Genomic DNA, 108336 nt, shown 5'->3' with positions numbered 1-108336 from the left:
GGGGTGGCATGGGCGGCGGCGGGGCCGGCATCGGGCCGGGGCGCCGCGATACCGGTGAGACGCCCTGAGCGTCAGCGGCGCAGCGCGTCCAGTACGGCGGCCTCCGGCACGCCCGCCAGGACCCGGGCGCGGCCGATGCCGTCCCAGACGATGAAACGCAGACCGTCGGCCTGTGCCTTCTTGTCCAGGTGCATGTGCGCCAGCAGGCGGTCGGGGTCGAGTCCGCCCGGCAGATCGACCGGCAGGCCGAGGCGCTGCAGCAGGGTGCGCAGACGCAGGGTGTCGCTCGCGGGTGCGAGTCCGAGCACGTCCGACAACTGCGCCGCCAGCACCATGCCCACCGCGACCGCCTCGCCGTGGTTCAGGCCGTCGTAGCCCTGTTCGGTTTCGATCGCATGGCCGAAGGTATGGCCCAGATTGAGCAGGGCGCGTTCGCCGTGTTCGAAGGGGTCGCGCGCGACGATTGCCGCCTTGTGCGCGCAGCTGCGCGCGATCGCCTCGGCCAGGGCCGCGTCGTCCATCCCCAGCAACGCGTCGGCGTGGCCGTCGAGCCAGTCGAGGAAGTCCGCATCGCCGAGCGCGCCGTACTTCACCACTTCGGCCAGGCCGGCACGCAGTTCGCGTGCGGGCAGCGTGCGCAGCACGGCGGTGTCGGCGATCACCGCGCGCGGCGGATGGAACGCGCCGACGAGATTCTTGCCCTGCGGCAGGTCCACCGCGGTCTTGCCGCCGACCGACGAGTCCACCATCGCCAGCAGCGTGGTCGGCAGTTGCACGCAGTCGATGCCGCGCATCCAGCAGGCCGCGGCGAAGCCTGCGAGATCGCCGATCACGCCACCGCCGAGTGCGAACAGCGTGGCGTCGCGGCGGATCCGCGCATCGGCGAGTGCGGTCGTGACCTCGGCGAAATGCGCGAGCGTCTTCGCCGCTTCACCCGGCGGCAGCACGTGCCGGTGGATGCGCAGATCCGGGCGCGCGGCCTGCAGCGCGGCGGCGACGCGGTCGGCATACAGCGGCGCCACGTGCGCATCGCTGACCAGCATCGCATCGCGTCCGCGCACGCTGCGCGCCAGCAGCGCGCCGTCGTCGAGCAGGCCGGGGCCGATGTGGATGGTGTAGGGCGTATCGCCGGCGACGGCGACCTCTCGGGCACTGGTGGTCATGCGATCCGGATACAGGTGGGGAAGTCGGCCGGCGCGCGATCTGCGGCGCGGCTCATGAAGCGTGCGTCGATGCGACATCTGCCGCCGCGTCGGAAATGGACGTCTCGACACTGCCGGCCGGCGGCTGCCAGTGCACCTCGACCAGATGGCCGAGCCGGGCAGCGGCCTCGTTGCAGGCATGCGGTCCGGTGTCGAACCGCAGATGCGCGGCGTCGGCGTACAGCGGCGCGCGTTCGACGGCGAGACGCTGCAGGACCTCCGTGCGATCGTCGCCGGCGAGCAGCGGTCGTGTGCGGTCGCGCGCCAGCCGCGCGAGCTGCGCGTCGACATCGGCATGCATGTGCACGACGAAACCGCGCGACCGCAGCAGGGCGCGGTTGACAGGATCGAGCACCGCGCCGCCGCCGGTCGCGATCACCTGGCCACTGCCGGCGAGGATCTCGACCAGCGTCGCCCGCTCGCGCGCCCGGAATCCAGCCTCGCCCTCGCATTCGAAAATCGTCGCGATCCGCGCGCCCGTGCGCACCTCGATCTCGTGGTCGACATCGACGAAGACCACACCGAACCGCGCCGCGAGGCGACGGCCGATCGAGGACTTGCCGGCGCCCATCGGACCGACGAGCACGAGGTTGGGGGCGGGGTGCATGGCTGCATGCTAGCAGTGGGGGCGGGAGGCGCCGAACGTTGCAGGCGCAAGTTTTGGCGCGCATCGAGTTTGCTCTGGCGTTCTTGAAGCCGGATGCCTTCCGGCTGTGCCCAGACCCGGAGGGCGCCGCACATGGATGTGCGGCGTTTTTCGACCGAGCCAGGATGGCGAGTCGAAAAATCCCGGAACGAACAACGCGCCATGACGCTTTGATCGGGGCTGGCCCTTTTCTTTGGTTCCGTTTCTTTTGGGCCAGCAAAAGAAATGAACCCGCTCGCCGCGAGGCGAGTGGAAGCATTTGACGTTGCTTCTCGCCGCAGGCGTAAGACCAAGATCACACGCTTTCGTCCGCTGACGCGGCCGAGTTCATTTCTTTTGGTTGACGCCTACGCGCGCAGCGCGAACGGCGCAGCCGGCCCGAAGGGGCGAGCGTCGAAGACGCGAGTTAAAGAAACGGAACCAAAGAAAAACGTCTCCCCGACACGTCCGAAGCCCGCGGCTCTTAGCGCACCGGGATTTTCCGACTCGGCATCCTGCCTCGGTCGGAAAACGCCGCCCATCCATGGGCGGCGCCCTCTGGGTTTGCAAGACCGCGACGACGTTGAGACCTGGCAGCAGCAACTACGGCCACAGCCACAGGCACAAAAGCTACAGCCGCGGGTCAAATCCGCCCAATCGGAGACTGTGTCGGTGGAAGAACGGGAGCCAGCCGCAAGCTCACCCCGCCGAAACAATTTCCCGCTCGGCATCGAGCGTCACCACCGCATCCGCCAGACCCGGCAATGTCCGCAACGCCTGCCGGCTCACCCGCTCGAAGTGCTGCACGAACCGCGCAATCCCAGCCGCATCCATGCCACCGCGCTCGGGCTCGGCGGCCTGCAGCGTGTGTTCCTGCTGCAGGCGCCAGTCGAAGACCACCTCGAAACCGGGCGGTTGCAGGAACAGCAGGCGGTCGAGGCCGGCCCAGAGCGCGGGGTAGTCGCGGGCGAGGGCGGCGTTGCACCAGCGGCGCCAGGTGCCGGCGGCATCTTCGTCGCGTTCCAGGGCGTTGACCGGCTCCACGAGTGCGGTCGCGGGTTCGGCGGGTGTGCCGACGCACCAGCCTTCGAACAGCAGCAGGTCGAGGCCATGGACGTTTGGCCAGGCCGATTCGGGCACGCGGCGGTCGCCGAGTTTGTCGAAGCGCGGCAGGCGGGTCGGCGCGCCAGCGCGCACGGCGTCGAACGCGGCCAGGCCCAGTGCGACTTCGTGGGTGCCGGGCGGGCCGCGGGTGGCCAGCAGCGGATGCACGCCGCGCGCGAGCGTCTGGCGGGCGTCGCGGTCCAGATAGAGATCGTCGAGCGACAACACGGCGGCACGCAGACCGCGGGCTTCGGCGGCCCGGACCACCTGCGCAGCGAGCGTGGATTTGCCGGTGCCCTGCAGCCCGCTGATGCCGAACACCTGCGGCGCAGCGCCGCGCACCAGCTCGGCGAGCAGGGTGTCGACGAGGGTGTCGGGCCAAGGCGAGGGCGCTGCGGCGTGCATCGGGAACACGATAGCGCGGGCGACGCGTGCTGCGTCGCGGTTCGACATCGCGGCGGGCTGCGGCGATCATCGGCACATGAGCACCGCGACCACCACCCTGCTGTCCGAAGCCCTCGACACCTTCGCCACGCTGTTCGACGAGGCGCAGGCCGCCGGCGAGCCCGATCGCACCGCGATGACCGTGGCCACCGCCGCGCTCGACGGCCGGCCGTCGGCGCGCACGGTGCTGCTGAAGGCCTGGGACGACCGCGGTTTCGTGTTCTACACGCATCTCGATGGCCGCAAGGGGCGCGAGCTGCAGGAGAATCCGCACGCAGCGCTGCTGTTCCATTGGCCGCGCGTGCGCAAGGGCGTGCAGGTGCGGATCGAGGGGCCGGTGGTGATCGTCGCCGACGACGAGGCCGATGCGTATTTCGCGTCGCGCCCGCGCGGCAGCCAGCTGGGCGCATGGGCGTCGAAGCAGTCCGAAGTGCTCGACACCCGCGAGACCTTCGAGCAGCGGCTGGCCGATCTCGAACGCGAGTTCGAAGGCCGCGACGTGCCGCGTCCGCAGCGCTGGTCGGGCCTGCGCGTCCGGCCCGACCGCGTCGAGTTCTGGTACGGCGCGGAGTACCGGTTGCACGAGCGCTGGCTCTACGAATGCGACTGCGCCGGCGACTGCCGCAAGCGGATGCTGTACCCGTGACGAGCGGCCCGCGCCGCATCGTCTGCCTGACCGAAGAACCCACCGAAGTCCTCTACGCGCTCGGCGAGCAGGCCCGCATCGTCGGTATCAGCGGCTTCACGGTGCGGCCCCCTCAGGCGCGCAAGGAGAAGCCGAAGGTCAGTGCATTCACCAGCGCGAAGATCGACGAGATCCTCAAGCTCGACCCCGATTTCGTCGTCGGCTTCTCCGACATCCAGGCCGACATCGCCGCCGAGCTGGTGCGGCGCGGGGTCGAGGTGTGGATCAGCAACCACCGCAGCGTCGACGGCATCGTCGACTACGTGCGCCGGCTCGGCGCGCTGGTCGGCTGCGCGGCGCGTGCCGATGCCTGTGCCGATGGATTGCGCCGCGGGCTGGACGCGATCGAAGCGCAGAGCGCGCGCCTGCCGCAGCGCCCGCGCGTGTATTTCGAGGAATGGGACGAGCCGATCATCACCGGCATCCGCTGGGTCGCCGAACTGGTCCGCATCGCCGGTGGCGACGATGTGTTCCCGGAGCTGTCGATCGAGCCGCTGGCCAGGGCGCGGATTCTCGCCAACGGCGATCCGGTGATCGAGCGCGCGCCCGACATCATTCTTGGCTCCTGGTGCGGCAAGAAATTCCGCCCCGAGCGCGTCGCCGCGCGGCCGGGCTGGGACGCCATTCCGGCGGTGCGCGACGGCGAACTGCACGAGATCAAGTCGCCGTTGATCCTGCAGCCCGGTCCGGCCGCATTGACCGACGGCGTGACCGCGATGGCGCGGATCGTGCAGGCCTGGGCGCAGCGGCGCGGCTGACGCGGGCGCCCACGCGCAGACGCGCCTGCAACCGGCGTGGCGGTCTGCCGGAACAGTGGGTTGCGATGCCGGCACTCCGCCCGCGCCGGCAGGCGCCTAGCATGGCGCTCCCCCACCGCAGGTGCAGTCCCCCATGCAGCGCATCGCCCTTCTCGGCATCACCGGACGCGCGGGTTCGCGTATCGCCCGCGAGCTGCTGGCACGCGGCCACCGCGTCACCGGCCTCGCCCGCAATACCGCCGACACCCCGGCGCAGGCCGGGCTGACCCTGCAGTCCGCCGACGCCTCGCGCGCGGACGCGATCGCGCCGATGCTGCAGGGCCACGACGTGGTGATCAGCGCGATGCGCTTCGATGGCGGCCCGACCGCCGACGTGCTGCTCGACGCCGTGCGCCAGGCCGGCGTGCGGCGCCTGCTGGTCGTCGGCGGCGCCGGCAGCCTGGAGGCCGCGCCGGGTGTGGCGCTGATCGACACGCCTGGATTTCCGGAGATCTACAAGGCCGAGGCCGGGGCGGGCCGCGTGTTCCTGGACACGCTGTGCGGCGCCGGCGACATCGACTGGACCTTCGTCTCGCCCGGCGCGGTGTTCGAGCCCGGCACGCGCACCGGCGTGTTCCGCACCGGCGGCGACGCCTTGCTGGTCGACGCCGCCGGCCACAGCGCGATCTCGATGGAGGATTACGCGATCGCCTTCGCCGACGAGATCGAACATCCCGCCCACGTGCGCGCGCGTTTCAGCGTGGCCTACTGATGGCGACGGCGGGACGCGGTACAGGTCGCTACTGGGCGTTGGTGTTCGCGGGCGGCCTGATCGAGACGGTCTGGGTGGTCGGGCTCAAGGCCGCGACGACATCGCTCGGGTGGGCGCTGACCATCGGCGCGATCGCGGTGAACTTCGCATTGCTGATGCGGGCGATCCGCTTCCTGCCGGTCGGCTCGGTCTATGCCGTGTTCTGCGGCCTGGGCGCGGCGGCCTCGGTGGTCGCCGAGACCGTGTGGTTCGGTGCGCCGGTGCAGCCGGCGAAGATCGCGTTGATCGCAGTGCTGATCGTCGGCGTTGCCGGGCTGAAGCTGGTGACACCACTGGCGCCGGCGCCCGACGTGGAGAAGTCGCCATGACCGGCTGGCTGTTCGTGTTCGCGGCCGGCCTGGCGGAAGTGGCCGGCGTGGTCGCGATGAACGCGATCAAGCAGCGGCCGAGTGCATTGGCCTACGCACGGCTGGTCCTGTGTTTCGGCGTGAGCTTCGGCCTGCTGTCGCTGGGCCTCAAGAGCGGCATGTCGATCGCGATCGCATAATGCGGTGTGGGTCGGCATCGGCACGGTGGGCGCGGTGGTCGTCGGCATCCTGCGCTACGGCGAATCGGCGCGGCCGCTGCGGCTGTTCTTCGTCTCGCTGGTGCTCGCCGCGGTGGTCGGGCTCAAGCTGATCGGCTGAAGGTGCTCGGCGGAGCGTGCGTCGTCAGCGCGGGAGGTCGCGGTTGAAACGCAAGGTGGCGCGCGCGCCGTCCTCGGCGGTGATCCGCAGATCGAGACGCAACGTGTCCGGGCCGCTGACGCGCGCGACGGCCACGTGTTCGACACGCCCGTCCAGATCCACGGCGTCGAATGCCAGCGTCTGGCGCACGCCGCGCAGGTCGCGCGCCTCGCCGGTAATCTGCACCGGCACCGGGACATCGCCGCGTTGCACGCTGACCAGCACCAGCGCCCGGTCCCGCGCCGGCTCGATCGCATACCGCTTCGCGACCGCGGCGCCCACGTGCGCGGCCGGCACGACGCTGGCCATCACTTCGGCATCCCCGAGCATCGTCTGCGCGGGCATCGCGGCATTCTGCGCGGCGGCCTGCGCGTCGGCCGCGTCGGATGGCGCCTGTCCGCAGGCGGTCGCGAGCAGCGCGAGCCCGGCAAGGCACAGCGCGCGCGTGCACTCAATCATTGGCGGCCGACAGTTCGCCGCCGCGACGCGCGGCGTTGGCGATGGCGTCGGCCACCAGCGCGCGCAGGCCGCCGGCCTCGAACGTCTCGATCGCCGCCTGGGTGGTGCCGCCGGGCGAGGTGACGCGGCGGCGCAGGTCCGCCGGCGCCTCGTCGGATTCGACCAGCATGCGTGCCGCGCCGAGCACGGTCTGCAGCACCAGCGTGCGCGCATCCTGTGCCGGCAGGCCCTGCGCGATCGCGGCCGCTTCCATGGCCTCGGCCAGCAGGAAGATGTAGGCCGGGCCGCTGCCCGACACGGCGGTCACCGCGTCCATGCGCGCCTCGTCGTCGATCCACACGGTCTCGCCCGCGCTTTCGAGCAGCGCCTGCGCGCGCGCGCGGCCCGCAGCGTCGACCCGGGCATTCGCGTACAGGCCGGTCACGCCGGCACCGAGCAGGGCCGGGGTGTTGGGCATCGTCCGCACCACCGGCACGCCACCGCCGAGCCAGCGGTCGAGCTGGGTCGCGGTGATGCCCGCCGCGATCGACAGCACCAGCGGCTGCGCGGACTGCGCCACGTCGGCCAGTGATTCGCAGACCCCGCGCAGCACCTGCGGCTTGGTGGCCAGGACCCAGGTCGCCGCACCGTCGACGGCCTCGGTGGCCTCGGCAAACGTGCGCACACCGAAATCGCGGGCCAGCGCGTCGCGGCTGTCGGCATTGGGATCGACGACGCGCACCGAGCCGGCATCGCCACCGCGCGCGACCAGACCGCCGATCAGGCTGCGCGCCATGTTGCCGCCGCCGATGAAGACGATGGGCGCGGCGTTAGGAGTGTGGGGATCGGTCATGGCGGCCTCTCAGTCGGGAACGCGTCGATGGTAGCCGACGGCCCGCGCATCGCCGGTCAGGCGTCGGGACGCGCGCCGAACAGCGCCGAGCCCACGCGCACCATCGTCGCGCCTTCCGCGATCGCCAGTTCCAGGTCGTCGCTCATGCCCATCGACAGGGTGTCGATGGCTGGATCCTGCCCGGCCACGGTGTCGAACAGACGGCGCATGCGCGCGAATGCATCGCGCCGCCGCGCGGGTTCGGCGTGCGGGGCGGGAATCGCCATCAGTCCGCGCAACCGCAGGTGCGGCGCCGCGCGGATGGCCGCCACCAGCGCCGGGATTTCGGAGGGCGCGCAGCCGTGCTTGCTGGACTCGTCGTCGATGTTGACCTGTACCAGCACGTTCAGCGCGCCGCGCGCTGCCGGGCGGTGCGCGGCCAGGGCGTCGACGAGCTTCATCCGGTCGACCGTCTGCACCCAGTCGAACAGCTCGGCGGCCTGCTTCGCCTTGTTCGACTGCAGGTGGCCGATCAGGTGCCATTCCAGTCCGAGGCCGGCCAGTGCCCCGATCTTGTCCGCGGCCTCCTGCACGTAGTTCTCGCCGAACGCGTGCTGGCCGGCCGCGGCGAGGGCGGCGATGGCATCGGCAGGATGGCGTTTGCCGACGGCCAGCAGCCGCGGCGACGCTGGCCGCGCGGCGGCGCGGGCCGCGTTGTGGAGACGCGACACGACGGCATCGAGCGCGGCGCTGGCAGGAGACGAAGTCACGGGGATCGGGGCGTCCGGGCAGGTGAGAACGGTCTGGTTTTGTGCGGGGATTACCGGTCTATACTGCCGCCGGGGACAGGGAGGCGCCAGCCGGGAAGGCTCGTTGCGCACCCTGTGCGGATCATCATCAAGGGGTGTTGCATGGATATCGCCGAACTGTTGGCGTTCTCGGTCAAGAACAAGGCATCGGACCTGCATCTGTCCGCGGGGCTGCCGCCGATGATCCGCGTCGACGGCGACGTGCGCCGCATCAACATCCCCGCGCTCGAGCACAAGCAGGTGCACGCGCTGATCTACGACATCATGTCGGACAAGCAGCGCCGCGACTTCGAAGAGTTCCTCGAGGTCGACTTCTCGTTCGAGATTCCGGGCCTGGCCCGGTTCCGCGTCAATGCGTTCAACCAGAACCGCGGCGCCGGCGCGGTGTTCCGCACCATTCCGTCGGAAGTGCTGACCCTCGAAGACCTGAACTGTCCGCCGATCTTCCGCCAGCTCATCGACCAGCCGCAGGGTCTGATCCTGGTGACCGGCCCGACCGGCTCGGGCAAGTCGACCACGCTCGCGGCGATGATCGACCACATCAACAAGAACGAATACGCGCACATCCTCTCGGTCGAGGATCCGATCGAATTCGTGCACACCTCGCAGAAGTGCCTGATCAACCAGCGCGAAGTGCACCGCGACACGCACGGCTTCAACGAGGCGCTGCGTTCGGCGTTGCGCGAAGACCCCGACTACATCCTGGTCGGCGAGTTGCGCGACCTGGAGACCATCCGCCTGGCCCTGACCGCCGCGGAAACCGGCCACCTGGTCTTCGGCACGCTGCACACCTCCAGCGCGGCCAAGACCATCGACCGCATCATCGACGTGTTCCCGTCCGGCGAGAAGCCGATGGTGCGCTCGATGCTGTCGGAATCCTTGCGCGCGGTGATCTCGCAGTCGCTGCTGAAGAAGGTCGGCGGCGGTCGGACGGCCGCGTGGGAAATCATGGTCGGCATGCCGGCGATCCGGAACCTGATCCGCGAGGACAAGGTCGCGCAGATGTATTCGGCCATCCAGACCGGCCAGCAGTACGGCATGCAGACGCTCGACCAGCACCTGCAGGACCTGGTCAAGCGCGGCCTGATCACGCGCCCGGCCGCGAAGGAATACGCCAAGGACAAGCGTCTGTTCGAGTGACCGGACACGCACACTGATACGCCGCCGGCCGCATCCGGCCGCGGCGCGAGACGGGATCCCGGAGGATCGCCATGAGCAGCATCGACTTCACCTCGTTCCTCAAGCTGATGGCCCATCAGAAGGCCTCGGATCTCTTCATCACCGCCGGCATGCCGCCGTCGATCAAGGTGCACGGCAAGATTTCGCCGATCACCCAGAACCCGCTGACGCCGCAGCAGGCGCGCGATCTGGTGCTCAACGTGATGACCCCGCCGCAGCGCGAGGAATTCGAGAAGACCCACGAGTGCAACTTCGCGATCGGCGTCTCGGGCGTCGGCCGCTTCCGCATTTCGTGCTTCTACCAGCGCAACCAGGTCGGCATGGTGTTGCGCCGGATCGAGACGCATATCCCGAGCGTGGAAGAACTCAACCTGCCGCCGATCATCAAGACGCTGGCGATGACCAAGCGCGGCATCGTGATCTTCGTCGGCGCCACGGGTACGGGCAAGTCGACGTCGCTGGCGGCGATGATCGGCTATCGCAACCAGAACTCGACCGGCCACATCATCACGATCGAGGATCCGATCGAATTCGTGCACAAGCACGCGGGCTGCATCATTACCCAGCGCGAGGTCGGCATCGACACCGACAGCTGGGACGCGGCGCTGAAGAACACGCTGCGCCAGGCGCCGGACGTGATCATGATCGGCGAGGTGCGCACGCGCGAAGGCATGGACCACGCGATCGCCTTCGCCGAAACCGGCCACTTGGTGCTGTGCACGCTGCATGCGAACAACGCCAACCAGGCGATGGACCGCATCATCAACTTCTTCCCCGAAGACCGCCGCAACCAGCTGCTGATGGACCTCTCGCTGAACCTCAAGGGCGTGGTCGCGCAGCAGCTGATCCCGACGCCCGACGGCAAGGGCCGGCGCGTCGCGATGGAGATCATGCTCGGCACGCCGCTGGTGCAGGACTACATCCGCGAAGGCGAGATCCACAAGCTCAAGGAGGTCATGAAGGAATCGACCAACCTGGGCATGAAGACCTTCGACCAGGCGCTGTTCGAGCTCTACCAGGCCGGCGAGATCTCCTACGAGGACGCGCTGCGCTACGCCGACTCCGCGAACGAGGTGCGCCTGCGCATCAAGCTCGCCCAGGGTGGCGACGCGCGCACGCTGTCGCAGGGTCTCGATGGCGTCGAGGTGGCCGAGGTCCGCTGACCGTCCGCATCCTTCGCGAACGCCTCGACAGACGCCCCGCACCCGCGGGGCGTTCTGCTTTTGGCGGGTGCCCGCAACGCTGTGTTGCCGCAGACCGTCACGCCGCAGCGCTATGGTGACGCGGTCTTGTCGCCAACTTGACCCCACCCGGGGGACAATGGCGCGCATTCACCACCAAGGAGATCGCTGATGGCCTACACCCTCCCCGAGCTGGGTTACGCGTACGACGCGCTCGAACCGCACATCGATGCCAAGACGATGGAAATCCATCACACCAAGCATCACCAGACCTACATCAACAACGCCAACGCCGCGCTGGAAGGCACGCAGTGGGCGGACACGTCGGCCGAGGCGCTCATCGCCGATCTCGATGCGCTGCCGGAAGACAAGCGCGGCCCGCTGCGCAACAACGCCGGTGGCCACGCCAACCATTCGCTGTTCTGGACGGTGATGTCGCCCAAGGGCGGCGGCAACCCGGTCGGCGATGTCGCCAAGCACATCGACAGCGATCTCGGCGGCTTCGACGCGTTCAAGGAAGCCTTCACCAAGGCTGCACTGACGCGCTTCGGCAGCGGCTGGGCCTGGCTGTCGGTCGACACGTCCGGCGTGCTGAAGGTCGAAAGCAGCGCCAACCAGGACAACCCCCTGATGAAGGGCATCGGCTCGGGCAACACCCCGATCCTCGGCCTCGACGTCTGGGAGCACGCGTATTACCTGAACTACCAGAACCGTCGTCCCGACTACATCGCCGCGTTCTACAACGTCGTCGACTGGAACGAAGTCGAGCGTCGTTACCAGGAAGCGTTCAAGGGCTGAGTCCTGCCGTTCTGATGTGTGTTTCCATTCCGGCCGCGAAAGCGGCCGGAATGCTGTGGAGGCGGAATTTTCGGGCGCGGCGGACCCGCGCCTTCCCCCGCGTGCGGAGGAAGGCTGGGATGGGGGCGGAGGATGCTGTTGAGAAAATCGGAACACGCGCGCGCCGATTGAGTGCCCGACGCTTCGGCGATCGGAAGGTTTGCCCCCTCCCAAACCCTCCCCCGCAGGCAGGGGAGGGCTCAAGCGCTTCGCTTGGCCTTCTCGATATCCCGCATCACCGGACAATCCGCCCGGTGCGCGCCGGGCAGGTAGCCCAGGCTCATCAGGAATTCGCCGGTGATCTCGCCGCCGGTGAAGCGGAACGTCTTCTTGAACAGCCTGACCCACGAGGCCTTGTCGCGCGGCGCGCCGTGCTCGACCGCATGCGCGTCCAGCCATTCGACGAAGCCGCCGTGGCTGTCGCGCAGACCCTGGATCACCTGCGCGTTGTGGATCGCGGCATCGACTTTCAGCCGGTTGCGGATGATCGACGCATCGCCGAGCAGGCGCGCGCGATCGGCCTCGCCGTAGGCCGCGACGGCGTCGACGTCGAAGCCGTCGTAGGCCGCGCGGAACCCGTCGCGCTTGCGCAGGATGGTTTCCCAGCTCAGGCCGGCCTGGTTGATCTCCAGCAGCAGGCGCTCGAACAGCACCGCTTCCGCGCGCTGCGGAAAGCCGTATTCGGTGTCGTGATAGGGGCCGTGGACCGGATGGCCGGGGGCGATGTCGCAGTAGCCGCTCATCGACGCAGCATAGGACGCGTAGACGGCTGCCGCCATCGGGTGCGACCCGGGTTGCGGCGTTCACGCAGCGCACGTCACCATGCGCTGTCGCCCTTGCCGGATCCGTCGATGGAAATCGCCCACCGCCGCGTTGCCACCGTGCACTTCACCCTGTCCGACGACAGCGGACAGCGCATCACCTCCACCCGCGGGCACGATCCGCTGGTCTACATGCACGGCAGCGGGACGATCATCGCCGGGCTGGAAGCGGCGCTCGAGGGGCGGAAAGCCGGTGAGACCTTCACCGTCGACATTCCGCCCGAGCGCGGCTTCGGGCCGCGTCACGACAGCCTGGTACAGACGCTGCCGCGCACGATGTTCAACGGCAGCGCCACGCCCACGGTGGGCGAGAAACTGCGGGCGCAGACCGAAAAGGGGCCGCTGGATGTGATCGTGACCGCGCTCGACGATGCCCAGATCACGGTCGACGGCAACAATCCCCTCGCCGGACGCGTTCTGCGCGCCGACGTGGAAGTGGTCGGCGTCCGCGTGGCGACACCCGACGAGCTCCAGTTCGGGCTCTAGCCGGCGCGCTGGCCGCAGGCGTATCGCCCGCGGCGTTCAGTCCCGGTCGGGGCTTGCGAAGGCCGCAGCGCCGCCGGTGCACCCGGGTTGGCTAGAATGGGCGCATGTCGTTCTTCGCCAACCACATGCTGGTCGCGCTGCCCGCGCTGCAGGATGCCAATTTCGCCCGGGCCGTCGCGCTCATCTGCCAGCACGACGAGGACGGTGCGATGGGCGTGGTGATCAACCGGCCCTCCGAGTACACCTTCGGCGAACTGCTGGAGCAGATGCACATCGTCCTGCGGGACGAACGCCTGCGCGACCATCGCGTCCTGGCGGGCGGCCCGGTGCACCCCGAGCGTGGTTTCGTGCTGCATGACGGACCCGGCGGCTGGGATTCGAGTCTGGAAATCACGGAGGGGTTGCACGTGACCACCTCGCGCGACGTCCTCGAGGCGATGGCGGCGGGCGACGGTCCCGAGCACGCCACCCTGGCACTGGGGTGCGCCGGCTGGGGCAAGGGGCAGCTGGAGCGGGAGCTCACCGAACACAGCTGGCTGACGGTGCCCGCCGATCCGCAGCTGGTCTTCGAAACGCCGCTCGACGCGCGCTGGCAGGCGGCCGCCGGTCGCATCGGTGTCGACATGATGCACGTCGCCAGCCACAGCGGCCGGGCATGAGCGACGCGACCCCGCCGCCGATCCGCCGCGACGGCACGGTCCTCGGCTTCGACGTGGGTGCGCGCCGTATCGGTGTCGCGGTGGGCAGCGCGTTCGGGCATGGCGCGCGCGCGCTGGCGGTGATCGACGTGCACGGCGCGCAGATCGACTGGCAGGCCGTCGATCGCCTGCAGAAGGAATGGCGACCCGACGGCATGATCGTCGGCGACCCGCTGACCCTCGAAGGCGGCGACCAGCCTGCGCGCAAGCGCGCGCGTGCGTTCGCGCGCGAACTGCAGGCGCGCTACAGGTTGCCGGTGGTGCTGGTGGACGAGCGGGCCAGCTCGATCGAAGCCGCGCAACGCTTCGCGATCGACCGCGCCGAAGGCCGTCGCAAGCGGCGTGACGCGGCCGCGCTGGATGCGGTCGCAGCCGCCGTCATCGTCGAACGCTGGCTGGCGTCGCCGGGCGACGCGACGCCGGTCTGACGCCGCGCCGCGGTGACCGGCGATGCCGGTGGATGTGTTGCGTTGCGCGAGGGCGAAGACGCTCTGCGTCACCGGCGCGTGCGCGTCGTCGCAGCTGTGGGACATTCGCGTCCGACGCGACACTCGCCGCACGCGCGCAGCTGCGGGACAATGCAGGTCCCGCCGCCGGATGTGCACTGCGATGAACGCCGCTCCTGATGCCCAGATCGACGCGACCGGCCGCCTGCGCCATCTGTTGACGCTCGAAGGCCTGCCACGCGCCACGCTCGAAGGCCTGCTCGCACGGGCGCAGGCGATGGTCGATGCGGGAGAGGTCAACACGCGACTGGCCGGCATCGCCGTCTGCACGCTGTTCTTCGAGCCCTCGACGCGGACGCGGCTCAGTTTCCAGCGTGCGACCCAGCGGCTCGGTGCCGACGTGCTCGGATTCGATGCGTCCACGTCGTCGACCACCAAGGGCGAGACCGCGCTCGACACTTTCCGCAACATCGAGGCCATGGGCGTGCGTGGGTTCGTCGTGCGGCATTCCGACGATGGCGCGGTCGCCGCGCTCGCATCCGCCGCGGCGCCGGGCACGGCCCTCGTCAATGCTGGCGACGGCCGCAGCGCGCATCCCACCCAGGGCCTGCTCGACATGCTGACCCTGCAGCAGGCCAAGGGCACCGATTTCTCCGGTCTGAAGGTCGTCATCGTCGGCGACGTGCGGCACTCGCGCGTCGCGCGCAGCGACCTGCACGCGCTGCGCACGCTCGGTGCCGGGGAGATCCGTGTCTGCGGACCGGCGTCGCTGCTGCCCGGTGCGTCCCTGCTGGCTGGCTGCATCGTGTCCCACGATCTCGATGCCGCACTCGAAGGCGTGGACGCGGTGATGATGCTGCGGCTGCAGCGCGAGCGCATGGCCGAGGGTCTGGTCGATTCGCTCGAGGACTACCACCGCGACTACGGCCTCGACGCGCGTCGCCTGCGCCGCGCCGCGAGCGACGCGGTGGTGCTGCATCCTGGTCCGATGAACCGCGGTGTGGAGATCGACGACGACGTCGCCGACGGTCCGCAGTCGCTGATCCTGCGCCAGGTCGCCAACGGCGTCGCCGCGCGCATGGCGGTGCTGGAAACCCTGCTGGGCTGACCGGCCGCCGGGTCGCGAATCCGGTATGGTGCGGCGTCCCCGCAGCCGCGCCCGCACGATGTCCTCGAACGATTCCAACGCGTCCCTGCCGGCGCAGGCCGCCGCCTCGCCGGCACATGCACTGAGCCCGCGCCAGCTGGTGATGATGGGCCTGGGCAGCGCGATCGGTGCCGGCCTGTTCCTCGGCTCCGGCGTCGGCATCCAGACCGCCGGGCCCGCGGTGCTGGTGTCGTACCTGATCGCCGGCGCGCTGGTGATCGTGGTGATGCACGCGCTCGGCGAGATGGCCGCGGCCAAGCCGGCCAGCGGTGCGTTCTCGGTCTACGCCGCCGATGCGATGGGCCCGGTCGCCGGCGCGACCGTGGGTTGGCTGTGGTGGTTGCAGGTGGTGATCGTGATCGCGGCCGAGGCGGTGGGCGCGGCCGGATTGCTGGCCTCGATCTGGCCGTCGCTGTCGGTGCCCGGGCTCTCACTGTGCTTCATGGGCGTGTTCACCGCGATCAACCTGCTGGGCGTGCGCAATTTCGGCGAGTTCGAATTCTGGTTCGCGATCCTCAAGGTCGTCGCGATCCTCGCCTTCATCGCGATCGGCATTGCGCTGATCGCGGGCTGGCTGCCGGCGGTCGCGTCGCCGGGGCTGACGAACCTGCTGGGCGCCGACGGTTTCGCGCCGCGTGGCTGGGCCGGGATCGGCGCGGCGCTGCTGGTGGTGGTGTTCGCGTTCGGCGGCACCGAAATCGTCGCGATCGCGGCGGCGGAGACCAACGATCCGGCGAAAAGCCTCGCGCGCGCGATCCGCACGGTGGCATGGCGCATCCTGGTGTTCTATCTCGGCTCGATCGCGGTCATTGTCGCGGTTGTGCCGTGGGACAGCCCGGCGCTCGCATCGCCGTTCGCGGCGGTGCTGCAGATCGCCCGGATCCCGGGCGCCGCGACCGCGATCACGCTGGTCGCGGTGATCGCCCTGCTGTCGGCGCTCAACGCCAATCTCTACGGCGCGTCGCGGATGATCTGGTCGCTGGGTCGTCGCGGTGATGCACCGGCGGTGTTGGGTCGCAGCGATCGTCGCAACGTGCCGATCGCTGCCGTGCTGGCCAGCGTGAGCTTCGGGTTCGCTGCGGCTGCACTCGAGCTGGCGTTTCCGCAACGGGTCCTGCCGGTGTTGCTGAGCGTCGTGGGTGCGACCTGCCTGCTGGTCTGGACGCTGGCGCTGGTCTCGCAGTTCATCCTGCGCCGCCGGGCCGATCGTGCGGGCACGCCGTTGCCGTTCCGCATGCGCGCGTTTCCGGTACCCACGCTCGCCGCGCTGGCGGTGCTCGGGGTGATCTTCGCGATGCTGATCGCCTCGCCCGACACGCGTGCGCAGTTCCTGTCGATGGCCGCGCTGACGCTGGCGATCGCGGGGCTCAACGCGCTCGCACAGCGCCTAGGGCGCGCGCCGCAGGCGGGCTGAGACGCCTCAGCGCCGCTGCGCGAACAGCCAGGGCCACAGCGCTTCGGTGCGATAGGCCGCATCCCAGCTGTTGTGGTTGGCGTCGGGAAATTCCGTGTAGCGCACGTCGGCGCCGGCATCGCGCAGCGCGGCATGCATGCGGCGCGACTGTTCCGGCGGGACCACGTCGTCGAGCGCGCCGTGGAAGATCCAGCTCGGAATGGCGCGCAGGCGTCGCGCCGTTTCGGCATACGGATCGGCGGCCGGCTGGGTGGATTCGACGTACAGCGTGTCGAGATCGGGCCGCGAGCCGGGCGCGGTGATGCCGCCGCACACGGGGACCAGCGCGGCGAAGCGCGTCGGCTCACGCAGCGCCAGCGACCAGGTGCCGTAGCCGCCGCGCGACATGCCGGTCAGCGACGTGCGGCTGCGGTCGCCGTCGAACTCCGCGGTCGCCGCATCGAGGGTCGCCAGCGCCATCGTCGCGGTGTCGCCTTCCCAGGATTCGCCTTCCGGCGATTGCGGAAACACCACCAGCGCCGGGAAGTCCGCTGCGTGCGCGCGCACGTAGGGGCCGAGACCGGCATGGATCTGCTTCTCGCCATCGTCGCCGCGTTCGCCCGAGCCGTGCAGGAACAGCACCACCGGCACCGGACGCGGCAGCTGCGCCGCCGGCACGAAGACCTGGTAGGCGACGCGGCGGCCGTTCGCGTCGAGCTCGCGACGGACGAAGCGGCCGGGCCCCGCGCCGGACGCGGGCAGGGCACTCACGCAGCCGGACAGCATGGCAGCGCCGCCGGCGAGGGCAAGGCCGCGCAGCAGACGGCGGCGGGCGATGGAATGGGGGACATTGGGCATGCGATCACTCCGGAGCGGATCAGGCGAAGGTCCACAGACCCAGCGCCAGCAGGTGCAGGACGACCATCGAGGCGAACACCTTACGGTAGGCCGGCTTGGCGCGCTTGTGACGCAGCACCTGCTGCGCGAGCGCTGCAGCAGGCCAGCCACCGAGCAGTTCGAGCAGATGCAGATGCGCCTCGGGCGTGCGCCAGCGGCCGTGGCGCGCGGCGTGTTTGTCGAATGCATAGGCGGCTGCGGTCAGCGCATTGAGCCCGGCCAGCGCGGCGAGCGCGAGCTGCGGCAGTCGCCCGGAGACGATTCCGTAGCCGAGCAGCGCACACCAGGCCCCCAGCGCGACCGCGATCGGCAGTCCGCGTACACCGCCCGCGGGTGTGGCCGCCGATGCACGCCGATCGCGCTTCGGCGCGGCGCGCGCAGTGCGGGGTGTCTGCGTCGTGCCGACCGCGGCCACGTGCACCGCGCGCCAGCGTCCATCGGCCTGCTGCGTAGGCGTATAGCGCACACGGACGCCGACATCGGGCCGTGCACCGCTGCGGTCGAAATCGCGGACATGGAAGAAGACGCGATCCGGGCCACCGGTCGCGGCGTCCTCGGGGGTGATGAAACCGAAGCCGCGCGCGTCGTCCCAGCGTTCGATCCGACCGAATCCGGCACGTGCGCGCATGGTCGTCACCTCAGAACCTGTTCACGATCTGTCGCGAGCGCAGCCGGATGGCGCGTGGCGGAGCGCAGGAAGCGCAGTGTACGTGCTGGTACATGAGCATTTGTGTCCGCCATCCATGGCGGACACCCTTGCTGGCCATCGCCATCGCCAACGCGATGTGAAGAACCGCTCCAAGCGGTTCTTTCGAGCACCGCACGCGCGTCATCCGGCAAGCGCAGCAAGATTGTGGACAGGTTCTCAGCGCAGCATGATCGCGGTGGCAAGGCCGAGGAAGCTGAAGAACCCCACGATATCGGTCACCGCGGTGACGACGACGGTGCCGGCGACGGCGGGGTCGACGCCCAGCCGCTTGAGCAGCAACGGCAGCAGCGTGCCGGCCAGCGCGGCCGAACAGAAATTGATCACCAGCGCGGCGAAGATCACCAGCGACAGCACCCAGTCGTGGAACCACACCAGCGCCACCAGGCCGACCAGTCCACCGATCAGCAGGCCGTTGATCAGCGCGACGCGCAATTCCTTCCACAGCAGGATGCGCGCGTTGCTCGCGCCGACCTGGCCCAGCGCGATGCCGCGCACCATCAGCGTCAGCACCTGCACCGCGGCATTGCCGCCGATGCCGGCCACGATCGGCATGAGCACCGCGAGCGCGACGATCTGCTCGATCGTCGCTTCGAAGCGACCGATGACGAACGCCGCGAGAAACGCGGTGCACAGGTTGATGCCCAGCCACACCACGCGACCACGCACCGCGCGCCGGATCGGCGAGAAGAGATCCTCGTCCTCGTCCAGACCAGCGGCCGACAGTGCCTGGTGTTCGGCCTGCTCGCGGATGATGTCGATCACGTCGTCGACCGTGATGCGGCCGAGCAGGATGTTGTTGTCGTCGACGACCGGCGCCGACACCCAGTCGTTGTCCGAGAACTGGCGGGCGACCTGTTCGGCCGACTCGGCGACGTGGATCGAATCGAGCTCGTCGTCGATCAGCTTGTTGATCGGCGTGCCCGGCTCGCGCGTCACCAGATCCTGCAGCGCGACCCAGCCGGCCAGCTGGTGGCGGCGGTTGACGACGTAGAGGTGGTCGGTGTGTTCGGGCAGTTCGCCGCGCAGGCGCAGGAAGCGCAGCACCACGTCCACCGTGGTGTCGGCGCGCACCGTCACCACGTCGGGATTCATCAGGCGGCCGGCGGTGTCCTCGGGGTAGGAGAGCACCTGCTCCAGCCGCTCGCGGTTCTCGCGGTCCATCGCCCGGAGGACTTCGTCGATCACCGCATCGGGCAGGTCCTCGACGAGATCGGCGAGATCGTCGATGTCGAGATCCTCGACCGCGGCGACCAGCTCGTCGGCATCCATGTCCGCGATGAGGCTTTCGCGGACCTCGTCGCCCACGTGGACCAGCACTTCGCCGTCGTCCTCGGGGTCGACCAGACCCCACACGACCATGCGCTTGTCGTGCGGCAGCGATTCGAGCAGGTTGCCGATCTCGGCGGGTGCGAGCGTATTGACCAGCCGGCGCACCGGACCGAGTCGACCACTGTCGAGTGCATCGGACAACAGACGCAGCTGGCGCGCGGTCTTGTCGGGGCGGACGGCTTCGGCCATGGAGAGCTCCGTTGCGCGTCGCGACAGTCTCGGCGCGACAGGGGGTCAGGTGTGCATCGCGGCATTATCCGGGAAATCGCACGTCTTCCGCCATGGTCCACGCGGAAGACGCAGGTGGGCTTCATGCAGCCCACGCGTCTGGCGACGCACGCGCCATCACTCCGCGACGTGCACCGGCTGTACCGCATCGAGCCAGCGCTCGATGCCGGCGCGGTCGCGGGTCCGCAGCAGTGCGGGTGCGCGCGCGCGCAGATGGCCCAGGTCGAGGGCACGGATCGCGCGGCGCACTTCGAGCAGCGGAGACGGATGCAGGCTCAGCTCCTCGATGCCGAGTGCGAGCAGCAGCGGCGTGAAGCGTGCATCGCCGGCGATCTCGCCGCAGATCGACGCCGGCATGCCGCGCGCGCGTGCCACCCGCACCACGCTGTGGAGCAAGCGCAGGACCGCGGGATGAAGCGGCGAGTACAGATCGCCCAGCGCGTCGTTGTTGCGATCGGCCGCGAGCAGGTACTGCACGAGGTCGTTGGTGCCGATCGAGATGAAATCGAGATCGCGGGCGAAGGTCGGCAGCGCGATCGCCGCCGAGGGCACCTCGATCATCGCCCCGAGCGGAATCCGCGCCGCGGTCTCCTGGCCGTCACGCGCCAGGTCGCGCAGCACGCGCGTGAGGACGTGGCGCACCGCCACGATCTCCTCGCGGCCGCTGACCATTGGTACGAGGATCCGCACCGGGCCGTAGCCGGAGGCGCGCGCGATCGCACGCAGCTGGGTCTCCAGCAGGCCGGTGCGCGCCATCGACAGGCGCACGCCGCGCAGGCCGAGTGCCGGATTGGGTTCGTTGCGCAGCGCGAGTCCGCTGTTGTCGGCCTTGTCCGCGCCGATGTCGAGGGTGCGGATGGTCACGGTACGGCCGGTCATGCCCAGAACGAGATCGCGATAGGCGCGGAACTGCGCGTCCTCGTCGGGAATCTCGCGGCCCTGCAGGAACAGGAATTCGGTGCGGTACAGGCCGATGCCGGCGGCGCCGAGTGCATGCGCCTCGGCGACGTCCTCGCGCGATTCGGCGTTCGCGTACAGGCGGATGTCGACGCCGTCGATGGTCTTGCTGGGCTCGCGGCGCAGGCGGCGCAGCTGCTTGCGCTCGCGCTTCTCCTCGCGCAGTCGCGCGCGGTAGATGCGCAGGTCCGCCGGGGCGGGCTCGACGACGATCTCCCCGGTGTTGCCGTCGATCACCAGCACGTCGCCGTCGTTGATCGCGCCGAGCGCCTGCGGTGCGTTGACGATCAGCGGCAGGTGCAGGCTGCGCGCGAGGATCGCGGTGTGCGACAGCATGCTGCCGCCCGACGTCACGATGCCCAGCACACCCTGCGCGTGCAGCTGCCCGATCTCCGACGGTGCGATCGCGTCGGTGACCAGGATTTCGCCGGCGACGCCCTGCAGTTCCGCATCGTGGTCGTGCAGGGCCGCATGCACCCGGCCGATGACGTGGTCGATGTCCTCGATGCGGCTGCGGAAGTAGGCATCGTCCATGCCTTCGAACACCGCCGCGAGCCGGTCGCGCTGCAGGCGCAGTGCGTAGTCGGCGCCGTAGAGCCCGGACCGGACGAGTGCGTCGAGTCCCTGCAGCAGCTCGGGATCCTCGAGCAGCAGGGTGTGCAGATCGAGGAATTCGCCGACCTCGTGCGCGAGCGCGCCGTGCAGCTGGTCGCGCATGGCGCGGATCTCGCCGCGCACCTGTTCGATCGCGGCATGCAGCCGCGCCAGTTCGGCCTCCGCCTCGCCCGGCGCGATCCGCGCCTCGGCGACTTCCAGCGCATGCGGCTCGCGCACGCGCGCCCGACCCAGCGCGCTGCCGCGGGAGGCACCCTGTCCGTGGAGCCCCTGCCGCATCAGCCCTCCTCGTCGAACCTGCGCTCGAACAGGGCTGCCGCCGCCTCCATCGCGGCGGCTTCGTCCTCACCGTCGAGACGCAGCACGACCTGGGTGCCGTGGCCCGCGGCCAGCAGCATCACGCCCATGATGCTCTTGGCATTGACCTCGCGACCCTTGGCGACGAGCGTGGCGTTGCAGCGGAAGCCCGACAGCACCTGCACGAGCTTGGCGGTCGCACGGGCGTGCAGGCCGAGCTTGTTGGCGACGAGCAGTTCGCGTTCGATCATCGGGAAGCAATCCTGGTACAGCGCGGGGGAGGGGGGAAGCGGTGCGGCTCAGGCGTCGTCGAGCAGGACACCGTTGCGGGCGCCCGCCGCAGCCGTCGCCGGCAGGTCGTCGAGCGCCTGCTCAGGATAGTTCATGACCCGCAACAGCATCGGCAGGCTCAGGCCCGACACGCGCCGCGCCGGCGTGCCCAGACGCGCCAGCTGCGCGGCGACGTTGCTCGGACTGGCGCCGTAGAGATCGGTGAGGATCAGCACGCCGTCGCCACCGTCCACCCGGCGCATCGCCGCACTCGCATGTGGCAGAGCGGTGTCGGGATGCGCGTCGAACGGCATCTCGAACACGTCCGCCTTCAAGGGCAGCTGCTGCATCAGACGGGTCGCCACCGCCAGCATCGCGGAACCGATTCCCTCGTGGGTCAATAGAAGTACGCCGACGGCCATCCGCGGACGTTAGCAGAGCAGGGGGATCGCCCGGAAGCGTCGCGCGCGCGATGCAGCATCCGCCGGCACCGATGTCGCGCGACCACCGGCCTCAGTCGAGTTCGCGATGGTAGGTGGCCACGTCCCGCCAGCCCTGTTCGCGCGCATGCCGCGCCAGTGTTTCCGCCAGATAGACCGACCGGTGCCGCCCGCCGCTGCAGCCGAAGGCGACGGTCACGTAGCTGCGCGTGTCGCTGCGCAGCCGCGGCAGCCAGTTGTCGAGGAACTGCGACACCTGCGCGATGAAATCGCCGACGTCCTCCTGCCCTTCGAACCAGGTGCGCACATCGGCATCGCGCCCCGACAGCGGCCGCATGCGCGGGTCCCAGTGCGGGTTGGGCAGCATGCGCGCGTCGAACACGAAGTCCGCATCGGGCGGCACGCCGCGCCGGTAGGCGAAGGATTCGAACAGCAGGGAGACCGACTGGTCCTGGGCGAGGTCGAGTTCGGTGACGATGCGCCGGCGCAGCTGGTGGACGTTGAGGTCGCTGGTGTCGATGACGGTGTCGGCGAGGCTCCGCAGTGGCCGCAGCAGGCTGCGCTCCAGCGCGATCGCATCGGCCAGCGACAGGCCCACACGGCTCAGCGGGTGCCGGCGGCGGGTGTCGGCGAAGCGACGCAGCAGGACCTCGTTGCCTGTTTCAAAGAACACCAGGCGCGGATCCAGTCCCAGCGCACCCACGTCCGCCAGCCAGCCCGGTACCTTCGACAGGTCGGTATGGCGGTTGCGCACGTCGATGCCGACCGCCAGCCGCCGCGGTGGATCGTCGGCGCGGGTGAGGTTGGCGACGAAGTCGGCGAGCATGCCGGCCGGCAGGTTGTCGACGCAGTAGAAGTCGAGATCCTCGAACGTGCGCAGCGCGACCGACTTGCCGCTGCCCGACAGTCCGCTGACGACGTAGAACAGCGGCGGTGGCGCGGTGTCGGCCATCAGACGCCCCGCTCGAGGAACTGCGAGTGCCGGGCGAGAAACGCCGCGGCGGGATCGAGCCCCTTGGTGCGCAGGATGTGGATGCGCGTCGCCGCTTCGGCCAGGACGGCGAGGTTGCGGCCGGGCATCACCGGCAGCGTGATCAGCGGCACGTCGAGATCGAGCACGCGGCGCACGCCCAGATCGCCGGTCAGACGCACCATGCCGTCGCCATCGCCGGCCATCGTGTCGGCGTTGGGGCGGCTGAGATGGATGATCAGCCGCAGGTACTTGTTCCGCTTGACCGCCGTGTCACCGAACATCTCGCGGATGTTGAACACCCCCAGTCCGCGCAGTTCCAGCAGGTCCTGCAGCAGTTCGGGGCAGGTGCCGTCGAGCACATCGGGGGCGATCTGGGTGAACTCGGGCGCATCGTCGGCGACGAGTCGATGGCCGCGGGTAATCAGTTCCAGCGCGAGCTCGCTCTTGCCCGAGCCGGATTCACCTGTGATCAGCACGCCGATCGAGTACACCTCCATGAAGACGCCATGCAGGGTGATGCGTGGCGCCAGTTGCCGCGCGAGGTGGTACTGGAAGAGGTTGAGCAGTTCGTGGCCGCGGGCCGGCGAACTCCACAGCGGCGTATGCGACTCCTCGGCCGCTTCACGCAGGTCCTCGGGGCAGGGCTGGTCCTTGCTGATGACCAGCGCGAGTGGCCGGTACTGCATCATCCGTTCGATCGTCTCCCAGCGCAGGCGCGAGTCGAGACTGTCGAGCCAGGCCAGTTCCTCGGTACCGAGGATCTGCACCTTGTTGGGATAGATGATGTTGAGATAACCGGCGAGTGACGGCCGGCGGGCGATCGTCTCGACCGATTCGAGGACCTTGCGTCCGCCGTGCTGGCCCGCGAGCCAGCGCAGCCCGAGGCGCTCGTGCAGCTGCGCGAACAGCTCCTGGGCCTGGATGCTCGCGTTCAAGCGCGAATCGCGTCCGAGCCGGCGCGCGGCGCGGCCTCGAGCAGCAGCGTACGGAGCCGGGCGAGATCGCGTGCGGCACGCAGATCGTCGCGGTAATCGGCGTTGGAGAAATGCTCGACCAGCCCGGCCAGCGTCTGCAGATGCTGCTCGACCTGGTGGTCGGGCACGCACATCGCGAACACCAGATCGACCGGCTGGCCGTCAGTGGCGCTGAAATCGATGGGATGCGACAGCCGCAGGAATGCGGCGCGGGGTTCGCGGAAGGCGGCGCTGCGTGCATGCGGAATCGCAACACCGCGTCCGATGCCCGTGCTGCCCAGCTGCTCGCGCTCACGCAGGGCGTGGGCGAGCAGGGGCGTCAGCGTCGGGGAATTGCCGGCGAGCAACCGCGCGGCGGAGTCCAGAACGACATCGCGTGAGCCGGGTGCAACCAGCATCACGATGCGGTCGGCCGAGAGCAGATCGGAAAAGGACATGCCGCGCGGTGCCCCGAAGGCAATTCGTGGGAGCAGCAGCCTAGCCGAAAGTCCCGTCGCGTGCAGGGTTCTCACCGCGATGGTGATCGACGACCTTCTTGCGATGCTTCACCAGCAGACGGTCGACCTTGTCGGCCAGCTGGTCGATCGCGGCATACATGTCGGCTGCGCTCGCGTCGGCGTGCAGGGTCTTGCCGGCGATGAGGGCAGTGGCCTCGGCCTTGTGGTGCGGCTTGTCCACACTGAGCTGGACGCGGACGTCCAACGGTCGATCGAAGTGCTTGGCGAGCTTCTGGAACTTGGTGTCCACGTAGTCGCGCAGCGGGGGCGTCACCTCGAGCTGGTGGCCATGGGTCTCGACATGCATCGGCAACCTCCTTCAACGGTTCTGGAAGGACCCGTCCGCGATCGACGCGGGCGATCGGGTCCAGAGTAGCGCGACGGGGGCGCGGTGCAAGCACCGTCCGTCACGCCTTCATGGACCACCGTAGGGAACCGGAAGTTCAGGCGATGCGAACGCGCTCGTGCGAGGAGACGATGTGCAGCGCTTCGCGGTATTTCGCCACCGTGCGCCGCGCCACCGGCACGCCGGCAGCCTTGAGCAGCTCGGCCAGGCGCGCGTCCGACAGCGGCTTGCGCGGATCCTCGGCGTCGACGAGGCTGCGGATCATCTGCTGGATCGCGGTGCTCGAGGCTTCGCCGCCGCCATCGGTGCCGACGCCGGAGTCGAAGAAGTCCTTCAGCGACAGCGTGCCGCGCGGCGTGTGCACGTATTTGCGGGCGACCGCGCGCGAGACGGTCGACTCGTGCATGCCGATTTCCTCGGCGACTTCGCGCAGGGTGAGCGGGCGCAGCGCGCGCTTGCCGAATTCCAGGAAACCCGACTGCTGCCGCACCAGGCAACGCACCACCTTGAGCAGGGTTTCGCCGCGTGCCTCGATGTTCTTCAGCAGCCAGCGCGCTTCCTGCAGTCGCCCCTTGAGATAGCCGGCGTCGGTGGCGCCCGCGTGCTGGATCATCTGTTCGTAGCCGCGATGGATGGTCACGCGCGGAAAATGCGAGCCGGCGAGGGCGGCTCGCCAGACGCCGTTCTGGCGGGTGATCACGCAGTCGGGCGTCACGTAGTTGTCGTGGGGCACGTTGCCGATCTGCGCGCCGGGGCGCGGGTCCAGGCTGCGCAGCAACTGCAGCGCGGTCGCGGCTTCTTCGGCCGGACAGCCCAGCGCATCCGCCAGTCCCGGCGCGCCGAGTTTCGGCAGGCGTTCGATATGGTCGCGCGCGGCCAGCAGGGCGACCGCGCGGCCCGGCGTGTCGACATGCAGCGGTTCGAGCTGCAGACGCAGGCATTCGCCCAGATCGCGGGCGCCGACCCCGACCGGGTCGAAACGCTGCACCCGGCACAGCACCGCGGCGACCTCACCCGACGTGGCCCGCGTCTCGGGCAGCAGCGCCGCGACGATATCGTCCAGCGACTCGCGCAGATAGCCGTCGTCGTCGATCGCGTCGATCAGGGCGATGCCGATGTTGCGGTCACGCGGAGACATCGTGCTCAGGTGCAGCTGCCAGGACAGATGGTCCTGCAGGCTTTCGGACTGGATCATCCGGTCGGCGGCATCGCCGTCACCGTCGATGTCGCCCTGGCCGTTGCCGCTGCCCGTGCCGCGCTCGTTCCAGCCGTCGTCGCCGTCCCAGGCGGCCGCAGGCTCGCCGTCACCCTCGCGATTGTTCGCGTCGTGGTCTTCGCGGCTGCTGTCGGCATCCTGCGCGCTGCCGCGTTCGGAGGTCGGCTGCACGGAGATCGATTCGGGTTCTTCCCAGTCGAGCAGCGGATTGCTCTCGACCGCGGTGGTGATCTCGGTTTCCAGTTCCACCGACGACAGCTGGAGCAGGTGCAAGGCCTGGCGCAACTGGGGCGTCAGGACGAGGTGTTGCCCCAGCGATGTCTGCAGACGTGGCTTCATCGACTCCGGAACTCCCTGGCCGGATGCGTGCGCCAACTACAGACGGAAGGATTCCCCCAGGTAGACGCGACGCACGTCTGGATTGGCGAGCAGTGCGTCCGGAGCCCCCTGCGCGAGCACGCCACCGTCGCTGAGGATATACGCACGGTCACAGATCCCCAAGGTCTCGCGGACGTTGTGATCGGTGATGAGCACGCCGATCCCCCGTTGCTTGAGATGGGTGACGATGCGCTGGATCTCGCCGACCGAGATCGGATCGACACCGGCGAAGGGCTCGTCGAGCAGCATCATGCGGGGATTGGCCGCGAGCGCGCGTGCGATCTCGACGCGGCGCCGCTCACCACCCGACAGGCTGGCGCCGGCCTGGTCGGCGACGTGGGTGATCTGGAGTTCGTCCATCAGGTCGGCGAGGGTCTTCTGGCGACCGGCCTTGTCGAGGTCTTCGCGCAGTTCCAGCACCAGCATGATGTTGTCGGCCACGCTGAGCTTGCGGAACACCGACGGCTCCTGCGGCAGGTAGCCGACGCCGCGCTTGGCGCGGGTGTACATCGGTTCGGCGGTGATGTCGTGCCCGTCGAGCACGATGCGACCGGCGTCGGCCGGCACCAGGCCGACGATCATGTAGAAGCACGTGGTCTTGCCGGCGCCGTTCGGGCCGAGCAGGCCCACGACCTCGCCCGACTCGAGCGTCAGCCCGAAGTCCTTGACGATTTCACGCTGCTTGTAGCTCTTGCGCAGACCTTCGGCGACGAGCATCAGCGGCTGCCCTGCGCCGGGGCGGGCGTCTGGTTGCGCGGCTGGAACTGCATGCGCACCCGGCCCTGGCCCTCTCCGCCGCCCTGCACCCGGCCGGTCGACATGTTGTAGACGATGCGCTGGCCTTCGATCTTGCCCTGTCCGGGCTGGTTGACGACGGCGTTGCCGGTCAGCACGACGGTGTCGCTCTGCATGTTGTAGTCCGCCTGCGCGGCGGTGGCGTCGACCCAGCCGCCGTCGTCCATCTGCTGCTTCATCTTCACCGGGCCACCGTTGAGGATGACGCGCTGGAACTCGCCGCTCCGGCGGCGCAGATCGGCGCGCGTGGCCTGGATCTCGAGTGAGCCCTGGGTGATCGTCACGCCGCTGGTGAGCAGGCAGGGCAGCTGCTCGTCACTGACGGAGCAGTCGCTGGAGCCGGCATCGACGTCGATCGGCTGGTTGCGGTCCGACGCCTTCGCCAGCACGGCGGCAGGCATCGCGAACAGGGCGACCAGAAGCAGACTAGCGGCGGGAATTCGGTTCATTGCGGAATTTCACCTTGGAAAGAAGCTCGATCCGTCCCGAATCGAGGTCGGCACGCATGCCGGTGCCCTGCATTGTAGAACCCGGCTGTTCGACATCGACCAGCGCATCGGACGCGGCCTGGTTGCGTTGCGGAAAGACATTCATCGCCTCGGTCCGCATCCGGGTGGGGCGCGCGCTGCCTTCGGGGCTGTCGGCGGTCACATTGCCGCGCAGACGGACCTCTTCGTTGTCCTCGGAGACCCAGCCGGTCTGCGAGCGGATTTCCCAGCGGCCCTCGCCTTCCTTTTCCGGTACATGGAACAGCGGGGTGACCAGTTCGAGCGTGCGCGCGCCGGGCGTCTGCTGCAGTTGCGGAGCCTGCAGGGAAAACGCCTCGCGGCCTTCGTTGTCGAGGGCGACGATGTCGAAGTCGCGCAGCAGATAGTCGGTGCGGCCGTCGGCGGGGTCTTCGGCGACGATCGTGTCCTTCTGCCGCCAGGCCGACCAGCCGGAGATCAGCGCGCCGAGCAGCAGCACGACGGTCAGGGTCAGGCGCCAGTTCACGAGACCCGTCCGTCGGCATGGATGCCGGCCAGACGGCCCTGCGCGTGGAGGATGAGATCGCACAGCTCACGGCCGGCGCCGCGGCCGCCGCTGGCGCGCGTGCGCCAGTGGGCAGTGTCACCGGCGCAGGCGTGCGCGTCGCGAGGCGACACCGCGAGGCCGACCGCACGCATGACCGCGACGTCGGCCAGGTCGTCGCCCATGAAGGCCACTTCGTCCAGCGTGATGTCGAGCGCGGCGCACAGCGATTCGACCCGTGCGCGCTTGTCGGAGACGTGCACATGCGCCTCGACGCCGAGATCCTCGGCGCGGCGCTCCACGATGCCGCCCTTGCGCGCCGTGACCAGCGCGACCGCGATGCCAGCCTTGCGCAGCAGCACCAGCCCCTGGCCGTCATGGACATGGAAGGTCTTGATCTCGCGACCGTCGCTGTCGAACCCCAGGCTGCCGTCGGTCAGCGTGCCGTCGACGTCGAAGCACGCCAGGCGCACGCGGGCGGCGCGGGCGAGTATCGCGTCGGAGACATCGGCGAAGGGGGCGGGCGTGTCGGGCATGGCGTCGAAAGTATCGGGCATTGAATGAATGGGCACCGGCTCAGACCACGCGGGCGCGCAGGAGGTCCTGGACGTTCAGGGCGCCGACCACCCGGCGGTCGGCGTCGACGACCGGCAGCATCGTGATCTTGCGCGTTTCCATCAGCCGTGCGGCCTCGACCGCCAGCGCATCGGCGGCGATCGCGATCGGGTCGCGGGTCATCACGTCGGCGATGCGCGCGTTGCGGACATCGATGGCGGGGTCGGTCAGGGTCCGGCGCAGGTCGCCATCGGTGTAGAGACCGATCAGGCGCCGGGCATCGTCGACGACCACGGTCATGCCGAGGCGCTTGCGGCTCATCTCCAGCAGGGCGTCGGCGAGCGAGGCCTCTGCGGACACCGCCGGGATTTCGCCGCCGCCGTGCATGACGTCGCGGATGTGCAGCAGCAGGCGACGGCCGAGCGCGCCGGCCGGGTGCGACCGGGCGAAATCGTCGGCGGTGAAGCCGCGCGCTTCCAGCAGCGCAACGGCCAGCGCGTCGCCCATGGCAATGGAGGCTGTCGTGCTCGCGGTGGGGGCGAGCGCCAGGGGGCAGGCCTCGGCCGGCACGCTGATGTCGAGATGCACGTCGGCGGCAGTGGCCATGGTGGAGGTCGCCCGGCCGGTCATCGCGATCAGTGCGTTGCCCTGGCGCTTGAGCACCGGCAGCAGCATCAGGATCTCGTCGGACTCGCCCGAGTACGACAGCGCCAGTACCACGTCCGCGTCGGTGATCATGCCGAGGTCGCCGTGGCCGGCTTCGCCCGGGTGCACGTAGAAGGCCGGGGTGCCGGTCGAGGCCAGTGTCGCGGCGATCTTGCGGGCGACGTGGCCGGACTTGCCCATGCCCATGCAGACGACCCGCCCGCGGCATTCCAGAATGCGCGCGCAGGCGGCCGAGAACTCGCCATCGAGGCGCGCGGCGACCGCATGCAGGCCCTCGACTTCGACCGCGAAGACGCGGCGTCCGCTGGCCGCGAAATCGGACCTGCCGACGGCAACATCTCGGGGGTGGTCGACCATATCCGGCACAGGGCTTTTCCGTTAGGCTAAGCCGTTCATTTTATGCGCTTTCCGGCGTGAATGCCCCGCGACAGGCGGCGTCGGCGATGACGGCTCATCCGCGCTTCACGCAGCGGTCGCAGCGACGTTCACGGCCCGGCAGCGCGGCCACAGGACCCGATTCTTGGATACCCAGACCATCACCGACCTCATCCAGCAGGGTCTGCCCGACGCCGTGGTGCACGTGCAGGGCGACGACGGCGTGCATTTCGACGCACTCGTCGTCTCGCCTGCGTTCGCCGGCAAGCTGCCGCTGGCGCGTCACCGCATGGTGTACGCGACGCTCGGCGCGCTGATGGGTCGCGAGATCCACGCGCTCGCCCTCAACACGAAGACGCCCGACGAACACGCGGCCGCCGGCGCAGGGCAAGGCTGATGGACAAGATCATCGTCACCGGCGGCGCCACGCTGCAGGGCGAGGTGCGCATTTCCGGTGCCAAGAACGCCGTGCTGCCGATCCTGTGCGCCACCCTGCTCGCCGATGCGCCGGTCGACGTCACCAACGTGCCGCATCTGCACGACGTGCTGACGACGACCAAGCTGCTGTCGGGGCTCGGCGCGGGCGTGGAGCACGACGTCGAGAACGGGCGCGTCACCGTCGATCCGCGCAGCGTGACCAGTCACGTCGCACCGTACGAACTGGTGCGCACGATGCGCGCCTCGATCCTCGTGCTCGGCCCGTTGCTGGCCAAGTACGGCGCGGCGGAAGTCTCGCTGCCCGGCGGCTGTGCGATCGGCGCCCGTCCGGTGGATCTGCACATCAAGGCGCTCGAGGCGCTGGGCGCGACGATCACCGTCGAGCACGGCTTCATCCGCGCGCAGGCCGAACGCCTGCGCGGCGGTCATGTGGTGTTCGAGACGATCAGCGTCGGCGCGACCGAAAACGTGCTGATGGCGGCGACGCTCGCCGACGGGACGACGCTGATCGACAACGCCGCGCGCGAGCCGGAGATCGTCGATCTGGCCGAATGCCTGATCGCGATGGGCGCGGACATCCGTGGCGCCGGCACCTCGCGCATCGAAGTGCGTGGCGTCGAGCGCCTGCATGGCGCCACGCACGCCGTCGTCGCCGACCGCATCGAGACCGGCACCTTCCTCGTCGCCGCGGCGATGACCGGCGGTCGCGTGACCGCCGTCGGCGCGCGCCCGGACACGCTGGGCGCGGTGATCGAACGCCTGCGCCATGCAGGCGCGACGGTCGAGATCGACGGTGACCGCATCACCGTCGACATGCAGGGCCGCCGCCCGCGCGCGATCGACATCGTCACCGCGCCGCATCCCGGTTTTCCGACCGACATGCAGGCGCAGTTCATGGCCATGAACTGCGTCGCCGAGGGCACCGGTACCATCGACGAGACCATCTTCGAGAACCGGTTCATGCACGTCAGCGAGCTGATGCGCCTGGGCGCGGAGATCGACATCGACGGCCCGCGCGCCAGCGTGCACGGTGTCGAGCGGCTCAGCGGCGCGCCGGTGATGGCGACGGACCTGCGCGCGTCGGCGTCGTTGATCCTGGCCGGTCTGGTGGCCGAAGGCGATACGACGATCGACCGCATCTACCACCTCGACCGCGGCTACGAGCACATCGAGCGCAAGCTGTCCGGTCTGGGCGCGCGCATCCGGCGGGTGAAGTAACGCATGGCGTTCAGGGGCCGCCTGTCGAACCGGCGCATCGCGCTGTTCACGACGATCGCAGTGCTGCTGCTCGCACTGGGCTGGTTGCGCTACACCAATGCAGCGGCGCTCAGCGGCATGCCGTTCAAGGAGATGGACTGGAACGAGGACGGCGCACTGACGCGCGGTGAAGTGTTGCATGGGTTCTTCACCATCACCGCGGTACGGACGCAGACGGGCAATCGCAGTTGCGTCGACTATCGCCGGCGTGGGTCGTCCGAATCGATCCGCGTGGAATGCAGGACCGAAACCGCACCCTGACACCTCGATGTCGGGAAACGAAAAAAGGGCCCCGCATTGCGGGGCCTTCGCACATGGCGCGCTGCGTGTCGGTCAGTTGACCGACTGCAGCCGCATGTCGATGTGGTCCTTGCCGTCACGACGCTGCAACAGGCGCGCCGGCACCGGCATGTCGTCGACGATCCACGCGATGATCTGGCGACGGCCATCGGTCCGGACGACCTTGGTCGCCTCCATCGAGCGCCCGCCCACGGTCACCTGTTCGGTGCCTTCGCGTTCGAACACCTGACGCTTGGCGCGGCCGTCCTCGACCAGGCGGTAGCGCAGCGGCGACTTGCCGGCCTGCACGTCGCGCACCAGCACGAGGTTCATCAGCATGCCGTCGAGGTCGCCGCTCTGCAGCTTCACCGGGCCGCCCTGGCCGTCGCGCACGTCACCGGCGAATCGGGCCTCGCCCGCGTTCCAGTCGTAGGTGGTGTTGAGTTCGCGGTTCTTCATCAGCATCGCCGCGAGGCCGGATTCGCCGCGCTGCGAGTCGCTGCTCGACACCGGGCGCCACTGCTCGCCATTCGCTTCGAACGTCGTCGTCTGCTCCAGTCGCGCGCCGGCACCGGCGACCTGCAGGCCGTACTTCCAGCGGTTGCCGGCTTCCTGCGCGAGATTCATGTTCGCCTGCGCGCGCATGCCCATGTAATTGGCCTGGTAGGTCGCGGTGAACGGCTCGATCGCCAGCGCGGGCAGCGCTGCGAAGGCCAGCAATGCGGCGCCGGTGGCGGTCAGCAGTCGGCTCATGGGGACTCGTGTCTTCATTGGGGGGCTCCTTGGTATTCGACCAGGCGCAGGTCGACCGCGTCCTCGCCATTCTCGCGTTGCAGGATCCGGACCGGCGTCGGTACACCGTCCGCGACCCAGATGATCATCTCGTCGTTGCCGCCGTTGGTCCGTGAAATGCGCAACGCCGAGTAACTGATGTCACCGACCTGGACGAGTTCCGTCTCGGCCGCGGCCTGGTAGGCATGCGGGCGCACGCGGCCGCCGTCGACGAAGCGGTATTGAAGCGCAGCACCCGGCGCGGCGTCACGCATCACCGCCAGGTTGATCAGCAGCGCGCTCATATCGCCGGGCTGCAGCGGCACCGGATCACGCCGGCGCTTGCTCAGGTCACCGGTCCAGCGCGCCACGTTGTTCGACCAGTCGTAAACGCCTTCCACCTTGCGGTTGAAGAACACGGCCGCCTTGCGCGTGGTGCTCTGGCGCAGCGGGCGGTACGTGCCACCGACAACATCGAACAGCGTGTCCTGCTCGAGATTCAGCCCCAGGATGCCGGCGAAACCGCGGTTGCCGCGGATGCCGAGATCCACCTGCCACTGCGCGCCCCGGGGTTGCAGTCGCATCGTCGCCGTGCCGGCCTGCTTGCCCTGGTACCAGGCGTCGTAGGTGGCGACGAACGGTTCCAGCTCGGCGGCGCGCGCGGCCGTGGGCCACGCGACGATCAGCAGGGCGGTCGCGAACAGGGACAGGAGAGCGCGCATAGGACGGGCATCATGGGAAGCGGTCGGTGGCTGCCAGCTGAAGCGGCCCGCTGGCGCGTCCGTCGACATGAATGCCGGCTTCATGCAGCGCCACGCGGCCGGCGGCGATCCAGCGCAGCGTCTCCAGCAGCAGCGGATGCTCGCGGCCCAGCACGCGCGCCGACAGCGTCGCGGCATCGTCACCCGGCAGCACCGGGACGCGCGCCTGCGCGATGACCGGGCCGCCGTCGAGTTCGGCGGTCACGTAATGCACGCTGGCGCCGTGTTCCGGCACGCCGGCATCGAGCGCGCGCTGATGGGTGTGCAGGCCCTTGAAGTCGGGCAGCAGCGAGGGATGGATGTTGATCATCCTGCCGGCGCGCGCAGCGAGGACGTCGGCGCCGATCAGGCGCATGTAGCCGGCGCAGACGATCAGGTCCGGCCCCGCGGCATCGAGCGCGCCGAACAGCGCGGCGTCGTGTGCGGCGCGGTCGACGAAGTCGCGCGGTCGGATCGCATGGGCCTGCATGCCGGCATCACGTGCGCGTACGAGCGCCTGCGCGTCCTTGCGGTCGGACCAGACGCCGATCACTTCAGCATCCAGTGTGCCGGCCGCGATCGCATCGAGGATCGCCTGCAGATTGCTGCCGCGACCCGAGGCCAGCACCGCCAGTCGCAGGGTCACCGGCGCGCACCCGCGGCGTCGAACAGGGCGCGCGTGTCGGGGCGCTGCAGGACCACCAGTGTCGCGATGCCCAGCGCAGTGCCCAGCGGCACATGCGGGCAGAGCAGCGCTGCGACCGTCGTGCACAGGCCGGGGCGCGTGTGTCGCAACAGATGCAGGCCGGACCAGATGCACAGGACGCCGCCGATCAGCGAGCCGATGGCCAGGACCCCGAAGACCGCGATCGTCGCCTTGCCGACGGGATCGGCGAAGCCTTCGGCGGCTTCCTGGGTGAAACCGAACACCAGAATGACGCCGAAGATCACGGCGCCGGCGAGCGACAGTGCACCGAGGATGTGATGCAGCACGCCGAGCGTGCGCAGCTGTCCGGACGCCACGGCAGATGGCACCGGCACGCGCAGCGCCGGCGATGCGGTCGCCGGCGGCGCATAGGGAGACGCGGGTTCGGGTCCGGCCGACACGGCGCCGGAATCAGCCGATGCGGACGCGATCGCCGTCGCCGGCTTCGACCACTTCGCCGATCGTCCAGTGGGCGAGGTCCAGGCCATCGAGCGCGCGACCGAACGCATCCACGCTGTCGGCCGGCACCACCAGCACGAAGCCGATGCCGCAGTTGAACGTGCGCCACATCTCGTGGTCGGCGACCGCGCCTTCACGCTGCAGCCACTCGAACACCGGCGGCTGCGGCCAGGATTTTGCGTCGATCGTCAGGCCGAGGCCGTCGGGAATCACGCGGATGATGTTCTCGGTCAGGCCACCGCCGGTGACGTGCGCCATCGCATGCAGCTGCGGGCCGAGGTCGCCGCGCAGCAGTTCCAGCACCGGCTTGACGTAGAGCGTGGTCGGCGCCATCAGTGCATCGACGAGATTCACGCCGTCGACCTCGACATCGGCCGGTCGGCCGGCGCGTTCGAAGATGCGGCGGATCAGCGAGTAGCCATTGGAGTGCGGACCGCTGGATGCGATGCCGACCAGCACGTCGCCGGCCTGCACCTGGCTGCCGTCGCGCAGTTCGGATTTCTCGACCGCGCCGACGGTGAAGCCGGCCAGGTCGTATTCGCCGATGCCGTACATGTCCGGCATCTCGGCCGTCTCGCCGCCGATCAGCGCGCAGCCCGACAGCTCGCAGCCGCGGGCGATGCCGCCGATGACGGACGCGGTGGTGTCGATGTCGAGCTTGCCGGTGGCGAAGTAGTCGAGGAAGAACAGCGGCTCGGCGCCCTGCACCAGCACGTCGTTGACGCACATCGCGACCAGATCGATGCCGATCGTGTCGTGGCGGCCGAACTGCTGGGCCAGCTTGAGCTTGGTGCCCACGCCGTCGGTGCCGGAGACCAGCACCGGCTCGCGGTACTTGCCCGAGAGGTCGAACAGCGCGCCGAACCCGCCCAGGCCGCCCATGACCTCGGGCCGGAAGCTGCGCTTGACCAGCGGCTTGATGCGTTCGACGAGTTCATTGCCCGCGTCGATATCGACGCCTGCATCGCGGTAGGTCAGGGGAGTGGGAGCGGTCACGGGAGCCGTCGCAGGGCGGGAAGACTGCGGATTTTAGCAGCCGGCCGGCTTGCAGTCGTGGCCTGCGTGTCGGCGTCGCCACGAACCGTCCGCATCGTTTATGGCACCATCGCGCCTCGATGACGCCCCGATCCAGGACCTGCCGGATGCACCGCCCGAAGCGCTCGTTCAACATGATGACGTGGCTGCTGGCCGCGCTGCTGGGCACGTTCGCCGTGTCGGGAACCGCCTCCGCGCAACGTGTGGAAGGCGACCGGGCCGCGGCCGTCGGCCTGTATGCGGCCGAGATTCCGGTCCGCAGCCAGGGTGAATCCGAGCGCGAGGCCGGCTTCGCCCGCGCGCTGGCCCAGGTGCTCGGCAAGCTGTCGGGCGACCGCAATGCCGCCCAGCGTCCGGGCGTCTCGCAGGAGCTCCGCCGCGCGGCCCAGTACGTCGAGGGCTACGACTACCGCCAGGACGAAGGCGTCTCGTCGCGCGGTTCGCCGACCTTCACCACCACGCTGGTCGTGCGCTTCCGCCAGGACGACGTCGATGCCGTTGCCGGCGCGCTGGGCCTGCCGGTGTGGCCGGACCCGCGCCCCAAGCCGGTGATGTGGCTGGCAATCGACGACGGCTCCGGGCCGCGTCTGGTCGCGCTGCAGCAGAACAATGTGGCCCGTCCGACGCTGCAGCGTGCGATCGAGCGCGGCTTCCGCCTCGGCCTGCCCACCGGCAACGCCGCCGAGCAGGCCGCGGTCGGCGCGATCTGGCGCGGTGACACGGCGTCGGTGGCGCGTATTTCGGCCCGCTACAACCCGCCGATGCAGCTCATCGGCAAGCTCTACCGCGACGGCGCCGGCTGGAAGGCCGACTGGATCTTCGTCGACGGCGGCCGCGTGCTCGCGCGCTGGAGCGAGACCGGCGCCGATGCGCGGCGCACGCTGGCCAGCGGCGCCGACGGCGCGGCCGATGCGCTGACCAGGCGTTATGCGCGCACCAGCCCGGCCGGCGCGCCCTCGACCCAGGCCATCGTGTTCTCCGGCATTAACAGCGGCGCCGACTACATCAAGCTTTCCGCGCAGCTGCAGCGCATGTCGGTGGTGCGGGGCATCCGTCCGGTCCGCGCCACGCCGATCGGACTGGAAATCGAACTCGACCTGCTGACCGGTCTGACCGGCTTCCGCCGCATGGCCGACGAGAACGTGCTGGTGGAAGCCGATGGCAACATCGAGGGCGTCACGCCCGTGTTCCATCTGCGCTGATCCCTTCTTCGCTGCACCGCACGGAACGCCCCGATGATCCAGACCGACCCCGCGAACGCCGACATCGCGCGTTTCCTCAAGCGCCTGCAATGGGGTCTCGTGGCCTTCGCGGTGGGCTACGTGATCTGGCTGCTCGGCCCGATCCTGACCCCGTTCGTGCTCGCGCTGCTGCTGGGCTGGCTGGGCGATCCGCTGGTCGACCGGCTGGAGCGTCGCGGCCGCTCGCGCGCGGTCGCGGTGACGCTGGTGTTCCTGCTGATGACGCTGGCGCTGGCGCTGGTGCTGATCATCCTGGTGCCGATGATCGAGCGGCAGATCGTGACCCTGATCGACAGCCTGCCGGCGTACCGCGACTGGCTGCTCGGCACGGCGCTGCCGTGGATCGAGCAGCGCACGGGCTACGAGGTGATGGCCTGGCTGGACACCGACCGCATGATCGAGCTGATCCGCGGTCACTGGCAGCAGGCCGGCGGCGTGGCGGCGACCGTGCTGGCCTACGTGTCGCGTTCGGGTTTCGCGATCCTCGCGCTGGTCATCAATCTGGTGCTGGTGCCGATCCTCGCGTTCTATTTCATGCGCGACTGGGACCTGCTGGTCGAGCGCGTCGCGGCGTTGATCCCGCGCGACCACATCGACACCGTCACCCGCCTGGCGCACGAGACCAGCGAGTCGCTCGGCGGATTCCTGCGTGGCCAGTTCCTGGTGATGCTGGGGCAGGGCGCGATCTACGCGGTCGGCATGTCGCTGGTGGGTCTGCGCCTGGGGCTGCTGATCGGCATGATCGCCGGCCTGATCAGTTTCATTCCGTATCTCGGTGCGACCGTCGGCATCGCCCTCGCACTGATCGCCGCCATCGTGCAGACCCAAGGCTTCGACTGGCAGCTGCTGATCCTGATCGGCGTGGTGTTCACGATCGGCCAGCTGGTCGAGAGCTACGTGCTCACGCCGCGTCTGGTCGGTGACCGCATCGGCCTGCATCCGGTCGCGGTGATCTTCGCGGTGCTGGCCGGCGGCCAGCTGTTCGGATTCCTCGGCATGCTGCTGGCGCTGCCGGTCGCCGCGGTCGGCAACGTGCTGCTGCGCTACGCCCACGAGCGTTACACGCACAGCCGTCTGTATGCGGGCGACACGCCGGACATCGAGATCGCGGGCGCCGCCAGCGCGTCGCAGCGTCCGGTGATCATCGTGACCGGCGCCGAAGATCCGGACGTCAAGCGTTGAGCCGCGCATGAGTGGTCCTTCGCCCCAGTTGCCGCTGGCGCTCCGGTATCCGCCGGACCAGCGTCTCGAGACCTTCGTCGCCGACGATGTCGCGCTGGTGCCGCAGTTGCGGGATTTCGCACTGGCGGGCGTGCGCCGCGGCCTGTACGTGGAAGGCGCATCGGGCACCGGCAAGACCCACCTCGCCATCGCACTCTGCGCCGAAGCCGACCGCCTCGGCCGTCGTGCGGTGTATCTGCCGCTGCGCGGCATCGCCGGTCGCCTGCGCGATGCCGCACAGGCGCTCGATGGTCACGATCTGGTCGCGATCGACGACGTGGACGCGATCGTCGGCGACCGCGACGACGAGATCGCCCTGTTCGATCTGCACAACCGCCTGCACGATGCGGGCCGCGCAGTGTTCTACACCGCGTCGGCAGCGCCGGACGCGCTCGCGCTCGGTCTGCCCGACCTGCGTTCACGGCTCGGCCAGTGCATCCGCGTCCCGTTGCCGGTGCTCGACGACGCCGGCCGTCACGAGTTGCTGCGCCTGCGCGCCGAGCGTCGCGGCCTGCAGGTCGACACGGCGACGATCGACTGGTTGCTGCGCCGCGTGGACCGCGACCTGCCCGCGCTGACCGCGCTGCTGGACCGCCTGGACCACGCCTCCCTCGCCTCGCAGCGCCGGCTCACCGTGCCCTTCGTACGGCAGGTGCTGGCGCTGGATTAGGCGCGCGACGCGCTTGCCCGCACGCCACCAGCACCGCAGGCGCGTGGCATCCGCATCCGCGTGGGATGCGTTTCAGCGCAGCGCCGCATCCAGCTGCGCCAGCCGCTCCGGCGTGCCGACGTCGGTCCAGCGACCCGTGTGGTGCGCACCGGTCACGCGCCCGGCGGTCATCGACGCCCGCAGCAACGGCGCGAGCTTGAAGCGTGGCGGTTCGGCGTCGACACCGGGCGCGTTGCCAACGATGTCGCGCCAGCCGTGCAGCAGCGCGGCGCGGTAGACGCCGATGCCCGAGAACGTCAGCTTCGTCGCGCCATCGCTGCGCACACGCGAATCGACCAGCGCGAAATCGCCGTCGGGGTTGTGCGCCGGGTTGTCGACGAGTACCAGATGCGCATCGCCTTCGGGCTCGGCCGGCAGGTGCGCAAAGTCGTAGTCGCTCCAGATGTCGCCGTTGACCGCGATGAAGGGCGCATCGTCGAGCAGACGCAGCGCGTGCAGCATGCCGCCGCCGGTCTCCAGCGGCGGCGCGCCTTCGTGCGACCAGCGCAGCCGCAGTCCCCAGCGGCTGCCGTCGCCGAGCGTCGGTGCGAAACGGTCGGCGAGCCAGGACACGTTGACCACGACATCGCGCACGCCGAGCGCGGCGAATTTTTCCAGATGCCAGACGATCAGCGGCTTGCCGCCTGCCGCCAGCAGCGGCTTGGGCGTGGTGTCGGTCAGCGGCCGCATGCGCTCGCCCAGACCCGCGGCGAAGATCAGGGCCTGGCGATGGCGGGCGGGTGCGGTCGCGTTCGACACGGTGGATCCAGCAGGGCGGGCGCGACAGCGTAACCGTCAGCCGGAGCGCGGGCGAGCCGGCCCGCGGCTGAACGTCGGCGACGGACTGCCGGGTGCGCGGCACATGCCGGGCGCATCATCGAAGCCTCTCCGCAACCGTGCATCCGCAGGAGCCCGTCATGGTCTCGACCGTCCGCCGCCGTCTTCGCAGCGCAGCAGCGCTGCTCGCGGTCCTCGCACTCGCCGCCTGCGGGACCTTTCCGCGCACCACCGATGCGGAGAAGTACGCGCTCTACGACGCGCATGCAGGCGAAGCGGTCAATCACTTCCGCTATTACGGTTCGATCAACGGCTGGACGCCGCTCGGTGATTCGGCGCTCGCGGTGTGGACGCGCCCGAGCGAGGCCTGGCTGCTGGACCTGTCCGGGCGGTGCCAGGATCTGACCTCCACGTCGGCGATCGGCCTGACCAGCAACATGAGCCGGGTCAATGCGCGCTTCGACAAGGTGCTGGTGCGCAGCCGTGCATCGGTCAGCATCCCGTGCCACATCCAGCAGATCCGGCCGCTGGACATCAAGGCGATCCGCGCGGCCGAGAAGCGCAATCCCGCGGACGCGCCCGCGATGGATCAGGCGTCGGACGTCGGCACGTAACCGGCCACGCTGCCGGTCTGGCGTTCGAAGAGGTACTTGCGCATCTCGCCTTCGAGGAAGGCGCGGTGCTTGGGGTCCAGCGGCGAGAGCCGGTTCTCGTTGATCAGCATGGTCTGGTGCGCCAGCCAGCGCGCCCAGGCCGGCTTGCCGATGTCGGCGAAGACCTGCTTGCCGAGTTCGCCGGGCCAGGGAATGAAATCCAGGCCGTCGGTTTCGGTCTGGTCGTGGACGCAGAAGACGCGTCGGCTCATGGTCAATCCTCCAGTGCGATGCGCGGCGCGAGCAGCAGCGTGCGGATCGGGGCGGGAATGCCGAGCGTCGCGAGTTCGTCGCGTGCCACCCAGCGCAGTCGGTCATTGTCGCCCACGCGATGACGAGCCGGGAGGCCCGGCCAGTGCAGCGGCTGCAGGCGCAGCTTGAAATGGGTGAAGCCGTGCTGCACCGGCAGCAGGCGGTGCGGCGTGTCGAGATCGACGGCGTCGACGAGGCCCGGTGCCTGCGTGCGCAGCCAGTCGACTGCACCCGCATCGTCGTCGGCCTGCGGCAGCGACCACAACGCCGCCCAGATGCCGGTCGGCGGGCGCTTCTCCAGCAACACGCGGCCCTTGGCATCTTCGAGCAACAGCACGCTGGCGTCGCGCTCGGGCAGGGCTTTGGTCGGCCGCGGCGTCGGCAGTTCGTCGACGCGCCCCTGCGCGAACGCGGCGCAGTCCTCGCTGACCGGGCACAGCAGGCACGCAGGGTTGTGGCGCGTGCACAGCGTCGCGCCGAAATCCATCTGCGCCTGGGTGTAGTCGGCCAGTCGCGTGTCCGGCAGCAGCGTCGCGGCGATCGCCCACAGCTGCTTTTCGATCTTCGGCTGCGCAGGCCAGCCTTCGACCGCGTGACGCCGCGCGAGTACACGTTTGACGTTGCCGTCGAGGATCGGGAACGGATCGCCCCAGGCCTGCGACAGGATCGCGCCGGCCGTGCTGCGGCCGATGCCGGGCAGGGCGAGCAGGGCGTCGAGATCGCGCGGGAGGTCGCCATCGTGCAGGTCGGCGCAGCGCTGCGCGGCGGCGTGCAGGTTGCGCGCACGGGCGTAGTAGCCCAGGCCCGACCACAGCGCGAGCACGGTGTCCTGCGGCGCGTCGGCGAGTGCGCGCACATCGGGCAGCGCATCGACGAAACGCTCGAAGTACGGAATCACGACCCGCACCTGGGTTTGCTGCAACATGATTTCCGACAGCCACACGCGATACGGCGTGCGCGGGTGCTGCCACGGCAGGTCATGGCGGCCGTGCACGTCGAACCACGCCAGCAGACGCGTCGCGTAATCGAGGCGCGCGCTCACGGCGGCGTCTCGCCGCCATCGTCGAACGTGATCTCCACGCCCTCCAGCATCGCGCCGGACACGTCCATGCGATCGGCGCTCAGCTGCCCGCGCAGCGGTGGCAGCGGCGAGCCGGTGGCGCGTGCATCCAGCCAGCCGAGCAGCGCAGCGATGCGGGCCTCGCCATCGAAGCGTGCCCGTTCGTGGTCGAGCCGCAGTGCGACCGGCGCCGACGCATCCACCGGACCGTCGTAACGCAACGCGAACGGCAGCGGCTGTGTCGAGTCCGAAAGCGGCGGCGTCAGGGCCGGCCATGCATCCGGCCACGTGGCGATGCGGCCATCGAGTGCGAGGTGGAGTCGTCCGCCGAGCGCCACGCGGCCGCCGGCGAGCAGGTCCGGCACCGCGCCGGCGCCGCGCAGGGCCAGCCCCATCGGCGCGAAGTCCAGCCCGTCGCCGTCGCCACCGGCATGCAGCGCGCCGTGCAGGCCGAGCACGAACGCCAGCGGTTCGGCAGCGTCGGTGCCCTGCCAGCGCGCGTCCAGCGCAAGGCGCAGCGGCGACAGCGCGAAGCCGGGTTTATCGGCATCGACGCGCGTGGCGTCGGCCTGCAACGTGGTCTCGAGCCGCCCGGCGGCATGTACGAGCGCGAGCGTGCCGCGCGCCTCCAGATCGCGTGCGCCCACGGCGCGATCCGCGTGCAGCCGCAGCCGGAACGGCGCCTGCAGTGCATCGAGGTGCATCGTGCCGCTGACCTGCGCGTCGAGCGCACGCTCCGCATGGAGGGCGGGCAAGGCCACGGCGAGATCGTCCACGGACCAGCCGTCGGCATCCAGACGCCCGCGCACGATGTGAATGCCGTCGGTGACCGGCGGCACCTTGCCGTCGCCTGGCGGGCGCGCATCGAGCCAGCGCAGCAGCGACGGCAGGTGCAGACGCGGCGCGTCGAGTTCGACGCGGGTGATCTCGAGGTCCGCGCCGCGGCTGCGGATCGTCTTCCACGGCAGCGACAGCAGCAGGCGTTCGGCCTGCAGCATCGGCCGCTCGGGCGTGCCCGGAACGGGCGCGGCGATGCTGACGTCGTGAACCACCAGCTGGGGCGTGCCGCGCAAGCGGTATTCGACGGGCCCCCGGAACGTGATGCGCAGGCCCAGGGTGGGTTCGAGGCGTCCCAGCGCCAGGCGCAGGGCGCGCTCGGGCGGCAGCAACAGCTGCACCAGCAATGCGGCGACGATCGACAGCACCAGCGCCGCGAGCAGCAGACGCAGCCAGCGCAGCCGGCGCGGCGCAGCGGCCTCCTGCGCCGGCGCAGGGTCGCTCACGCCCCCAGCGATTCCGGGAGCATCGCGTCGACGAACGCCTCGGCGTCGAAGACGCGCAGGTCTTCGGGCCGCTCGCCGATGCCGGCGAAGCGGATCGGAATGCCGAACTCGCGGGCCAGCGCGAACACCACGCCGCCCTTCGCCGTGCCGTCGAGCTTGGTCACGACCAGGCCGGTGACCTGCGCCGCGGCATTGAACTGGCGCAACTGCGACAGCGCGTTCTGGCCGGTGGTGCCGTCGATGACCATCAGCACTTCGTGCGGCGCGGTCGGGTCGATCTTGCCGAGCACGCGGCGGATCTTGCCGAGTTCCGCCATCAGGCCCTGCTGCGTGTGCAGACGGCCGGCGGTGTCGGCGATCAGGATGCCGGTGCCGCGCGACTTCGCCGCCTGCAGCGCATCGAAGGCGACCGCGGCCGGATCGGCGTCTTGCCCCTGGGCGACGACGGGCACGCCGTTGCGCTCGCCCCAGGCCTTGAGCTGGGCGACCGCGGCGGCGCGGAAGGTGTCGCCGGCCGCGAGCATCAGTGCGTGGCCTTCATCCTTGTAGCGCTTGGCGAGCTTGCCGATCGTCGTGGTCTTGCCGACGCCGTTGACGCCGACGGTCAGGATCACGAAGGGCCTGGCGGCGGGATCGACCTGCAGCGGGCGGGCGACCGGCTCGAGCATCGCGATCAGGTCGGCACGCAAGGCCTGCAGCAGCGCGTTGGCATCGACGAAGGCGCGCGCCTTCATGCGCTTGCGCAGCGATTCGACCAGTTCGGTGCTGGCCTTGACGCCGACATCGGCGGTCAGCAGCGCAGTCTCGATCTCGTCGAGCAGGTCGTCGTCGAGCTTGGGATTGCGCGAGAACAGACCGCCGAAGCTCTTCGCGAACGTGCTGCCGCCCAGACGCTCGCGCCAGCCCGACTTGCCGGGCGCCGCGGCGGGCATGGTGCTCGCGAACACGTAATCGGCGAGCGCCGCTGCCGGATCCACGAACGCGGGCGGCGGCGGTGCGGGCGGTGTCGCAGGTGCAGGGGCGACCGGCGACGCTGCTGCCGGCAGGTGTGTCTCGTCGACCAGTGGCGCGTCGGTCTCGCGCAGTGGCGCGTCGGTCTCGCGGGCCTCGCCGGGCGAAGCCTGCATTGCATCGGGTGCCGGCGCGCGCGGCGCGGCAGTCGGCGCCTCGGGCGGTGTGACGACAGGCGGCGCAGGGGCAGGGGCAGGCGCGGGCGCAGCAGGCGGCGCGAACGCAGCAGCGATCTCGTCCGCGCTGAGGCGGCGTCGGCCGCTGTCGGCCTCGGGCTTGTCGGGGGATTTGTCGCGCTTGAACCAGCTGACCATGCGGCGGTCGGGTCGGGGATGGGGGAGAATGGCGCGCATGGTATCACCCGCCTTTCAGGCGCCCCGAGCGGGCGCACGCGCATGAAGCCGCGCACTCCGCCATCGAACGCAAGCCGGAACTCCGGCCCTGGACGCGTGCGCATCGTCGGTGGCCGCTGGCGTGGCACGCGTCTGGACGTGCCGGATGTGGCCGGGCTGCGGCCGACCTCGGACCGGGTCCGCGAGACGCTGTTCAACTGGCTGCAGCCGGCGCTGCCCGGTGCGCGCGTGCTCGACCTGTTCGCCGGCACCGGCGCGCTGGGTCTGGAGGCGGTGTCGCGCGGCGCCGCGGGTGCGGTGCTGGTGGAACGCGACCCCGGCCTCGCCGCCGCGCTCACCGCCACGGCCGCGCGCCTGCCGGGCGGCGAGGTGGTCGCGGTCCGACGCGGCGATGCGGTGTCGATGGCCGCGGCGTTGCCTGCCGCCAGCATCGACATCGCCTTCGTCGATCCGCCGTTCGCCGCCGACCTGTGGGCACAGGCGTTCGCAGCGCTCGCCCCGGCGCTGGCGGCCGAGGCCTGGCTGTACGTCGAGTCTTCCGCCGAGCGGCCGGCGTCGCCCGGAATGGGGTGGCAGCTGCATCGCGAGCTGCAGACCCGCGAAGCGCACTGCGCGCTCTACCGGCGCGCCGGCTGATCGTCACCCGCGCCGCTGCTACACTTGCCGCCCGCGCCACGTGCCTCCCGATTCCTTCGACAGCGAACGCAAGCCATGAGTGCGAGCCGCAACCGCATCGCGGTCTATCCCGGGACCTTCGATCCGATCACCAACGGCCACGTCGACCTCGTCGACCGGGCCGCGCCGCTGTTCGAAAAGCTGATCGTCGGCATCGCGGAAAGCCCGGCCAAGCGTCCGGCGATGACGCTCGAAGAGCGCGTCGAACTGGCCCGCGTCGCCACCGCCCACCACACCAATGTCGAAGTCATCGGCTTCGACTCGCTGCTCGCGCATTTCGTGCACGAGGTCGGCGCCGGCGTCCTGCTGCGCGGCCTGCGCGCGGTGTCGGATTTCGAATACGAATTCCAGCTCGCCAGCATGAACCGGCATCTGATTCCGGACGTGGAAACCTTGTTCCTCACGCCGGCCGAGCAGTACGGCTTCATCTCCTCCACGCTGGTGCGCGAGATCTCGCGTCTCGGCGGTGACGTGTCGGGTTTCGTGCCCGCCGCAGTCGATCGCGCATTGCGCAAACACTCGCAACGCTGACGTTGCCCATCAAACACCCGAGCACACCAAGAGGGAATGCCATGAAGTCCATCACCCGCGCAATGCTGATCGCCTGCCTCGTCCTGCCGGTCATCGCCTGTGGCAAGAAGGAAGAGCCGCAGCAGGTCGAAGCCGCGCCGGTCGCGGTGCCCACCACCGAGGACAAGACGGCGTGGAACGCCTATCTCAACGACGTGGCCGGCCGCCACATGGAAGGCGTCAACAACTCGCCTTACGTGTACCTGGTGCCGCCGCCGGTCGCCCCTGCGGCCGACGCGCCGCCGGCGGACGCCGCTGCCACCACCGCCGATGGCGACCCGACGATGTCGACGCCGGTCGACGGCGCCTACGAGCGTCTGCTCGAGAAGGCCGAGCAGGACGTCGCGCGCGGCATCACCCGCGGTAACCTGCTGATCTTCGCCGGCCTGGATTCGGCGCGCACCGCCGATCTGGTCGTCGCGTCGTTCGCCAAGGTCGGCGCCGGCACGATGAACGGCGTGCGCGTGCTGTTCATCGGCAGCGCGGCCGACAGCGAGCGCGTCAAGGCCGTGGTCGAGCCGACCGGTTCGGAATACGTGTTCATCGACAACGCGGCCTGATCCAAGGGCACGGCGGCGGCCGGCGCGTCCGGCCCGCCGCGCTTCGACAACGCCACCGCGCGCAGGCCCGGTGGCGTTGTCGTATCTGGAGGGTGCGCGGTGGACCGAGTTCCACCCATGGAACGCCGGCGCCACGGCGCACCCCCTACAATGCGCACATGTCACTGAAGATCAACGCGCTCTGCGTCAACTGCGACGTCTGCGAGCCGGCCTGCCCGAACCAGGCGATTTCGCAGGGCGAGACGATCTACGTCATCGACCCCGCCCGCTGCACCGAATGCGTGGGCCACTTCGACGAGCCGCAGTGCGTGGTCGTCTGTCCGGTCGAATGCATCGACCCCGATCCCGATATCCCCGAAACCCAGGTGCAGTTGCTCGCCAAGCTGGCGCGCCTGCAGCAGGAGGCGTCATGAGCCGTTCCCGCGTCGCGTTCACCGGCCTGCCGGCGTTGCTGCTGTCAGGTCTGCTGCTGGTGGTCGCGCCGTCGTGCGCGCGCGATGTCCGCGCGCCGGATACGCCCGTCGCCGGCGCTGCGCAGCACGCCGCCACGCCGCCCGGCAACGCGGTCGCCTCGGCGCATGCGCTGGCGACAGACGCCGGCCTGCAGGTCATGCGCGAGGGCGGCAATGCGTTCGATGCCGCGGTCGCGACCTCGGCCGTGCTGTCGGTGGTCGAGCCGATCTCGTCGGGTCTCGGCGGTGGCGGGTTCTTCCTGCTGCACGACGCCCGGTCCGGCCGCGACGTCTTCGTGGACGCGCGCGAGACCGCGCCGGCCAGCGCCCACTCGGACCGTTACCGCGCCGCCGACGGCAGCTTCGACCGGGACCGCGCCGAGAACGGGCCGTGGTCGGCCGGCATTCCCGGCCTGCCTGCGGCATTCGTGCACATCGCCGAGACCTACGGCGCGCTGCCGCTGTCGCAGTCGCTGGCGCCGGCGATCCGCATCGCCGAGGAAGGCTTCCCGGTCTATGCGCGGTTCGCACGCGGCTACCAGTCGCGGCGCGCGGTGATGGAGCGTTACCCCGGCACGCGCGCGGTGTTCCTCGCCGATGGCCAGGCCCCGAAGGAAGGCGACATCTTCCGCCAGCCCGAGCTCGCGAATACCCTGCGGCTGCTGGCCGCGCGCGGCTTCGAGGGGTTCTACGGCGGCGAGACGGGCGCGAAGCTCGTGGCCGGCGTCAACGCCGAAGGTGGCGAATGGACCGCGGCGGACCTGGCGGCCTACAAGATCGTCGAACGCGAACCGATCCGCTTCCGCTATCACGACTGGGAGGTGGTCACCGCGCCGCCGCCGTCGTCGGGCGGCATCGCGATGGCGCAGATGCTGCAGATCCTCGAGCCGTATGATCTGACCCAGCTCGACGATGCCGCACGCACGCACCTGGTCGTCGAATCGATGCGCCGCGCGTTCCGCGATCGCACCTTCTACCTGGGCGATCCGGACTTCGTGACGATTCCGCAGCGCACCCTGCGTAGCCGCGACTACGCCGCCGGCCTGCGCGCGACGATCAATCCGGAGAAGGCCACGCCGAGCGATCTTCTTTCCGGCGCGGCGACGCCGCTCGAGGACGAGGAAACCACGCATTTCTCGATCGTCGACGCCGCCGGCAACCGCGCCGCGGTGACACAGACGGTCAATCTGCTGTTCGGCAGCGGTCTCGTCGCGCCCGGCACCGGAGTGCTGCTCAACAACGAGATGGACGATTTCGCGCTGCAGCCCGGCGTGCCGAATGCGTTCGGCGTGATGGGCTTCGATGCGAATGCGCCGGCGCCGGGCAAACGCCCGCTGAGCTCGATGACCCCGACCTTCCTCGTGTCCGACGACCGGGTCGCCGTGCTCGGCACGCCCGGCGGCAGCCGCATCATCACCATGGTGCTGCTGGGCATCCTCGGCTTTGATGCCGGCCTCGATGCGCAGTCGGTCGCGGCGTTGCCGCGCTACCACCACCAGTGGATGCCGGACCGGATCTCGGCCGAGTCCGATGCGTTCTCCGCCGAGACGGCGGCGAAGCTGCGCGCGATGGGTCACACCGTCGATCTGCCCGGCGATCGCGCGGCCGGTGGTCGTGGCTCCAGCCACGTCTGGGGCAATCTGCAGACCGTCGAGTGGAACCGCGCGAACGGCACCCTCACCGGCGGCAGCGATCCGCGCAATCCGGTCGGCGCGGCGAAGGTGGAAGCGGTCGCGCGCTGATCCACTGCGCCTACAATCGGCCACCGGTCTGACGCGGGAGGCGTCATGAAACTGTGGTCGATCCAGGGCAACACCCAGAAGCTCGATGGCGGCTCGATGTTCGGCAACGCGCCGCGCGCGATGTGGACGCAGTGGGCCACGCCCGACGACCTCAACCGCATTCCGCTGGCGACGCGCGGTCTGCTGGCGACGCCGCTCAACGGCAGGACCGTGCTGTTCGAGACCGGCATCGGCGCCTTCTTCGAGCCGAAGCTGCGCGCGCGATTCGGCGTGCAGGAAGACCGGCACGTCCTGCTCGATTCGCTGCGCGACGCCGGCTTCGACCACACCGACATCGACGTCGTGGTGCTGAGCCATCTGCATTTCGATCATGCCGGCGGCCTGCTGGCACCGTGGTCCGAAGGCGCTGCGCCAGAACTGCTGTTTCCGAATGCGACCTTCGTGCTGTCCACGCCGCACTGGCTGCGTGCGAAGCGGCCGCATGCGCGCGACCGCGCGAGCTTCATTCCGGGCCTGTGCGAACTGCTGGAAGCGACGGGCCGGCTGGAGTTCATCGAGGGCGCGCGGGCGCCGTCGCTCGGTGACGCGGTGCGCTTCCACTTCAGCGACGGCCACACGCCCGGCATGATGCTGGCCGAAATCCTCGGCCCCGACGTCCACGACGGCGCGCATCACGGCGGCGTGGTGTTCTGCGGCGATCTCGTACCCGGGCGGCCGTGGGTGCACGTGCCGATTACGATGGGCTACGACCGCTTCCCCGAACTGATCATCGACGAGAAGCAGGCCTTCCTCACCGACATGGCCGCGCGCGGCGTGCGGCTGTTCCTGACTCACGATCCCGAGATCGCGCTGGTGCAGGTCGTGCGCGATGATGCCGGCCGTTTCAGTGCGACACATCCGACCGCGGCACTCGCCGCGCGCGCCCTCCACGACGTCCACGAGACCACGCCATGACGCCACGCATCTCGCTTCTGATCGCCTCCCTGCACGTGGTGCTCTACCTCGTGCTGACCTTCCGCGTGGTCCTGCACCGCAACGTGCACAAGGTCGGGGTGGGCACGGGCGGCGATGCCGCGCTGACGCGCAAGGTGCGTGTGCACGGCAACTTCGGCGAGTACGTGCCGCTGGCGTTGCTGATGCTCGCGTTGCTGGAACTGGCGGCGATCGACACCACGCTGCTGTGGATCTTCGGCATCGCGCTGCTGGTGGGGCGCGTGCTGCACGCGATCGGACTGGGCGGCTCGGCGGGCTATTCGTTCGGCCGCGCGACCGGCGCGCTGCTCACCTTCGTCACGCTGCTGGCGATGGCCGCGTTCGGCATCTGGCGTTTCGTCATCGGCGCGATGCTCGTCGCCTGACGCGCAGGTCTGCGGAAACGCAGGCCCTGCTGCAGACAGCGGATGCGTGCAGGCGCGCGCCTGCACGCGATCGACGCGTGACCGGCCATGCCGCATCGCGCGCTCCTGCATGGCGGACATGATCCGCGTGGCCGAAGCGCGTGCGCTATACCGCGCGTCAGCCGGCGATGAGCCTCAATCCACCCGGGTGCCGAAGATCTTGTCGCCGGCATCGCCCAGGCCGGGCAGGATGTAGCCCTTCTCGTTGAGGCGTTCGTCGATCGAGGCGGTATAGACCTCGACATCCGGATGCACGGCTTCGAGCGCGCGTAGGCCTTCGGGCGCGGCCACCAGGAACAGGCCCTTGATCCGGCTCGCGCCGGCGGCCTTGAGCATCGACACCGTCGCGATCAGTGTGCCGCCGGTGGCCAGCATCGGATCGAGGACCAGCGCGGTGCGGTCGGCCATGTCGCCGACCAGGTTCTCGTAATAGGGCACGGCTTCGAGCGAATCCTCGTCGCGCTTGATGCCCACCACGCTGACCTTGGCCGCTGGAATGAGATCGAGCACGCCCGGCAGCATGCCGATGCCCGCGCGCAGGATCGGCACCAGGGTGATCTTGCGCCCCTTGATGCGGCGGACGCGCACGGTGCCCGCCCAGCCTTCGACTTCGGCGTCCTCGGTCTCCAGGTCCGCGGTCGCCTCGTAGGTCAGCAGCGTCGCCACCTCGGCCGACAGTTCGCGGAAGGTCTTGGTGCTGTTGTCCGCGCGGCGCATCAGGCCGAGCTTGTGCTGCACCAGCGGATGACGGACTTCGACGGTTTTCATGACGGTTTCCTGCGTGGCATCGGCGGAAGTGTGACGGAAAGCGGACAGCACGTCGTGGCACGGCGCGCCGGTTTCGCAATTGCGCGTCCAGCTGTCACCGCGATGACACGCAGCCGACATAGCGTACGCATCCGACGTTCACCTCCCAACGCCGGAACTCCCCATGTCCAACCCACACCCCCTGCACGTGGCGATCGCGCTCGTGCTGGCTGCAGGCGCCGCGACGCTTCCGCTCCATGCGCAGACGCCCGGGCCGTCGCCCGACGGCAGCGCGCTCGCCGATCCGGTCGATCTCGACACGCTCGAAGTCCGCGCCCAGCTCGAATCGCAGATGCGCGCGATCGACTTCAAGCGCGCGTCCGATGCGATCCAGGACACGGTGGCGTCGGATTCGATGGGCCAGTACCCGGACAAGAACGTCGGCGAATCGCTGTCGCGTCTGCCGGGCATCAGCGTCACCCGCGACCAGGGCGAAGGCCGCTTCGTCGTGGTGCGCGGACTGGACGCGGCGTTCAACAGCGTCAGCGTCGACGGCGTCGCCATCGGCACACCGGAAGATTCCAGCCGCGCGGCGCCGCTGGACGTGATTCCGTCCGATTCCACCGAACGGCTGACCGTGGTCAAGGCGCCGACGCCGGACATGCCCGGCGACGCGATCGGTGGCGCGATCCTGGTGGAATCGGCGTCCGCGTTCGACCGCAAGGGCCGCGACATCCGGGCTAGGGCGGACATGAGCCACCAGAGCCTGAGCGGCGAGACCAGCCCCAAGGCCGCGTTCAACTACAGCGACCGCTTCGCCGACGACGCCTTCGGTGTCGCGCTGGGCGTGAGCCACCAGGACCGCACCTACGAGTCGGACAACATCGAAGTCGAATACGACAAGGTGGACGCGCGCGACGGTTTGACACCGATCGAGATCCAGCAGCGCAAGTACAGCATCAATCGCGAGCGGACCGGCGTGAACCTCAACCTGGACTGGCGTCCCGGCGATGGCCACAGCTACTACCTGCGCACGCTCTACACCGACTTCACCGACGCCGAAACCCGTCAGAACAGCATCATCCCGGTGGGCGAGGGCGACATCACGACGAACACGGACGGTACCTACACCGTCAACGGGATCGACCCGAACGACTTCAGCCGCCGCGTCCGGTTCCGCACCAAGGAAGAGGACACCTTCACCGTGAGCGCCGGCGGCGAGAACCGCTTCGGTGCCGGCTCGGCCGTCGATTACAAGCTGGGCTTCACCAAGACCCGCGAGCGCGTGCTCGACGAAGTCGAGGCGCGCTTCGACTACGACGGCGCCGGTGACGTCTCCATCGAGATGGACACGTCGCGACCGATTCCGCGCTACACCATCAGCGACAGCCCGGCCGGCGGCTGGCTCGACAACGACAACTACCAGTTCAACCGCTTCGTGGTCGCCCCGATCTGGGTGGACGACGAGGAATACAGCGCACAGGCGAACTTCACCTTTGCCGGCGATTTCGTGATCTGGAAGGCCGGTCTGCTGGGGCGGTGGCGCGATCGCAACGTCGATATCGACGAGAACGAACTGCGCCGCGGCCCGGACATCAACCTCGGCAGCTGGACCACGGGCGCACCGCGCTACACGCACGGCGACATGGGTGACGGCATCAGTTCGAGCGCGATGAACAGCTACCTGCGTGATCGCCTGTCCGAATACAGCGCACGCCCGCAGGACGTCGCCGCCAACACCGAGGTCTCGCTGATCGAGGACTACGTGGCGAGCGAAGACGTCCTGGCGGGTTACCTGATGGCGACGATGGATTTCGACCGGCTGCGCGTCATCGCAGGCGCGCGTGTCGAGCGCACCGAATTCGAGGCCACCGGCAACGTCGTCGATCTCGCCGACGAGGAGACGATCGGCGCCATCAGTACCCGTGAGGTCTCCAGCAGCTACACCAGCGTGCTGCCCGGCCTGCACCTGCGTTACGACATGGACGACTGGGTGGTGCGCGGCGCGTACACGACCACGATCGCGCGTCCGTCGTTCGGCAGCATCTCGCCGCGGACCCGTATCAATCGCGACGAAGAGGAAGTGGAACTGGGCAATCCCGCGCTCGATCCCTACAGGTCGCGCAACCTCGACATCTCCATCGAGCGTTACCTCGGCGAGACCGGCATCGTCTCGGCCGGCCTGTTCTACAAGAACATCGACGACTACATCGTCGATGTGACCACGCGCGACAACCCCGAGTACCAGGGTTTCGACGTGACCATGCCGGTCAATGGCGACAAGGCCACGGTGTACGGCGCCGAGCTGAACTGGCAGCAGCACTTCGCCAGCGGTCTGCTGCTGGGCTTCAGCGCGACCTGGCTCGACACCGAATACACACTCGACGGCCGCAGCTTCACCCTGCCCAATGCGTCGGATCGTCTCTACAGCGCGTACCTCGGCTACGAGACGGGCGGTCTGAGCACCCGCCTCGCGGCCGTGCGCCGCAGCGAGTACATCGATTCCGTCGACAGCAGCGACAGCGATTTCGACATCTGGGTGGCCGAGAATACCCAGCTCGATTTCAGCCTCGACTACAAGGTCGACGACCGCTGGGGCGTCTATCTCGAAGCGTCCAATCTGCTCGACGAACCCTTGGAGCTCTACCAGGGTTCGCCAGCGCAGACGCTGCAGAACGAGCTGTACGGCCGCACCTACACCGCAGGCGTGAAGCTGCGCTTCTGATGTCCTGCCGGCGGCCTGCGCGACGCGCGCCGCCGATTCCGATCGAGGTTTTCTCATGCGACGACATTCCATTCCCGAAATCGCCCTGCGCGGTTGCGCGCTGGCGATCGCCAGCGCCCTGACCGCCTGCGCGCAGGCGCCCGACGCACCTGTCGCCATGGCGGTCGACCCGCAGGCCACCGCGCCCGCGCCGATCGATACCGCACGCGACGTACCGGTCGTGGACGAGGCGTTCGTCACCGCGCTGACGGCTGACGACAACATCGATTCCCCGACCGCGTGGACCGCGCCCGACGGCACGACGTGGGTCATCGCGACCGCGAAGGCCACCGATCGCCTGGTGATCTACGACGGCGCCACCGGAGAGACGCTGCGCACGTTCGGTACGCTCGGGACCGGCGAAGGACAGTTCGACCGGCCCAATGGCATCGCGGTGATCGACGACCTGCTATTCGTCGTCGAGCGCGACAACCACCGCGTGCAGGTGTTGCGCCTGCCGGACTTCGGCCACGTCGCAACGTTCGCCGCCGACGATCTGGTCAAACCCTACGGTCTGTGGGTGCGCACGCTCGACACCGGGTACACGCTCTACGTCACCGATTCCTACCACGACGGCGAAGATGCCCAGGGCCACGACATCCTGCCGCCGCTCGCGCAGCTCGACCGCCGCGTGCACCGGTATGCGATGCGCTTCGACGGCGAGGGGTTCGCGATCGAGACACTGGGCGCGTTCGGCGATGCGACACCGGACGGTGCGCTGCGCGTGGTCGAATCGATCTGGGGCGATGCGGCGAACGATCGCCTGCTGATCGCCGAAGAGGACGAGACCTACGCCAACGAACTGAAGGTCTACGACCTCGAAGGCCGCTTCGCCGGCCGGACGATCGGTCGCGACGTGTTCGGCGCGCAGGCCGAAGGCATCATGCTCAAGACCTGTGCGGGCGGCGGCGGCTGGTGGATCACCACCGAGCAGGGCAAGGGACGCACCGTGTTCCATCTGTTCGACCGCAAGACGCTGGCGCACGTCGGCGCGGTGACCGGCCGCCAGGTCGCCAACACCGACGGCATCTGGCTGCACGATGTAGCGACGACGCGCTTCCCCGACGGCGTGCTCTACGCCGTGCACGACGACCAGGGCGTGGTCGCGCTGGACTGGGCGCAGATCGCACAGGCGATCGGACTGCCGGCATGCGGGCGTGGCGCATGAGGCGCGCACGTCGGCATCGTCGCCTCGCGCTGCCGCTGGCCCTCGGGCTCGCGGCGCTGTGTTCGGCCGCCAGCCTCGCCGCGGCGCGCCCGGGCCAGACCGAAGTCGAACCCAATACGCTGGTGCCCAAGGGCGTCATCCGCTACGCCCCCGGCGTGTTCCCCGACCGCATCGTCGCCACGCCCGCGCAGGACGCGGCGACGGGCTTCGGCGTGTCCTGGCGGACGGCGTTGCCGGCGCAGCCGTCGCCCGTCATCGATGCGCCGGTCGTGGAGATCGTCGTTGCCGGCGACTCACCGGACATGGGGCCGCGTCGCCGCGTCGCGGCGCGCAGCAGCACCCTGGCGGGGGAGAACGGCGCGGCCGAATTCCATCATGCCCATGTCGATGGCCTGCAGCCGGACACGCTCTATGCCTGGCGCGTGCAGGGCGTCGGCACCTGGAGCCCGTGGATGCACACGCGCACCGCGGCTGCGGCTGATGCACCGCTGACGCTGCTGTACTTCGGCGACACCCAGAACAAGAACGCCAGCCTGAGCACACGCGTGCTGCGAGAAGCGCACCGGCAGGCCCCCGACGCGAAGCTCGCGCTGTTCGCCGGCGACCTGGTCAGCGGCGGCGATGGCGAGGACGACAACGAGTGGGGCGAGTGGTTCGACGCGGTCGGCCCGCTGGCGACGATGGTCGTCAACGCGCCCGCGCCCGGCAATCACGAGTACCGGGAGGAGTTCGAGGACACGCCGCAGGAGCGACGCGTGCTCGGCGGCCACTGGTCGCATGCGTTCGCGCTGCCGGCCAACGGCGCTCCGGGCGCCGAAGCTACCAGCTACTGGTTCGACTACCAGAACGTGCGCGTGGTCGTGCTCGACGGCACCTCTGCGCTCGATCTCGGCACCGCCGAAGCACAGGCCGTGTGGCTCGATCGCACGCTGGCCGCCAACCCGCATCCCTGGTCGATCGCACTGATCCACCAGCCTATGTATTCGCCGCGCCAGGACCGCGACAACGTGGCGCTGCGCGAGCGGGTGCTGCCGGTGCTGGAACGCCGACGCGTCGATCTGGTGCTGCAGGGCCACGATCACGTCTACGGCCGCCGTGCCGGCGAAGACCCGACGCGCGCGACGCCGCAGTATCTGGTGTCGGTGGTCGGGGCGAAGCAGTACAGGCTCTCGGACGATGCACGTCGCGACATGGCGCCGACCGCCGAGGACACCCAGCTGTTCCAGGTCATCCGCCTCGACGGCGATACGCTGCATTACGAATCGCGCACCGCGACCGGCCGCCTCTACGATGCGTTCGAACTCCGCGGCGCCACGCCGCAGACGCGCACGCTGCACGAGATCACCGAAGGCCGCATCGCCCCGCGCGACTGCGCGCGTGACGAGACGCTCAAGGGCCGCGCCGACCGGTGCTGGGGGTGATGCGCATGCGTGCTTGCGTCTCTACAGCGCTGCTCGGCGCAGCATTAGCATGCGGCATGCCGTTCGGCGTGTTTGCGGCGACACCACCCGCGCACGATCGCCAACCGGCGAACGCGCCGGACGAGGCCGTGTTGCGGGTCGAGATTCCGGCCGGCGGCTTCATCAAGTACGAAAGCGACGCGCAGGGCCGGATCCATGTCGACCGCTTCCTGTCGATGCCGATGGCGTATCCGGCGAACTACGGCGCGCTGCCCGGCACGCTGGCCGGTGACGGCGATCCGCTCGACGCCCTGGTGCTGACCCGTGCGCCGTTGCCGCCGGGCGTACTGGTCCGTTTCCGGCCGCTGGGCGTGCTGCGCATGGTCGATGGCGGCGACGCCGACCAGAAGATCATCGGCGTGCCGGCCGACGATGTGGACCCGACGTATGCGGACGTCCGCACGCTCGACGATCTGCCGGCGATGGAACGCGCGCGCATCGAAGCGTTCTTCCGGGTCTACAAGGACCTGCCGGCGGGCGGCAACCGTGTCGAGCTGTCGGGCTGGGGCGATGCAGACGAGGCGCGCGGGCTGATCCGCGCCTCGGTGGACGCGTTCGTGGAATGAGCCCGCGGGACTTTGCCTGATCGAAAGAAAAAGCCGCCGGGTGACCGGCGGCTTGTCTGATGGCGGGTGGGGCGCGGTGGTTTACGCCGCCGCGGCCGCCTTGTGTTGCGGACCTTCGCGCAGCGCCTTGCCAACCATCGACACCATCAGCGCGATCTCCGCGTCGTCGATGTTGAAGTGCGGCGTGAAGCGCAGCGAGTTGGTGCCGCCGTGGATCACGCCCAGGCCCTGTTCGCGCAGCCATTCCTCGGTCGAGCCGGCGCCGTAGCACTTGAACTGCGGCGCGAGTTCGCAGGAGAACAGCAGGCCGGTGCCCTGGACCTTGGTGATCAGCCCGCCGAGCTCGGCCTTCAGTGCCTCGAGCGCCTCGACCGACTTGCGGCCGGCGTCGCGGATGTTGGCGCGCACGTCGGGCGTGAGCTGCGCGAGCACCGCGCAGGCGACGTCCAGCGCACGCGGATTGGCGGTCATCGTGTTGCCGTAGACGCCGCTCTTGTAGAGCTGCGCGGTGTGCTGCGTCACGGCGAGCACCGACAGCGGGTACTGGCCGGCGTTGAGCGCCTTCGAATACGTCTCCATGTCCGGCGCGTCGAGACCCTCGAAGCCGGGGTAGTCGACGACCGACAGCACGCCGTGCGCACGCAGGCCGGCCTGGATCGAATCGACTAGCAGCAGGCTGCCGTGGGCGCGGGTGAGTTCGCGCGCGACGGCATAGAACGCCGGCGGCAACGCGCGGCCCGGGTCGCCTTCGCCCATCACCGGCTCCAGGAACACGGCCTCGACGAACCAGCCGTTCGCATCGGCATCGGCGAACGCCTGGCGCAGCGCGTCGGCGTCGTAGGGCGGAACCGTGATCAGCGAGTTCTCGTCGCGGAAGCTCGCCAGGTACTTCTTGTAGGTCGCGCGCGAGGAATCGGAGTACAGCGCCGGGCGTTCGGTGCGGCCGTGGAAGCTGCCCTTGACCACGATGCGCTTGATCGTGCGGCCGGCGTGGCGGCCGCCCGGATCGGTCTGGGTGCGGGTGTTGATGTCGGCGATGCGCGCGGCCAGGCCGACCGATTCGGAGCCGGAATTCAGGCACAGGAAGTGGCTGAAGGGACAGCCGCCGTCGCGGGTATGGCCGATCTCGCGGCGCAGGGCGCGGTCGAGTTTCAGCTGCGACAGGCTCGGCGTCATGATGTTGGCCATCGGCACCGGCTGCGCCATCGCCTCGATCACCGCCTTCGGCGTGTGGCCGAAGCCGAGCATGCCGTAGCCGCCCGAATCGTGGAGCACCGCGCCCTTGAGCGTGACGATCCACGGGCCGCGTGCGGTCAGCGCGACGTACGGATTCACCGCATCGCCGGGATAGAAATTGATGTAGCCGGCCTGTACGGCGCGCGCCTGCGCATCCTCGTCCAGGTCGAGCAGCTCGGCGAAGTCCTGCGCCAGGGTGGCGTGCGCATCGGCGGCGGCGCGTGCGGCCTCGACGAGGTCGGGGTGCGTGGCGGCGAAGCGCTCGAGCACATCGTCCGGCAGACCGGTGGTGCGGCGCGCGCCGCCATGGGCGCGCAGCGGGGCGAGGATCTGGGTCACGGACATGCGGTGCACTCCTTTAAACGTCGGGGAGGGCCGGCATCGGACGCTGGCCGCGGCCGGCGATGCCGGGCGGCCGCGGGTCGAACCGGCGGTCTCTCCATTATCTGGACGATTCCGTCGAACGGAAGCGACGGAACGCCGAGGGATGCGTAGAATTTCGGCAGATCGCCGAAACAGGCCGCGCCCATGTCCACCGAATCCGCCAATGTCCAGCTGCTGATCCTGCTGCGGGAGAACGCGCGCCTGTCGACCGCGGAGATCGCGCGCCGTCTCGGCCTGTCGCGCACCACGGTGCAGAGCCGGATCGAGCGGCTGGAGCGCGCGGGCGTCATCAGCGGTTACACGGTGCGTGTGCGCGACGATTTCGAGCAGGGCCATATCCGCGCCCAGATCATGATCACCGTACGGCCGCGACAGATGACGCCGGTGATCACCGCGTTGCGCGCGATCAGCGCGGTCCGGGCCCTGCATTCGGTCAGCGGCCCCTACGACCTGATTGCGCTGGGCGTGGTGCCGACGGTCGCCGACATGGACGAACTGACCGACCGCATCGGTTGCATCGAGGGTGTGGAGCGGACGACCTCGTCGATCATCCTGTCGACGAAGTTCGAAAGATGAATCTGTCTTCCGCTTGCGGAAGACGCGCTGGCCCCTCTCCCTAGGGGAGAGGGGAGGACCATCGGCGGATGCCGATGGTGGGGTGAGGGCGGCGCTCGCGGGAAAGCTGCCCTCACCCCAACCCCTCTCCCGGGGGAGAGGGGCTCAGGCTGCCGCGTTCATTACAATGTCCGCCCGCAACCCCCCCCGTCCGACCCTTGAAGAAGTCCGACTTCCACTTCGACCTGCCCGAGCACCTGATCGCCCAGGCGCCCCTGGCCGAGCGCTCGGCCAGCCGCCTGCTGGTCGTGCCGCCAGGCGACGGCGCGTTCGAGGATCGGCAGGTCCGCGACCTGCCGGACCTGCTGCAGCCCGGGGACCTGCTGGTCTTCAACGACACGCGGGTGATTCCGGCGCGGCTGTTCGGGCAGAAGGACAGCGGCGGGCGCGTGGAAATCCTGATCGAGCGCCTGCTGCCCGGCAACGAGGCACGCGCGCAGATCGGCGCGAGCAAGTCGCCCAGGCCCGGCGGCCGCATCCAGCTCGATGCTGGCGGCTGCGCCGAGGTGCTGTCGCGCGACGAGGGCTTCTACCACCTGCGCTTCGAACTCGACGACACGCTCGAGGCCTGGCTGCTCAAGGCCGGGCGCATGCCGCTGCCGCCCTACATCCGGCGCGAGCCGGGACAGGACGACGCCGAGCGCTACCAGACCGTGTTCGCGCGCGAAATCGGCGCGGTCGCCGCGCCCACGGCGGGCCTGCATTTCGACGACGCGCTGCTGGCGCGCCTGCGCGATCGCGGCGTCGAATTCGGCCACGTCACCCTGCATGTCGGCGCCGGCACGTTCCTGCCGATGCGCGTCGAGGACGTGCGCGAGCACCGCATGCACAGCGAGTGGCTCAACGTCGGCGCCGAACTCGTCGCGCAGATCCGCCGCACGCGCGAGGCGGGTGGCCGGGTGATCGCGGTCGGCACGACGGTCGTGCGCGCGCTGGAAAGCGCCAGCGTCGACGGCGAGCTGCATCCCTTTGCCGGCGAGACGCAGATCTTCATCTTTCCCGGCTACCGCATCCGCAGCGTCGACGCGATGGTGACCAACTTCCATCTGTCCGAATCCACGCTGCTGATGCTGGTCTCGGCGTTCGCCGGCAAGGACCGCGTGTTCTCGGCCTACGACCACGCCGTGCGCGCCGAATACCGCTTCTTCTCCTACGGCGACGCGATGTTGCTGTGGGGCGCGCACGCGCCCGCCGCCTGACCATCGCCCGCGTCCACGAGTCTTCATGTCCAGATTGCAGTTCGAGCTGATCACCACCGACGGCGTTGCGCGCCGCGGGCGCCTGACGTTCCCGCGCGGCACCATCGAAACTCCGGCCTTCATGCCCGTCGGCACCTACGGCACGGTCAAGGGGGTGCTGCCGCACCAGATCCGCGCGCTGGGCGCCGAGATCATCCTCGGCAATACCTTCCATCTGTACCTGCGCCCGGGTCTGGACGTCATCGAAGCGCATGGCGGCCTGCACGGGTTCGCGCGCTGGGACAAGCCGATCCTCACCGATTCCGGCGGGTTCCAGGTCTTCTCGCTGGCGCACAAGCGCAAGATCACCGAGGAAGGCGTGACGTTCGCGGCGCCGACGGACGGCGCGAAAGTGTTCCTCGGCCCCGAGGAGAGCATGCGCATCCAGAAGGTGCTCGATTCGGACATCGTGATGATCTTCGACGAGTGCCCGCCGGTGCAGATCGACGGCAAGCCGGTGCATCCACGGGTGGTCGAGAAATCGATGGAGTTGTCGCTGCGCTGGGCCGCGCGCTCCAAACGCGCGCACGAGGGCAACGATGCCGCGCTGTTCGGCATCGTCCAGGGCGGCGTGCACCACGACCTGCGCACGCGTTCGGCCGAGGGTCTGAAGGACATCGGTTTCGACGGCTATGCGATCGGCGGTCTGGCCGTCGGCGAGACCGAGGACGAGCGCAACGCGATGCTCGACCACACCGCGCCGCAGCTGCCGCAAGACCGCCCGCGCTATCTGATGGGCGTCGGCCGGCCGGAAGACCTGGTCGAAGCCGTTGCCCGCGGCGTCGACATGTTCGACTGCGTGATGCCCACCCGCAACGCGCGCAACGGGCATTTCTTCACCTCCACCGGCGTGATCCGCATCCGCAACGCGAAGTTCGAGCAGGATCTGCGCCCCATCGAGGAAGGCTGCGGCTGCGAGGCCTGCAGCGGCGGTTTCACCCGCGCCTACCTGCGGCACCTGGACCGTTGCGGGGAAATGCTGGGGCCGATGCTCGGCACGCTGCACAACCTCTGGTACTACCAGAGGCTCATGGCCGACATGCGCGCCGCGATCGCCGCGGGAACCTTTGCCGCGTTCCGGGAGTCTTTCTACAGCGCCCGGGCGGGGAATCCGGGCGCCTGAGTCGCCCCGGCGCGTTTCAGGTGCCGTCACCGCCCATTCACCCGCTGCCCGGCCTGCGTCCCGGCCCGGCCGTGCCATAATCGCCCGCTGTCTGTTATCGACCCATGGATGCTCCGATGAACCTGCTGGACCTTGTGATCGCCCCCGCCCACGCCGCCGCCGGTGCCGCACCCGGCCCGAGCCTGCTGTCGACGCTGGCCTTCCCGATCATCCTGATCGCGATCATGTACTTCCTGATGATCCGCCCGCAGATGAAGCGCACCAAGGAACACCGCGCGATGCTCGAGAAGCTGTCGGTCGGCGACGAAGTCATCACCAACGGCGGCATCGCCGGCGTGGTGCGCAACATCGGCGACAGCTTCCTGACGATCGAAGTCGCCGAGCGCGTCGAGATCCGCGTGCAGAAGGGCGCGGTCGGCAACGTGCTGCCCAAGGGCACGCTGAAGTCCGCCTGATCCCGATCGCCGATCGTTGATCTCCGGTTCCGTCATCTCTCCAGGCGCCGCCCCAGTGCGGCGTCCGAGGCAAGGCAATGCTTGAATTCCCGCGCTGGAAATACGCCCTCATCCTGGTCGTGCTGGTGGTGGCCACGCTGTATGCGTTGCCCAATGCCTACCAGAAGAATCCGTCGGTGCAGATCACACCCAGCACCAGCGAGTCGCGCATCGACGAGGCGCTGAAGGCGCGTGTCGACGGCCTGCTCGCCACCGCCGGCGTGACTCCGGTGGGTACCGAGATCGACGAGAACCACCTGCTGGTGCGGCTGCCCGATTCCGATGCGCAGACGCTCGCATCCGACACGCTGCGTCCGGCGCTGGGCGAGGGCTACTCGGTGGCGCTGAATCTCGCCTCGACGGTGCCCGAATGGCTCGAGAACCTCGGCGCGCGACCGATGTCGCTGGGTCTCGACCTGCAGGGCGGCGTGCACTTTGTGATGCAGGTCGACCAGGCCGCGGCGCTGCAGAAGCGCGTGGAAGGCTATGCCGACGGCATCCGCACGGTGCTGCGCGATGCGCGCATCGGGTATTCCAGCGTCGAGCGGCGCGCCGACAATACGATCGGCGTGGTGCTGGTCGAGGGCGCGGACGTCAACGCCGCGCGCACCCAGATCATCAACAGCCTCGCCAGCGCGTCGGGCCAGGCAGTGGCCGGCAGCGGCCCGCAGGTGCTGGCCGACGGCAACCGCATCACCGTGCGCCTGTCCTCGGGGGAGATCGGACGCATCGCCACCGATGCGGTAGAGCAGAACCGCACGGTGATCTCCAACCGCATCAACTCCATCGGCGTCGCCGAACCGGTGCTGCAGCGCCAGGGCGAGGACCGTCTGGTCATCCAGCTGCCCGGCCTGCAGGACACCGCCGAGGCCAAGCGCCTGATCGGCGCCACCGCCACGCTGGAATTCCGCGCCGTCACCGGCGACGAGAACCAGGCTGCCGCCGCCGTCGCGTCGGGCAACATCCCGGCCGATTCGCGCATCTACTACAACGAGGCCGGCCAGCCGCTGTTGCTGTCGCGTCGCATCCTGGTCGCGGGTGACCAGCTGATCAACGCCAATCCGCAGACGGATTCGCAGACCGGCACCCCGGCCGTGGGCATCACGCTCAACAGCGCCGGCGGCAAGCGCATGCTCGACCACACGCTGCAGAACGTCGGACAGCGTCTGGGCATCGTCTACGTCGAGCGCATTCCGACCGTGCGCATCGTCGATGGCGAGGAAGTGCGTTCTGCGCGCAGCGTCGAGCGGGTGATCAGTTCCTCGACGATCCGTGGCGTGTTCGGTCGCGAGTTCCAGACGACCGGCTTGAGCCGCGAGGAAGCCAACGATCTCGCCCAGCAGCTCAAGGCCGGCGCGCTGGCCGCGCCGATGGACTTCGTCGAGGAACGCGTCGTGGGTCCGAGCCTGGGCGCGGAGAACGTCGAGCGCGGCCTGACCGCGGTGCTCTACGCGTTCGTGTTCACCCTGATCTTCTTCATGCTCTATTACCGCATGTTCGGCATCGTGACCTGCCTGGCGCTGGTGCTGAACCTGCTGATCGTGGTGGCCGTGATGTCGCTGTTCGGCGCCACCATGTCGCTGCCCGGGTTCGCCGGTCTGGCGCTGTCGATCGGCCTGTCGGTCGACGCCAACGTGCTGATCAACGAGCGCATCCGCGAAGAACTGCGCGCGGGCATGCCGCCCAAGGCGGCGATCGTGACCGGTTACGAAAAGGCCTCGGACACGATCTTCGACTCCAACCTCACCGGCATGATCGCGGGCATCGCGTTGTACGCCTTCGGTACCGGTCCGCTGCAGGGCTTCGCGGTCACGCTGGTGATCGGTATCGTCGCCTCGATGTTTACTGCAATCGTCGTCTCGCGCGCGCTGGTCACGTTGATCTACGCGCCGCGCAAGAAGCTCAAGTCCCTGGCGATCTGACGGGAGAGACCCCATGAAAATTTTCCCGTTGTCCCTCGTGCCCGCGGACACCCGCATCGACTTCATGCGGTTCCGCCATGTGTTCATCACGATCGCGCTGCTGATGTTCGTCGGCGCCTTTGCGGCGATCGGCCTCAAGGGCTTCAACTTCGCGCTCGACTTCACCGGCGGCACCGCGGTGAACGTGCGCTTCGAGAACCCGGTGAGTGTCGACGAGGTGCGCGAGCGCCTGCAGGCTGCCGAGATCGAGAATGCCCAGGTGCAGACCTACGGCAGCGGCAACGACCTGCTGATCCGGGTCCGCGCGGCCGACGACATTGCGCACATCGCCGACAACACCGAACTGGCGCGGCACGTGCTGGAAGCGGCGACGACGGCCGAGAATCCCGGTCAGATCCTGAGCACCGAATCCATCGGCGCCCAGGTCTCGGGAGACCTGCGCAAGAACGCGATCTATGCGGCGGTCTTCGTGCTGGTGGGCTTCCTGCTGTACATCAGCTTCCGCTTCGAATGGAAGTTCGCGGTCGTCGCCAGCATCACCACGCTGTTCGACGTGGCGGTGGTCGCCGGCCTGTTCGCGCTGACCGGGCGCGAGTTCGACCTGACCGTGCTCGCCGGCCTGCTGTCGGTAATGGGCTTCTCGATCAACGACACCATCGTGGTCTTCGACCGCGTCCGCGAGAACTTCCGCGGTCTGCGCGCCGATCCGCTGGAAGTGTTCAACCGGTCGATCAACCAGACGCTCTCGCGCACCATCATTACTTCGCTGGTGTTCTTCCTCTCGGTGCTGGCCCTGTTCCTCTACGGCGGCGGCTCGCTCGAAGGCCTGGCGCTGACGCAGATGCTCGGCGCCGTCGTCGCCACGGCCTCGTCGATCCTGATCGCGTGTCCGCTGCTGACCTACGGCATGCTGCGGGTCACCAAGCAGGATCTGCTGCCCAAGGCCAAGGACGAAGAGGCGCTCGCGCGTCGTCCCTGATCCGGACATCCGGCCCGCGCGACGCGGGTCGCGCGTCTGCATGGAGAAGCCGCGCATCGCGCGGCTTTTTCATGCGCGGGTTTTCGTCGGCGGGCAATCGCAGGACGGCACGCCCGTCGGCGACGCCGATCGGCCGTGCCGGTCGTGATGCGGATCGCGGCCCACGAAAAAGGCCGCGCTTGCGCGCGGCCTTTCGATGCAGCGAATGGGGCGTCTTACGCGAATTCTTTCGCGTAGCCCGAATCGACGAGGGTCTTCTGCAGCGGCGCCACGATGTGCACGTTGCCTGCGACGATCTGGCGGCCGCCGGCGAATGCCACGTGCATCGGACCCGTGGTGGCGCCCTTGAAATCGCTGATGCGGCCGCCGGCCTCGCGGACCAGCAGCACGCCGGCCGCGATGTCCCAGGGGTGGACGCCGGCTTCGAAATAGCCGTCGGTCCGGGCCGCGGCGACATAGGCCAGGTCCAGTGCCGCCGACCCGGTGCGACGCACATCCTCGGCCGACTCGAGCAGGGCTTCGACGGCGCGCAGCTGGGCGCCGATGCGCTTGCGCTCGCGCGGGGCGAAGCCGGTGCTCAGCATCGCGCCGGTCAGCTCGCGACGTTCGGACACGCGGATGCGACGCTCGTTGAGCTGGGCGCCGGCACCGCGCGTGGCGGTGAAGAGCTCGTTGCGCAGGGGATCGAAGATGACCGCGTGCAGCGGCTCGGCGCCTTCGACCAGCGCGATCGACACGCACCAGTGGGGCAGGCCGCGCAGGTAGTTGCTGGTGCCGTCGAGCGGATCGATGACCCAGGTGTAGCGGCTCGGGCCGCCGCGGCCGGGCTTCGCGCCGCCTTCCTCGCCGAGCACGGCGTACTCGGGATAGGCGCGCCGCAGTTCCTTGACGATCGCCTCTTCGGCGAGGCCGTCGACCTCGCTCGCGTAATCGTGGCGCGCCTTCTCGACGACGTTGAGCGCGTCGAGCTTGTGCATGTTGCGCAACAGGACGCCACCGCCGGCGCGCGCCGCCTTGACCATGACATTGACAGCAGGTTGAAGCATCGCGGACGACTCCGGGCGCGGGCAGGATCGAGGGGGAAAAGAGCAGGACCGGCGCCAGGCCGGCCGCGCAGTTTACCATTCGCGCCATGCAAGCGCCCCTGAATCCAGAGTCCGACATGGACACCGCCACCGCGGCCGGCCCCGCCACCCGCATCCGCATCGTGCTCGTCGGCACCCAGCATCCCGGCAACATCGGCTCCGCCGCGCGGGCCATCAAGACGATGGGGCTGCACCGGCTGGTGCTAGTGGCACCGCAGAAATACCCTCACAACGAAGCCGACATGATGGCCGCCGGCGCCGAAGACGTGCTCAACGCCGCGGTCGAAGTGGCGACGCTGGCCGAGGCCGTCGCCGACTGCAGACTGGTGCTGGGCTGCACCGCACGCAGTCGCCGGGTGCAGCTGCGGGAACTGCGGCCCCGTGACGCCGCGGCGTCCGCGCACTCGGAAGCCGTGGCCGGTGGCGAGGTCGCCCTGGTGTTCGGTCGCGAGCGCACCGGGCTGGAGAACGAGGAACTGCAGCTGTGCCACGCCGCGGTGCACATCCCGGCCAACCCGGACTACAGCTCGTTGAACCTGGCCGCGGCGGTGCAGGTGCTGAGTTACGAGGTGCGGCTGGCGCTGCTGGGCGAGGCCGGGGGCGATGCGCCTGCCGCGCTCGCGCCGGTCAATCCCGACGCGGTACCGCATGCCGAGCTGGAAGGCTTCTTCGGCCAGCTGGCGGACACGCTCGAGGACATCGACTTCCACAAGGGCCGCGCGCCGGATTCGGCCATGCGCAAGCTGCGGCGCCTGTTCGTGCGCACCGGTCTGGACCAGAAGGAAGTGCGCCTGTTGCGCGGCATCCTCGCCGACGCCCAGCGCATGGCCCGTCTGGCGACCGACCGCAACGGCGGCTGAGGCGCGGCGTCTGTCGCAGGCGAATCGCTTCCGCTAGGCTTGCCGCTCCGCCCCCGCATCCGGACCTGCATTGGACCCGCGCCACTTCCTTCGACGGCTCCTGGCGGGTGCGCTGCTGGCGGTGATGGCGGTCGCCGGGCCCGTGCAGGCCGCGGAGCCGCGTAATGTGCTGGTGCTGGGCCGCATCAGTGACGATCCCAAGGCGCACTACGAACAGCTCAAGCCGCTGCTCGACTACGTGGTCGCGCGGATGGGCGATGTCGGCATCACCGAAGGCCGCGTGCTCATGGCGCGCGACGCGCAGCAGATGCAGAGCTACCTGCGGCGCGGGCGTGTGGACTGGGTCACCGAGACCGCCGGCGGCGCGACGCTGCTCGAATCGCGGGCGGGCGCGCTGCCGCTGCTGCTGACCGAGCGCAATGGCGTCAGCCACTACAACACGCTCTATTTCGCCCGGCGCGACAGCGGCATCCAATCGCTCGACGACCTGCGCGGGCGCAGCATCGTGTTCCAGAACCGGCAGTCGACCAGTGCCTACTTCGTGCCGGCCGCCGAGCTGCTCGACCGCGGCATGAAGCTCGAGATCCTGCTGTCGCCGCGCGACCAGCCCGAGGCGCGCTCGGTCGGCTACCTGTTCGCACGCTCGGAGCTCAACATGTCCTCGTGGGTGCACAAGCGCCTGGTCGCCGCCGGCGCGATGAGCAATCTCGACTGGGACAGCGACCGTCGCGTGCCGGCGTCGTTCAAGCGCGACTTCGTGATCATCGGCGAGAGCGCCCCGTTCCCGCGCGCGATCGAAATGGTGCGCGGTGATCTCGATGCCCGCGTGACCGCGCGCCTGCGCGAGGTGCTGATCGAGGCGAGCGCGGATCCCGCTGCGGCCGACGCGCTGCGCCAGTTCTTCAGCACCACCGCGTTCCTGCCGATGGATGCCGGCACGCGCGTCGAGCTCGACGTGCTGCGCGCCGGCGTCGCGCGGGTCGTGGCGGAGGTGGAATGAAGCTGCCGACCGGCCTGCAGGCCACGTTCCTGGCGCTGGCGGGCGCCGCGGTACTGGCCGGTCTCGTCGCGGTGGCCCTGGTGCTGCAGCAGCAGGACCAGGCGCAGAAGCAGATCCTCGCGTTGAGCCAGCGCTCGATGCATGCGCTCGCGTCGCAGCGGTTGCTGGTGCGGGGCGAGGCGGTCTCGGCGCAGCTCGCCGATGCACTGGTCAACCCGCTGTACTACTTCGACCTGGAAGCCATCGGCGCCTCGGTCGGCAACGTGCTGCGCCAGCCCGACGTCAGCTACGTGATGGTCTACGACGTCGAGGGCAACATCGTCCACGACGGCAGCCGCGACATCGAGCGCTACGGCCAGCGCATGGACGATGCGTTCGCACTCGAAGTCCTGGCCGCGCCGGGCCAGCACATGCAGAGCGACGGCCGCATGCTCGACGTGTCGATGCCGATCCGGATCGGCGACCAGCGGCTGGGTGGCGTGCGCATCGGCTATTCGCTGGCGACGGCGAAGCAGGACGAGGACGCCATGGTCGCGACCATGCAGGCGCGTCTGGACGAGATCGCGCGACGCCATCTGGTCGCGGTCGGCCTGCTGCTGGTCGTGCTGGTCGCGCTCGGTGCGCTCGTCGCGGCGATGCTGCAGCGCCGGCTGGTGCGCCCGGTGCGCGAGCTGGCCGATGCCGCCCAACGCATCGAGGCGGGGCACTACGACGTGGTGGTACCGGTGGACACCCGGCGCGACGAGATCGGCGATCTGGTCCGCGCCTTCGACCGCATGCGCGACAGCATCGCGCGCCACGACCGCGACATCCGCCGGATGGCCTATACCGATTCGCTGACCGGCCTGGCCAACCGGCTCGCGCTGCGCGAGACGCTGGACCAGCGTCTGCTGGAGATGCAGGGCGCCGCGGGACGGCTGGCGCTGCTGTTCGCCGACGTCGACGACTTCAAGCGCGTCAACGACACCCTCGGTCACGACGCGGGCGACGCCGCGCTGATCCAGTTCACCGCGCGCATCGACGCCGCGGTGCGCGAGTTCGATGTCGCCGATGCCCTGCTGGCGCGGTTCGGCGGCGACGAGTTCGTCGTGCTGCTGCAGTTGCCCGAATCCGACGGCGCCGACCTGCGCGCAGTCGCCGGCCAGCTGGCGACGCGGCTGGCGGAGGAGGTCGCGCGCCCGATCGAGATCGAAGGCCGCCGCGTGTTCCTCGGCATCTCGATCGGCATCACCGTGTTCCCCGACGACGCCGCCAGCGCGGCGATGCTGCTCAAGAACGGTGACATCGCGATGTACCAGGCCAAGCTGGCCGGCAAGAACTGCCACCGTTTCTACAGCCTGGCCATCGACCAGGCGGTCGAGCGGCGCATGCACATGGAACACGAACTGCGCGGCGCGTGGGAGCGCGGTGAGCTGAGCCTGGCCTACCAGCCGGTATTCCGGATGGCGGACAAGGGGCTGGTCGGCGTGGAAGCACTGCTGCGCTGGACGCATCCGGAATTCGGCCATGTCGCACCGCCGGTGTTCATCGACGTCGCCGAGCAGAGCGGTCTGATCGACGTGATCGGGCCGCAGGTCCTGCATGCCGCCTGCGTCGAGGCGCGCGCGTGGCAGCAGCGCTTCCCGGCGGCAGCCGAGCTGTTCGTCGCGGTCAACGTGTCGCCGCGCCAGCTGCGCGGCGCGGCGTTCGCCGTGGAGGTCGAAGCGGCGCTGCGCGAGTCGGGCCTGTCGCCGCACCATCTGCATCTGGAACTGACCGAGACCGCCGTGATCGGCGACGAGGCACGCGTCGGGCAGCTGCTGGGTGCGCTGCGCGCGCTGGGCGTCAAGATCTGGCTCGACGATTTCGGGACCGGTTTCTCCGGCCTGACCCATCTGCGCCGCGTGCCGGTGGACGGCGTCAAGATCGATCGCAGTTTCGTCGCCGACGTGCTGCGCGACCCCGATGATCTGGCGCTGACCACCGCGATCATTTCGATGGCGCACTCGATCGGCATCACGGTCGTCGCCGAAGGGGTCGAGCAGGCGGGCCAGTTCGACGTGCTGCGCGATCGCGGCTGCGACCTCGGTCAGGGATTCTGGCTCGGCCATCCGCTGACGGCGCGGGCGTTCGATGCGCTGCTGGGGTGAGGGCGCGCGGCCCGGGCGCCGGCCTGGGTCTGGCGTGCGCGCGGTGTCCGGGCTTTGACCGGCACCCGGCGGTAGAGCGGCCGGGCCTCGCGCCCGGGTGACCGCCGCGGCAAGTTGCATCGGCCGACCAAGACGTCCGACGCGCGCTTGCGATGCGACACGCTGCTGGAGCCCGGCAGCGGTATGCTCATGCCCCCGAGAGCGCATGGATGTCGCAATGGGTACGTGGTCTCCCCTGGAGATGTTCTGCCTGCTGTCCGGCCTGGTCGTCTGGGCCGTGGTCGGCGTCGTCAGCGTGCGTCTGGTGCTCGCCCACCGGCGCGTCTGGCCGCCGGAAACCGTCGAGCACGAGGAAGGGGCTCCCGCACTGCCGACGCACGCGCGGCTGGCCGCGCTGGACGCATTGCGGTCGCACGGGCGGATCGGTGCGGACGAACATGCGGCGCGGCGTCGCGCACTGCTGCTGGAGGCGAGCGGCCGGTCCCGTTAGACCGTCTGCCACGCACGCGTGCTCAGAACAGCCGGGCCAGCCACTCGCTTGCGGCAGTCGCCAGCGTGCCGCTGAGCACGCCGAAGAACGCGATCGCGACCACGCCGCCCGCCCAGGTCCAGAGCATCAGCGCGCCGTCGCGTTCCAGCAGGGCCAGTGCATAGGCCAGCAGCAGCAGGCCGAACACGTAGTTGGTGAACGGGATCGGCAGCGCCAGCAGCACGCCCAGCAGCACCAGTTGCAGGCCGGTGAACATCGCCGCGGCACGATGGTCCAGAACGCCCGGCAGGCGCGGCCGGCTGACGCGCTCCACGCGGCGGAGCCAGGGCTCGACGACGGTCTCGAAGCGTTGCACGGCGCTGCGGTGCGGGCCGCGCTCGGCGATGAACCGCGGCAGCCACGGCTTGCGCAGGCCCATCAGCAGCTGCACGCCGACCAGCACCACCAGCGGTCCGCCGATCGCGCCGCCGACGCCCGGCACCGGGATGAAGGCGGGCAGCGTGGCGACGAACAGCATCATGCCGAACACGCGTTTGCCCAGTCCGATCAGCAGATCGGTGAAGCGCAGCTGGTCGTCCGGATCGCCCAGGGCCATCGCGGCGAGCAGTTCCCGTGTGCTGGCTTCCTCGCGCGAGGGGATCTCAGGCGTCATCCGGATCCGCGTCCGCATCCGGAATGCGCTGCAGCAGCAGCTTGTCGACCCGCGGTCCGTCGAGATCCACGATCTCGATCCGCCAGCCCTGCCACTCGAAGTGTTCGGCCACGTTGGGGATGCGGCTGAAGCGCGCAATGGTCATGCCGGCCGCGGTATGGAAGACGTGCTCGTCCTCGCCCGGCAGCGGGCCGCCGCCCAGCAGTTCCCGCAACGCACCGGTGGTGAGCGTGCCGTCGACCAGCATGGAGCCGTCCTCGCGCATCACCACCAGCGGCGTCGCGTCCAGGCCACTGCTCTGGGTGCGGCCGATGACCGCCTCCATGACGTCGTTGAGCGTGACCATGCCGGTGATGTCGCCGTACTCGTCGACCACCAGCGCCAGCGACTGCTGGTTCTCGCGCAGGATCTCGAGCAGCTTCATCGCCGGCGTCGATTCAGACACGAACAAGGGCTCGCGCAGGTACTTGAAGAGGTCGAATTCCTTCTTCTCGAGGCGGTCGATCAGCGACTTGATCTCGAGCACGCCCACCACGTCGGCATCGCTGCCGCGGAACACGGGGTAGCGCGAATAGGGCGTCTCGCGCATTTCGGCCAGGTTTTCCTCGAACCCGGCCGAGATGTCGAGCCAGGCGATGCGCGTGCGCGGCGTCATCAGGCTCTCGGCGTCGCGATCGCCAAGCGTCAGCACGCGGTTGACCATGTTCCGCTCGTCGGCGTCGATCACGCCCTGCTCGTGGCCTTCGCTCACGAGCATGCGGATCTCCTCTTCCGACACCTGCGCGGCCTCGGTCTTGTCGAGGCGCAACAGCTTCAGCAGGCCGCGCACGCTGGCGCTGAGCAGCCACACCGCAGGCGTGGCGATCCGCGAGAGCCAGTGCATGGGCAGGGCCACGAGCGACGCCAGCCGCTCGGGTGCGAGAAGCGCCAGGCGCTTGGGCAGCAGTTCGCCGAAGACGATGGTCAGGAACGTGATCAGGCTGACGGCGAGCACGGTGCCGACGGTCGAGGCGTAGGTGCCCAGGATCGGCAGGCTGGCCGCGAGCCACGTGCCGATCAGGCTGCCCAGCGCGTCGCCGCCGAGCATGCCGGTGAGCACGCCGATCGTCGTGATGCCGACCTGCACGGTCGACAGGAAGCGTTCCGGGTGTTCGGCCAGCTCCAGCGCGGCGCGCGCGCTGCGGTGCTCGCCCGCCATCTGCTTCAGGCGCGGCTTGCGCGACGTGACCACCGACATCTCCGACAGCGCGAAGAACGCGTTGCAGGCGATCAGGGCCAGGACGATGAGGATCAGTTCGAGCATTGCCGGGGCCTCCTGCCGGAAAACGGGCGATGCGGGGCATCGAGGGAGGCGGTTGCGGTGTGCGTCGCGGGGGGCGGTCTAGAGTCGTCGTCCATGTGAAAGATGAACAGCGCAAGGGGCGCGGGCCGGACTATAGCAGGCTGCGATGTGACGACCGCGGTCCCCCCGGGCGCGCCCGGACTGGCCCCCACTGTCATGGAACCGTCATAATCCGCGCCTTGCGCAGAGCGTCCGGTCCCGGACGCGCGACTTCAAGGCGTCCGGCATGTTCTCCCTGCAAACGATCTTCGGCCAAGGCAACCAGTTCTACACGCTGCTCGAGGAGGCCGCGGTGGCCGCGCACGACAGCGCCGTCGCCCTCCACGCGATGCTCCGGGCATCCGACCGCCAGCCGGCGCTGGATGCGTTCAAGCTGGCGCGCATGCGCGAGCGCGAGGCGTCGGAGAAGATCAGCCAGGCGCTGGTCGACAGCTTCATCACGCCGATCGAGCGCGAGGACATCGAAGCACTGGGTTCGGCGCTGTACAAGATTCCCAAGCAGATCGAGAAGTTCGCCGATCGCTACTCGCTGGCGACCATGCATCTGGAACACATCGACTTCGCGCCGCGCGCGGCGATGCTCGAACAGGCGTCGGCCGTCGTGGTGAAGATGGTCAAGACGCTTCGCAGCATGAAGCTCGAGCCGATGAAGGCGCTCAACGACGAGCTGCGCGCGCTGGAGAACGAAGCCGACCGGCTGATGCTCGAGCTCTACCGCGACATCTACTCGGGCAAGCTCGATCCGCTGCAGATGTTCCTGCTCAAGGAGTTTTTCGAGATTCTCGAGAAGGCGATTGACCGCTGCCGCGAGGCGGGCGTGGTCGCCTACGAGATCGTGCTCAAGAACTCCTGACGGGCCGACGGACATGCTGACCCTCGTGCTGATCGTGGTCGCGACCGCGCTGGTGTTCGAATACATCAACGGTTTCCACGACACCGCCAATTCCATCGCGACCGTGGTCGCCACCAAGGTGCTCTCGCCGATGCAGGCGGTGGGCCTGGCTGCGTCGATGAACCTGGTCGGCGCGCTGATGGGCACCGCCGTCGCGAAGACCATTTCCTCCGGGCTGATCGACGCCGGCGTGGTCGACGTGGGATCGCAGCTGATCCTCTGCGCGCTGCTGGGCGGCATCGTCTGGAACCTGATCACCTGGTGGTGGGGTCTGCCGTCGTCGTCGTCGCACGCGCTGATCGGCGGTCTGATCGGCGCGGCGCTGGCGGCTGCGTCGAACAATCTCGACGTGGTGATCTGGTCCGAGCCCGCCCAGCCGGTCTGGCACAGCGCGGGTGTGCTGTGGAAGGTCATCGTGCCGATGGTCAGTTCGCCGGTGCTCGGGTTCGCGGCGGGCTTCCTGATGATGGGCGTGCTGTTCTTCGTGATCTCGATGCTGGCGCGCAGCGGCGGCGTGCTCGCTCGCGTCGCGCGGCCGCGCTGGGTCAACGCGTTCTTCGGCAAGAGCCAGATCGTCTCGGCCGCCGGCATGGGCTTCGCGCACGGCATGAACGATGCGCAGAAGACGATGGGCATCGTCGCCCTGACCCTGGTCAGCGCGCAGAGCGTCGGCACGCTGGACAACCTGCCGGCCTGGCTGGCGTTCCTGCATCCCTCCGATGCGGCGCTGGCGGAAGGCGACATCGATCTGTGGATCAAGATCACCTGCGCCCTGGTCATGGCGGCCGGCACCGCGGCGGGCGGCTGGCGCATCATCAAGACGCTGGGCCACAAGCTGGTCAAGCTGCACCCGATCCACGGCTTCGCGGCCGAGACCAGCGCCGCTTCGGTGATCCTGGCCGCCTCGTCGATGGGTATTCCGGTGTCCACCACCCACAACATCTCCGCCGCGATCATGGGCGTGGGCACGGCCAAGCGCCTCAACGCGATCAAGTGGACGGTGGTCAACAAGATGATCTGGGCGTGGATCCTGACGATCCCGATGTCCGGCGGCATCGCCTACGGCCTGTTCCGGATGTTCCACCACTTCGGCTGGGTCTGATCCGCAGCGGCCGGCGCGCGTCGGCCGTTTGCTAGAGTCGTCGCGCACCCTGCATGAGGATGTGCCCGTGTCACGGCTCGGTCTTACCAATCTCTATCTGAAATGCGGACTGGTCCTGATCGTCATTGGACTGGGCTGCGCTGTCGCGCTGTTCGCGATGATGCCGTCGGCGAAGGGCACGTCGTTCCAGTTGCTGATGTGGGGCGCGCAGGGTGGATTCCTGAGCGGCCTCGTGCTCTACGTCATCGGACGCGTCGTGCACGCCACGCGCCAGTCGCGTCGGACCTGATCTCGGCCGGCGCATGGCGGTCAAAAGCCAGGAAGCCGAAGACGCTTACGCGATCTCCCGCGCCCGCATCCTCGCCGCGATCCGCGCGGTGCCCGCCGGCCGCGTCGCCGGCTACGGACACATCGCCCGCCGGGCCGGTCTGCCGGGGCGCGCGCGGCTGGTCGCGCGGGTCCTGCGTGATCACGGTGATCCGGACCTGCCGTGGCATCGCATCGTGCGCAGTGACGGACGCATCGCATTTGCCGATGGCTCGCCCGGGTTCCGCGAACAGGCGCGACGCCTGCGCGCCGAGGGCGTTGCGGTGACGCGTGGCCGGGTGCGGATGCCGATCGACGACACGCTCGACGCCGCGCTGTGGGGACCCGACGCACACGGCTGATCCGGCACGATGCCCTACACGGTCGCGCCGGTATCATGGCGCCCGAAAACGAGGAGTCCGGATGTTCCCGAGGTTGCCACTGGCCGTCAAAGTGATCCTGGCCATCAATGTCGTCGTGTTCGTGCTGCAGTTGTCGATCGGCAACGCGCTGGCGGCGTTCATGCTGTGGCCGCTGGGCGGCGCGGATGCGGGCGGGCTGGGGTTCCAGCCGTGGCAGCTGGTGACCTACGGTTTCATGCACGACCCGCGCTCCATCGGCCACCTGGCGTTCAACATGCTGGCGCTGGCGATGTTCGGCTCGCAGCTCGAACACACGTGGGGAACGCGGCGCTTCGTGACCTATTACCTGGTCTGCGTGGTCGGCGCGGGCCTGTGCCAGCTCGGCGTGGTCAGCTGGTCACTCGCGCAGGGGGCGTTTCCGTATCCCACGCTCGGTGCATCGGGTGGCGTGTTCGGCCTGCTGCTGGCCTACGGTGTGCTGTTCCCCAACCAGCGGCTGGTGCTGCTGTTTCCGCCGATCCCGATGCGCGCCCGGACGCTGGTCATCGTCTACGGCCTGGTCGAGCTCGTGCTCGGCATCACCGGCACGCGCTCGGGCGTCGCCCATTTCGCCCACCTGGGCGGCATGCTGTTCGGCTGGCTGCTGCTGCAGCACTGGCGCGGGCGTCCACCCTTCAGCCGCGGCGGCGGCAAACGCCACGTGCGCCGGGTCTGACGGCGCACGGGCATCCGGAACGACGGGCAGCGCCGCGCGCCGCCCGTCGTGTCGACGCCGGACCGGCTGACGCCGGGTGCCGGACGGGCTGCCGCTCCGCAGACTCGATCACGCATCGGTTCAAAAAAAATGCGCCGGACGAGCCGGCGCATTCCAGTGTCGCGACGTGGCGGTGGCTCAGCGCCAGATGCGCACCTGGTCTTCGGCCTTGCGGGTCATCGCGTTGTTCGCGCTGCACTTGAAGGTTTCGGTATAGGCCGGCAGGTTCGACACCGGGCCGTTCGCGCGCCACTGGCCCGGGGCATGCACGCTGGTCGCGGCATTGCGGGTCGCGGTATCCACGGCCGACTGCTGGCGCCACAGCTGCGCCCAGCCACGGAAGAACGCTTCCTTGCCGGACTGCGCGAGTTCGGGACTCGCCTGCTGCAGAGCGTCCCAGGCGAGCTCCACGCCGGCGAGATCGGCGGCGTTCTCGTCCCGTGTCAGCGCGCCGTTGACCTGCGTGCCCGACAGACCCGGGTAGCCGTAACCGTTGTACTGCGCGACGAGCTTGTCGGTGGCGGTGAGCCAGCCGGCGTCATCGTCGGTGCTCCACCAGGTGCGCACGGTGCCGGTGCTGTCGACCAGCTTGCCCTTGATGTCGATCGCGCGGCTCAGTTCGTGGCCGACCAGCGCACCGTAGGTGCCGTAATGCGTGGCGGCATCGGCCGCCACGTCGAGCACCGGCGGCTGCAGCACGGCGGCCGACACGATCAGGCGGTTCTGCGCCAGGTCGTAGGCCAGGGCCGGCGTCTGCGGCAGCACGTCCCAGCGGCGGGCCGCATTGGCCTGGCCGATACGACGCATTTCCTGTGCATGGCGCCAGGTGGAGGCGATCAGCATGTTGCTGCCGAAGCTGGCACGGCCCATCGGCTGCACGGTGTAGTCGATGTCCTGCACCGGCGCGCCGATCTCGATCTTCAGCGCGGCGAGCTTGGCCTTGGCCTCGGTCTTCGCGGCCGGGGTCATCCAGCTGTTGCGCTCGACGCCACGGCCCAGCGCGTCACGCACCTGGCCGGCGATGGTCTCGGCGCGCGCGCGCGTGGTGTCCGGGAGGTACGCGGCCACGTATTCGCGCGACATCATCGGGCCGGCTGCGCGGTTGATCGCGCCCAGTACCAGCTGCCGGCGCTCGGGCTGTGCGCTTTCGCCGCGCAGGATGCGGCCGTGGAAATCGAACTCGGCGTCGCGGAAGCTCTTGGACAGGTACGGCGCCATCGCATTGCCGATATGGAAGCGCAGGTACGCCTTCCACTGCTCGGCCTTGAGCGAATTGACCAGCGTGTCAAGCTGCGCGAACAGCGCCGGGTTGGCCAGCGACACCTGCGTCGCCTGCACACCCTGCGCGGCGAGGAATTCGCCCAGCTGCAGGCGGCGGTACTGCTTGTCGAGACCGGCGGTGTCGACCAGAGCGTACTGGCTGCGCGGATCGCGCAGATCGGCCAGCGGCGTGGACGCGGCCGCGATGCGGCGCTCCAGGTCGATCACCAGCGCGGTTTCGGCATCGAGGCGGTCCTCGGCGGTACCGGTCAGCGCAAGGATGTTGCGCACGTACTGCGTGTACTGCGCGACGATCTGCTGGGTCTCGGCGTCGCCGCGGCTGTAGTACGCGGGATCCGGCAGACCGAGACCGCCCTGGGTGAAGTAGCCGACGTGACGGTTGAGATCGGCGAGGTCCACTTCGGCGCCGAACTGGAACAGCACAGGAATGCCGACCTGGTGCAACGCGGCTAGCGCCGGCGCGATGTCGCGCGTGCGACGGATGCCGTCGATGCGCGCGATCAGCGGCGCAATCGGCTTGGCGCCATCGGCTTCGACCGCGGCCTCGTCCAGGCCACTGGCCCAGAAATCGCCGAGCAGGCGCTGCACGTCGTTCTGCGGCGACGTCATCGCGGCATTGAGCAGATCGTGCTGCTGGGTGAGCGCGAGCGCCTGCAGCTCGCCGAGGGCGGAACGCGTGCCCTGGCCGGCGACGACCATGTTCGCGGCCAGCCAGTCCTTGTTGGCGAAGCTGTAGAGATCGGTGCACGCGGTGACGGGCGGCGGACCCTTCGGCGCGGCGGCGCGGCGGCGCTGCGCGTCGGCATCGGAACTCAGGCCGACCAGCAGTGCGATCGAAGCGGCGAGCAGGGCGGGGCGGGCGAGTGTGTGCTGGATCGGCATTGCGGAGTCCGTGCGGGCATGAATCGCGCAAGTCTAGCAAGCCGTGGGATGCGCGACGGTGCGGCATTTCGCGTTCAGGGATGTGCGGTGGAAGCAGCGGTGACGGACTCGCCTCAACCGGTTCGAGGGTGATGCCATCCATCACCCGATGCGCTGCGCGCATCGACATCTCCCGAAGAAGAGGTGTCAAAAGCAACGTGCAGTCGTCGCCCGGATCAAGAGGCGTGGCAGGTCCGAAAAAAAGCCCGGCATCGCTGCCGGGCTTCTCTGTTACCGCGGTGCCGTGTGGATCACCAGATCACGACCTGCTGGTCGCCGCTGCGCACCATCGGATCGCCGGCCTTGCACTCGAACGCGGCCGCGAACGCGGGCAGGTTCGACGGCGCGCCGACGGCGCGGAAGTTCGCCGGTGCGTGCGAGTCGGTCTTCAACCGCACGTCGAGTTCCTGCGGCGTGAAGTTGCGACGCCACACGGTGGCCCAGTTGAGGAAGAAGCGCTGGTCGCGGCTCAGGCCGTCGGTCATTGGGTCGGGCGTGTCGCCGGCCGCCTGCTTCATCGCGTCGTACGCCGTGGCCAGACCGCCGAGGTCGGCGATGTTCTCGCCGAGGGTGAGCTTTCCGTCGACGTGCTTGCCCGGCGCGGCTTCATATGCGTTGAACTGCGAGGTCAGCAGATCGGTGCGACCGGTGAAGCCGGTCGAGTCGGCCTGGGTCCACCAGTTCTCGAACTTGCCGGTCGGGCCGAAACGGCTGCCCTGGTCGTCGTAGCCGTGGGTCATTTCGTGACCGATCACCGCGCCGATGCCGCCGTAGTTCATTTCATCCGAGGCATTGGGATCGAAGAACGGCGGCTGCAGGATCGCGGCCGGGAACACGATCTCGTTCTGCAACGGGTTGTAGTAGGCGTTGACCGTCTGCGGCGTCATGCCCCACTCGGTCTTGTCGACCGGCTGGCCGATCTTCGACAGCATCCACTTGTAATTGAACTCGGTCGCGGCCAGCACGTTGCCGATGTAGCTGTCGCGCGAAGTCGACAGGCCGTCCCACGCGCGCCACTTCTCGGGATAGCCGATCTTCGGCGTGAACGAGGCCCACTTCTCCATCGCCTTGGCCTTGGTCTCGTCGCTCATCCAGGCCAGGTTCTCGATGCGCACCTTCAGCGATTCGCTGAGGTTCTTGACCAGCGTTTCCATGCGCGCCTTGGACTCGGCCGGGAACGCGACCTGCACGTACAGCTGCCCCAGCGTCTCGCCGGCCTGGTCGTTGAGCGTGTCGAGCACGCGCTTCTCGCGTGCCTTCAGATCCTTCTGGCCGCGCAGCTTGTTGCCGTAGAAGTCGAAGTTCTCCTGCACGAACGCATCGCCCAGGTAGGGCGCGGCGCCGTCGACGAGGTGGTAGCGCAGATAGCTCTGCCAGTCGGCGACCGGTGTGTCGCCGAGCATCGCGCTGACTTCCTTGTGGAAGTCGGGGATCGCCAGCGAGAACTTCTCCGGCACCGCGACACCCTGCGACTCGAAGAACGCCGTCCACGGGAAGTTCGGGGTCAGCGCATCGGCCTCGGCCGGCGTGACCGGGTTGTAGAACAGCTTCACGTCACGCGACATCTCGACGCTGGACTTGGACTTCGACGCCAGACGCGTTTCGAACGCCAGCACCGACTTGGCCTGCGTCGCCGCGTCGGCGGCCGGCACGCCCGACAGCTCGAGCGTCTTGGCGATGTGCGCCACGTACTGCTCGCGCACCTGCGCCTTGTCGGCATCGGTGTAATACGTGGTGTCGGGCAGGCCCAGCCCCCCCTGCATCGCGTAGGCGATGTTCATCGTCGGCACATCGAAGTCGGCCTCGGGGCCGAAGCCGAACAGGCCGCCTTCGCCGCGCGCGTAGATCTGGCGCAGGTACTCGGCCACCGCCGGGCCGTCGGCCAGCGCTTCGATCGCGGCCAGGCGGTCCTTCAGCGGCTCGATGCCCTGGGCGTTGATCTTGGCTGCGTCCATGCCGGTGGCCCAGAAGTCACCGACGATCTTCTCCACGCCGGTGGCCGCGGAATCGGCCGCTGCCTGTTCGGCCAGTTGGCGCTGGACTGCGGTCGAACGCTCGTCGAGCATTTCGAACGCGCCCCACGACGTGCGGTCGCCGGGAATGGCGTTGGCGGCCAGCCACTTGCCGTTGGCGTAGGCATCGAAATCGGTGCACGCGTTCTTGCTGGTGTCGAGATCACCGATCTCGAAGCGGTTGACGCCGGGCAGGGTGCTTTCGTCGAGCGTCAGCTTCGGCGAGGCGGCGGCGTCCGGCGCCGGGGCGGCGGCCGTGGCCGGCGGGGTGTCCTGGCCGCCCGAACAGGCGGACAGCGCCAGCACCACCGAACAGGTCAGCAGCAGGCGCTTGGGAGCGAAGGCAATCACGTGGAATCTCCGTAGAGGAAGGACCGCCGGGCGGCGCCCGGTGTGGGCGCACTCTACGCCTGCCCCGGGGCCGTCGGGGGTGTCGAAGGTCATGCGTACGGCGGGTCGCCCGGGCATGGTCAAGGCCCCGCCGTGAGCGGCTTTGCGGTTCGTGGCGATGGGCTGTTCGCCGACGGGTGACGTTCGACCCATGCGCGGGCGGGTGGGACAGGTGAGGATCGAGCCGTTGTGCCGATGGCACAGGGAGAAGACCGATGCTCGCGATCCGTGACCTGACCAAGACCTATGCCAACGGCGTACGCGCACTCGACGGCGTGACACTCGACATCCCGCGCGGCATGTTCGGCCTGCTGGGCCCTAATGGCGCCGGCAAGTCGTCGCTGATGCGCACGCTGGCGACGCTGCAGTCGGCCGACGGCGGCAGCGCCACGCTCGACGGCAGCGACGGTCCGATCGATGTCCTGCGCGACAAGGATGCCGTGCGTCGCCAGCTCGGTTACCTGCCGCAGGATTTCGGCGTGTACCCCAAGGTGAGCGCGCTGGATTTGCTCGAACACTTCGCGGTGCTCAAGGGCCTGAGCGAACGCAAACAGCGACGCGAGGTCGTCGACGGCCTGCTTGCGCAGGTGAACCTGTGGGGTGCGCGCAAGCGCAAGCTCGGCACGTTCTCCGGCGGTATGCGCCAGCGCTTCGGCATCGCCCAGGCGCTGCTCGGCAATCCGCGCCTGGTGATCGTCGACGAGCCCACCGCGGGACTCGACCCCGAGGAGCGCAATCGCTTCCTCAATCTGCTGGCGGCGATCGGCGAGGATGTCGTCGTGATCCTGTCGACGCACATCGTCGAGGATGTCACCGATCTGTGTCCGACGATGGCGATCATGAACCGTGGTCAGGTGCTGCTGACCGGACGGCCCAGCGACGCGATCGACGCGTTGTCGCAACAGGTCTGGCGCAAGCAGGTGAGCAAGGAGGCGCTGTCCGGCTACGAGGCCGCGCACACGGTGCTGTCGACGCGGCTGGTCGCCGGCCAGCCGGTGATCCACGTGCACAGTGCGAAACGCCCGGAAGACGGCTTTGTGCAGATCGATCCGGATCTCGAAGACGTGTACTTCCAGCGCCTGCGCCTGCAGGCACGGCAGAAGGCCGCCGCAGCGCCGGCCGTCTGAGCCGGAGCCCGCCATGATTCTCGAATTCTTCCGTTTCGAGCTGCGCCAGCAGCTCCGCTCGCCGCTGCTCTGGTTCCTCGCGGTCCTGTTCGCGCTGCTCGGGTTCGGCGCCGCCTCCAGCGACGCCGTGCAGATCGGCGGCGCGATCGGCAACGTGCATCGCAACGCGCCGGTCGTCGTCGCGCAGCTTTTCGGCGCGTTCACCCTGCTGACGATGCTGATCGTGCCGATCTTCGTCAGCACCGCGCTGCTGCGCGATTTCGAGCAGGGCACCGCGGACCTGCTGTTCTCGGGGCCTGTGCGCCGGCGCGACTACCTGCTCGGCCGCATCGGTGCAGCCCTGCTGGCGAGCCTGGCCGTGTTCGCCGTCATCGCCATCGGGCTGTTCGTCGCGCAGTTCATGCCGTGGATCGATCCCGCACGCCTGGGGCCGGCGTCGTTGCAGCCGTATGTGTGGTCGCTCGGTGTGCTTGTGCTGCCAAACCTGCTCTTCGTCACCGCATTGCTGGCGTTGCTGGCGGTCACCACGCGTTCGATCCTGTGGGTCTACATCGGCGTGCTGGCTTTCTTCGTGGTGTACGGCGTCAGCGCGACGCTGATCAAGGACATCGAGAACATCTGGCTGGCGACGCTGGTCGAACCGCTGGGCGCGCGCGCGCTGTCGCGCACGGTGCGGTACTGGTCGGCCGAGGAACGCAATTCCGGCCTGCCAGCACTGGCCGGGTACATGCTCGCCAACCGTGCGCTGTGGCTGGGCGTGTCACTGGCGCTGTTCGCGGCGACCTTCGCACTCTTCCGGACCGAACGCAGCGGCACCGGGCGCAACCTGTTCAAACGCCTCCGCGTGCCGCCGCCAGCCACGGTGGCGGCGGTCGTGCCGTCGCGCGCACCGATCCGTGTGCAGCCGGTGTTCGGCGCGGCGACCGCGTGGTCACAGACCTGGCGACAGGTGCGCTTCGACACCGCCGGCGTGCTGCGCAGTGTGCCGTTCCTGGTGATGCTGCTGTTCGGCATCCTCAACTTCGTGCCGTCTGCGCTGTTCCAGCAATCGATGTATGGCACGTCGGTCTATCCGGTCACCTCGCAGATGCTCGATGCGCTGCGCGGCAGCTACAGCTTCCTGCTGCTGATCGTGGTGATGTTCTACGCCGGTGAACTGGTGTGGAAGGAGCGCAGCGCCAAGCTCAACGAAGTGGTCGACGCGATGCCGGTGCCCAACCGCATTCCGCTGCTGGCGAAGTTCCTGACCCTGCTGGTGGTGATCGCGCTGTTCCAGATGATCGGCATGGCAATGGCGATGACGATCCAGCTGTTCAAGGGCAGCGTGCAGCTTGAGCCGCTGGTCTACGCGCAGGCGCTGGTGTTCGACTCGATTCCCTACGTGATCATGGGCGGGCTGGCGCTGGCGTTGCAGGTCTTCGCCAACAACAAGTTCATCGGCTACGGCCTGCTGGTGCTGGTGCTCGTCGCCCAGACCGTGCTCGGCATGCTCGACTTCACCCACAACCTCTACACGATCGGCGCGTGGCCGAACGCGCCGTATTCCGACATGAACGGGTACGGGCACTTCCTCGCCGGCCAGCTGGCATTCCAGGGCTATTGGGGTCTGTTCGTCGCAGCGCTGTTGCTGCTCGCGGCGGCGTTGTGGGTGCGCGGCGTGGATGGTGGCTGGCGCCAGCGTTTGGCCGGCATGCGTGCGCAGTTGCGTGGCGGCCTCGGCCTGGCGTTCGCGGCGGCGGTACTCGTGTTCGCAGCGGTCGGTGGCGTGCTGTTCTGGAACACCAACGTCCGCAACGATTTCGTCTCGCCCGATGGCCAGCTCGATCTGCAGGCCCGCTACGAGCGCGACTACAAGCAGTACGAGTCGTTGCCGCAGCCGCGCATCATCGCGAGCCGCTCGGACATCGACCTGCGCCCCGAAACGCAATCGATGACCGGCACGCTGGTCTACACCGTGCGCAACCCGCATGCCGGGCCGATCACCGACGTGCACATCGGCATGAGCGACGACCGTGCGCTGGTCGACGTGGATCTCGGTGGGCAGACGCTCGCCAAGCACGACGAGTCGCTGGGCTATCGCATCTACCGGCTCGCCACACCGCTGGCGCCGGGCGAGACGCGCGAGTTCCGCTTCAGGGTCGACTTCCATCCGACCGGCATCACCAGCACCCAGGCGCAGACGCAGTTCGTCGAGAACGGCAGCTTCTTCAACAGCGGCATGTTTCCGCAGTTCGGTTACAACGCGCGCGCCGAGATCAGCGACCGCAACGAGCGGCGCAAGCGTGACCTTGGCGAGCCGCGACGCATGCCTAAGCTCGAGGACGAAGCCGCCCGCGCGAACACCTATCTGACCGACGACGCCGACTGGATCGATTTCAGCACCACGATCTGCACCGCGCCCGACCAGATCGCGCTGGCACCGGGCTACATCGAGCGCGAGTTCGAACGCGACGGGCGTCGCTGCTTCAGCTACGCGATGGATCGCCCGATGCTGAATTTCTACGCCTTCCTGTCCGCGCGCTGGGACGTCCGCAAGGGCATGTACAAGGACATTCCGATCGAGGTGTATTTCGATTCCAAGCATCCGTTCAACGTCGACCGGATGATCGAGGCGACGCAGAAGTCGCTGGTGTATTACGAGGCCAACTTCACGCCGTACCAGCACCGCCAGTTGCGCATCATCGAGTTCCCGGGCTACGGCAGCTTCGCCCAGGCGTTCGCGAACACGGTGCCGTACTCGGAGTCGATCGGCTTCATTGCCGATCTGCGTGACGCTGACAAGCTCGACTACGTGTTCTACGTCACCGCGCACGAGGTCGCGCACCAGTGGTGGGCACATCAGGTGATCGGCGCGAACGTGCAGGGCGCGACGATGCTGTCCGAATCCCTGTCGCAGTACTCGGCGCTGATGGTGATGGAGCAGGAATACGGGCGGCCGCGCATGCGCCAGTTCCTGAAGTACGAACTGGACCGGTATCTCGGCGGCCGCGGCGGCGAGCGTCTGGAGGAACTGCCGCTCTACCGGGTGGAGAACCAGCAGTACATCCACTACCAGAAGGGCTCGCTGGTGTTCTATCGCCTGCGCGAGGAGATGGGCGAGGCCGCGCTCAATCGCGCGCTCAAGCGGTTCCTCGAGGACAAGGCCTACCAGCAGCCGCCGTACACGACGTCGCGCGAACTGCTGGACTACATCCGTGCCGAAGCGCGCCCCGACCAGCAGACGCTGATCACCGACCTGTTCGAGACGATGAGTTTCTACGACAACCGGGTCGTGGCGACCGCGGCGAAGCGTCGCGACGATGGCCGCTATGACGTCACGCTGACTCTGCACGCGGCCAAGCGCTACGCCGATGGCACCGGTCGCGAGACAGCGGGCGTGCTCGACGACTGGATCGAGGTCGGCGTATTTGCACGCGGGCCGTCGGGCAAGGAACGTGACGAGAAAGTGCTGTACCTGGAGCGCCACCACATCACGACCGCCGATCCGGTGATCACGGTGACGGTCGACGAGGCGCCGTTCGAGGCCGGCTTCGATCCCTACAACAAGCTGATCGACCGGGTCTCGTCGGACAACCGGCGGCGGGTGACGCTGTAGCGGTCAGGCTCCGGGGCGATGCAATGCATTGCCCCGGATGTCCACGATTAGGCCGCCGGGGCGTCGGGCCCGGGCGGTGCCGCCGCGACATCGTTGAGCCGCCTGCTCTCGCGCCGCGGGCGCGTCAGCGGGGTCGGTTTGGGGCCCGGCGTGTTCGTGTTCTTGATGATCAGCGGAATGCCGGCGCGGGTGTCGTTGCTGGCGGTTTCCAGTTCGAAGCGCTCGGCATCGAGGCGGCGGACCTGGGTGGCGATCGCGTCGGCGTCTTCTTCCGGCACGCCGAGCTCGCGCAGCACCGCGGCGCCGAACTGCACTGCCGACTCGAAGGTCTCGCGCACCTGCACGTCCACCCCGGCATTGACGAGCTTGAGTGCATGCGCGCGGTCGAACGCGCGCACCATCAGCTTGGCCTGGGCGAACTCGTGCCGGGCCAGTTCGACGATGCGGTCGGCGGCGGCGCGGTCGTCGATGCAGATCGCGATCGCCCGCGCGGTGCGGGCGCCCGATGCGTGCAACACGTCGAGGCGGGTGCCGTCGCCGTAGTAGACCTTGAAGCCGAACTCGGCGGCGCTCTGGATCATCTCGATGTCGGTGTCGATGATCGTGACATCGACATTGCGCGCCAGCAGCGACTGGCTCATGACCTGGCCGAAGCGGCCGAAACCGATGATCAGCACGCTGCCGCTCTGGTCCGCGACGTCTTCCACGTCGTCCGGCCGCGTGGCCCTGGCCTTGACGATGAAGCGCTGGGTCATCAACACGACCAGCGGTGTCAGCGCCATCGACAGCACGACGATCGCGGTGAGGTTCGCGTTGACCTCGGCGTCGATCAGGCCGGTCGCCGCCGCGGTGGAGAACAGCACGAACGCGAACTCGCCGCCCTGCGCCATCAGCACCGCGCGCTCCAGCGCCTCGGGATGCGAACTGCGCGTCACGCGCGCGACGAGGTAGATGCACAGCGCCTTGGTCGCCATCGCCGCACACACGCCGCCGACGATCAACGGCCAGTGCGCCGCGACCACCGTCAGGTTCAGCGCCATGCCGACGCCGAGGAAGAACAGGCCCAGCAGGATGCCGCGGAAGGGTTCGATGTCGGCTTCGATCTGGTGCCGGAACGAGGACTCCGACAGCAGCACACCCGCGAGGAACGCGCCCATCGCCATCGACAGGCCGCCGAGCTGCATCAGCAGCGCCGCGCCGAGCACCACCAGCAACGCGGCCGCGGTCATGACCTCGCGCGCCTTGGCCGCGGCGAGGATGCGGAACATCGGGTTGAGCAGGTAGATGCCGGCGACGATCAGCGCCACCAGCGAGCCGATGCCGATCGCGATCGAGGTCCAGCGCGAGGGCGCGTCGGCCGCGGTCTCGGGCGTCGGTGCCAGGAACGCGAGCAGCGCGAGCAGCGGCACGATCAGCAGGTCCTCGAACAGCAGCACCGAGACGATCTTCTGGCCATGGGGCAGGGCGGTCTCGCCGCGCTCCGACAGCAGCTGCATCACCACCGCGGTCGAGGTCATCACGAACCCCGCGGCGCCGACGAACGCGATCGGCCACGGAAAACCGAATGCCTTGCCGAGCAGGGTGAGCGCGGTGATGCTCAAGACGATCTGCAGCGCGCCGAGCCCGAAGATCTGCCGGCGCAGACTCCACAGGTGCGAGGGCCGCATTTCCAGGCCGATGACGAACAGGAACATCACTACGCCGAGCTCGGCGACGTGCAGGATCGATTGCGGATCGGAAAACCAGCCGAAGCCGAACGGCCCGATCGCCAAGCCCGCGGCCAGATACCCGAGCACCGAGCCGAGCCGGAGCTTGCGGAACAGCGGCACCGCGACAACGGCCGCGCCCAGCAGCGCGACGACCTGGATCAGCTGGCTGGTGGTTTCGTGGGCCTCGGTGGCCATGGCTTATTTCCTGGACGCGGTCGCCGACAACAGCAGGAAGCCGCCGGCGAGCGCGATGTTCTTCATGAAGTGGAGCAGCTGGCCGTCGAGCGCAGCCGCGCGCGTCGACCAGACTGGATGCGAGAGCAAGGCGTCGGCGACCATCAGCGCCGCGGCGGCCAGCGCGACCCCGCGCAGGCGCCAGCCGCCGAGCAGCAGCAGGCCCAGCACCAGCTCGCCCACACTGAGCACCAGCGTGGCGTTGGCGAGCGGCAGGCCATTGAGCGCGCCCCAGACCCGCCAGCCACCGAGCACGATGAACAGACTGGCCATCAGCACGCGCGCGAGCAGCATCGGCGGCGTGGGCGTGCTGGAACGGAAGGCCATGGCTGCGTCCAGTGGAGGATGCGTGAAGGGTGACACAGCGCCGGACCACCGCCCAGCATCCGCGGGGCCCGCACGGAGGCGAGGCCGCTGCGGCTGAGCGCCGGCTGTCGCGGCGTGCGCAACGTGACTGGAGCCGCAGCCTGAATTGGCGTAGACTCTGCCCCGTTCTGCAACACGGCTGCCCCTGTCCGACGCGCTCCGCGCCGGCAGATACGATCCTGGTACGCCTGCCGCATCGATCGATTCCTGATCCGTGCGGACTTATCCCGCACGTCTTTCGTCGCGCAGACCACGGCCCGGAGCATCCGGCAGCCGTTTCATCATTGCTCGCAGCGCGGTTTGTGGATAGCTCCGAGCAAGACTTCCCAGCGTGTCCGTCCCGGTGTTCGTGCGTCCGCACGATTCGCAGGCGGTGGCGTGCGGAAGCGCAAGGAGTTCCAAGCATGACCTTTGAAGACCTCGGGCTGTCGCCCGCGCTGCTGCGCGCGCTCGCCGACAACGACTACAACACGCCGACGCCGATCCAGGCGCAGGCTATTCCGCTGATCCTCGGCGGCAACGACGTCCTGGGCGGCGCCCAGACCGGCACCGGCAAAACCGCTGCGTTCGGTCTGCCGCTGCTGCAGCGTCTCGCCAAGGAAACGCCGCCCAAGGGCCCGCGCAAGCCGCGCGCGCTGATCCTGGTGCCGACCCGCGAGCTCGCGGTGCAGGTGGCCGACAACCTCAAGACCTACGGCCGCCACCTGCGTCTGAACGTCACGACTATCTTCGGCGGCGCCGGCATGCAGCCGCAGATCGACAACCTGCGCCGTGGCGTGGACGTGCTGATCGCCTGCCCCGGTCGCCTGCTCGACCATATGGACAGCGGCCACGCCAAGCTCGACGCCGTCGAGGTGCTGGTGCTGGACGAAGCCGACCGCATGCTCGATATGGGCTTCCTGCCGCAGATGAAGCGCATCATGAACCGCGTGCCGAAGCAGCGTCAGACGCTGCTGTTCTCGGCCACGTTCGAGCCGCGCATCAAGGCGATGGCGCTGGAGTTCATGCGCGATCCGCAGCAGGTGCAGGTCGCGCAGAACAGCACGATCGCCGACACCATCGCGCACCGCGCGCATCCGGTCGACAACAGCCGCAAGCGTGATCTGCTGGTCGACCTGCTGTCCAAGCGCCACACCGACCAGGTGCTGGTGTTCGGCAAGACCAAGCACGGCTGCAATCGTCTGGCCGAGCAGCTGGCGGAGTCCGGCCTGCCGGCGGTCGCGATCCACGGCAACAAGAGCCAGGCGCAGCGCCAGAAGGCGCTCGACATGTTCAAGTCCGGTCGTGCCCGCATCCTGGTCGCCACCGACGTCGCGGCGCGCGGTCTCGACATTCCGAACCTGCCGCTGGTGATCAACCACGATCTGCCGATGGTGGCCGAGGACTACGTGCACCGGATCGGCCGCACCGGCCGCAACGGTTCGACGGGTGAGGCGCTGTCGCTGGTCTCGCCAGAAGAGGGCGGTCTGCTGCGCCAGATCCAGCGCATGCTCAAGGCCGAGATCGACCTGACCGCCGTGCCCGGCTTCGAGCCCAGCCAGCCGGTGCGTCTCGACACGCCGATCCCGAAGAACGGTGGCGGTCAGCGTCGTCAGCCGTCTGCCGGTCGTCCGGGTGCACGCATGGGCGAGCAGAAGCCCGGTGGCGAGCGCGCTCCGCGCAAGCCGGGCAACCGGGGTCACGGCAAGCCGGCGGACCGCAGCGCGCATGCGCACGCGGGCCCGAAGCAGCACCGTCCGGGTGCCGGCCGTCCGCAGGAACGCCGCGACAGCCGCGCGTGATGCAGAGCGCGGCGCGGGCCTGACGGTCCGGGTCGTGTTCGATCCGCGTTGATGAAAAAGGCCGCCTTCGGGCGGCCTTTTTCTGTTCCGGCGCTCGCGCAAGGCTGATGTCAGCCTGCATCGCTGGTGACGTATCCGGCTTTGGACGTATTAGCGCTGGAAGTATCAAGCGCTGGAGGTGTCAGGTGCTGGAGGACCAAAGCCCTCCCCCGCAAGCGGGGGAGGGCCTCGAGAAGCTGTTCCCGCGAACAGAAGCTGTTCCCACAAAGCAAAAGGCCGCCTTTCGGCGGCCTTCCCGGGTCAGGGTATCAACCCTCAGACGCCGGCGACGCGGCGCGCGGACTGGAAGCGGCTGGCCCAGTAGCCCGAGTCGAGCTCGGAGACCATCACGTCCTTGCCGGTGCGCGGGGCATGCACGAAGCGGCCGTCACCCAGATAGATGCCGACGTGGTCGATGCGGTTGCCGCGACGGCCGAAGAACACCAGGTCGCCGGCGGTCAGGGCGGTGCGCTCGACGCGCTCGCCGTTCTGCGCCATGTCGCGGGAGACGCGCGGCAGGTCGATGCCCAGCGCGGTGCGGAACACGTAACCCACGAGGCCGCTGCAGTCGAAGCCGCTGTCCGGGCTGGAGCCGCCCCAGCGGTAGGGAGTGCCGATGAAGCTCAGGGCGCGCTTGAGCAGGCCCTCGACGCGGCCATCGGCCTGCACCGGCTTGTCGACGTCCATTGCAATGAGCTGGTTGATGTCGCTGGCCAGCAGCATTTCAGGCTGGGCGAGCTGCGCGGTCGGTGTGGTGAGCGCGCGGGCGACCGAGGTGGTCGCTTCGATCTGGTCGGCGGAGTCGCCGGCAAGGCCTGGGCCTGCGAAAACGGGTGCTGCGGAGAAGGCGAGAACACTGGCGACAAGGGCAGTGCGAAGGCGGCTGTGGCGTTTGGCGCGGGCGCCTGGCGTTGCGTCTGTCATCGTCACGTGGGTTTCACATTGTCGCGGACCAGCGGGGGAAGCTACCGGACGAAGATGTGAAAGTTGTTAAACAAAAATTAATGAATGCGTACAAGTCCTCGTTTTTGAACGGAAATCGTGAAGAGCGCGTGCAGGGACTTCAGTTTCAGCGCCGTGCCATTGCCGGTGCCATCACGATGTGAAAGTCTGAATGCGGAGAAGGCTGAACGGGACGAAATCCGTCCTGACGCAAGCCGCGCCAGCGGGACATCCGGAGACGGTTCCGCCCGCTCGGGTCGTCAGTCTGGCTGCGCACGGGCTGACGCGGCCCAATCCGCCACCGCGTGCGGCGCCGGGCGCCGGTCCGGCCCGCTAGTGCAGGACGCGCTTGGAGCCGGAGTAGTTCCGCACCCAGTAGCTGCCGTCCAGGTGGTCCAGCCGCACGGTGCCGCCGGTGCTCGGCGCGTGGACGAAGCGGCCTTCGCCGACATAGATGCCGACATGGCTCACGCTGCCGCCGCTGCCGAAGAACACCAGGTCGCCGGTGGCCAGGCGGGTGGGTTCGATCTTCGGGCCCTGGTAGGCGAACAGTTCGCGCGAGGTGCGCGGCAGGCGCAGGTCGAGCATGTCGCGGAACACGTAATTCACCAGCCCGCTGCAGTCGAAGCCGCCCTCGGGCGTGTTGCCCCCGTAGCGGTAAGGCGTGCCGACGAGGCTGATCGCCCGCATCAGCACTGCGTTCGCGGCCGCCGGATCGGCCGGAGCGACCGGGGTCCACGTGCGGGTCGCGGCCTGTGGCTTCGCGGCCGGCGCGGTGGGGCGCACGTCGTCACGACCGCAGCCGGCCAGTGCGAGGCATCCCACGAGCAGCGGAAACAGCCAGCGGCAGCCGGCGATTGGCGCCGGCGTGCCGGAGTCCGGATAATGTGGGGTTGCGTGCATGGGGCGCCCGGTGGATTGCATCGCGGCATCCTGCCCCAGCCACACATCCTCCTCAAGCGGCGCTGCCGCGCTATCCGGATATTCCAGCAATGAAGATCGAGAAAGACCGCGTCGTCCGTTTCCACTACAGCGTCGCAGAGGCCGGCGGCGAGCCGGTGGAAACGTCGCGCGAGCGCGAGCCGCTGGCGATCCTGTTCGGACACGGCAACATCATTCCGGGTCTGGAAAAGGCGATGGACGGCCACGAGGCCGGCGACACCTTCAAGGCCGACGTGACCGCAGCCGATGCCTACGGCGAGCGCCGCGACGGCATGAGCCAGCGCGTGCCCAAGAAGCACTTCGGCGACCAGAAGATCGCTCCGGGCATGCAGGTCGTGCTCAACACGAGCTTCGGACCGCGCGCGGTGACGATCGAGAAGGTCGGCATGAGCGTCGTCGATGTGGACCTCAACCATCCGATGGCCGGCAAGGATCTGCAGTTCGACATCGAGATCGTCGAAGTGCGCGAAGCCTCGACCGAGGAAGTCGAGCACGGCCACGTGCACGGCGAGGGCGGCCACCAGCACTGACCCGGCACCATGCCGCCGGCATCGACGCCGGCGGCGATTCACATCGCGAGGATCGCAGGATGCAGACCCAGGCCGCGCTCGGACCGGTACCCACCGGTCAGCGTCTCGAAGTGATGGACGTGCTGCGCGGGATCGCGCTGCTCGGCGTGTTCGCGATGAACATCGAATGGTTCAACCGGCCGATGCAACAGATGGGCTCGGGCATCGCGCCCGATGCCGCGGGGCTCGATTACGCGGTCGCGTGGGGCGTGCACGTGTTCGTCGCCGGCAAGTTCTGGACGATGTTCTCGCTGCTGTTCGGCATGGGCTTCGTGCTGATGAGCGGACGCATCGCTGCCGCCGGACTGTCGGTCGAGCGCGTGTTCCTGCGCCGGATGGCGGCGTTGCTGCTGTTCGGTGTGCTGCACATCGTGCTGTTGTGGCCCGGCGACATCCTGCATACCTATGCGATCGCCGGCGCGGCCCTGATGGCGATGCGCGCGATGGCGCCGAAATGGCAGCTGCTCACCGGACTGGCCCTCTACGCCGGCATCGCCGCGCTGTATCTGGTGTTCGCCGCGATCATGTTCATGCTGCCCGACACCGTGCTCGCCGAGATGTCCGCACCGATGGCGGCCAGCGCCGCACGTGCGGCGACGGTGTATCCCGAGGGGGGCTTCATCGCCGTGCTGGTCCAGCGGGTTGGCGACTACGCGCAGATGGGGCTGATGGGCCAGACGATGCTCGTGCCGATGGTGCTGGGCGTGTTCCTGGTCGGCAGCTGGCTGATGTCCGGCGGCTGGCTGCAGGCGCCGGCTGCGCATCGACGGTTCTGGTGGCGCCTGCTGGCGTTCACCCTGCCGGCCGGCCTGGCGTTCACCGCGGTCGCGGTCAGCGTGGGCACGACGTTCCCCCTCGGTGCGATGGATCCACGCGCGGTCCTCGCGCAGGGCCTGATGCTGTGCGGCGCGCTGCCCCTGTCACTGGCCTATGTCGCGCTGGTCGTGCTCGCCTGGACCAGCAACGCAGGCGCGCGCGTGCTCGGCGTGTTCGCGCCGGTGGGGCGCATGGCCCTGACGCATTACCTCGGCCAGTCGCTGCTGTGCTCGCTGCTGTTCTACGGCTACGGCGCCGGCCTGTTCGGCGCACCGGGCCGCGCGGCGCAGACCGGCATCGTGCTGGGCGTCTTCGCGCTGCAGATCGTGATCAGTCATGCGTGGCTGTCGCACCACCGCTATGGACCGATGGAGTGGACCTGGCGCTGGCTGACCTACGGGCGTCGCCCGGGTTGGCGGCGCATCCCCGCGCTGCCGTGAGGGCGCCGGCGTGAGTGCGCGGGACGACGTGCTGATCGTCGGCGGTGGGGTCATCGGTCTCGCCAGTGGCATCGCGCTGCTGCAGGCGGGCCGCAGCGTGCGCGTGCTCGAGGCCGGTACCGCGGGTTGCGGCAGTTCGCACGGCAATTGCGGCACGATCACCCCGAGTCACGCCGCGCCCCTCACCGCGCCCGGCACTGTGGCGAAAGCGTTGCGCTGGATGCTGATGCCCGACGCGCCGTTCCGGGTGAGTCCCCGCGTGGATCCGGCGCTGTGGCGCTGGATGCTCGGGTTCGCCGGCCATTGCAACCGGACCGACTGGCTGCGCGCGATGCACGCGCGTTCGACGATTCTCGAAGCGTCCCGCGATACATTTCCGGCGTGGCTGGAGACCTTGGGCATCGACTGCGAATTCGAGGCCTCCGGCGTCGACTACGTTTACCGCGACCGCGCCGATTTCGATGGGTTCGAAGACGAGGCCACGCAGTTGCGCGCGCTCGGGGTCGCGGTCGAACGCATCGACGGCCCCGACTATCTGCGTCAGGAACCGGCATTGCGCGAAGGCGTGGTCGGCGCGATCCGCTTTCCCGGCGACGCGCGCCTGCGTCCCGATCGTTATGTCGCGGGACTCGCGCAGGCGTTCCGCGCGCTGGGCGGGCAACTGGTCGAACACTGCGAGGTGCATTCGATCGAAGAGACCGGCGACGGCGTGCGCGCTGCGACGAGCGCCGGCGCATTCGCGGGTCGGGATCTGCTGCTGGCGACCGGCGCCTGGTCACCGCTGCTGGCGAAGTCCTTGCGGTTGCGGGTGCCGGTACAGCCCGGGAAGGGGTACTCCATCACCTATTCGCGTCCTGCGATCGCGCCGCGCAGGCCGATGGTGCTGCATGAGCGCAGCGTCTGCGTCACCGTATGGGACAGCGGATTCCGGCTCGGCAGCACGATGGAATTCTCCGGCTACGACCGCTCGCTCAACCGGGTGCGGCTCGATGCGCTGGAGCGGTCTGCGCGGGAATACCTGATCGAACCGGTCGGTCCGGTGCGCGAGGAAGAGTGGTACGGCTGGCGCCCGGTCAGCGTCGACGACGTGCCGATCCTGGGGCGTGCGCCGGGCCATCGTCACCTCTGGCTCGCGACCGGGCATGGCATGCTCGGGGTCAGCATGAGCGTGGCAACCGGACACCTGATGAGCGATCTGATCTGCGGCCGCGCGCCGCGCTTCGACCCTGCGCCCTACGCACCGGCGCGGTTCGCATGAGCGCTGATCGACACGACGACGCCGCGCTGTTGCACTTCGACCTCATCGTCATCGGCGGCGGTTCCGGCGGACTGGCCGCGGCGTTCCGCGCGGCCGAATACGGCCAGCGCGTCGCGGTGCTCGAGCCGCAGCTGCTGGGCGGTACCTGCGTCAACGTGGGCTGCGTGCCGAAGAAGGCCATGTGGCTGGCGGCCGATCTGGGGCAGCGCATCCGGCAGGCCGCGCAACTGGGGTTCGACCTGCCGGCGGACGGGCGCGGCGGCTTCGACTGGCCGAAGTTCATCACCGACCGTCAGCGCTACATCCACGGCATCCACGAGAGCTACCGCAAGCGGCTCGACCGCGACGGGATTCTGGTGCTGCCGTCGCGCGGGCGGCTGGCCGGGCAAGATCGCGTCGAATGCGAAGACGGCACCTGTCTGACCGCGCCGCACATCGTGCTGGCCGCCGGCTCCCATCCGGTGCGCCCCGATGTCCCGGGTGCCGAACTGGGTGCGATCTCCGACGACTTCTTCCGCTGGTGCGATGCGCCGCCGCGGGTGGCGATCATCGGCGGCGGCTACATCGCCATCGAACTCGGTGGCGTGCTGCAGGCGCTGGGCAGCCAGGTCGATATCTGCGTGCGCGAGCAGCGCCTGCTGCGCCAGGCCGATGCCGAACTCGTCACCCAACTGCAGGAGAACTACTGCCAGCAGGGCATCGATCTGGTGTTCGGCTACGGGCTCAAGGCCCTGCACCGCGAAGCCGACGGCCGCCTGCAGCTCGAGGCCGTCGACGGCAGCCTGCGGAGCGGCTACGACGCGGTGCTGTTCGCGACCGGGCGCCGGCCCAACACCGGGGATCTCGGACTGGACAGTGTCGGCATCACGCCGGATGCGGGCGGCAACATTCCCGTCGACGCCTGGCAGGCCACGCCTGCGCCGGGCGTGTATGCGGTCGGTGACATCTGCGGCTGCGGCCCCACGTTGACCCCGGTGGCGATCGCCGCGGCCCGCCGGCTCTGCGATCGCCTGTTCGGCGGCAAGCCCGACGCGAAGCTCGATGCCGACAACGTGCCGTCGGTGGTGTTCTCGCATCCGCCGCTGGCGATGGTGGGTCTGACCGAGGCGCAGGCGCGCGAGGTGCATGGCGACGACGTGCACGTCTATCGCAGCAATTTCCGCCCGATGCGCGAGGCGCTGGCCGAGTCGACCCAGCGCAGCCTGTTCAAGCTCATCTGCGTCGGCGACGAACGTCGCGTGGTCGGCATCCATCTGCTCGGCGATGCGGCCGACGAGATCCTGCAGGGGTTCGCGGTCGCGCTGAAGATGGGCGCGACCCTCGACGATCTGCACGACACCGTCGCGATCCACCCCACCAGCGCCGAGGAAGTGGTGCTGATGCGTTGAGCGCCCCCGGCGCGGACGCCGGCATCCCCGGACCGCGCCTACAATGCGCCGATGCGCACCGACCTGTTCGACCTCCATCGCGGCGACGCGCCGCTGCTGATCAGCATTCCGCACAACGGCACGCGTGTGCCCGACGCGATCGCGTCGCGGCTGACCGATAAAGCCCGCCGCGTGCCGGACACCGACTGGCATGTCGCCGACCTCTACGCATTCGCGCGCACACTCGGCGCCTCGATGCTGGTCCCGACGCAGTCGCGTTATGTCGTGGATCTGAACCGGTCCGAAGACGACGTCTCGCTGTATCCGGGCCAGAACACGACGGGCCTGTGTCCGGTGGTGCGCTTCGATGGCGGCCCGGTGTACGCGCCGGGCGCCGAGCCGACGCCCCAGGAAATCACCACGCGCGTCGACACCTACTGGCGTCCGTATCACGCCGCACTCGCCGCCGAGCTCGAACGCCTGCGCACCGCGCATGGCCGGGTGGTGCTGTGGGAAGCGCATTCGATCCGCGGCACGCTGCCGTTCCTCTTCGAAGGTCCGCTGCCCGATCTCAATCTCGGCACGGCCAGCGGCGCGAGCTGCAGTCCGGCGCTGGAAGCGCGGATGACCGCGCTGCTGGCGGCGCAGTCGGCCTTCGGCTTCGTCGCCAACGGCCGTTTCAAGGGCGGCCACATCACCCGGCACTACGGACGCCCGCAGGACGGGATCGAAGCGGTGCAGCTGGAGATCAGCCAGCGCTGCTACATGGACGAAGCGACGTTCGCCTGGGACGGTGCTCGCGCGGCCCGCCTGCAGCCGCTGTTGCACACGTTGATCGCGGACGCGATCGGGTACGCGCGCGCCGCATGAGCGACCCGCGCGAACGTGATGCGGCGCTGCTGCGGCCGTTCCGGCCGATGCTGTGGCTGGTGGCCGCGGCGGTGTTCATGCAGATGCTGGACACCACGATCGTCAACACCGCGCTGCCTTCGATGGCGGTCGACCTGGGGCAGTCGCCGCTGCGGATGCAGTCGGTCGTCGTCGCCTACGCGCTGACGGTGGCGATGCTGATTCCCGCATCGGGCTGGCTCGCCGACCGCTTCGGCACGCGGCGTCTGTTCGTCGCGGCGATCGTACTGTTCTCGGCCGGCTCGCTGGCCTGCGCGCTGTCCCAGGATCTCGACGCGCTGGTCGCCGCGCGGGTGCTGCAGGGCATCGGCGGCGCCATGATGCTGCCCGTCGGCCGGCTGTCCGTGTTGCGCGCGGTGCCGCGCACGGCGTTCCTCGCCGCGATGAGCTTCGTCACCGTGCCCGGCTTGATCGGGCCGCTGATCGGCCCGGCGCTCGGCGGCTGGCTGGCCGATGTCGCGTCCTGGCACTGGATCTTCCTGATCAATCTGCCGCTGGGCGTGCTCGGCGCGATCGCGGCCCTGAAATGGATGCCCGACCTGCGTGCGCCGGTGTCGCGCTTCGATCTGCCGGGCTATGCGTTGCTGGCGTTCGGCATGATCGCGATCTCGCTGTCGGTCGAGGCCCTGTCGGGCAACGCCGCGCGGCATGCGGCGCTGGTCGTGCTGCTGGTCACCGGTCTCGCGGCGCTGGTCGCGTACTGGCTGCATGCGGCGCGAGCGGTCGCCCCGCTGTTTCCGCTGACGCTGTTCCGCACGCGCACCTTCAGCGTCGGCCTGCTCGGCAACCTGTTCGCGCGCCTGGGCAGCAGCGGCATGCCCTACATGATTCCGCTGCTGCTGCAGGTCGCATTGGGATATCCGCCCACGCACGCCGGCCTGATGATGATTCCCGTCGCGCTGGCCGGCATGTTCTCCAAGCGCATCGTCGTGCCCCTGGTCCAGCGCTTCGGCTACCGCAACGTGCTGGTTGTCAACACCGTGCTGACCGGCCTGACGATGGCGAGCTTCGCGCTGGTCGACGTGGGCCAGCCGACCTGGCTGCACATCGTGCAGTTCGCGATCTTCGGTGCGGTCAATTCCCTGCAGTTCACCGCCATGAACACCCTCGCGCTGCGCGATCTCGGCGGACCGGAAGCGAGCGCCGGCAACAGCCTGCTGTCGATGGTGATGATGCTGGCGATGAGTTTGGGCGTCGCTACCGCCGGTGGTCTGCTCGGCGCCTTCAGCGGCGCGCCGGCCGGCGATGCACCGGTGCTCGCGGCGTTCCGCTGGACCTTCGTCTGCATCGGCGCGCTGACGCTGGCGTCGGCGGCGATCTTCGCCCAGCTCGGCCGCACCCATCGCATCCCCGGGCGCGTGGTCGAGACCAGCGATCAGGGCTGACGCGTTTCAGCGGGCGGACTTGACCGCGCGCAGTTCCCACAGCACGTAGGGCGCGCGCGGCGTATACGCGCGGCCGCGCAGCCACCGCAGCCAGCGGCGCACGGCGCGTGCGGCGAGCTTGCGTGGACCGTGGTTCTCCGGCGACCCGGCTAGGGCGCTGTAGGCCGCGCCACGTTCCGTGCGGACCACCCGCACGATCTCGAAATGGCCGTGGAACCCGTACATGCGGCCGTCGGGTGACGGGCCGCAGAAGTACGTATGGCTCTCGTCGGTGATGGTGTTGACGTGGGTCGGGTCGACGAACGCATCGGTATGCGGAAACGCCGGCGTCAACGCATACAGCCGGCCGTCGTGCGCCAGTACGCGCCAGATCTCGTTCATCAGCTCGATGAAGGGAAAGCGCGTGCCGCCCTGGCCGTCGGGAAAGATCCGCGGCACGTGTTCGATGAAATCGAATGCCGACACCGATCCGAAGCTGTCGTCGGGGTAGGGAATCGGCCCGACAACGAGATTCGCGGTGCGGTGTTCGTGGGCGACATCTCCCTCAGGTGCGCGGATGTCGATGCCGCACAGCTGGGCACGGCCGTAGGGGTTGCGCGGCGCGTCGCCGCAGCCGAGATCGAGGTGGCGGTCTGGACATGGCATGGCCCGAGTGTGTCCCGGAACGCGCATTCAGGCGTTACGTCTCCGTTAGCCGAGCGCGCTCCGCAGCCGGCCACGCATGGGGCGGACGGTGGGCCAGGAGAACCTGAAGAGGAGCACCGCACTTCGTTGCTGCGCACCGGCGCACGCGCCATCCCGGCGCGACGGACCGGGCAGGATCGATTGCCGTGGCGCGTCCTTCGCGCTCGCAACACCGGCGCTCGTACGATCCCGTCGCCGCGCTCAGACTTCCAGCGTCGCCAGGTCGCCCTTGGTCTCGAGCCACGCCTTGCGGTCGCCGGCACGCTTCTTCGCCAGCAGCATGTCGACCAGCGAGCGCGTCTGCAGGTCGTCGTCGATCGTCAGCTGCACCAGACGGCGCGTGTCGGGATGGATCGCCGATTCGCGCAGCTGCGAGGGATTCATCTCGCCCAGACCCTTGAAGCGGGTCACGTTGATCTGGCCCTTGAGCTTCTCGCGCGCGATCTTCTCCAGCAGCAGGCGCTTCTCTTCTTCGTCCAGCGCGTAGAACACCTGCTTGCCCACGTCGACGCGGAACAGCGGCGGCATCGCGACGAAGATGTTGCCGGCCGCGACCAGCGCCGGGAAATGGCGCAGGAACAGCGCGCACAGCAACGTCGCGATGTGCAGGCCGTCGGAGTCGGCGTCGGCCAGGATCACGACCTTGCCGTAGCGCAGGCCGGAGATGTCCTCCTTGCCCGGATCGCAGCCGATCGCGATCGCCAGGTTGTGCACTTCCTCCGACGCGAGCACCGAGGTGCTCGCCACTTCCCAGGTGTTGAGGATCTTGCCGCGCAGCGGGAGGATCGCCTGGAAGTCCTTGTCGCGCGCCTGCTTGGCGCTGCCACCGGCCGAGTCGCCCTCGACGAGGAACAGTTCGGTGCGCGAGAGATCCTGGCTGATGCAGTCGGCCAGCTTGCCCGGCAGTGCGGGGCCCTGGGTGACCTTCTTGCGGACGATCTGCTTCTCGGTCTTGAGCCGCGCGCTGGCGCGGTCGATCGCGAGCTGGGCGATCTTCTCGCCGAGGTCCGTGTGCTGGTTGAGCCACAGGCTGAAGGCATCGTGCGCGGCGCCTTCGACGAAGCCCGCGGCCTGGCGCGACGAGAGCCGCTCCTTGGTCTGGCCGGAGAACTGCGGGTCGGTCATCTTCATCGACAGCACGAAGGCGACACGGTCCCAGACGTCTTCCGGTGCCAGCTTGACGCCGCGCGGCAACAGATTGCGGAAGTCGCAGAACTCGCGCAGCGCGTCGGTGAAGCCGGTGCGCAGGCCGTTGACGTGGGTGCCGTGCTGCGCGGTCGGGATCAGATTGACGTAGCTCTCCTGCACCAGTTCGCCATCCACTACCCACGCGACCGCCCAGTCGACGGTCTCGGTGTCTTTTTTCAGCGCGCCGACGAACAGCTCCGGTGGCAGCAGCTCGCGCTGCGCCAGTTCACCCTTGAGGTAATCGCGCAGGCCGTCCTCGAACAGCCACTGGTCGCGCTCGCCGGTCGCCTCGTCCAGCAGCGTCACGGTCAGGCCGGGGCAGAGCACGGCCTTGGCCCGAAGCAAGTGGCGCAGGGCGCGCACGCTGAACTTCGGGCTGTCGAAATACTTCGGGTCCGCCCAGAAGCGCACCCGGGTGCCGGTGTTCTTCTTCCCGACGGTGCCGACCACTTCAAGTGGCGAGGCGCGGTCGCCATCACGGAAGGTGATGCGGTGCTCGCTGCCGTCACGCTTGATGTGCACTTCCACCAGCGTCGACAGCGCATTGACCACGCTGACGCCGACGCCGTGCAGGCCGCCGCTGAAGGTGTAGTTCTTGTTGTTGAACTTTCCGCCGGCGTGCAGGCGCGTGAGGATCAGCTCGACGCCAGGAATCTTCTCTTCCGGATGGATGTCGACCGGCATGCCGCGGCCGTCGTCGGACACCTCGCAGCTGCCGTCCTTGAACAGCGTGACGGCGATCTCGCGGGCGTGCCCGGCCAGCGCTTCGTCGACGGCGTTGTCGATGACTTCCTGCGCCAGATGGTTCGGGCGCGTGGTGTCGGTGTACATGCCGGGGCGGCGCTTGACCGGATCCAGGCCGGAGAGGACTTCGATGTCGGCTGCGTTGTAGCGGGTGTTCATTCGATGCTGCGCGGCGGGAATCGGCGCATGTTAAAGGAATTGCCGGTTCGCCGATTCGCAGGTGTGGCCCAACTCGGAACGACGCGATCCGCGTCACCGCTGCATGTAAGCGGTTGCAACGAAGTTAGGGCCGTGTGGACCCCCTGTAAGCAGGCCGTTGTTCAGTCGCGGGCCGGGTGGCGATGGCTAGGTTCGAACCGTCGAGCAGATCCCGCCGACACCCTTCATCCGCCGCCGCTGCGGATGGTTTGCAAGACGCAACGCTGCTCCATCTTTCGACTTCAAATCCGGAGAGTCCCCATGAAGACCCGCAACGTGCTGTTCGCCGCCATCGTCGCCACCGCTTTCGCCGCACCCGCGTTCGCCCAGGATGCCTCCGTCGAGCAGCAGGCCCGCGACGCCCAGGTCGCCGCGCAGCAGGCCGAGCAGGCCGCCCAGACCGCCGAAGCGTCGGCACAGGCCGCCGAGACCGCCGCCACCGAGGCCGACTACGCGACCGATGCGGTGAACGAGGCCTACGACGCGCAGGCCGAGGCCGCCGCGCAGACTGCCGAAGAGCCGGTGCCGCAGGTCGAGGAAGAAGAGGAAGATCCGGCCTGATCCAGGCGCCAGGCTTCAACCCAGAACGCCCCGGCCAGCCGGGGCGTTCTGCCGTTCGGAAGGGCATCGATGTATCGATCCGGTCCGACGGGCCGGGCGCCATCGCGCCACAGCCTGTAGAATGGGGCTTTCCAGCGACCTGCTGTGCCCATGACGCCTCCTTCCAGTTCCATCACTCCGCTCGTGTTCGTGACCGGCGGCGTGGTCTCTTCCCTCGGGAAGGGCATCGCGGCCGCCTCGCTGGCCGCCATTCTCGAAGCCCGCGGCCTGCGGGTGACGATGATGAAGCTCGATCCCTACATCAACGTCGATCCCGGCACGATGAGCCCGTTCCAGCACGGCGAGGTCTACGTGACCGACGACGGCGCGGAAACCGACCTCGACCTCGGCCACTACGAGCGTTTCATCAATGTGCGCCTGTCGGGCAAGAACTCGATCACGACCGGCAAGATCTACGAGAGCGTGATCCGCAAGGAGCGCCGTGGTGATTACCTCGGCGCGACCGTGCAGGTCATCCCGCACATCACCGATGCGATCAAGCGCGCGATCGACGAGGCCACGCAGGGGTATGACGTGGCCCTGGTCGAGATCGGCGGCACGGTCGGCGACATCGAGTCGCTGCCGTTCCTCGAGGCCATCCGCCAGATCCGCACCGACCGCGGCAGCGACAAGGCCGTCTTCATGCATCTGACCCTGGTGCCGTACATCGCGGCCGCCGGCGAGCTGAAGACCAAACCCACCCAGCATTCGGTCAAGGAACTGCGTTCGATCGGCATCCAGCCCGACATCCTGCTGTGCCGCAGCGAGCAGCCGTTGCCCGATGGCGAGCGCCGCAAGATCGCCTCGTTCACCAACGTATCGGAAAAGGCCGTCATCTCGGCCGTCGATCTCGACAACATCCACAAGATCCCGATGTGGCTGCATGCGCAGGGCCTGGACGAACTCGTCGTCGAGCGTCTGCGTCTGGGCGACAAGGCCAAGCCGACCGCCGACCTGTCGGAGTGGATCGACGTGGTCAACGCGGTCGAGCATCCGATCGACGACGTGGTGATCGGCGTCGTCGGCAAGTACGTCGACCACAAGGACGCCTACAAGTCGGTCGGCGAAGCGCTCAAGCACGGCGGCATCCGCCAGCGCACGCGCGTGAGCCTGAAGTGGATCGAGTCGCAGGACATCGAGCGCGACGGCGCCGCCGCGTGGCTCGGCGATGTCGACGGGGTGCTGGTGCCCGGCGGCTTCGGTGACCGCGGCTTCGAAGGCAAGGTCCTGGCCTCCCAGTACGCACGTGAAACCGGCCTGCCGTACTTCGGCATCTGCTACGGCATGCAGGCGGCCGTCGTCGACATGGCGCGCCACGTCGCCGGTCTCGAAGGCGCCAACAGCACCGAGAACGACAAGCAGTCGCCGCATCCGGTCATCGGCCTGATCACCGAGTGGCGTACGCAGACCGGTGAGGTGGAGCGGCGCGACGAGAAGAGCGATCTGGGCGGCACCATGCGCCTGGGCCTGCAGGAGCAGCGTCTCAAGCCCGGCACGAAGTCGCGCGAGGTCTACGGGAAAGATGTCGTCGGCGAGCGTCACCGCCACCGTTACGAATTCAACAATCGCTACCGCACCCAGCTCGAGGATGCCGGCCTGGTGATCGCCGCCAAGTCGATGGACGACCTGCTGGTGGAAATGGTCGAGCTGCCGCAGCACCCGTGGTTCATCGCCTGCCAGGCGCACCCCGAGTTCCTGTCGACGCCGCGCGGCGGCCATCCGCTGTTCGTCGGCTTCGTGCGCGCCGCGCGCGAACGCAAAGCCGGCGGCGCGCTGCTCAAGGAGGCACACGCATGAAGCTCTGTGGATTCGAGGTCGGTCTCGACCAGCCGTTCTTCCTGATCGCCGGTCCCTGCGTCATCGAGTCGGAGCAGCTGCAGCTCGACGTCGCCGGCCAGCTGAAGGAGATCACGCGTGATCTCGGCATCAACTTCATCTTCAAGTCGAGCTTCGACAAGGCCAACCGTACCTCCGGCACGAGCTTCCGCGGCCCGGGGATGGAAGAAGGCCTGCGCGTGCTGGCCGAGGTGAAGCGCCAGCTCGGCGTGCCGGTGCTGACCGACGTGCACGAATACACGCCGATGGACGAGGTCGCCTCGGTCGTCGACGTGCTGCAGACGCCGGCCTTCCTCGTGCGCCAGACCGACTTCATCAAGAAGGTCTGCGCCGCCGGCAAGCCGGTCAACATCAAGAAGGGCCAGTTCCTGTCGCCGTGGGACATGAAGCCGGTCGTCGAGAAGGCCAAGTCCACCGGCAACGAGCAGATCATGGTCTGCGAGCGCGGCGCGAGCTTCGGTTACAACAACCTGGTCAGCGACATGCGCTCGCTGGCGGTCATGCGCGAGACGCATTGCCCGGTCGTGTTCGACGCCACCCATTCGGTGCAGCTGCCGGGCGGGCAGGGCAATTCCAGCGGTGGCCAGCGCGAGTTCGTGCCGGTGCTGGCTCGCGCGGCGATCGCTGTCGGCGTGGCCGGCGTCTTTATGGAAACGCACCCCAAGCCCGAAGAAGCGCTCAGCGACGGCCCGAACGCGTGGCCGCTAGGCCGCATGCGCGCGCTGCTGGAAACCATGCTCGAACTCGACGCCGTGACCAAGCGTGCCGGCTTCGCGGAAGCGGACCTCTGACCGGCTGGCGAATACGTTCTGGTCCGGGAAGCGTGATTTCATCCAGAACAGTTGAAGTCGTGATGCGCGGCGCACGCTCGTTTTGGCTTGCAATGGCGCTCATCCTGGTGTCAATGCCGTCCGTCGCCTGCTCGTGGGGCGATCCCTCGCGTCGACTCCAGGACGAGATTCGCGGCTATTACGATGCTGATGTGGTCTTTCTCGCGCGAATCCGTGATGTTAAAGAACGTCCCCCCGGCGGCAATGACCGTTTCTGGACGGCTGTCGCTACATACGACGTGCTCGAGGTCTATCGGGGCACGCCGTCCAGCGACGGCGTCGTCGCATCTGAAATGACTTTCAAACCGGGTGTTGACGGGGCTCCCCCCAGCTCCTGTACTGGAGGTTCTCTCCCGACGGGTAGTGAAGGTGCCGTTTTGCTGATCTTTGCATCGAGACAGGATCGGGAAGATGCCGCCTCTTACTACACAATCGACCGATTCAACACCTCGCGGATAGGCGCCTGCGAAGGGTGCGACGCTGTCCTGGAAAGAATGCGCCTGTACGGTGAAGCTGAGCACGTCCCGCTGAAGCAAAACTAGAATCCGTTTTTCCGTTTCATCCTTCGACATTGAGACTTTTTGCGACCATGACGACCATCGCCAAGATCCACGCCCGCGAGATCCTCGACTCCCGTGGCAATCCGACCCTCGAAGCCGAAGTGACGCTGGACGACGGCAGCTTCGGCCGCGCGATGGTGCCCTCCGGTGCCTCGACCGGTGCCCGCGAGGCGGTGGAACTGCGCGATGGCGACAAGACGCGGTATCTCGGCAAGGGCGTGCGGAAGGCCGTCGGCAACGTCAACGGCGCGATCGCCGATGCGCTGAAGGGCTTCGATGCCGCCGACCAGGCCGGTCTCGACAAGCGCCTGATCGATCTCGACGGCACCGAGAACAAGGGCCGCCTGGGCGCGAACGCGCTGCTGGGCGTCTCGATGGCGAACGCGCACGCTTTGGCCGCGTCGAAGAAGGTTCCGCTGTGGACGTTGCTCGGCGGCGACCGTGCGCCGGTGCTGCCGGTGCCGATGATGAACATCATCAACGGCGGTGCGCATGCCGACAACAACGTCGACTTCCAGGAATTCATGGTGCTGCCGGTCGGCTTCTCGAGCTTTTCCGAGTCGCTGCGCGCGGGCACCGAGATCTTCCACGCGCTCAAGTCCGTGCTCAAGAGCCACGGCCTGAGCACGGCGGTGGGCGACGAAGGCGGCTTCGCGCCGGATTTCCGCAGCAACGTCGAAGCGCTCGACACGATTCTCGAAGCGATCGGCAAGGCCGGTTACGCGGCGGGCGACGACGTGCTGCTGGGTCTGGACGTCGCGTCGAGCGAATTCCACGACAACGGCAAGTACCACCTGGTCGGCGAGAACAAGCGCCTCACCGGTGAGCAGTTCGTCGACTTCCTCGCCGACTGGGCCGCGCAGTATCCGATCGTCACGATCGAGGACGGCATGGCCGAAGACGACTGGACCGGCTGGAAGCAGCTGACCGACCGTATCGGCGACAAGGTGCAGCTGGTGGGCGACGATCTGTTCGTCACCAATCCGCGCATCTTCAAGGAAGGCATCGATTCGAAGACCGCGAACGCGATCCTGATCAAGGTCAACCAGATCGGCACGCTGACCGAGACCCTCGAAGCCATCGCGATGGCGGACGCGGCCGGTTACGCCGCGGTCGTGTCGCACCGTTCGGGCGAGACCGAGGACACGACGATTGCCGACATCGCGGTCGCCACCACGGCCACGCAGATCAAGACCGGTTCGCTGTGCCGCAGCGATCGCGTCGCCAAGTACAACCAGCTGCTGCGTATCGAAGAGGCCCTGGGCAGTGCTGCCAGGTACGCCGGTCGGGATGCGTTCGTGTCGCTGAAGCGCTGATCCCCCGGGACACACGTCAATGCGCGCGTTGCTCGTCGTGCTGCTGGTGCTCGCCACGCTGCTGGCCTGGTTGCAGTACCGGCTGTGGTTCGGCGTGGGTGGGACCGAGCAGGTCGAGGAACTGCGCGGCCGCGTCGAGGCGCAGGCGCGCCAGAACGAAGGTCTGGAGCAGCGCAACGCCGCGCTGGCGGCCGAGGTCGCCGATCTGAAATCGGGCGAGGCGGCGATCGAGGAACGCGCGCGTGGCGAGCTCGGCATGATCAAGCCGGGTGAAACCTTCTACCGCGTCGTCGACGATGCGCGCATCGCGCCGCTGCCGGCCGAGCACGCGCTCGACCCCGACGCGCCGCGCCGCGCGCAGGACCAGACCCCGTGAGCAACTGGGTGATCGTGCCGGCCGCCGGTCGCGGCAGCCGGTTCGGCGGCGCGGTGCCGAAACAGTTTCTCGAGGCCGGCGGGCGCAGCGTTCTGGCGCACACGCTCGACGCGCTCGCCGGTCACCCCGGCATCGGCGGCCTCGTGCTGGTGCTCGGTCCCGATGACGCACCGCAGCTGCCCGAGGCGGTGCTGCACGGCAAGCCGCTGGTCCGCGCACTGGGCGGCGACACCCGCGCCGCATCGGTGCTCGCCGGGCTGCACGCATTGCCCGACACGGTCCGCCCCGACGACTTCGTGCTCGTGCACGACGCCGCGCGTCCGAACCTGCATGCCGGCGATCTCGATGCGCTGCTCGAACGCGGCCGCATGGATCCGGTCGGCGCGATCCTCGCCGCGCCCGTGCGCGACACGCTCAAACGGGCCGGCGACGACGGCGGCATCGACGGCACCGAGCCGCGCGAACGCCTGTGGCGCGCGCTGACGCCGCAGCTGTTCCGCCGCCTGCAGCTGGGCCGCGCACTCGAAGCGGCCGACGCCGACGGCATCACCGTCACCGACGAAGCCATGGCCATGGAGCGCCAGGGGGCCCGGCCGCTGCTCGTCGAAGGCCGCGAGGACAACTTCAAGATCACCACGCCAACCGATTTCGCGCGCTTCGAATTCGAGCTGTCGCGACGGTCGTGACACGCGTCAGAACCGGCACATCTTCTTCCGGGAGAGCGCCTGCCCCGGATCCGGGGTCGACGCGCATCGGGTGAGAACGGTGCGCAGCCGATGACCGGTCCGAACGCGGTACAGGCGGTGCTTCGATCGTCAAGCGTCGGCGGCGCCCAACAATTGCAAGTCCGCAAGCGCGCGTCGTTCGGACGCCGGGCTTCGCTCCGGTCTACCCATCCGCCGCCGCCGTACCGCCCTTCCGACTTGCCCGCATCCCGATCCATGGCAAGCTGCCGTCCCGTTTTCCTGCAGGGTCCGCCGCATGACCGCCACGCCTGATTTCCGCATCGGCCAGGGCTTCGACGTCCACGCCTTCGGCGACGGCGACCACGTGATGGTCGGCGGCGTCCGCATTCCGTTCGAGCGCGGCGTGCTTGCGCACAGCGACGGCGACGTCGCGCTGCATGCACTGTGCGACGCGATGCTCGGGGCGCTTGCGCTCGGCGACATCGGCGTGCATTTCCCGCCGTCCGACGACCGCTGGAAGGGCGCCGACAGTCGTGCGCTGCTGCGGCACTGCAACAGCCTGCTCGCCGAGCGTGGCTGGCGCGTCGGCAACGCAGACGTCACCGTGATCTGCGAACGGCCGAAGATCGGTCCGCATGCGCACGCGATGCGCGCGACCGTGTCCGAGGATCTGGGCATCGCCCTCGACTGCATCTCGGTCAAGGCCACGACCAGCGAACGGCTGGGCTTCACCGGACGGGGCGAGGGCATCGCCGCGCAGGCGGTGTGTCTGCTGGTGCGCGATGGCGGCTGAGCCGGACGACGGCGCCGCGCTGGCGGCCGGGACGCCGACCGCGCATGGTGCGCCGGTCCTGTCGGCGAAGATCCGCCAGCATCCGTCGGATTTCCGCGTCGACGAGATCGACGGCTTCGAGGCCAGCGGCGCGGGCGAGCATCTGTTGCTGACGATCGAGAAGACCGGCATGAACACCGCGTTCGTCGCGCGGTTGCTCGCGCAGTGGGCGGATGTCGACGGTCGCGCGGTCGGCTACGCGGGACTCAAGGATCGCCACGCGCTCACCACGCAGCGCTTCAGCGTGCAGCTGCCCGGTCGCGACGCCCCGGACATCGCCGCGCTCGAAGCGCTGGCCAGCGGTCACGGCCAGTCGCTGCGCGTCCTGGCGCAGGCGCGGCATTCGAGGAAACTGCCGCGCGGCGCGCTGGCGGGCAACCGCTTCGTCCTGACCTTGCGCGATGTCGTTGGCGATGCCGCCGCGATCGACGCGCGCCTCGAAACGATCGCGGCTTGCGGTGTCCCCAACTATTTCGGCGAACAGCGCTTCGGCCACGACGGCGGCAACATCGACAAGGCGCTGCGCATGTTCGCCGCGCCGCGTCGACGCATGGACCGGGAGCAGCGCGCCATGCTGCTGTCGGCCGCACGCTCTGCGCTGTTCAACCGCGTGCTGGCGGCGCGGGTGGACGCCGGCGACTGGGACACCGGACTCGACGGCGAGGTGTGGATGCTCGACGGCAGCCGCAGCGTGTTCGGACCCGAACCGGCCAACACCGAGCTCGCCGCGCGCACCGCCGCGCACGACATCCATCCCACTGCGCCCCTGTGGGGCCGCGGACCGCTGCGGAGCACCGGCCTCGCGCTCGCCCGCGAGACCGCGGCGCTGGCGGATGCGCAGGCGCTCGCGTTGCGCGACGGACTGGAGACCGCCGGTCTGTCGCAGGAGCGTCGCGCGACCCGTCTGCGTCCCGGCGGTCTGGAATGGACCTGGCCGTCGGCGGACCGCCTGCAACTGGCATTCGTGTTGCCGGCCGGTTGCTATGCCACCGCAGTGCTCGCC

110 protein-coding genes and 2 pseudogenes (1 of these 112 cut by a window edge) are annotated in these 108336 nt (G+C 69.0%); 66 read left to right on the top strand and 46 right to left on the bottom strand.

Going from position 1 to position 108336, the window contains the following annotated elements; all coding sequences use genetic code 11:
* Positions 1 to 71: 71 nt before the first annotated feature.
* The 3 genes from aroB to CURTO8I2_RS06780 form a co-directional block, all read right to left on the bottom strand.
* Positions 72 to 1163 (bottom strand): 3-dehydroquinate synthase, encoded by a 1092-nt coding sequence (aroB, locus tag CURTO8I2_RS06790; protein ID WP_159679764.1) that lies wholly within the window; start codon positions 1161 to 1163, stop codon positions 72 to 74.
* A gap of 52 nt (positions 1164 to 1215) precedes the next feature.
* Positions 1216 to 1809 carry a shikimate kinase gene (locus tag CURTO8I2_RS06785; protein ID WP_159679762.1) on the bottom strand — a complete coding sequence of 198 codons (594 nt, stop codon included), beginning with the start codon at positions 1807 to 1809 and terminating at the stop codon, positions 1216 to 1218.
* Positions 1810 to 2526: 717 nt separating this feature from the next.
* Positions 2527 to 3336, bottom strand: coding sequence for a kinase (locus tag CURTO8I2_RS06780; RefSeq protein ID WP_159681587.1), 810 nt, complete (start codon positions 3334 to 3336; stop codon positions 2527 to 2529).
* Between the two features lie 76 nt (positions 3337 to 3412).
* On the opposite strand from CURTO8I2_RS06780, the gene pdxH reads away from it, so the two are divergent.
* From pdxH to CURTO8I2_RS15515, 6 genes are all read left to right on the top strand, one after another.
* Positions 3413 to 4021 carry a pyridoxamine 5'-phosphate oxidase gene (gene pdxH / locus CURTO8I2_RS06775; RefSeq protein WP_159679761.1) on the top strand — a complete coding sequence of 203 codons (609 nt, stop codon included), beginning with the start codon at positions 3413 to 3415 and terminating at the stop codon, positions 4019 to 4021.
* Entirely contained in the window at positions 3976 to 4818 is an 843-nt protein-coding gene (locus CURTO8I2_RS06770) for an ABC transporter substrate-binding protein (RefSeq protein WP_159679759.1), read from the top strand. The genes pdxH and CURTO8I2_RS06770 overlap by 46 nt, the downstream gene beginning before the upstream one ends.
* Positions 4819 to 4951: 133 nt before the next feature.
* A complete protein-coding gene (locus CURTO8I2_RS06765) occupies positions 4952 to 5569 on the top strand; it encodes an NAD(P)-dependent oxidoreductase (protein ID WP_159679758.1) in 618 nt (205 codons plus the stop codon).
* A complete protein-coding gene (locus CURTO8I2_RS06760) occupies positions 5569 to 5937 on the top strand; it encodes an SMR family transporter (protein WP_159679756.1) in 369 nt (122 codons plus the stop codon). The genes CURTO8I2_RS06765 and CURTO8I2_RS06760 overlap by 1 nt, the downstream gene beginning before the upstream one ends.
* Complete coding sequence (locus tag CURTO8I2_RS15520; protein ID WP_159679755.1) at positions 5934 to 6116, top strand: SMR family transporter; 183 nt, start codon at positions 5934 to 5936, stop codon at positions 6114 to 6116. Before CURTO8I2_RS06760 ends, CURTO8I2_RS15520 begins: the two co-directional genes overlap by 4 nt.
* 4 nt (positions 6117 to 6120) lie before the next feature.
* Entirely contained in the window at positions 6121 to 6255 is a 135-nt protein-coding gene (locus CURTO8I2_RS15515) for a hypothetical protein (RefSeq protein ID WP_159679753.1), read from the top strand.
* Between the two features lie 24 nt (positions 6256 to 6279).
* Here the strand turns inward: CURTO8I2_RS15515 and CURTO8I2_RS06745 are convergent, their stop codons facing one another.
* Genes CURTO8I2_RS06745 through CURTO8I2_RS06735 form a run of 3 tightly spaced genes read right to left on the bottom strand, consistent with a single transcriptional unit; the run spans position 6280 to position 8334 of the window.
* Entirely contained in the window at positions 6280 to 6753 is a 474-nt protein-coding gene (locus CURTO8I2_RS06745; protein ID WP_159679752.1) for a DUF4426 domain-containing protein, read from the bottom strand.
* Positions 6746 to 7585: a pyrroline-5-carboxylate reductase gene (gene proC / locus CURTO8I2_RS06740; protein ID WP_159679750.1), complete on the bottom strand. Its 840-nt coding sequence runs from the start codon at positions 7583 to 7585 to the stop codon at positions 6746 to 6748. Before proC ends, CURTO8I2_RS06745 begins: the two co-directional genes overlap by 8 nt.
* Before the next feature lie 56 nt (positions 7586 to 7641).
* Positions 7642 to 8334, bottom strand: coding sequence for a YggS family pyridoxal phosphate-dependent enzyme (locus tag CURTO8I2_RS06735; protein ID WP_236551024.1), 693 nt, complete (start codon positions 8332 to 8334; stop codon positions 7642 to 7644).
* Between the two features lie 141 nt (positions 8335 to 8475).
* Between CURTO8I2_RS06735 and CURTO8I2_RS06730 the strand changes: the two genes are divergently transcribed.
* The 3 genes from CURTO8I2_RS06730 to CURTO8I2_RS06720 all read left to right on the top strand — a co-directional run bounded on the left by CURTO8I2_RS06730 (position 8476) and on the right by CURTO8I2_RS06720 (position 11531).
* Positions 8476 to 9513, top strand: a complete 1038-nt coding sequence (locus CURTO8I2_RS06730; protein ID WP_055246947.1) for a type IV pilus twitching motility protein PilT — start codon at positions 8476 to 8478, stop codon at positions 9511 to 9513.
* A 71-nt stretch (positions 9514 to 9584) separates the two neighbouring features.
* Positions 9585 to 10715, top strand: a complete 1131-nt coding sequence (locus CURTO8I2_RS06725) for a PilT/PilU family type 4a pilus ATPase (RefSeq protein WP_159679746.1) — start codon at positions 9585 to 9587, stop codon at positions 10713 to 10715.
* A gap of 189 nt (positions 10716 to 10904) precedes the next feature.
* Complete coding sequence (locus tag CURTO8I2_RS06720; RefSeq protein WP_159679744.1) at positions 10905 to 11531, top strand: superoxide dismutase; 627 nt, start codon at positions 10905 to 10907, stop codon at positions 11529 to 11531.
* A gap of 239 nt (positions 11532 to 11770) precedes the next feature.
* On the opposite strand, the gene CURTO8I2_RS06715 is transcribed toward CURTO8I2_RS06720, so the two are convergent.
* Positions 11771 to 12313 carry a DNA-3-methyladenine glycosylase I gene (locus CURTO8I2_RS06715; protein ID WP_159679742.1) on the bottom strand — a complete coding sequence of 181 codons (543 nt, stop codon included), beginning with the start codon at positions 12311 to 12313 and terminating at the stop codon, positions 11771 to 11773.
* A gap of 108 nt (positions 12314 to 12421) precedes the next feature.
* Here CURTO8I2_RS06715 and CURTO8I2_RS06710 point away from each other — a divergent pair, with 108 nt between their 5' ends.
* From CURTO8I2_RS06710 to CURTO8I2_RS06690, 5 genes are all read left to right on the top strand, one after another.
* Entirely contained in the window at positions 12422 to 12877 is a 456-nt protein-coding gene (locus tag CURTO8I2_RS06710) for a peptidylprolyl isomerase (protein ID WP_159679740.1), read from the top strand.
* Positions 12878 to 12981: 104 nt separating this feature from the next.
* The gene (locus CURTO8I2_RS06705; RefSeq protein ID WP_159679738.1) at positions 12982 to 13536 is read left to right on the top strand and encodes a YqgE/AlgH family protein; all 555 of its coding nucleotides are present in this window, start codon (positions 12982 to 12984) and stop codon (positions 13534 to 13536) included.
* Positions 13533 to 14003, top strand: a complete 471-nt coding sequence (gene ruvX, locus CURTO8I2_RS06700; RefSeq protein ID WP_159679736.1) for a Holliday junction resolvase RuvX — start codon at positions 13533 to 13535, stop codon at positions 14001 to 14003. Before CURTO8I2_RS06705 ends, ruvX begins: the two co-directional genes overlap by 4 nt.
* Before the next feature lie 181 nt (positions 14004 to 14184).
* Entirely contained in the window at positions 14185 to 15129 is a 945-nt protein-coding gene (locus tag CURTO8I2_RS06695) for an aspartate carbamoyltransferase catalytic subunit (RefSeq protein ID WP_159679734.1), read from the top strand.
* Between the two features lie 58 nt (positions 15130 to 15187).
* Complete coding sequence (locus tag CURTO8I2_RS06690) at positions 15188 to 16582, top strand: amino acid permease (RefSeq protein ID WP_159679732.1); 1395 nt, start codon at positions 15188 to 15190, stop codon at positions 16580 to 16582.
* 6 nt (positions 16583 to 16588) lie between these two features.
* Here CURTO8I2_RS06690 and CURTO8I2_RS06685 read toward each other — a convergent pair whose 3' ends face one another.
* The 16 genes from CURTO8I2_RS06685 to CURTO8I2_RS06610 all read right to left on the bottom strand — a co-directional run bounded on the left by CURTO8I2_RS06685 (position 16589) and on the right by CURTO8I2_RS06610 (position 30071).
* Positions 16589 to 17347, bottom strand: coding sequence for a prolyl oligopeptidase family serine peptidase (locus tag CURTO8I2_RS06685; protein WP_159681586.1), 759 nt, complete (start codon positions 17345 to 17347; stop codon positions 16589 to 16591).
* A gap of 91 nt (positions 17348 to 17438) precedes the next feature.
* A complete protein-coding gene (locus CURTO8I2_RS06680) occupies positions 17439 to 18086 on the bottom strand; it encodes a DUF1294 domain-containing protein (protein WP_201295486.1) in 648 nt (215 codons plus the stop codon).
* A gap of 237 nt (positions 18087 to 18323) precedes the next feature.
* Entirely contained in the window at positions 18324 to 19685 is a 1362-nt protein-coding gene (mgtE, locus tag CURTO8I2_RS06675) for a magnesium transporter (protein ID WP_159679730.1), read from the bottom strand.
* A gap of 156 nt (positions 19686 to 19841) precedes the next feature.
* A complete protein-coding gene (gene ptsP, locus CURTO8I2_RS06670; RefSeq protein ID WP_159679728.1) occupies positions 19842 to 21575 on the bottom strand; it encodes a phosphoenolpyruvate--protein phosphotransferase in 1734 nt (577 codons plus the stop codon).
* Entirely contained in the window at positions 21575 to 21844 is a 270-nt protein-coding gene (locus CURTO8I2_RS06665; protein WP_159679726.1) for an HPr family phosphocarrier protein, read from the bottom strand. The genes ptsP and CURTO8I2_RS06665 overlap by 1 nt, the downstream gene beginning before the upstream one ends.
* A gap of 48 nt (positions 21845 to 21892) precedes the next feature.
* Positions 21893 to 22285: a PTS sugar transporter subunit IIA gene (locus CURTO8I2_RS06660; protein WP_159679724.1), complete on the bottom strand. Its 393-nt coding sequence runs from the start codon at positions 22283 to 22285 to the stop codon at positions 21893 to 21895.
* A gap of 91 nt (positions 22286 to 22376) precedes the next feature.
* A complete protein-coding gene (gene rapZ / locus CURTO8I2_RS06655; RefSeq protein WP_159679723.1) occupies positions 22377 to 23255 on the bottom strand; it encodes an RNase adapter RapZ in 879 nt (292 codons plus the stop codon).
* Positions 23255 to 24211 carry an HPr(Ser) kinase/phosphatase gene (gene hprK / locus CURTO8I2_RS06650; protein ID WP_159679721.1) on the bottom strand — a complete coding sequence of 319 codons (957 nt, stop codon included), beginning with the start codon at positions 24209 to 24211 and terminating at the stop codon, positions 23255 to 23257. Before hprK ends, rapZ begins: the two co-directional genes overlap by 1 nt.
* Complete coding sequence (locus CURTO8I2_RS06645; protein WP_159679719.1) at positions 24208 to 24687, bottom strand: PTS sugar transporter subunit IIA; 480 nt, start codon at positions 24685 to 24687, stop codon at positions 24208 to 24210. Before CURTO8I2_RS06645 ends, hprK begins: the two co-directional genes overlap by 4 nt.
* A gap of 40 nt (positions 24688 to 24727) precedes the next feature.
* Positions 24728 to 25054 carry a ribosome-associated translation inhibitor RaiA gene (gene raiA, locus CURTO8I2_RS06640; protein ID WP_159679717.1) on the bottom strand — a complete coding sequence of 109 codons (327 nt, stop codon included), beginning with the start codon at positions 25052 to 25054 and terminating at the stop codon, positions 24728 to 24730.
* Between the two features lie 136 nt (positions 25055 to 25190).
* Complete coding sequence (locus CURTO8I2_RS06635; RefSeq protein ID WP_159679715.1) at positions 25191 to 26648, bottom strand: RNA polymerase factor sigma-54; 1458 nt, start codon at positions 26646 to 26648, stop codon at positions 25191 to 25193.
* A 36-nt stretch (positions 26649 to 26684) separates the two neighbouring features.
* Positions 26685 to 27404, bottom strand: coding sequence for an LPS export ABC transporter ATP-binding protein (gene lptB, locus CURTO8I2_RS06630; protein ID WP_159679713.1), 720 nt, complete (start codon positions 27402 to 27404; stop codon positions 26685 to 26687).
* Positions 27404 to 27931 (bottom strand): lipopolysaccharide transport periplasmic protein LptA, encoded by a 528-nt coding sequence (lptA, locus tag CURTO8I2_RS06625; RefSeq protein ID WP_159679711.1) that lies wholly within the window; start codon positions 27929 to 27931, stop codon positions 27404 to 27406. The genes lptB and lptA overlap by 1 nt, the downstream gene beginning before the upstream one ends.
* Positions 27909 to 28475, bottom strand: a complete 567-nt coding sequence (lptC, locus tag CURTO8I2_RS06620; protein WP_159679709.1) for an LPS export ABC transporter periplasmic protein LptC — start codon at positions 28473 to 28475, stop codon at positions 27909 to 27911. The genes lptA and lptC overlap by 23 nt, the downstream gene beginning before the upstream one ends.
* Positions 28472 to 29029: an HAD-IIIA family hydrolase gene (locus tag CURTO8I2_RS06615; protein WP_159679707.1), complete on the bottom strand. Its 558-nt coding sequence runs from the start codon at positions 29027 to 29029 to the stop codon at positions 28472 to 28474. The genes lptC and CURTO8I2_RS06615 overlap by 4 nt, the downstream gene beginning before the upstream one ends.
* Before the next feature lie 40 nt (positions 29030 to 29069).
* Complete coding sequence (locus tag CURTO8I2_RS06610; protein WP_159679706.1) at positions 29070 to 30071, bottom strand: KpsF/GutQ family sugar-phosphate isomerase; 1002 nt, start codon at positions 30069 to 30071, stop codon at positions 29070 to 29072.
* A 163-nt stretch (positions 30072 to 30234) separates the two neighbouring features.
* Here CURTO8I2_RS06610 and CURTO8I2_RS06605 point away from each other — a divergent pair, with 163 nt between their 5' ends.
* The 3 genes from CURTO8I2_RS06605 to CURTO8I2_RS06595 are packed head-to-tail and all read left to right on the top strand — an operon-like array spanning position 30235 to position 32045.
* Complete coding sequence (locus CURTO8I2_RS06605; RefSeq protein WP_159679704.1) at positions 30235 to 30486, top strand: BolA/IbaG family iron-sulfur metabolism protein; 252 nt, start codon at positions 30235 to 30237, stop codon at positions 30484 to 30486.
* Positions 30486 to 31745: a UDP-N-acetylglucosamine 1-carboxyvinyltransferase gene (gene murA, locus CURTO8I2_RS06600; protein ID WP_159679702.1), complete on the top strand. Its 1260-nt coding sequence runs from the start codon at positions 30486 to 30488 to the stop codon at positions 31743 to 31745. The genes CURTO8I2_RS06605 and murA overlap by 1 nt, the downstream gene beginning before the upstream one ends.
* A gap of 3 nt (positions 31746 to 31748) precedes the next feature.
* A complete protein-coding gene (locus CURTO8I2_RS06595; protein ID WP_159679700.1) occupies positions 31749 to 32045 on the top strand; it encodes a hypothetical protein in 297 nt (98 codons plus the stop codon).
* Positions 32046 to 32117: 72 nt separating this feature from the next.
* Here CURTO8I2_RS06595 and CURTO8I2_RS06590 read toward each other — a convergent pair whose 3' ends face one another.
* From CURTO8I2_RS06590 to purM, 5 genes are read right to left on the bottom strand one after another with little or no spacing between them, the layout of a single operon-like run.
* Positions 32118 to 32816 (bottom strand): DUF3108 domain-containing protein, encoded by a 699-nt coding sequence (locus CURTO8I2_RS06590; RefSeq protein ID WP_159679699.1) that lies wholly within the window; start codon positions 32814 to 32816, stop codon positions 32118 to 32120.
* Positions 32817 to 32830: 14 nt separating this feature from the next.
* Entirely contained in the window at positions 32831 to 33556 is a 726-nt protein-coding gene (locus tag CURTO8I2_RS06585; RefSeq protein WP_236551023.1) for a DUF3108 domain-containing protein, read from the bottom strand.
* A 10-nt stretch (positions 33557 to 33566) separates the two neighbouring features.
* Positions 33567 to 34220 carry a phosphoribosylglycinamide formyltransferase gene (gene purN, locus CURTO8I2_RS06580; protein WP_159679695.1) on the bottom strand — a complete coding sequence of 218 codons (654 nt, stop codon included), beginning with the start codon at positions 34218 to 34220 and terminating at the stop codon, positions 33567 to 33569.
* On the bottom strand, positions 34217 to 34681 hold the full coding sequence (locus CURTO8I2_RS06575; protein WP_159679693.1) for a hypothetical protein: 465 nt from the start codon (positions 34679 to 34681) through the stop codon (positions 34217 to 34219). Before CURTO8I2_RS06575 ends, purN begins: the two co-directional genes overlap by 4 nt.
* A 10-nt stretch (positions 34682 to 34691) precedes the next feature.
* Complete coding sequence (gene purM / locus CURTO8I2_RS06570; RefSeq protein WP_201295484.1) at positions 34692 to 35735, bottom strand: phosphoribosylformylglycinamidine cyclo-ligase; 1044 nt, start codon at positions 35733 to 35735, stop codon at positions 34692 to 34694.
* 146 nt (positions 35736 to 35881) lie between these two features.
* Between purM and CURTO8I2_RS06565 the strand changes: the two genes are divergently transcribed.
* The 3 genes and pseudogenes from CURTO8I2_RS06565 (at position 35882) to hda (ending at position 38906) form a co-directional block, all read left to right on the top strand.
* Entirely contained in the window at positions 35882 to 36976 is a 1095-nt protein-coding gene (locus CURTO8I2_RS06565) for a DUF2066 domain-containing protein (protein ID WP_236551022.1), read from the top strand.
* A 33-nt stretch (positions 36977 to 37009) separates the two neighbouring features.
* Positions 37010 to 38104 (top strand): annotated as a pseudogene (locus CURTO8I2_RS06560) (AI-2E family transporter); the annotation flags it as partial.
* A gap of 100 nt (positions 38105 to 38204) precedes the next feature.
* Positions 38205 to 38906, top strand: a complete 702-nt coding sequence (hda, locus tag CURTO8I2_RS06555) for a DnaA regulatory inactivator Hda (RefSeq protein ID WP_159679689.1) — start codon at positions 38205 to 38207, stop codon at positions 38904 to 38906.
* Positions 38907 to 38978: 72 nt separating this feature from the next.
* On the opposite strand, the gene murU is transcribed toward hda, so the two are convergent.
* Positions 38979 to 39704, bottom strand: coding sequence for an N-acetylmuramate alpha-1-phosphate uridylyltransferase MurU (murU, locus tag CURTO8I2_RS06550; RefSeq protein ID WP_255475768.1), 726 nt, complete (start codon positions 39702 to 39704; stop codon positions 38979 to 38981).
* Positions 39705 to 39862: 158 nt separating this feature from the next.
* Here murU and CURTO8I2_RS06545 point away from each other — a divergent pair, with 158 nt between their 5' ends.
* Positions 39863 to 40336 carry a DUF6491 family protein gene (locus tag CURTO8I2_RS06545; protein ID WP_159679688.1) on the top strand — a complete coding sequence of 158 codons (474 nt, stop codon included), beginning with the start codon at positions 39863 to 39865 and terminating at the stop codon, positions 40334 to 40336.
* Here the strand turns inward: CURTO8I2_RS06545 and CURTO8I2_RS06540 are convergent.
* The 4 genes from CURTO8I2_RS06540 to ftsY are packed head-to-tail and all read right to left on the bottom strand — an operon-like array spanning position 40312 to position 44295.
* Positions 40312 to 40587: an oxidative damage protection protein gene (locus CURTO8I2_RS06540; RefSeq protein ID WP_159679686.1), complete on the bottom strand. Its 276-nt coding sequence runs from the start codon at positions 40585 to 40587 to the stop codon at positions 40312 to 40314. The genes CURTO8I2_RS06545 and CURTO8I2_RS06540 overlap by 25 nt on opposite strands.
* A 2-nt stretch (positions 40588 to 40589) precedes the next feature.
* The gene (gene mutY / locus CURTO8I2_RS06535; RefSeq protein ID WP_236551021.1) at positions 40590 to 41669 is read right to left on the bottom strand and encodes an A/G-specific adenine glycosylase; all 1080 of its coding nucleotides are present in this window, start codon (positions 41667 to 41669) and stop codon (positions 40590 to 40592) included.
* On the bottom strand, positions 41666 to 42970 hold the full coding sequence (locus tag CURTO8I2_RS15425; protein WP_236551020.1) for a hypothetical protein: 1305 nt from the start codon (positions 42968 to 42970) through the stop codon (positions 41666 to 41668). The genes mutY and CURTO8I2_RS15425 overlap by 4 nt, the downstream gene beginning before the upstream one ends.
* The gene (gene ftsY, locus CURTO8I2_RS06530; RefSeq protein ID WP_159679683.1) at positions 42967 to 44295 is read right to left on the bottom strand and encodes a signal recognition particle-docking protein FtsY; all 1329 of its coding nucleotides are present in this window, start codon (positions 44293 to 44295) and stop codon (positions 42967 to 42969) included. Before ftsY ends, CURTO8I2_RS15425 begins: the two co-directional genes overlap by 4 nt.
* 81 nt (positions 44296 to 44376) lie before the next feature.
* Between ftsY and rsmD the strand changes: the two genes are divergently transcribed.
* The 7 genes from rsmD (at position 44377) to CURTO8I2_RS06495 (ending at position 49691) form a co-directional block, all read left to right on the top strand.
* Positions 44377 to 44970, top strand: coding sequence for a 16S rRNA (guanine(966)-N(2))-methyltransferase RsmD (gene rsmD, locus CURTO8I2_RS06525; RefSeq protein WP_159679682.1), 594 nt, complete (start codon positions 44377 to 44379; stop codon positions 44968 to 44970).
* A gap of 75 nt (positions 44971 to 45045) precedes the next feature.
* The gene (gene coaD / locus CURTO8I2_RS06520; protein ID WP_159679680.1) at positions 45046 to 45540 is read left to right on the top strand and encodes a pantetheine-phosphate adenylyltransferase; all 495 of its coding nucleotides are present in this window, start codon (positions 45046 to 45048) and stop codon (positions 45538 to 45540) included.
* Between the two features lie 41 nt (positions 45541 to 45581).
* Positions 45582 to 46139: a hypothetical protein gene (locus CURTO8I2_RS06515; RefSeq protein WP_159679678.1), complete on the top strand. Its 558-nt coding sequence runs from the start codon at positions 45582 to 45584 to the stop codon at positions 46137 to 46139.
* A gap of 158 nt (positions 46140 to 46297) precedes the next feature.
* Positions 46298 to 46552, top strand: a complete 255-nt coding sequence (locus CURTO8I2_RS06510; protein WP_159679676.1) for a YfhL family 4Fe-4S dicluster ferredoxin — start codon at positions 46298 to 46300, stop codon at positions 46550 to 46552.
* The gene (gene ggt, locus CURTO8I2_RS06505) at positions 46549 to 48333 is read left to right on the top strand and encodes a gamma-glutamyltransferase (protein WP_159679674.1); all 1785 of its coding nucleotides are present in this window, start codon (positions 46549 to 46551) and stop codon (positions 48331 to 48333) included. Before CURTO8I2_RS06510 ends, ggt begins: the two co-directional genes overlap by 4 nt.
* Before the next feature lie 45 nt (positions 48334 to 48378).
* Positions 48379 to 49287, top strand: a complete 909-nt coding sequence (locus CURTO8I2_RS06500) for an MBL fold metallo-hydrolase (protein ID WP_159679672.1) — start codon at positions 48379 to 48381, stop codon at positions 49285 to 49287.
* Entirely contained in the window at positions 49284 to 49691 is a 408-nt protein-coding gene (locus tag CURTO8I2_RS06495) for an MAPEG family protein (protein ID WP_159679670.1), read from the top strand. Before CURTO8I2_RS06500 ends, CURTO8I2_RS06495 begins: the two co-directional genes overlap by 4 nt.
* 174 nt (positions 49692 to 49865) lie before the next feature.
* On the opposite strand, the gene upp is transcribed toward CURTO8I2_RS06495, so the two are convergent.
* Positions 49866 to 50498 carry a uracil phosphoribosyltransferase gene (gene upp / locus CURTO8I2_RS06490; RefSeq protein ID WP_159679668.1) on the bottom strand — a complete coding sequence of 211 codons (633 nt, stop codon included), beginning with the start codon at positions 50496 to 50498 and terminating at the stop codon, positions 49866 to 49868.
* 163 nt (positions 50499 to 50661) lie between these two features.
* Between upp and CURTO8I2_RS06485 the strand changes: the two genes are divergently transcribed.
* Genes CURTO8I2_RS06485 through CURTO8I2_RS06470 form a run of 4 tightly spaced genes read left to right on the top strand, consistent with a single transcriptional unit; the run spans position 50662 to position 56435 of the window.
* A complete protein-coding gene (locus CURTO8I2_RS06485; RefSeq protein WP_159679666.1) occupies positions 50662 to 53202 on the top strand; it encodes a TonB-dependent receptor in 2541 nt (846 codons plus the stop codon).
* A 55-nt stretch (positions 53203 to 53257) separates the two neighbouring features.
* Entirely contained in the window at positions 53258 to 54409 is a 1152-nt protein-coding gene (locus tag CURTO8I2_RS06480; protein ID WP_236551019.1) for a phytase, read from the top strand.
* A complete protein-coding gene (locus tag CURTO8I2_RS06475; RefSeq protein WP_159679664.1) occupies positions 54406 to 55830 on the top strand; it encodes a metallophosphoesterase family protein in 1425 nt (474 codons plus the stop codon). Before CURTO8I2_RS06480 ends, CURTO8I2_RS06475 begins: the two co-directional genes overlap by 4 nt.
* A gap of 56 nt (positions 55831 to 55886) precedes the next feature.
* A complete protein-coding gene (locus CURTO8I2_RS06470; protein WP_236551018.1) occupies positions 55887 to 56435 on the top strand; it encodes an inorganic diphosphatase in 549 nt (182 codons plus the stop codon).
* 81 nt (positions 56436 to 56516) lie between these two features.
* Here CURTO8I2_RS06470 and CURTO8I2_RS06465 read toward each other — a convergent pair whose 3' ends face one another.
* On the bottom strand, positions 56517 to 58016 hold the full coding sequence (locus CURTO8I2_RS06465; RefSeq protein ID WP_159679661.1) for an aminotransferase class III-fold pyridoxal phosphate-dependent enzyme: 1500 nt from the start codon (positions 58014 to 58016) through the stop codon (positions 56517 to 56519).
* 183 nt (positions 58017 to 58199) lie between these two features.
* Between CURTO8I2_RS06465 and CURTO8I2_RS06460 the strand changes: the two genes are divergently transcribed.
* From CURTO8I2_RS06460 to secF, 6 genes are all read left to right on the top strand, one after another.
* A complete protein-coding gene (locus tag CURTO8I2_RS06460; RefSeq protein WP_159679660.1) occupies positions 58200 to 58631 on the top strand; it encodes an Lrp/AsnC family transcriptional regulator in 432 nt (143 codons plus the stop codon).
* A 197-nt stretch (positions 58632 to 58828) separates the two neighbouring features.
* Positions 58829 to 59869 (top strand): tRNA preQ1(34) S-adenosylmethionine ribosyltransferase-isomerase QueA, encoded by a 1041-nt coding sequence (queA, locus tag CURTO8I2_RS06455; protein ID WP_159679658.1) that lies wholly within the window; start codon positions 58829 to 58831, stop codon positions 59867 to 59869.
* Positions 59870 to 59894: 25 nt separating this feature from the next.
* Complete coding sequence (gene tgt, locus CURTO8I2_RS06450; RefSeq protein ID WP_159679656.1) at positions 59895 to 61031, top strand: tRNA guanosine(34) transglycosylase Tgt; 1137 nt, start codon at positions 59895 to 59897, stop codon at positions 61029 to 61031.
* 116 nt (positions 61032 to 61147) lie between these two features.
* Positions 61148 to 61486: a preprotein translocase subunit YajC gene (yajC, locus tag CURTO8I2_RS06445; protein WP_159681580.1), complete on the top strand. Its 339-nt coding sequence runs from the start codon at positions 61148 to 61150 to the stop codon at positions 61484 to 61486.
* A 77-nt stretch (positions 61487 to 61563) separates the two neighbouring features.
* Entirely contained in the window at positions 61564 to 63447 is a 1884-nt protein-coding gene (gene secD, locus CURTO8I2_RS06440; RefSeq protein ID WP_159679655.1) for a protein translocase subunit SecD, read from the top strand.
* A 13-nt stretch (positions 63448 to 63460) separates the two neighbouring features.
* Positions 63461 to 64426: a protein translocase subunit SecF gene (secF, locus tag CURTO8I2_RS06435; RefSeq protein WP_159679653.1), complete on the top strand. Its 966-nt coding sequence runs from the start codon at positions 63461 to 63463 to the stop codon at positions 64424 to 64426.
* Positions 64427 to 64641: 215 nt separating this feature from the next.
* Here secF and CURTO8I2_RS06430 read toward each other — a convergent pair whose 3' ends face one another.
* The gene (locus CURTO8I2_RS06430) at positions 64642 to 65472 is read right to left on the bottom strand and encodes an inositol monophosphatase family protein (protein ID WP_159679652.1); all 831 of its coding nucleotides are present in this window, start codon (positions 65470 to 65472) and stop codon (positions 64642 to 64644) included.
* A 116-nt stretch (positions 65473 to 65588) separates the two neighbouring features.
* Between CURTO8I2_RS06430 and CURTO8I2_RS06425 the strand changes: the two genes are divergently transcribed.
* The 4 genes from CURTO8I2_RS06425 to CURTO8I2_RS06410 all read left to right on the top strand — a co-directional run bounded on the left by CURTO8I2_RS06425 (position 65589) and on the right by CURTO8I2_RS06410 (position 69990).
* Positions 65589 to 66371 (top strand): RNA methyltransferase, encoded by a 783-nt coding sequence (locus CURTO8I2_RS06425; RefSeq protein WP_159679650.1) that lies wholly within the window; start codon positions 65589 to 65591, stop codon positions 66369 to 66371.
* Between the two features lie 124 nt (positions 66372 to 66495).
* Positions 66496 to 67371 (top strand): PhnD/SsuA/transferrin family substrate-binding protein, encoded by an 876-nt coding sequence (locus CURTO8I2_RS06420; protein ID WP_159681579.1) that lies wholly within the window; start codon positions 66496 to 66498, stop codon positions 67369 to 67371.
* Positions 67368 to 69500 carry an EAL domain-containing protein gene (locus CURTO8I2_RS06415; RefSeq protein WP_159679648.1) on the top strand — a complete coding sequence of 711 codons (2133 nt, stop codon included), beginning with the start codon at positions 67368 to 67370 and terminating at the stop codon, positions 69498 to 69500. The genes CURTO8I2_RS06420 and CURTO8I2_RS06415 overlap by 4 nt, the downstream gene beginning before the upstream one ends.
* Positions 69501 to 69717: 217 nt before the next feature.
* Complete coding sequence (locus CURTO8I2_RS06410) at positions 69718 to 69990, top strand: hypothetical protein (RefSeq protein ID WP_159679647.1); 273 nt, start codon at positions 69718 to 69720, stop codon at positions 69988 to 69990.
* Positions 69991 to 70012: 22 nt separating this feature from the next.
* Here CURTO8I2_RS06410 and CURTO8I2_RS06405 read toward each other — a convergent pair whose 3' ends face one another.
* Both CURTO8I2_RS06405 and CURTO8I2_RS06400 read right to left on the bottom strand, forming a co-directional pair.
* Entirely contained in the window at positions 70013 to 70642 is a 630-nt protein-coding gene (locus tag CURTO8I2_RS06405; protein ID WP_236551017.1) for an exopolysaccharide biosynthesis protein, read from the bottom strand.
* On the bottom strand, positions 70632 to 71945 hold the full coding sequence (locus CURTO8I2_RS06400) for a hemolysin family protein (RefSeq protein WP_159679645.1): 1314 nt from the start codon (positions 71943 to 71945) through the stop codon (positions 70632 to 70634). The genes CURTO8I2_RS06405 and CURTO8I2_RS06400 overlap by 11 nt, the downstream gene beginning before the upstream one ends.
* A 265-nt stretch (positions 71946 to 72210) precedes the next feature.
* On the opposite strand from CURTO8I2_RS06400, the gene CURTO8I2_RS06395 reads away from it, so the two are divergent.
* The 5 genes from CURTO8I2_RS06395 (at position 72211) to CURTO8I2_RS06375 (ending at position 75361) form a co-directional block, all read left to right on the top strand.
* Positions 72211 to 72837 (top strand): DUF47 family protein, encoded by a 627-nt coding sequence (locus tag CURTO8I2_RS06395; protein WP_159679643.1) that lies wholly within the window; start codon positions 72211 to 72213, stop codon positions 72835 to 72837.
* A gap of 13 nt (positions 72838 to 72850) precedes the next feature.
* Positions 72851 to 73978, top strand: a complete 1128-nt coding sequence (locus CURTO8I2_RS06390) for an inorganic phosphate transporter (RefSeq protein ID WP_159679641.1) — start codon at positions 72851 to 72853, stop codon at positions 73976 to 73978.
* Between the two features lie 67 nt (positions 73979 to 74045).
* Positions 74046 to 74267 carry a hypothetical protein gene (locus CURTO8I2_RS06385; RefSeq protein ID WP_159679639.1) on the top strand — a complete coding sequence of 74 codons (222 nt, stop codon included), beginning with the start codon at positions 74046 to 74048 and terminating at the stop codon, positions 74265 to 74267.
* 13 nt (positions 74268 to 74280) lie between these two features.
* A complete protein-coding gene (locus tag CURTO8I2_RS06380; protein WP_159679637.1) occupies positions 74281 to 74646 on the top strand; it encodes an MGMT family protein in 366 nt (121 codons plus the stop codon).
* A gap of 61 nt (positions 74647 to 74707) precedes the next feature.
* Positions 74708 to 75361, top strand: coding sequence for a rhomboid family intramembrane serine protease (locus tag CURTO8I2_RS06375; RefSeq protein ID WP_159679635.1), 654 nt, complete (start codon positions 74708 to 74710; stop codon positions 75359 to 75361).
* 177 nt (positions 75362 to 75538) lie between these two features.
* On the opposite strand, the gene CURTO8I2_RS06370 is transcribed toward CURTO8I2_RS06375, so the two are convergent.
* Positions 75539 to 77563, bottom strand: a complete 2025-nt coding sequence (locus CURTO8I2_RS06370; RefSeq protein WP_159679633.1) for a M13 family metallopeptidase — start codon at positions 77561 to 77563, stop codon at positions 75539 to 75541.
* 290 nt (positions 77564 to 77853) lie between these two features.
* A complete protein-coding gene (locus CURTO8I2_RS06365) occupies positions 77854 to 79941 on the bottom strand; it encodes a M13-type metalloendopeptidase (RefSeq protein WP_201295530.1) in 2088 nt (695 codons plus the stop codon).
* 278 nt (positions 79942 to 80219) lie between these two features.
* On the opposite strand from CURTO8I2_RS06365, the gene CURTO8I2_RS06360 reads away from it, so the two are divergent.
* A complete protein-coding gene (locus CURTO8I2_RS06360) occupies positions 80220 to 81131 on the top strand; it encodes an ABC transporter ATP-binding protein (protein WP_159679629.1) in 912 nt (303 codons plus the stop codon).
* A 13-nt stretch (positions 81132 to 81144) separates the two neighbouring features.
* The gene (locus CURTO8I2_RS06355; RefSeq protein WP_159679627.1) at positions 81145 to 84726 is read left to right on the top strand and encodes a M1 family aminopeptidase; all 3582 of its coding nucleotides are present in this window, start codon (positions 81145 to 81147) and stop codon (positions 84724 to 84726) included.
* Between the two features lie 47 nt (positions 84727 to 84773).
* Here the strand turns inward: CURTO8I2_RS06355 and CURTO8I2_RS06350 are convergent, their stop codons facing one another.
* Entirely contained in the window at positions 84774 to 86630 is a 1857-nt protein-coding gene (locus CURTO8I2_RS06350; RefSeq protein ID WP_159679625.1) for a monovalent cation:proton antiporter-2 (CPA2) family protein, read from the bottom strand.
* Between the two features lie 3 nt (positions 86631 to 86633).
* On the bottom strand, positions 86634 to 86996 hold the full coding sequence (locus tag CURTO8I2_RS06345; RefSeq protein ID WP_159679623.1) for a DoxX family protein: 363 nt from the start codon (positions 86994 to 86996) through the stop codon (positions 86634 to 86636).
* A 443-nt stretch (positions 86997 to 87439) separates the two neighbouring features.
* Between CURTO8I2_RS06345 and CURTO8I2_RS06340 the strand changes: the two genes are divergently transcribed.
* Entirely contained in the window at positions 87440 to 88816 is a 1377-nt protein-coding gene (locus CURTO8I2_RS06340; protein ID WP_159679621.1) for a DEAD/DEAH box helicase, read from the top strand.
* A 315-nt stretch (positions 88817 to 89131) separates the two neighbouring features.
* Here the strand turns inward: CURTO8I2_RS06340 and CURTO8I2_RS06335 are convergent.
* Positions 89132 to 89575 (bottom strand): annotated as a pseudogene (locus CURTO8I2_RS06335) (C40 family peptidase); the annotation flags it as partial.
* A 260-nt stretch (positions 89576 to 89835) separates the two neighbouring features.
* Between CURTO8I2_RS06335 and CURTO8I2_RS15510 the strand changes: the two are divergent.
* Positions 89836 to 89961, top strand: a complete 126-nt coding sequence (locus CURTO8I2_RS15510; protein WP_255475765.1) for a hypothetical protein — start codon at positions 89836 to 89838, stop codon at positions 89959 to 89961.
* A gap of 169 nt (positions 89962 to 90130) precedes the next feature.
* Here the strand turns inward: CURTO8I2_RS15510 and CURTO8I2_RS06330 are convergent, their stop codons facing one another.
* Positions 90131 to 90628 (bottom strand): C40 family peptidase, encoded by a 498-nt coding sequence (locus CURTO8I2_RS06330; RefSeq protein ID WP_343161355.1) that lies wholly within the window; start codon positions 90626 to 90628, stop codon positions 90131 to 90133.
* Positions 90629 to 90789: 161 nt separating this feature from the next.
* Here CURTO8I2_RS06330 and CURTO8I2_RS06325 point away from each other — a divergent pair, with 161 nt between their 5' ends.
* The 6 genes from CURTO8I2_RS06325 to mdtD are packed head-to-tail and all read left to right on the top strand — an operon-like array spanning position 90790 to position 97483.
* Positions 90790 to 91269 (top strand): peptidylprolyl isomerase, encoded by a 480-nt coding sequence (locus tag CURTO8I2_RS06325; protein WP_159679617.1) that lies wholly within the window; start codon positions 90790 to 90792, stop codon positions 91267 to 91269.
* Positions 91270 to 91328: 59 nt separating this feature from the next.
* A complete protein-coding gene (locus CURTO8I2_RS06320) occupies positions 91329 to 92564 on the top strand; it encodes a DUF418 domain-containing protein (protein ID WP_159679615.1) in 1236 nt (411 codons plus the stop codon).
* A 10-nt stretch (positions 92565 to 92574) separates the two neighbouring features.
* Positions 92575 to 93822 carry an FAD-dependent oxidoreductase gene (locus tag CURTO8I2_RS15420; RefSeq protein WP_236551016.1) on the top strand — a complete coding sequence of 416 codons (1248 nt, stop codon included), beginning with the start codon at positions 92575 to 92577 and terminating at the stop codon, positions 93820 to 93822.
* Positions 93819 to 95210, top strand: a complete 1392-nt coding sequence (gene gorA / locus CURTO8I2_RS06315; protein WP_236551015.1) for a glutathione-disulfide reductase — start codon at positions 93819 to 93821, stop codon at positions 95208 to 95210. The genes CURTO8I2_RS15420 and gorA overlap by 4 nt, the downstream gene beginning before the upstream one ends.
* Before the next feature lie 51 nt (positions 95211 to 95261).
* A complete protein-coding gene (gene hutG, locus CURTO8I2_RS06310) occupies positions 95262 to 96059 on the top strand; it encodes an N-formylglutamate deformylase (protein ID WP_159679612.1) in 798 nt (265 codons plus the stop codon).
* Entirely contained in the window at positions 96056 to 97483 is a 1428-nt protein-coding gene (gene mdtD / locus CURTO8I2_RS06305) for a multidrug transporter subunit MdtD (protein WP_159679611.1), read from the top strand. The genes hutG and mdtD overlap by 4 nt, the downstream gene beginning before the upstream one ends.
* A 6-nt stretch (positions 97484 to 97489) precedes the next feature.
* Here the strand turns inward: mdtD and CURTO8I2_RS06300 are convergent, their stop codons facing one another.
* Both CURTO8I2_RS06300 and parE read right to left on the bottom strand, forming a co-directional pair.
* Positions 97490 to 98128: a methyltransferase domain-containing protein gene (locus tag CURTO8I2_RS06300; protein ID WP_159679609.1), complete on the bottom strand. Its 639-nt coding sequence runs from the start codon at positions 98126 to 98128 to the stop codon at positions 97490 to 97492.
* A 240-nt stretch (positions 98129 to 98368) separates the two neighbouring features.
* A complete protein-coding gene (gene parE / locus CURTO8I2_RS06295) occupies positions 98369 to 100258 on the bottom strand; it encodes a DNA topoisomerase IV subunit B (protein ID WP_159679608.1) in 1890 nt (629 codons plus the stop codon).
* A gap of 300 nt (positions 100259 to 100558) precedes the next feature.
* Between parE and CURTO8I2_RS06290 the strand changes: the two genes are divergently transcribed.
* From CURTO8I2_RS06290 to truD, 9 genes are all read left to right on the top strand, one after another.
* Positions 100559 to 100858 carry a hypothetical protein gene (locus tag CURTO8I2_RS06290; protein ID WP_159679606.1) on the top strand — a complete coding sequence of 100 codons (300 nt, stop codon included), beginning with the start codon at positions 100559 to 100561 and terminating at the stop codon, positions 100856 to 100858.
* A 171-nt stretch (positions 100859 to 101029) separates the two neighbouring features.
* A complete protein-coding gene (locus CURTO8I2_RS06285) occupies positions 101030 to 102694 on the top strand; it encodes a CTP synthase (RefSeq protein WP_159681576.1) in 1665 nt (554 codons plus the stop codon).
* Positions 102691 to 103524, top strand: a complete 834-nt coding sequence (gene kdsA / locus CURTO8I2_RS06280; RefSeq protein ID WP_159679604.1) for a 3-deoxy-8-phosphooctulonate synthase — start codon at positions 102691 to 102693, stop codon at positions 103522 to 103524. Before CURTO8I2_RS06285 ends, kdsA begins: the two co-directional genes overlap by 4 nt.
* Before the next feature lie 62 nt (positions 103525 to 103586).
* Positions 103587 to 104105, top strand: a complete 519-nt coding sequence (locus tag CURTO8I2_RS06275) for a hypothetical protein (RefSeq protein ID WP_159679603.1) — start codon at positions 103587 to 103589, stop codon at positions 104103 to 104105.
* A gap of 47 nt (positions 104106 to 104152) precedes the next feature.
* Positions 104153 to 105439 carry a phosphopyruvate hydratase gene (gene eno / locus CURTO8I2_RS06270; protein ID WP_159679601.1) on the top strand — a complete coding sequence of 429 codons (1287 nt, stop codon included), beginning with the start codon at positions 104153 to 104155 and terminating at the stop codon, positions 105437 to 105439.
* A gap of 19 nt (positions 105440 to 105458) precedes the next feature.
* Entirely contained in the window at positions 105459 to 105815 is a 357-nt protein-coding gene (gene ftsB, locus CURTO8I2_RS06265; protein WP_159679599.1) for a cell division protein FtsB, read from the top strand.
* Positions 105812 to 106501 carry a 2-C-methyl-D-erythritol 4-phosphate cytidylyltransferase gene (gene ispD, locus CURTO8I2_RS06260; RefSeq protein ID WP_159679597.1) on the top strand — a complete coding sequence of 230 codons (690 nt, stop codon included), beginning with the start codon at positions 105812 to 105814 and terminating at the stop codon, positions 106499 to 106501. The genes ftsB and ispD overlap by 4 nt, the downstream gene beginning before the upstream one ends.
* 295 nt (positions 106502 to 106796) lie before the next feature.
* Positions 106797 to 107294: a 2-C-methyl-D-erythritol 2,4-cyclodiphosphate synthase gene (gene ispF, locus CURTO8I2_RS06255; RefSeq protein WP_159679595.1), complete on the top strand. Its 498-nt coding sequence runs from the start codon at positions 106797 to 106799 to the stop codon at positions 107292 to 107294.
* Positions 107284 to 108336, top strand: partial view of a tRNA pseudouridine(13) synthase TruD gene (truD, locus tag CURTO8I2_RS06250; RefSeq protein ID WP_159679593.1) — the 5' portion only. The gene runs 63 nt beyond the window's last position; the window shows 1053 of its 1116 coding nt (coding positions 1-1053); its start codon is at positions 107284 to 107286; its stop codon lies off the right edge, out of view. Before ispF ends, truD begins: the two co-directional genes overlap by 11 nt.

The sequence above is a fragment of the Luteimonas sp. 9C genome, assembly GCF_902506295.1.
Taxonomy (GTDB): Bacteria; Pseudomonadota; Gammaproteobacteria; order Xanthomonadales; family Xanthomonadaceae; genus Luteimonas.
This window is presented reverse-complemented; position numbering and strand designations above follow the sequence as displayed.

Bases quoted from the DNA above. Each gene is read 5' to 3' on its own strand.
- aroB (WP_159679764.1), bottom strand. From the start codon at position 1,163: ATGACCACCAGTGCCCGAGAGGTCGCCGTCGCCGGCGATACGCCCTAC.
- CURTO8I2_RS06785 (WP_159679762.1), bottom strand. From the start codon at position 1,809: ATGCACCCCGCCCCCAACCTCGTGCTCGTCGGTCCGATGGGCGCCGGC.
- CURTO8I2_RS06780 (WP_159681587.1), bottom strand. From the start codon at position 3,336: ATGCACGCCGCAGCGCCCTCGCCTTGGCCCGACACCCTCGTCGACACC.
- pdxH (WP_159679761.1), top strand. From the start codon at position 3,413: ATGAGCACCGCGACCACCACCCTGCTGTCCGAAGCCCTCGACACCTTC.
- CURTO8I2_RS06770 (WP_159679759.1), top strand. From the start codon at position 3,976: ATGCGACTGCGCCGGCGACTGCCGCAAGCGGATGCTGTACCCGTGACG.
- CURTO8I2_RS06765 (WP_159679758.1), top strand. From the start codon at position 4,952: ATGCAGCGCATCGCCCTTCTCGGCATCACCGGACGCGCGGGTTCGCGT.
- CURTO8I2_RS06760 (WP_159679756.1), top strand. From the start codon at position 5,569: ATGGCGACGGCGGGACGCGGTACAGGTCGCTACTGGGCGTTGGTGTTC.
- CURTO8I2_RS15520 (WP_159679755.1), top strand. From the start codon at position 5,934: ATGACCGGCTGGCTGTTCGTGTTCGCGGCCGGCCTGGCGGAAGTGGCC.
- CURTO8I2_RS06745 (WP_159679752.1), bottom strand. From the start codon at position 6,753: ATGATTGAGTGCACGCGCGCGCTGTGCCTTGCCGGGCTCGCGCTGCTC.
- proC (WP_159679750.1), bottom strand. From the start codon at position 7,585: ATGACCGATCCCCACACTCCTAACGCCGCGCCCATCGTCTTCATCGGC.
- CURTO8I2_RS06730 (WP_055246947.1), top strand. From the start codon at position 8,476: ATGGATATCGCCGAACTGTTGGCGTTCTCGGTCAAGAACAAGGCATCG.
- CURTO8I2_RS06725 (WP_159679746.1), top strand. From the start codon at position 9,585: ATGAGCAGCATCGACTTCACCTCGTTCCTCAAGCTGATGGCCCATCAG.
- CURTO8I2_RS06720 (WP_159679744.1), top strand. From the start codon at position 10,905: ATGGCCTACACCCTCCCCGAGCTGGGTTACGCGTACGACGCGCTCGAA.
- CURTO8I2_RS06715 (WP_159679742.1), bottom strand. From the start codon at position 12,313: ATGAGCGGCTACTGCGACATCGCCCCCGGCCATCCGGTCCACGGCCCC.
- CURTO8I2_RS06710 (WP_159679740.1), top strand. From the start codon at position 12,422: ATGGAAATCGCCCACCGCCGCGTTGCCACCGTGCACTTCACCCTGTCC.
- CURTO8I2_RS06705 (WP_159679738.1), top strand. From the start codon at position 12,982: ATGTCGTTCTTCGCCAACCACATGCTGGTCGCGCTGCCCGCGCTGCAG.
- ruvX (WP_159679736.1), top strand. From the start codon at position 13,533: ATGAGCGACGCGACCCCGCCGCCGATCCGCCGCGACGGCACGGTCCTC.
- CURTO8I2_RS06695 (WP_159679734.1), top strand. From the start codon at position 14,185: ATGAACGCCGCTCCTGATGCCCAGATCGACGCGACCGGCCGCCTGCGC.
- CURTO8I2_RS06690 (WP_159679732.1), top strand. From the start codon at position 15,188: ATGTCCTCGAACGATTCCAACGCGTCCCTGCCGGCGCAGGCCGCCGCC.
- CURTO8I2_RS06685 (WP_159681586.1), bottom strand. From the start codon at position 17,347: ATGCTGTCCGGCTGCGTGAGTGCCCTGCCCGCGTCCGGCGCGGGGCCC.
- CURTO8I2_RS06680 (WP_201295486.1), bottom strand. From the start codon at position 18,086: ATGCGCGCACGTGCCGGATTCGGTCGGATCGAACGCTGGGACGACGCG.
- mgtE (WP_159679730.1), bottom strand. From the start codon at position 19,685: ATGGCCGAAGCCGTCCGCCCCGACAAGACCGCGCGCCAGCTGCGTCTG.
- ptsP (WP_159679728.1), bottom strand. From the start codon at position 21,575: ATGCGGCAGGGGCTCCACGGACAGGGTGCCTCCCGCGGCAGCGCGCTG.
- CURTO8I2_RS06665 (WP_159679726.1), bottom strand. From the start codon at position 21,844: ATGATCGAACGCGAACTGCTCGTCGCCAACAAGCTCGGCCTGCACGCC.
- CURTO8I2_RS06660 (WP_159679724.1), bottom strand. From the start codon at position 22,285: ATGGCCGTCGGCGTACTTCTATTGACCCACGAGGGAATCGGTTCCGCG.
- rapZ (WP_159679723.1), bottom strand. From the start codon at position 23,255: ATGGCCGACACCGCGCCACCGCCGCTGTTCTACGTCGTCAGCGGACTG.
- CURTO8I2_RS06645 (WP_159679719.1), bottom strand. From the start codon at position 24,687: ATGTCCTTTTCCGATCTGCTCTCGGCCGACCGCATCGTGATGCTGGTT.
- raiA (WP_159679717.1), bottom strand. From the start codon at position 25,054: ATGCATGTCGAGACCCATGGCCACCAGCTCGAGGTGACGCCCCCGCTG.
- CURTO8I2_RS06635 (WP_159679715.1), bottom strand. From the start codon at position 26,648: ATGAAGCCACGTCTGCAGACATCGCTGGGGCAACACCTCGTCCTGACG.
- lptB (WP_159679713.1), bottom strand. From the start codon at position 27,404: ATGCTCGTCGCCGAAGGTCTGCGCAAGAGCTACAAGCAGCGTGAAATC.
- lptA (WP_159679711.1), bottom strand. From the start codon at position 27,931: ATGAACCGAATTCCCGCCGCTAGTCTGCTTCTGGTCGCCCTGTTCGCG.
- CURTO8I2_RS06615 (WP_159679707.1), bottom strand. From the start codon at position 29,029: ATGCCCGACACGCCCGCCCCCTTCGCCGATGTCTCCGACGCGATACTC.
- CURTO8I2_RS06610 (WP_159679706.1), bottom strand. From the start codon at position 30,071: ATGGTCGACCACCCCCGAGATGTTGCCGTCGGCAGGTCCGATTTCGCG.
- murA (WP_159679702.1), top strand. From the start codon at position 30,486: ATGGACAAGATCATCGTCACCGGCGGCGCCACGCTGCAGGGCGAGGTG.
- CURTO8I2_RS06595 (WP_159679700.1), top strand. From the start codon at position 31,749: ATGGCGTTCAGGGGCCGCCTGTCGAACCGGCGCATCGCGCTGTTCACG.
- CURTO8I2_RS06590 (WP_159679699.1), bottom strand. From the start codon at position 32,816: ATGAGCCGACTGCTGACCGCCACCGGCGCCGCATTGCTGGCCTTCGCA.
- CURTO8I2_RS06585 (WP_236551023.1), bottom strand. From the start codon at position 33,556: ATGCGCGCTCTCCTGTCCCTGTTCGCGACCGCCCTGCTGATCGTCGCG.
- CURTO8I2_RS06565 (WP_236551022.1), top strand. From the start codon at position 35,882: ATGCACCGCCCGAAGCGCTCGTTCAACATGATGACGTGGCTGCTGGCC.
- hda (WP_159679689.1), top strand. From the start codon at position 38,205: ATGAGTGGTCCTTCGCCCCAGTTGCCGCTGGCGCTCCGGTATCCGCCG.
- CURTO8I2_RS06545 (WP_159679688.1), top strand. From the start codon at position 39,863: ATGGTCTCGACCGTCCGCCGCCGTCTTCGCAGCGCAGCAGCGCTGCTC.
- CURTO8I2_RS06540 (WP_159679686.1), bottom strand. From the start codon at position 40,587: ATGAGCCGACGCGTCTTCTGCGTCCACGACCAGACCGAAACCGACGGC.
- ftsY (WP_159679683.1), bottom strand. From the start codon at position 44,295: ATGGTCAGCTGGTTCAAGCGCGACAAATCCCCCGACAAGCCCGAGGCC.
- rsmD (WP_159679682.1), top strand. From the start codon at position 44,377: ATGAAGCCGCGCACTCCGCCATCGAACGCAAGCCGGAACTCCGGCCCT.
- coaD (WP_159679680.1), top strand. From the start codon at position 45,046: ATGAGTGCGAGCCGCAACCGCATCGCGGTCTATCCCGGGACCTTCGAT.
- CURTO8I2_RS06515 (WP_159679678.1), top strand. From the start codon at position 45,582: ATGAAGTCCATCACCCGCGCAATGCTGATCGCCTGCCTCGTCCTGCCG.
- CURTO8I2_RS06510 (WP_159679676.1), top strand. From the start codon at position 46,298: ATGTCACTGAAGATCAACGCGCTCTGCGTCAACTGCGACGTCTGCGAG.
- ggt (WP_159679674.1), top strand. From the start codon at position 46,549: ATGAGCCGTTCCCGCGTCGCGTTCACCGGCCTGCCGGCGTTGCTGCTG.
- CURTO8I2_RS06500 (WP_159679672.1), top strand. From the start codon at position 48,379: ATGAAACTGTGGTCGATCCAGGGCAACACCCAGAAGCTCGATGGCGGC.
- CURTO8I2_RS06495 (WP_159679670.1), top strand. From the start codon at position 49,284: ATGACGCCACGCATCTCGCTTCTGATCGCCTCCCTGCACGTGGTGCTC.
- upp (WP_159679668.1), bottom strand. From the start codon at position 50,498: ATGAAAACCGTCGAAGTCCGTCATCCGCTGGTGCAGCACAAGCTCGGC.
- CURTO8I2_RS06485 (WP_159679666.1), top strand. From the start codon at position 50,662: ATGTCCAACCCACACCCCCTGCACGTGGCGATCGCGCTCGTGCTGGCT.
- CURTO8I2_RS06480 (WP_236551019.1), top strand. From the start codon at position 53,258: ATGCGACGACATTCCATTCCCGAAATCGCCCTGCGCGGTTGCGCGCTG.
- CURTO8I2_RS06475 (WP_159679664.1), top strand. From the start codon at position 54,406: ATGAGGCGCGCACGTCGGCATCGTCGCCTCGCGCTGCCGCTGGCCCTC.
- CURTO8I2_RS06470 (WP_236551018.1), top strand. From the start codon at position 55,887: ATGCCGTTCGGCGTGTTTGCGGCGACACCACCCGCGCACGATCGCCAA.
- CURTO8I2_RS06465 (WP_159679661.1), bottom strand. From the start codon at position 58,016: ATGTCCGTGACCCAGATCCTCGCCCCGCTGCGCGCCCATGGCGGCGCG.
- CURTO8I2_RS06460 (WP_159679660.1), top strand. From the start codon at position 58,200: ATGTCCACCGAATCCGCCAATGTCCAGCTGCTGATCCTGCTGCGGGAG.
- tgt (WP_159679656.1), top strand. From the start codon at position 59,895: ATGTCCAGATTGCAGTTCGAGCTGATCACCACCGACGGCGTTGCGCGC.
- yajC (WP_159681580.1), top strand. From the start codon at position 61,148: ATGAACCTGCTGGACCTTGTGATCGCCCCCGCCCACGCCGCCGCCGGT.
- secD (WP_159679655.1), top strand. From the start codon at position 61,564: ATGCTTGAATTCCCGCGCTGGAAATACGCCCTCATCCTGGTCGTGCTG.
- secF (WP_159679653.1), top strand. From the start codon at position 63,461: ATGAAAATTTTCCCGTTGTCCCTCGTGCCCGCGGACACCCGCATCGAC.
- CURTO8I2_RS06430 (WP_159679652.1), bottom strand. From the start codon at position 65,472: ATGCTTCAACCTGCTGTCAATGTCATGGTCAAGGCGGCGCGCGCCGGC.
- CURTO8I2_RS06425 (WP_159679650.1), top strand. From the start codon at position 65,589: ATGGACACCGCCACCGCGGCCGGCCCCGCCACCCGCATCCGCATCGTG.
- CURTO8I2_RS06420 (WP_159681579.1), top strand. From the start codon at position 66,496: ATGGCGGTCGCCGGGCCCGTGCAGGCCGCGGAGCCGCGTAATGTGCTG.
- CURTO8I2_RS06415 (WP_159679648.1), top strand. From the start codon at position 67,368: ATGAAGCTGCCGACCGGCCTGCAGGCCACGTTCCTGGCGCTGGCGGGC.
- CURTO8I2_RS06410 (WP_159679647.1), top strand. From the start codon at position 69,718: ATGGGTACGTGGTCTCCCCTGGAGATGTTCTGCCTGCTGTCCGGCCTG.
- CURTO8I2_RS06405 (WP_236551017.1), bottom strand. From the start codon at position 70,642: ATGACGCCTGAGATCCCCTCGCGCGAGGAAGCCAGCACACGGGAACTG.
- CURTO8I2_RS06400 (WP_159679645.1), bottom strand. From the start codon at position 71,945: ATGCTCGAACTGATCCTCATCGTCCTGGCCCTGATCGCCTGCAACGCG.
- CURTO8I2_RS06395 (WP_159679643.1), top strand. From the start codon at position 72,211: ATGTTCTCCCTGCAAACGATCTTCGGCCAAGGCAACCAGTTCTACACG.
- CURTO8I2_RS06390 (WP_159679641.1), top strand. From the start codon at position 72,851: ATGCTGACCCTCGTGCTGATCGTGGTCGCGACCGCGCTGGTGTTCGAA.
- CURTO8I2_RS06380 (WP_159679637.1), top strand. From the start codon at position 74,281: ATGGCGGTCAAAAGCCAGGAAGCCGAAGACGCTTACGCGATCTCCCGC.
- CURTO8I2_RS06375 (WP_159679635.1), top strand. From the start codon at position 74,708: ATGTTCCCGAGGTTGCCACTGGCCGTCAAAGTGATCCTGGCCATCAAT.
- CURTO8I2_RS06370 (WP_159679633.1), bottom strand. From the start codon at position 77,563: ATGCCGATCCAGCACACACTCGCCCGCCCCGCCCTGCTCGCCGCTTCG.
- CURTO8I2_RS06360 (WP_159679629.1), top strand. From the start codon at position 80,220: ATGCTCGCGATCCGTGACCTGACCAAGACCTATGCCAACGGCGTACGC.
- CURTO8I2_RS06355 (WP_159679627.1), top strand. From the start codon at position 81,145: ATGATTCTCGAATTCTTCCGTTTCGAGCTGCGCCAGCAGCTCCGCTCG.
- CURTO8I2_RS06350 (WP_159679625.1), bottom strand. From the start codon at position 86,630: ATGGCCACCGAGGCCCACGAAACCACCAGCCAGCTGATCCAGGTCGTC.
- CURTO8I2_RS06345 (WP_159679623.1), bottom strand. From the start codon at position 86,996: ATGGCCTTCCGTTCCAGCACGCCCACGCCGCCGATGCTGCTCGCGCGC.
- CURTO8I2_RS06340 (WP_159679621.1), top strand. From the start codon at position 87,440: ATGACCTTTGAAGACCTCGGGCTGTCGCCCGCGCTGCTGCGCGCGCTC.
- CURTO8I2_RS06325 (WP_159679617.1), top strand. From the start codon at position 90,790: ATGAAGATCGAGAAAGACCGCGTCGTCCGTTTCCACTACAGCGTCGCA.
- CURTO8I2_RS06320 (WP_159679615.1), top strand. From the start codon at position 91,329: ATGCAGACCCAGGCCGCGCTCGGACCGGTACCCACCGGTCAGCGTCTC.
- gorA (WP_236551015.1), top strand. From the start codon at position 93,819: ATGAGCGCTGATCGACACGACGACGCCGCGCTGTTGCACTTCGACCTC.
- hutG (WP_159679612.1), top strand. From the start codon at position 95,262: ATGCGCACCGACCTGTTCGACCTCCATCGCGGCGACGCGCCGCTGCTG.
- mdtD (WP_159679611.1), top strand. From the start codon at position 96,056: ATGAGCGACCCGCGCGAACGTGATGCGGCGCTGCTGCGGCCGTTCCGG.
- CURTO8I2_RS06300 (WP_159679609.1), bottom strand. From the start codon at position 98,128: ATGCCATGTCCAGACCGCCACCTCGATCTCGGCTGCGGCGACGCGCCG.
- parE (WP_159679608.1), bottom strand. From the start codon at position 100,258: ATGAACACCCGCTACAACGCAGCCGACATCGAAGTCCTCTCCGGCCTG.
- CURTO8I2_RS06290 (WP_159679606.1), top strand. From the start codon at position 100,559: ATGAAGACCCGCAACGTGCTGTTCGCCGCCATCGTCGCCACCGCTTTC.
- kdsA (WP_159679604.1), top strand. From the start codon at position 102,691: ATGAAGCTCTGTGGATTCGAGGTCGGTCTCGACCAGCCGTTCTTCCTG.
- CURTO8I2_RS06275 (WP_159679603.1), top strand. From the start codon at position 103,587: ATGCGCGGCGCACGCTCGTTTTGGCTTGCAATGGCGCTCATCCTGGTG.
- eno (WP_159679601.1), top strand. From the start codon at position 104,153: ATGACGACCATCGCCAAGATCCACGCCCGCGAGATCCTCGACTCCCGT.
- ftsB (WP_159679599.1), top strand. From the start codon at position 105,459: ATGCGCGCGTTGCTCGTCGTGCTGCTGGTGCTCGCCACGCTGCTGGCC.
- ispF (WP_159679595.1), top strand. From the start codon at position 106,797: ATGACCGCCACGCCTGATTTCCGCATCGGCCAGGGCTTCGACGTCCAC.